Genomic DNA, 108,683 nt, shown 5'->3' with positions numbered 1-108,683 from the left:
AAGGACGCCGGCGCGCCGGTCTTTGCCGTCGGCAGCTTCATCATGGCGGTGATCAACTTCTTCATCATCGCCTTCGTGGTCTTCCTGCTGGTCAAGATGGTCAACCGCATCCGCTCGGCCGCCGAAAGGCCCGACGAGGTGGCGCCCGAGGTCAAGACCGGACCGTCCGAGCTCGACGTTCTGCTCGAGATCCGCGACGCGCTGAAAAAGTAACCGGCGTTGCGTATTCTGCAGGCCCGCCATGCGACCTCGGGATCCGATGCGGGATCCGGGTTGCGGGCATCTGGCGAGTTCTCTAAGTCGCCCGGACCCCTCCGGAGACCCAGCATGACACGCAGCGTGAAGATCGCCATCGGCAGCGTATTCGTCGGCATTCTCGTGCTGGCGATCAAGACCTATGCCTGGTGGCTCACCGGCTCGGTGGCGCTGATGTCGGACGCGCTGGAGAGCATCGTCAACGTCGCGACCGCGCTGGCGGCGCTGCTGGCGATCCATATCGCCGCGCAGCCGGCGGATGCCGATCACCCCTTCGGGCATCACAAGGCCGAGTACTTCAGCGCCGTGCTCGAAGGCGTGCTGATCGTCGTCGCCGCGGTGCTGATCCTGCGCGAGGCCTGGGGCGCCTGGCAGGCGCCCGAGCAGATCCAGCAGGTCGGGCTCGGCCTTGCCATCAACCTCTTCGCCGGGGCGATCAACGCGGTCTGGTGCTTCGTGCTGCTGCGCGAGGGGCGCAGGCTGAACTCGCCGGCGCTGGTCGCCGACGGCAAGCACCTGCTGACCGATGTCTTCTCCTCGGCCGGGGTGGCGGTGGGGGTCGGCGCCGCGGCGCTGACCGGCTGGCTCTGGCTCGACGCGGCGCTCGCGGCGCTGGTGGCGGTCAACATCCTGTGGTCGGGCTGGCAGGTCATCCGCGGCTCGGTCGGCGGGCTGATGGATGCCGCGGTTCCCGAGAGCGAGCTGGCGGAGATGCGCGCGGTGATCTCGGCCAATGCCGAGGGCGCGGTCGAGGCGCATGACCTGCGCTCGCGCCGCGCCGGGCAGGCGGTGTTCCTCGAGTTCCACCTTGTGGTGCCGGGCGAGATGACCGTGGATTGCGCGCATGAGATCTGCGACCGCATCGAGCACGCCCTGCGCGAGGCGATCGATGGCTGCCGGGTGACCATCCACGTCGAGCCCGAGCACAAGGCCAAGCATTCGGGAATCGTGGTGCTCTGACGCCCGGCGTCGCGGGGGCTCCGCCCCCAGCTGCCTTGCGGCAGCTTCCCCCGGCGTATTTGGAAAGAGAAGAAGGGGCGGGCGCTTTTCGCGGCCCGCCCCTTTTCTTGTCGCTTCGGGTCTCGTGCCTGCTCAGGCGGCGAGCGCCTTTTCGATGCTTTCCAGCGGCAGGTTCAGCGCGCGGGCGACGGCGGCATTGGTGATCTGCCCGTCGTGCACGTTGAGCCCGGCCTGCAGGTGCGGGTCCTCGGCGCAGGCGACGCGCCAGCCCTTGCCGGCCAGCGCCAGCAGGAAGGGCAGCGTGGCGTTGCCGAGCGCCAGGGTCGAGCTGCGCGGCACCGCGCCGGGCATGTTGGCGACGCAGTAGTGCTGGATGCCGTCCACCGTGTAGACCGGGTCCTGGTGGGTGGTCGGCTTCGAGGTCTCGAAGCAGCCGCCCTGGTCGATCGCCACGTCCACCAGAACCGCGCCGGGTTTCATGGTGGAGAGCTGCGCGCGGCTGACCAGCTTGGGCGCGGCGGCGCCGGGGATCAGCACCGCGCCGATCACCATGTCGGCCTCGGCCAGCAGCTCGGCCACCGCGCCCTCGGTCGAATAGCGGTTCTTGAAGAGGCTGCCGAAGGTCTCGTCGAGCTGGCGCAGGCGCGGCAGCGAGCGGTCGAGCACCGTGACATCCGCGCCCATGCCCGCGGCGATGCGCGCCGCATGGGTGCCGACGACGCCGCCGCCCAGCACAACAACATTGGCCGGGCCGACGCCGGGCACGCCACCCATCAGCACGCCGCGGCCGCCATTGGCCTTCTGCAGCGACCAGGCGCCCATCTGCGGCGCGAGGCGGCCCGCCACCTCGGACATCGGCGCCAGCAGCGGCAGCCCGCCGCGGGCGTCGGTCACCGTCTCGTAGGCGATGCAGGTTGCGCCGGACTCGATCAGGTCCTGCGTCTGCTCGGGATCGGGGGCGAGGTGCAGGTAGGTGAAGAGCAGCTGGCCGCGTTTCAGCTGCTTGCGCTCGGCAGACTGCGGTTCCTTGACCTTGACTATCATCTCGGCCTCGGCCCAGATTTCCTCGGCAGTGGCGGCGATGCGGGCGCCCGCGGCGGTGTAATCCGCGTCGGAGAAACCGGCACCGAGACCCGCGCCCTGCTGCACGATCACCTCGTGGCCGTGGCTTGCCGCTTCGCGGGCGGCAATGGGGGTGATACCGACGCGGTATTCCTGCGGTTTGATCTCTGTCGGGCAGCCGATTTTCATGGTAGGTCCTCCTCCTGGCCCGTTCGGGCGCGTTATGATGATTTCAGGATGCGCCTGGCCGCATGCAATTTCCTTGCTGAAGTGTCCCGTCCAAAGCGCTATTGGGGGGAGAATCTTCGATCAAACCCCCAAGTTTTCGAAAGACTGCGCATGCAACTCGACGATACCGACCGGCGCATCCTGCGCGCGCTGCAAAAGCAGGGACGCATGTCCAACGCCGAGCTGTCGGAAAAGGTCAACCTCTCGGCTTCGGCCTGTCACCGGCGGGTGCAGCGGCTGGAGACCGAGGGCTATGTGAAGGACTACGTGGCCCTGCTCAACGCGCGCAAGCTGGGGCTCGCCAGCACGGTCTTCGTCGAGATCCGCCTGAGCGCTCAGGCCGACGAGGTGCTCGACGCCTTCGAGAAGGCGGTGGCGCGGGTGCCGGCGGTGCTCGAATGTCACCTGATGGCGGGCACGGCGGATTACATCCTCAAGGTGGTCGCCGAGGACACCGAGGATTTTGCCCGCATCCACCGCCAGTACCTGACCCGCCTGCCGGGCGTGGCGCAGATGCAGTCGAGCTTCGCGCTGCGCACCGTGTTCAAGACCACCGCTCTGCCGCTCTGACATCCCTGCGCCGCCATGACGTCTTGCCGCGCCGAGGTGCCCTGACTACCGTTGGGGCGGAGTGAGGAGCCGGGAGGAAAAATGGCGTTCGATCATGTGATTGTCGGCGCGGGCAGCGCCGGATGCGTGCTGGCCAAGCGGCTGGCCGAGGGCGGACGCCGGGTGCTGCTTCTCGAGGCGGGCGGGCGCGACACCTACCACTGGATCCATATCCCGATGGGGTATCTCTACTGCATCGGCAACCCGCGCACCGATTGGTGCTACCGGACCGCCGAGGAGAAAGGGCTCAACGGCCGCTCGCTGCTCTACCCGCGCGGCAAGGTTCTGGGAGGCTGCTCGTCGATCAACGGCATGCTCTACCTGCGCGGGCAGGCGGCGGATTACGACGGCTGGCGGCAGATGGGTCTGACCGGTTGGGGCTGGGACGACGTATTGCCCTTCTTCAAGAAATCCGAGGATTACGTCGACGGCCCCTCCGAGGCGCATGGCGCGGGCGGTGAATGGCGGGTGGAGAACCAGCGCCTGCACTGGGACATCCTCGACGACTGGATGAAGGCCGCCGAGGCCGAGGGCATTCCGCGGGTGGGCGACTTCAACACCGGTGACAACGAGGGGGTCAGCTACTTCCGGGTGAACCAGCGGAACGGCTGGCGGATGAACACCGCCAAGGCTTTCCTGCGCACCACCCGCACGGACCGGCTGAAGGTGGAAACGCAGGCCCATGTCACCCGGCTGCTGATCGAGGGACGCCGCGTGGTCGGTGTCGAATACGAGCAGGGTGGCCAGCGCCACCAGGTGCGGCCCGAGGGCGAGGTGATCCTCTCGGCCGGCGCAGTGAACTCGCCGCACGTCCTGCAGCTCTCGGGCATCGGCCCGGCCGGGCACCTGCGCGCACAAGGCATCGAGGTCGCGCTCGACGCGCCGGAAGTGGGCGGCAACCTGCAGGACCACCTGCAGCTGCGCTGCGCCTGGCGACTGACCGGGGCCAAGACGCTGAACACCCTGGCCAGCACGCTGCTGGGCAAGGGCATGATCGGGCTCGATTACGTGCTCAGGCGGCGCGGGCCGATGTCCATGGCGCCCTCGCAGCTCGGCGCCTTCTCGCGCTCGCGGGAGGGGCTCGCGACGGCAGACCTCGAATACCACGTGCAACCGCTGTCGCTGGAAGCCTTCGGCCAGCCGCTGCACAATTTCCCGGCCATGACCGCCAGCGTCTGCAATCTGCGCCCCGAGAGCCGGGGCACGGTGCGGCTGGCCTCGAATGACCCCCGCGCCGCGCCGGTGATCGCGCCCAACTACCTCTCGACCGAGGGCGACCGGCGGGTCGCCGCCGATGCGATCCGGCAGGTGCGCCGGATCATGGGGCAGGCACCGATGGCCCGCTACGCCCCCGAGGAGCTGAAACCCGGCGTGCAGTTCGAGACCGAGGAAGAGCTGCATCGCGCCGCCGGCGAGGTGGGCACGACGATCTTCCACCCGGTGGGCACGGTGCGCATGGGCTGCGAGCAGGGCGCGCCGCTCGACCCGCAGCTGCGCCTGCGCGGACTGGCAGGGCTGCGGGTGGTCGATGCCAGCGTCATGCCGCGGATCGTCTCGGGCAACACCAATGCGCCGACGATCATGATCGCCGAGAAGGCGGCCGAGATGATCCTGCACGGCTGAGCGGGAACCGTGCTATGCTCGGGCGTGTTCCACACTCAAGACTTTGCCCGAAGCATTTGGAGACATCCGATGAAAGCCATTTCGCCGATCGCCGTGGCGGTCCTCTCGCTGGGCGTGGTCCCGGCCCTCGCAGCCCCCGCCCTGGCCGGTGACTTCACCGTCTACGAAGGCGTGCCCGCCGATCGCAGCCGTGACGAGGGACGCTATTTCTCGCAGCTCGACCTCGATCGCAACGGCGTGCTGACCTGGTCCGAGCTGGTGGCGGCCTATGGCGATGCCGCCTTCGACGCGATCATGGCTTTCGACGCCAATGCCGACCGGATGGTCTCGCGCAACGAGATGCGGGCCTACGACGATCTTGGCACCGGCGGCCCGGCGGGGATGCTGCACGAGCGCGTGCGGGGCTGACCGGGAAAACCCGGGGTGCGGGAGGGGGCGCTGCCCCCTCCCGCACCCCCGGGATATTTGCACCTAGAAGAAGAACGCGCGCCGTCTTCCAGGCGCACATATCCCCGGCGGAGGCAGGCCCGCAGGGCCGTCTAGTCCTGTTTGGGCTGGTCGTCGTACTTGCCCGAAAGAATGCGCCGGGCGTCGCCCTCGGGATCGTCGTACTGACGGCTCTTCACGGTGAAGACGAAAAAGCCGAGCCCGAGCCCGCCGAGGATCAGCGAGATCGGGATGAGGTAGGCGAGGATGTTCATTTTCGCTCCTCCGGCAGCGGGCCCTTCAGCCGCAGTGCGTTCAGTGAGACGGTGATCGAGGAGGCCGACATGGCCAGCGCCGCGATCAGCGGCGAGCAGAGCCCGGCGATGGCGAGCGGCACGGCGATCACGTTGTACCAGGTGGCGATTGCGAAGTTCTGGCGTATGCGCCGCGTGGCGGTGCTCGCCACCGCAAGCGCGCCGGGGATCGGCGCAAGCGAGCTGCCGAGCAGCACGATGTCCGAGGCGGTGCGCGCCGCATCCAGCGCCGAGGCGGGGGAGATTGAGACATGGGCGCCGGCCAGCGCCGCGGTGTCGTTGAGCCCATCTCCGACCATCAGCACGCGCCTGCCCGCGTCGGAGAGCGCCTTGATCCGCGCCGCCTTGTCCTGCGGCAGCACCTCGGCGGCCCAGTGCGGGATTCGCAGCCGCCCGGCGAGCGCCCCGACCGCGGCGGTGCCGTCGCCGGAGAGCAGCATCACCTGCTTGCCCATGTCGCGCAGGGCCGCGATCGCCGTCTCGGCCCCGTCGCGCAGGCTGTCTTCGAAGGTAAAGGCCCGCGCCGGCTCTGCACCGACCCGCAGCCAGGCCGAGGTGGCGGCACTCTGGCCGCCGCCGACCCAGGCCGCGCGGCCTAGCCGCACAGGCTGCCCGTTCCAGTGTGCCTGGGTGCCATGTCCGGGCACCTCGGTGATTGCCGAGAGCTTGGCAGGGGCGACCCCCTCGCGGCGCAGCGCGGCGGTCAGCGAGATCGAGAGGGGATGGGCCGAGCCCTCGGCGAGGGCGAGGGCGATCTCGAGGTCGCGGCGGGGGAACCCGCCGGCATTGGTCAGCACCGGCGTCCCCGCGGTCAGCGTGCCGGTCTTGTCGAAGACCACCGTGTCCACATCCGCCAGCCGTTCCAGCGCGGTGCCGTCCTTGATCAGCAGCCCCTGCTTGAAGAGCTTGCCCGAGGCGGCGGTGGTCACCGCGGGCACGGCGAGGCCAAGGGCACAGGGGCAGGTGATGATCAGCACGGCGGCGGCGATGTTGAGCGCGACGCGCAGGTCGCCCGACCACAGCAGCCATCCGAGGAAGGCCAGCGCGGCGAGAATGTGGACGCCTGGCGCGTAGAGCTTGGCGGCCTTGTCGGCGAGCGGCGTGTAATTCTCGCGGCCCGATTCAGCCACCGCGACGAGATCGGCCATGCGGTGCAGCGAGGTGTCGCGGCCCACCGCAGAGGCGCGGATCACCAGCGGGCCGGTGAGGTTCACCTCGCCCGCGCTCACCGTCTGGCCGGGGGCGGCGTAGACGGGCAGGGTCTCGCCGGTGAGCAGCGCGCGATCGAGTTCGGAGTGCCCCTCGGTGATGTTGCCGTCAACGGGCATCCGGCCGCCGGGGCGCACGCGGATCAGGTCTCCAACGCGCAGCTCGGCGGCGGGCACCTGCTCCTCGCCCGACTCGGTGAGGCGCCATGCGCGGGGCACCTCCAGCGCCGAGAGTTCCTCGGCGGCGGAGCGGGCGATGGCGCGGGTGCGGTGGTCGAGGTAGCGGCCGGTGAGCAGGAAGAAGGTCAGCGCGATGGCGGCGTCGAAATAGGCGTGCTCGCCCGACAGCATCGTCTCCCAGAGCGAGGTGACGATGGCCAGCAGGATGGCCAGCGAAATCGGCACGTCCATGTTGAGACGCCCGGCACGCAGCGCCGTCCAGGCGTTGCGGAAGAAGGGCTGCGCCGAGAAGGCGATGGTCGGCAGCACGATGGCCGCCGAGATCCAGTGGAAGAGGTCCCGCGTCGGCCCCTCTGCGCCCGACCAGACGGCAACCGAGAGCAGCATGACGTTCATCGCGGCAAAGCCCGCCACGGCGAGGCGCATCAGGAGGTCGCGCCCGGCCTTGTCGGTGGCGGTGGCGGCCAGCGTGCCGGCGTCGAGCTCATGCGCTTCAAAGCCCGCCGCCTCGACCACGGGGATCAGCGCCTCGGCGGTGATCTCGGGCGCGGCTTCGACGCGGACGCGCTTCTGGCTGAGGTTGACGCGGGCGCTGCGCACGCCGGGGACCTTTTCCAGCGCGGTCTCCACGGCGGTCATGCAGGCGGCGCAATGGATGGTGGGCAGCGAGAGGGCAAGCCGCGCCTCCTGCGGCCGCGCGCGCTCGGCCAGCGCCTCGGCGGCGGGGGCGGCGACGCAGGCGGGACAGGCCGAGGCGGGCGGGCGGAGGGCGGCGGTCATGGACCTATTCCTTGACGAAGAATTCCAGGCGCTGTTCGAAATGGGTGCCATCCCCGGCGCGGGCCTTCACCCAGACGTTCCAGTGACCCGGCGCGAGATCGTCGGCGGCGACGAACTGGCGGCCGTCCCAGAGGAACTCGGGCGCGTGGTCGTCCTTGACGTGGGTCGAGCGGCCGAGCTTCGCGCTCAGTTCTGCAGGTTTCACCGGCTGTCCGTCCGCATCGGTGAAGCGCAGCACCACGGCCCCCTCGCGCGGCTCGGCATGGGCGGTCCAGCTGAGCGCCTCCTGCTCGGCGCGGCGCGCGTCGAAGGTCTGGCTGGCGACGTAGGAGTTCGGCACCTCGAGGCCGGGGAAGGTGGCGATGGCGTTCCAGGCGAGCGCGATGTTCACCGCGATGATCACTCCGAAGGCCCCGCCGAAGATCGCCAGCACGTGCCAGCCGGTGAGCTTGCGTCCGCTATCCTGTGCTTCGGTCATCGAATCGTCCGTCCGTTGAAGATGGTTTCCTTGGCGGCGCGGTCGCCGGTGGTGAGATCCTCGACCCAGATGTGGAACTCGGTGCGGTCGGCCTGCGCCTCCGGTGTCCCCTCGGCGGCGGTCACATAGACCCTTTGAAGGTGCGTCTGGTTGGCCGGGACGTCAACGGTGGTGTCCGTCTCGCCCTCGAGGGTGACCTGCAGGTTTGCATCGTCCGAGAGCGACAGCCGGAAGGGCCGGTCCTCGCCGTGCTTGTTCAGCAGTCGCACGTCGTAGGTGTTGCGGATCGAGCCGTCCGAGAGGACGACGAAGGTCGGGTTGCGCACCGGCGCGACGCTGAGCTCGATCTCGGGGCGCAGCACCAGCGCCACCAGCAGCCCGACGCCGACCAGCGCCCAGAGTGCGGTGTAAAGGATGACGCGGGGGCGGAAGATGTGCTTCCAGACCTGGCGCGGGGCATGCCCCGCCCGTTCGCGGGTCTCGTCCGACAGGGCGAGGTAGTCGATCAGCCCGCGCGGCTTGCCGATCTTCGCCATCACGTCGTCGCAGGCGTCGATGCACAGCGCGCAGGTGATGCAGGCGAGCTGCTGGCCGTCGCGGATGTCGATGCCCATGGGGCAGACGTTGACGCAGGCGTTGCAGTCGATGCAGTCGCCGAGCTGCTCGGCACCCGCGGCCTTGCGGTGCTTGCCGCGCGGCTCGCCGCGCCAGTCACGGTAGCCGACGGTCAGCGTGTCCTCGTCCATCATCGCCGCCTGGATGCGCGGCCAGGGGCAGGCGTAGATGCAGATCTGCTCGCGCGCGAAGCCGCCGAAGGCGAAGGTTGTGGCGGTGAGAATGGCGATGGTGGTGTAGGCCACCGGGTGGGCGTTGCCGGTCACCAGGTCGACCAGCAGGGTGGGGGCATCGGTGAAATAGAACACCCAGGCACCGCCGGTGGCCAGCGCGATGAGCAGCCAGGCCACCCATTTGGTCACGCGCAGCCGCGCCTTGCGGGCATCCCATTTCTTCTGCCGGTGCAGGCGCAGGCGGGCGTTGCGGTCGCCCTCGATCCAGCGCTCGACGAGGATGAAGAGGTCGGTCCAGACGGTCTGCGGGCAGGCGTAGCCGCACCAGACCCGCCCCAACGCCGAGGTGAAGAGGAAGAGCCCGAGGCCCGCCATGATCAGCAGGCCGGCGACGAAGTAGAACTCGTGCGGCCAGATCTCGATGAAAAAGAAGAAGAACCGCCGGCCCGCCAGGTCCACCAGCACGGCCTGGTCAGGCAGCTGCGGTCCCCGGTCCCAGCGGATCCACGGCGTGATGTAGTAGATGCCCAGCAGCACGAGCATCAGCACCCACTTGAGATTGCGGAAATGTCCGCGCACCCGGCGGGGGAAAATCGGCTCGCGCGCCGCATAAAGCGAGGGCGCGCCTGGTTGGGTATCGGACACCGCACGTACTCCGGTTCGAATCTGCCTGTGCCGCCCGTTCTGACGTCGCGCCGCCGCGCGAACATTGACATGCATCAATAAGCACATCTTTCACTTAGCTTTTGCGGCCTCTCGTCGCAGCCAGGTGGTGAACAGCCGGAGCGGGGCCCGCATGACGCCGGGGCGGGTGACCAGATAGTACCCCTTTTGGCGGTTGTCTTCGAACAGGAGTCGCAGGCGGCCGGCGGCGATGTCGTCATCGGCGAAGACGCGGGCGGTGATCGCGATGCCATGGCCCTGCCGCGCTGCCTCGAGCATCAGGTTGCCGGGCAGCGAGCTGACGCCCTGCCGCGCGTCGTGGTCGATGCCGAATTGCGCGAACCACTCCGTGGCCTCGTTGGTGCCGAGTTCCTGCAACCAATGGAATTCGCGCAGGTCTGCGGGTTCCCTGAAGTCGCGGTCACCCACCAGCCGTGGCGAGCCGACCAAAGCGATGGGCGATTCCACCAGAAGCTCTGCCTCGAGCCCCGGCCAGCGCCCCGAGCCGAAGCGCAGCGCCACGTCGACGCCGCCGGGTTCCAGCGGCGCGAGACGGGCCGAGGGGTCGATCATCAGGCTGATCTCCGGGTGCGCCTCGCGGAAGCGGGCAAGGCGCGGCATCAGCCAGGAAGCGGCGAAGCTCGGCGTGGTGGTAATCGTCAGCGGCCGCTCGGCTTCCGCACCGGTCAGCGCTTCGAGCTCCTGTGCGATGCGCCCGAAGCCTTCGGCAAGGGCCTGCGCCAGCCGCGCGCCTTCTTCGGTCAGCGCCATCGATCGCCGCGAGCGGTCGAGCAGGCTGATCCCGATGTGAGATTCAAGATTTCGAATCTGCTGGCTGATCGCTGCGTGGCTGACATTGAGGGCAGCACCTGCCCGTTGCACCGAGCCTGTCTCGGCGTAGGCGGCAAAAGCCCTGAGTGCAGGGAGAGGGGGGAGAGAGGTCCAATTCATTATGTCAATCAATCTTACATGTCAGAATTCTTCCTGACTGGCTGGAATGTACCCTTGGATCAATACTGGTAGGGCGAAACGAAATCTTCTGGAGGTCAAAAGTGCTTGGAATATATGCAAAAACTTTCATGACTGCGACCCGGACGGAGCCTGAACCCATGAGTTCTGACTCTGCTAACGCAACACACACCACATGCCCCGGTGCGCAAATGGCGCCACGGGCAAGCGACAGAGGTCGCCGGGGAATTGTCTCGATGATCAACGGATTCCGGGCGCGTGCCAAGGGCAGAAATGCGGCGGAGGCGCATTGTCGGGGGTGAGAGACGTGAAACGTCTGCTTTCCGAGCCCTCGAAAAGGAACGCCGGCACCCCTGGAAACGCGCGAACAGAAGGGGGGCACCGGCGTCTGGCCACCGGACCCTTGGGCCCGGTGGTATCTTGGTGTGTCTTACTCGGCGGCTTCGCCGCCGCCGAGCCCGTGCACATAGGTCGCGACGGCGCGAATCTCGGCCTCTGACAGGCGGGCGTTCCAGTTCGGCATGACGCCGAAGCGGGCGTTGTAAACGGTCTCGCGGATCGTCGGATAGTCGCCGCCGTAGAGCCAGATCGCGTCGGTCAGGTTGGGCGCGCCCTGCATCCTGTCGCCGGTGCCGTCCTCGGCATGGCAAGCGGCGCAGTTGTCGGCGTAGACCGTGGCCCCCTCGGCGACCAGCGCGGCATCGTCGGGCTCTTCGCCCGACAGCGTCATCACGTAGTTTGCCACCGCGTCGATCTGGCCCCGCTCGAGCAACCCGTCGCGTCCGAAGGCGGGCATCTGCGAGAACCGCGCCTCGGGATCATCCTCGTTGCGGATGCCATGGGTGATCGTGGTGTGGATGTCCTCGATCGAGCCGCCCCAGAGCCAGTCGTCGTCGAGCAGGTTGGGATAGCCCTTGGCCCCCGCCGCGCCCGAGCCGTGGCACTGCGCGCACCAGGTGCGGAAGACCGCGGCCCCGGCGTTCTGCGCGTAGCCGTTGAGGTCCGGGTTGCCCGCGATCGAGGCCAGTTCGACCGAGGCGAGCTGCTCGTTGATCGGGGCGAGCTTCGCTTCCTGCGCCGAGATTTCCTCGGCGACGGCGCCGCGCGTGGACCAGCCGAGCAGGCCCGCGGTGGCCGAGCGCACGCCCGGCCAGGCGGGATAGGCGATGGTATAGCCCACGCCCCAGATGATGGTGGCGTAGAAGACCATCAGCCACCAGCGCGGCAGCGGCTTGTTGTACTCCTCGATCCCGTCCCAGGAATGGCCGGTGGTCTCGTAGTCGAGATCGTCTCTCTTGGTGTCTTTCTTGTCGCTCATGATCCTCGCCTCCTCACTTCTGGGCGGGTTTTTCCGGCGCGCTGGGCGCGGCCGGGGCGGTGTCGTTGCGGAGCGGAATGCTTGCGGCGTCGTCGTGGCTGCGCTTGGCTCCGGGGCGGAAGATCCAGAGGACCATGCCCACGAAGAACAGGAACATCAGCAGCAGGCCCCAGCTGTCCGCGAAGTGGCGCAGGGCGGAATAGGTGTCCATCGCTTGCCCTCCTCAGCGGCTTGCGTCGGGCGTGAAGGTCGAGAAATCGACCAGCGTTCCGAGCATCTGCAGATAGGCCACCAGCGCATCCATTTCCGAGATGCCCGGCTCGCCGTCGAAGTTGCGCACGCTGACCTTCTCGCCGTAGCGCTCAAGCAGGCCGTCGTAATCGGCATCGGGGTTCGCCTGCACCCGGAAGTCGGCCGAGGCATTCTCGACCATTTCGTCGCTGTAGGGCACGCCGACCATCCGATGGGTCGCCAGCAGGTCTTCCATGTGCTCGCCGTCGATCAGCTTGGCCGAGAGGAACCCGTATTTCGGCATCACCGATTCAGGCACCACCGACTGCGGGTCGGTCAGGTGATCGACGTGCCACTCATCCGAGTAGCGGCCGCCGACGCGGGCGAGGTCGGGCCCCGTCCGCTTCGAGCCCCACTGGAACGGGTGGTCGTATTGCGATTCCGCCGCGAGGCTGTAGTGGCCGTAGCGTTCCACCTCGTCGCGCATCGGGCGGATCATCTGGCTGTGGCAGACGTAGCAGCCCTCGCGGATGTAGATATCGCGCCCGGCCAGTTCCAGCGGAGTGTAGGGGCGCATGCCCTCCACGTCCTCGATGGTGTTCTCGAGGTAGAAGAGCGGCACGATCTGCACCAGCCCGCCGATGGTCACCACCAGGAAGGCAAAGAGGGCCAACAGCGTGACGTTCTTCTCAAGGATCCCGTGTTTGTCGAGAATGCTCATCTTCGGCCCTCCTTATTCGGCCGGAGTGGCATGCGCCGTGGCGGTCCCGGCTTCGACAGCCGGAGCCCGTTTCACGGTCATCCACAGGTTGTAGCACATGATAATCGCACCGGAGATGTAGAGCAGGCCTCCGAGGGCACGCACCACATACATCGGGAACTTGGCAGAGACGGTGTCGGCGAAGCTGTTGACGAGGAAGCCGTTGGCATCCACCTCGCGCCACATCAGGCCTTCCATGATCCCCGTGACCCACATCGAGGCGGCGTAGAGCACGATGCCGATGGTGGCGAGCCAGAAGTGCCAGCTGACGAGGCTGAGGCTGTAGAGACGCTCACGGTTCCACAGTTTCGGTGTCAGGAAGTAGAGCGCGCCGAAGGTGATCATGCCGTTCCAGCCCAAAGCGCCGGAATGCACGTGGCCGATGGTCCAGTCGGTGTAATGCGACAGCGAGTTGACCGCGCGGATCGACATCATCGGCCCTTCGAAGGTCGACATGCCGTAGAAGCCGATCGAGATCACCAGCATCCGCATGATGGGGTCGGTGCGCAGCTTGTCCCAGGCGCCCGAGAGCGTCATCAGGCCGTTGATCATGCCGCCCCAGCTGGGCATCCACAGGATGATCGAGAACACCATGCCGAGGGTCGAGGCCCAGTCGGGCAGGGCGGTGTAATGCAGGTGGTGCGGACCGGCCCAGATGTAGAGGAAGATCAGCGCCCAGAAGTGCACGATCGACAGCTTGTAGGAGAACACCGGGCGCTCGGCCTGCTTGGGCACGAAGTAATACATCATCCCCAGGAAGCCGGCTGTCAGGAAGAAGCCCACGGCGTTGTGGCCGTACCACCATTGCGTCATCGCGTCCTGCACGCCCGAGAAGACCTGCACCGACTTCGAGCCCCAGATCGACACGGGGATCGAGAGGTTGTTGAAGATGTGCAGCATGGCGACGGTGATGATGAAGCTCAGGTAGAACCAATTCGCCACGTAGATGTGCGGCTCCTTGCGCTTGATGATCGTGCCGACGAAGACCAGCAGGTAGGCGACCCAGACGACGGTCAGCAGCCAGTCGACGTACCATTCGGGCTCGGCGTATTCCTTGGACTGGGTGGCTCCCAGCAGGTAGCCGGTCGCGGCCAGAACGATGAACAGCTGATAGCCCCAGAACACCCACCAGGCGAGGTTGCCGCCCCAGAGCCGGGTCGCCGAGGTCCGCTGGACGACGTAGAACGATGTGCAGATCAGCGCGTTGCCGCCAAAGGCGAAGATCACCGCCGAGGTGTGCAGTGGCCGCAGTCGGCCGAAGTTGGCAAAGCCCTGCGCCCACTCGAAGTTGAGTGCCGGAAAGGCGAGCTGGGTGGCGATGAACACGCCCACCGCGAAGCCCACGACGCCCCAGAAGGCGGTTGCAATGACACCGGCGCGCACTACATCATCCATGTAGCTCAGTTCGCGCACCCTGGCGGGCACGGGCTCGTCGGTGTTGCGGAGGGTCCAGAGGAACAGACCCGCCGCGATGAGGAAAATGGTCAGCGCGTTGACCATGTAAGCCACGTCTCGTGCATAGTTGGCGGCGATCAGCGCAAAGAGCGCGACACCCCCGAGCACGATGAGCTTGATATAATTCAGCATCGTTCGTCCCTTCGTCTGACTCGCACGATTCGTTGGCCGCGCGAGCGGTTCTGACTGACGGGGTTGTGAAGTGAATGCCCCCGGCCAACCTTGATCTGAATCAAGGCTTTGACTTCGAAGTCTTGCGTTAAGTCATTCTAAGGGTTGCCCTTCGGGCATAGAGTGCCGGTATCCGGCCCCCGGACAATACCATGGAGATTGCTATGGGCTACAAATCAATACTTACGGTTGTGACAGACGAGGCCTTCCTCGATTCCACCATTGATCACGCAGCGGGCGTCGCAGCTTGCTGGGATGCCCATCTCGACGTGCTGGGCTTCGGCGTCGATCGCACGCAGACCGGTTATTACTATGCCGGGGCGGATGCGATCATCCTCCAGGAAACGCTTGACCGTGCCTCCAAGGATGCCAGCGCGCTGGTTGCCGCGGCCAAGGCTCGGCTCGCCCGCAGCGACGTGCGTTGGGCGGTCGAAGAGGGCGTGGCGCAACTCGCGGACATCGGCCGCCACGTGGCAGGGCGCGCACGCTTCGCCGACATGGTGGTGCTGCCCAAGCCCTATGGCCCCGACCGCGGCGTCGAGCTCGAGCCGGTGGTCGAGGGGGCGCTCTTCGAAGGCCAGGCCCCGGTGCTGGTGGTGCCGCGTGCCTCCGACCCCTCCACCAAGCCCAAGCGCGTGGTGCTGGCCTGGAACGAGAGCGCCGAGGCGCTGCGCTCGGTGCGCGCCGCCATGCCGATCCTCAAGGAGGCGGACGCGGTGCACGTGGTGGTCATCGACCCGCCGCAACATGGGCCGAACCGCTCGGATCCCGGTGGCATGCTGTCGCAATACCTGTCGCGCCACGGGGTAAGCGCCGAGATCGACGTGCTGACCAAGACCATGCCGCGGATCTCGGACATCCTGAACCGCCATGTGACCGACGTGAACGCCGACATGATCGTGATGGGTGCTTATGGCCATTCCCGCTTCCGCGAGGCGATCCTTGGCGGGGCCACGCGCAACATGCTGGAATTGGCTGAGGTGCCGGTTTTCCTCGCGCATTGAAGCCTGGGAGAAGGGGCTTCTGCCAAGAAACCGGAAAGGCGGCGTCAGCCGTCCGGGGGCGGGCCTGCGGGCCCGCCCTTGTTCTGCCATCCAGCCGTTCCTTTCGCGCGCCGGGGGCGTTACATAGTCGGACGAGGCATAAAGAATGAGCAGGAGACACCCATGCGCGCAGCGATCGGGACCGCAATGACCAGAGGCGCGGCAGCGCTTGCCCTTGCGGCAGCACTGGCCGGATGTGGCAGCAATGGCGGCTGGGGAGGACGCTACGAGGTTCATGGCGTTGACGAAGGCGACATGCTCAAGCTGCGGGGCGGGCCGGGCACCGGCTTTGACGTGATCGTCGGCTTGCCGAACGGCACCGTCCTGCGGGTCTACGACTGTACCCAGACCGGCGGCACCCGCTGGTGCGAGGCCGCCCTGGAACGGGCACCCGAGACGAAGGGCTACGTGTCCTGGGCCTACCTGAGGGAACTCTGACCGCAGCGGCGGGGCGAGTGTTCAGAGCTCGCCCAGCCTCATCAGCGCCGCCTTGAGCTGCGCTAGATCCATCTCGCCGAGCGCCGCATCCACCGCGTCGTGTTCGCGCCGCCAGATCGGCATCGCGTCCTGCAGCACCGCGTGTCCGCGCGCAGCCAGCCGCAGCCGCTTGCCGCGCCTGTCGTCCTCGTCGGGCGCGGTCTCGATCAGGCCGCGCCGTTCCAGCACCTTCAGCGCTGCGGTCAGCGTGGTGCGGTCCATGGCCAGAAAGGGCGCAAGATCGGAGATGCGCGGCGGCTCCGGTCGGTTCAGCGACATCAGGATCGAGAACTGCCCGTTGGTCAGCCCGACCGGCTTCAGCGCAAGATCAAAGCGCCGCCCGAGCGCCCGCGCTGCGCGCTGCGCGCGAAAGCAAAGGCAGCGGTCGCGGACTTCAATCGTCGTGGTGTAGGGCAGGGTGGGGGTCGTCGTCTCGGTCATGCGGAGTCATTCATGTTGATATCAACTTAATTATGCGCCTATGCTCGGGAAGAGCAACAGGGAGATGTCTTATGACGTATGTTTGGGGATTTCTGACGCCAGTGCCGCAGGAAAACAAGGCAGCCTACCTCGAGTCTGCCCGTAAGTCCTGGGAGTTGTTCAAGGAATACGGTGCAGTGTCGATGCACGAATGCTGGGAGGCCGAGGTTCCCGAGGGCAAGCTGACCTCATTCCCGCTGGCAGTGAAGCGCGAGCAGGGCGAAGCGGTGGTGTTCAGTTGGATGATCTGGCCCGACAAGGAGAGTGCCGATCGCTGCGGTGCCTCCTTCGAGACCGATGCGCGCTGGAAGGAGATGATGGATATGCCATTCGACGGCAAGCGGATGATCTACGGCAGTTTCGAGCCGATCTTCGAGGCCTGACCCATGGCGCGGGCGGTCAGGCGAAGACCCCGCCGTCCGCGTCATCCCCGGCCTCTTCGAGCAGGCGGCCGATGTCCGGAATGGTGACGTGGCGCTTGCCCTCGAGCTCGATCACCCCGTCCTTGCGCAGCGCCGAAACCTGGCGGCTGACCGTCTCGAGCGTCAGTCCGAGGTAGTCGGCCATCGCCTCGCGCGTCAGCGGCAGATCGAAGGTGAGCCGGTCCTCGACATCGCGCTGGTTGATCGAGGCATCGCGGCGGGCGATGATCGACAGGAGCGAGGCGATCTTCTCGCGCGCGGTCTTGCGTCCAAGCACCAGCATCCATTCACGTGCCGCGTCGAGCTCATCGAGCGTCATCTCCAGCAGCCGCTGCGCAATATGCGGAGTGCGCAACATCATCTCTTCGAACGGGGCCTTGCGGAAGCAGCACATCACCAGATCGGTGGTCGCGACCACGTCGTAGGCCGCGCTGGAGCGGCCCGGACGGCCGACGAAATCCGACGGCAGCAGAAGGCCGACCATCTGTGTGCGCCCGTCTTCCATGGTCTGCGTCAAGGTGGCGATGCCGGAGACCACCGAGCCGACAAACTCCATCCGGTCGCCGGACCAGATCACCGTCTGCCCGGCCTCGAACTTGCGGTAATACTTGATCTCTTCGAGCCGCTCCAGTTCATCCGTCTCGCAGCGGGCACAGACCGCTCGGTGGCGAATCGGACATTCGCTGCAGTCCGGTGACACCGAGAGGCTTTTTTCGTTCAGCATTCCATGTCCAAATCTTGATCTGCGTCAAAGTCTTGCCGAGAAAATTTTGCGTAAGCCTACGCGCATGATTACGCGAACACAACTCTCCCGACTCGGCCTCTTCGACGCGAAGGTTCCCCGCTACACGAGCTATCCGACGGCACCGCATTTCTCGGGTGGCGTGACGCCGGGTGACTTCGCGCAGTGGATCGAAGCGGTGCCCGAAAATGGCACGGTCTCGCTCTACCTGCACGTGCCTTTCTGTCGCAGGCTTTGCTGGTTCTGCGCCTGCCGCACCCAGGGCACCGCGACGCTTGGGCCGGTGGAAAGCTATGTCGAGACGCTGAAGGCAGAGCTTGAGCTGCTGAAGCGGCACCTGCCGCGCGGGGTGAAACTATCGCGCCTGCATTGGGGCGGGGGAACGCCGACTCTGCTGTCGCCGGACCTGATGAAGGCGCTGATCGACAAGGTGGCCGAGGTGGCGGATTTCGCACCGCACGCGGAGTTCTCGGTCGAGATCGACCCAAATGAGATCGACGGAGAACGACTTGACGTTCTGGCGGCCGGCGGCATGAATCGCGCCTCGATCGGGGTGCAGGATTTCAACCCGGAGATCCAGAAGACCATCGGCAGAGAACAGAGCTACGAGGTCACCCGCAAGGCGATCGAGATGATCCGCGCCCGCGGCATCGGGAGCCTCAATGCCGACATCCTCTACGGGCTGCCGCATCAGTCGAAGGCGAAGATCACCGAGTCGGTGCAGAAGCTGCTGTCGCTTGGCCCCGACCGGGTGGCGCTCTACGGCTATGCGCATGTGCCCTGGATGGCCAAGCGCCAGCAGATGATCCCCTCGGATGCCCTGCCCACGCCGGATGAGCGGCTGGACCTGTTCGAGACGGCGCGGCAGCTCTTCACCTGGGATGGCTATGCAGAGATCGGCATCGACCATTTCGCCGTCCCGGACGACGGGCTGGCCATCGCCCAGAAGACGGGCAAGTTGCGGCGGAACTTCCAAGGCTACACCGATGATACGTCGGACGTGCTGATCGGGGTGGGGGCCTCGTCGATCTCGCGCTTCCCGCAGGGCTTCGCGCAGAACGCGCCGGCGACCTCGGCGCATGTGGCGGCGATCCGCGAGGGCCGCTTCTCTACCGCGCGCGGGCATAGCTTCCGGGGCGAGGACAAGCTGCGCTCGCGGATGATCGAGATGCTGATGTGCGACTTCCGCATCCGCTCGGAGGAACTGCTGCGCGACTTCGGCGCGCGCGAGGCCGAACTGGCGGCGATGTACCGCGCCGCCAACGAGCGTTTCGAGGGGCTTCTGGAGATCACCGAGGACGGGCTTTTCGTGCCGGTGGAGGCGCGGCCCCTGACCCGCATCGTGGCGCGCGCCTTCGACGCCTACGACCTGTCGAAAGCCGGGCACAGCTCGGCGATCTGAGGCCGGCCGGGGCAACCCCCGGCCAGCATTGGCTGCGGGGACTCACCACGCCAGTTCGAAGGCCGCGGCAAAAAGCTTCTGCGTGTAGTCGGTCTTGGGCGCGGCGAAGATCTCTTCGGCGTCGCCCATTTCCACCACGTCGCCCTGCTTCATCACGATGACCTTGTGGCTCATCGCGCGCACCACCTTCAGATCGTGGCTGATGAAGAGATAGGCCAGGTCGTACTTGCGCTGCAGGTCGCGCAGCAGTTCGACGATCTGCACCTGCACCGTCATGTCGAGCGCCGAGGTCGGCTCGTCCAGCACCACCAGTTTCGGCCGCAGCACCATGGCGCGGGCGATGGCGATGCGCTGGCGCTGGCCGCCGGAGAATTCATGCGGGTAGCGGTGCATGGTGGCCGGGTCGAGCCCGACCTCGGTCATGATCGCGGCCACCACCTCCTTGGCGGGCCGCCCGTCCGGCGAGCCGTGCACGCCAAGCCCCTCGGCGATGATCTGCTCGCAGGTCATCCGCGGACTGAGCGAGCCGAAGGGATCCTGGAAGACGATCTGCATCTCCGAGCGCAGCTTGCGCAACTGGCGGGTCGAGAGGTCGCGCACGTCGCGCCCGTCGAAGGTGATGCCGCCCTGCGACTGGATCAGGCGCATGATTGCCAGCGCCAGCGTGGTCTTGCCCGAGCCGGACTCGCCGACGATGCCCACGGTCTCGCCTGCACGTACGGAGAAGGACGCGTCGTTGACCGCCTTCACGTAGCCGACGGTCTTCTTCAGGAAGCCCTTCTGGATCGGGAACCAGATCTTCAGGTTGTCGGCGCGAGCGACCTCTTTCGCGCCCGCCTCGACGGGGCGGGGGGTGCCGGTGCTCTCGGCAGAGATCAGCTTCAGCGTATAGGGATGCTGCGGGTTGGCGAAAAGCTCGGCGGTGGGGCCGTGCTCGACGATCTCGCCGCCCTTCATCACGCAGACCCTGTCGGCGAACTTGCGCACGATGTTGAGGTCATGGGTGATGAACAGCAGGCTCATGTTCTCTTGCTGCTTGAGTTCCGCCAGCAGCTCGAGAATCTGCGCCTGGATGGTCACGTCGAGCGCCGTCGTGGGCTCGTCGGCGATCAGCAGCTCCGGCCCGTTGGCCAGCGCCATGGCGATCATCACGCGCTGCCGCTGCCCGCCCGAAAGCTGGTGCGGGTAGGCGGAAAGGCGGCTTTCGGGGTCGCGGATGCCAACCTTGTTCAAGAGGTCGAGGATGCGTGCCCGCGCCTTCTCGCCGGTCAGCCCCTGGTGCAGCGCCAGGCTCTCGCCCAGCTGCTTTTCCAGCGTGTGCAGCGGGTTGAGCGAGGTCATCGGCTCCTGGAAGATGAAGCTGATGTCATTGCCGCGCACCTTTCGCAGACGTTGCAGATCAGCGCCGATCATCTCCTGATCGTTGTAGCGCACCGACCCCTCGACATGCGCCGCATCGCCCAGCAGCGAGACGGTCGAGAGCGCGGTGACCGACTTGCCCGAGCCGGACTCGCCGACCAGTGCCACGGTCTCGCCGCGCGGGATGTCGAAGCTCACACCCTTCACCGCAAGGCTGCGCTTGCCGTCCTGGGTGAAGCTGACCTTCAGGTCGCGGACCTCGAGGATATTGGCGCTCATGAGAAGGTCTTTCTGGGGTCAAACGCGTCGCGCACGCCTTCGAAGATGAAGACCAGCAGCGAGAGCATCAGGGCAAAGACGGTGAAGGCGGTGAAGGCCAGCCACGGTGCCTGCAGGTTCTGCTTGGCCTGCAGCGTCAGCTCGCCCAGCGAGGGCGCCGAGGAGGGCAGGCCGAAGCCGAGGAAGTCGAGCCCCGCGAGGGTGCTGATCGTGCCGGTGACGATGAACGGCAGCATGGTCAGCGTCGCCACCATGGCGTTGGGCAGCATGTGGCGGAACATGATGGTCCAGTTGCTGACCCCGAGCGCCTTGGCGGCGCGCACGTATTCGAGGTTGCGGGCGCGCAGGAACTCGGCGCGCACCACGCCCACAAGCGCGGTCCAGCCGAAGAGCACGGTCAGGAAGACCAGCAACCAGAAACTTCGGCCGAGGATCGCGAAGAGGATGATGATCACGTAGAGCGAGGGCGTCGCCGACCATATCTCGATCAACCGCTGGAAGATCAGGTCGAGCCAGCCGCCGAAGAAGCCCTGAAGCGCGCCCGCGACCACGCCGACGATGGACGAGACCACGGTGACCACCAGCGTGAAGAGGATCGACAGGCGGAAGCCGTAGATCACCCGTGCCAGCACGTCGCGCTTGGTATCATCGGTGCCCAGAAGGTTCTGCCCGTTCGGGGGCAGGGGGGCCGCGCCGGGGCGGTCGACGGGGGTGTTGAAGCTGTAGGGAATGGGCGGCCAGATGGTCCAACCCTTGGCGAAGTCGCCCTCGGGTGTGCCGCCCGCGTCCACCGTCTCGATCAGCCCCTCGGGGTCGTCGAAACACTCCTCCAGTCCGCCGGTGCGGATCAGGCATTGCACCTCGGGATCGCGGTAGGCGGCCTCTGTACGGAAGTCGCCGCCAAAGGCCGTCTCGGGGTAGAAGTTGAAGATCGGCATCTTCAGCTCGCCGCGATAGCTGACGAGGATCGGCTTGTCGTTGGCGAGGAACTCGGCAAACAGCGACAGGCCGAAGAGCAGCAGGAAGAGCCACAGCGACCAGAAGGCGCGGCGGTTGCGCTTGAAGTTGCGCCAGCGCCGCTGGTTCAGCGGCGAAAGCGCGAAGCGACCGGGTTTCGGCTGCGGGACGACGGGAATTCCGGGCTCGGGCTGCGGGCGCAGCGGCGCGGAGTCGTCGAAGCGGGGATCGGGCTCGTAGCTCATCTCAGCCCTCCCGCTTCTCGAAGTCGATGCGCGGATCGACCAGAACGTACATCATGTCCGAGATGATCCCGACGACGAGGCCGATGAGGCCGAAGATGAAGAGCGTGCCGAAGATCACCGGGTAGTCGCGCGCCACCGCCGCCTCGAAGCCGAGGCGCCCGAGCCCGTCGAGCGAGAAGATCGTCTCGATGATCAGGCTGCCCGAGAAGAAGACGCCGATGAACACCGCCGGGAAGCCGGCGATGACGATCAGCATGGCGTTGCGGAAGACGTGGCCGTAGAGGACCTTGCTCTCGCTCAGCCCCTTGGCGCGGGCGGTCATCACGTAGTGCTTCTTGATCTCGTCGAGGAAGGAGTTCTTCGTCAGCAGCGTCAGCGTGGCGAATGCCGAGATGGTCGAGGCGATCACCGGCAGCGCGATGTGCCAGAAGTAGTCGATGATCCGCATCGGCCAACTCAGCGCCTCCCAGTTGTCGGAGGTCAGCCCGCGCAGCGGGAAGATCTGCCAGAACGAGCCGCCCGCGAAGAGCACCAGCAGCAGGATCGCAAAGAGGAAGCCGGGGATGGCATAGGCGACGATGATCACGCCAGAGGTCCAGGTGTCGAAGGACGAGCCGTCCTTCACCGCCTTGCGGATCCCGAGGGGGATCGAGACGATATAGGCGATGATCGTCGACCACAGGCCGAGCGAGATCGACACCGGCATCTTCTCGAGCACCAGGTCGATCACCGAGATCGAGCGGAAGTAGCTCTCGCCGAAGTCGAGCCGCATGTAGTTCCACATCATCCCGAAGAAGCGCTCGAGGGGCGGCTTGTCGAAGCCGAACTCCTTCTCGAGGCTCTCGATGAACTCGGGCGGCAGGCCGCGGGCGCCGACGTATTTCTCGTTGCCGCCGCCGCCCATCCCGGCGCCGACGGTGTCCATTCCGGCACCGGGGGCATTGCCGCCGCCGCCGGAGAAGCCGCCGAAAACGTCGCCCTGGCCCTCGATCTGGGCAATGATCTGTTCGATGGGACCGCCGGGCACGAATTGCACCAGCGCGAAGTTGATGATCATGATCCCCAGCAACGTGGGGATGATGAGCAGCAGTCTGCGGAGAATATAGGCGCCCATATTATTTCAGCACGCCGGCCTCTTTGAGGGCCTTCTGCTTGTCGGGGTTCACCCACCACAGGCTGAGGTAGCCCAGATCGTAGGGCGGGATGGTCTCGGGGTGTTCGTACATGTCGTAGTAAGCGACCCAGTAATTCGCGATGTAACCGTCGGGGACGATGAAGAACTCGTAGCGCAGTGCGCGGTCGAGCGCCATCAGCGCCACGTCGGTTTCCGCCTGGCTGGTGGCCTCGAAGCTGGCGGCGATGATCGCATCGACCAGCGGGCTGGCCAGCCCCGCGGGGTTGAACAGCGAGAATTCCGCCTCGCGCGAGCCGTACATCTGGCTGAGCCCGCCACCGGTCGACAGGAAGGCGCCGTAGCGGCTCGAATAGATCATGTCGTAGTCGCGCTCGCGCTGGCGCAGGGTGAACTGCGAGGGATCGACCTTCTCGTAGCTGGCATCGACGCCGATGGCGCGCAGGTTCTGCACGTAGGTCTCGTGCATCGACTCGACGCTCGCCTCGATGTTGCTGGGGATGATCATGTGCAGCTTCAGCGTCTCGCCGGCGTCGTTGCGCGCCAGCCCGTCGTCACCCACGTTCCAGCCGGCATCCTGCAACAGCTTGGTTGCCGAGCGGCGCGTGCTCCGGCTGATCAGCTCCTCGGGGTCGCTCTGGTGCATGGTCCAGACGTCGGTCGTGTAGAGATCCTCGGGCACCGCGTCGCCCAGCGATTTCAGGAAGTCCAGCTCGGCGCCCTCGGGCAGGCCCTTCGCCTCGATCGGCGTCCCCTCGACGAACGAGCTGCGTGGGCTGTAGAGCCCGTAGCGCAGGCTCTCGTTGCTCCATTCGAAGTTGAAGGCCTGGGCGATGGCCTCGCGCACGCGCTTGTCCTTGAGCTGCGGCTTGGCAAGATTGAACACGAAGCCGGTGGGGTTGGGAGGGCTGCCGTCGGCGATCTCTTCCTTCTTCACCGTGCCCTGCTGGATGCGCGGGAAGTCGTAGGAGGTGGCCCAGAGCTTGGGATCGCTTTCGACACGGAAGGTATATTCGCCCGCCTTGAACGCCTCGAAGGACGCCGTCTGGTCGGAGAAATACTCGACGCGGATGGTGCCGTAGTTGTGGCGGCCCTTGTTGAACGGAATGTCGCGGCCCCAGTAGTCGTCGCGCAGCTTGTAGACGATGCGGCGGTTCACCTCGTAGCTGTCGAGCTTGTAGGGGCCCGAGCCAACGGCGACCTCCATGCGCGGCTCGTCGAGGCGGCGCTTTTCAGGGTCCTCGTCGAACCAGGCCTTCTTGAACACCGGGGTCGATCCGACGGTCTCGATGCGCGAGCGCTTGGTCAACTCGGTGTTGAAGGTGAACTTCACGCGGTGCTCGTCCAGCGCCTCGGCGCCCGTCACCATCTCGCCGACGGCGGCGGCATAGGAGGGCAGGCCCTGCGTGACGAAAAGCTTGTGCGAGAACACCACGTCCTCGGCGGTGACCGGTGTGCCGTCCCAGAACTTGGCCTCGGGCCGGATGTGGAAGATCACCCAAGACTTGTCCTCGGGATATTCGAGGGTGTCTGCAAGGATGCCGTAGTACTGGCCGACGGAATCCTCGGTGCTCTCGATCAGGCTGTCGTATTGCAGCGTGGTCAGCGCCCCGGCGCGGCCCTTGCGCGAATAGGGATTCATGCTGTCGAAGGTGCCCGAGGCCCCCAGAACGATCTCTCCACCCTTGGGTGCATCGGGATTGGCGAAGCTGAAGTGGTCGAAATCCGCCGGATAGTCGAGCTCTCCGAAATAGGAGTAACCGTGCGAGGTGATGATCTCCTGATCACTTGCCTCGGCGGATGCCTCTGCCGTATCGGCAGCGGCAGGGCTGGCCTCCTGCGCCCATCCGGCCTGGGCGGCGAGGGCGATCCCAAGCGCGGTCAGCGCGCCGAGAAGAGGGCGGAAGCAAATCGGATCGAGGCTGCGAATGGCGGCCGCGGCAGGGCGCGTCGTCCGGATCATGTGGTCTCCCCTCTGGTTGTCGGCCTGTGCTCTGCCGTTTGATGTAAGCTAAGGTCCCGCCGCGACGACATTCAAGCCGAACTTGCTGGAGATTGCGTGAGCGCCCGCGATTTCGGCGCGAGGGCGCCTGCGCGGGTAGGCTGCCCCGCCTGCCGTGCGGCCCGGCTTTCTTCTAGGTCCAAATATCCCGGGGGAGGCCGCGCAGCGGCCCTTGGGCGGAGCCCCCATCTGCCCCCAGCCCAATGGAAAAGGCCACGGCGCGGAGCCGTGGCCTTTGTAAACATGCTGCCGGGGTGATCCGGGGGCGCCGGCGATCAGCCGCCAAGCGAGTCGAGGTAGGCGATCAGGTTCACGCGGTCCTCGGGCTTCTTCAGGCCGGCGAAGGACATCGCGGTGCCAGGTGCCGCGCCCTTGGGGTTCTCGAGGAAATGGAACAGGTTCTCCGGGGTCCAGACCTCGCCGACCTGCTCGAGCGCGCCGGAGTAGCTGAAGCCGTCCACGGAGTCGATGTTGCGCCCCACGACGCCGTCGAGATGCGGCCCGGTGGCGTTGGTGCCGTCCACCTTGTGGCAGGCGCGGCACTTGCCGAAGACCTTCTCGCCCTGGCCCGCATCGGCCGACGCCATCAGCGTCGCGAAGTCCACCGTCTGCTCCTCGCCGCCGCCACCATTGTCCGCGACCTCGATCACGTAGGAAGCGGTTTCCTCGCCGTGGCTGCCGCCGACATGGTACAGGCTTTCGCCGACCCAGCTGCCCAGAAGGTAGATCAGGAAGGCGCCGCAGACGCCGCCCACCACTTTGGTCAAGGTCATGGTATCAAACATGTGTCGCGTGTCCTCCCCAGGTCGGGCGTCGAAAGATAACCGTCGTTCAGTGGTCTACGGCTTCCCTTGGCCTCTGGCAAGGTATACTAGCCGCGACCAAATGCCCACAAGCTGCAAGTGTTTCCAAAACGACGCGAGACTGACATGACCAACCGCATTGCCTTCCAGGGAGAGCTTGGCGCCTATTCGCACCAGGCCTGCCGTGACGCCCGTCCGGACATGGAGGCACTGCCGTGCCGCACCTTTGAAGACGCGATCGAAGCGGTGCGCAGCGGCGAGGCCGACCTTGCCATGCTGCCGGTCGAGAACTCGACCTACGGGCGTGTCGCGGACATCCACTCGCTGCTGCCGCACTCGGGTCTGAACATCGTCGGCGAGGCCTTCGTCCGGGTGCATATCAACCTGCTCGCGCTGCCGGGCGTGCCGCTCGAGAAGATCGAGAAGGCGATGACCCACACCGTGCTGCTGGGCCAGTGCCGCAAGTTCCTTGCCGAGCACGGCATCGCCCGGCTGACCGGTGCCGACACCGCCGGTTCGGCGCGGCAGGTGGCCGAGATGGGCAAGCCCGAGATCGCCGCGCTCGCTTCGGAGCTGGCGGGCGAGATCTACGGCCTCGACGTGCTGGCGCGGCACATCGAGGACCAGGGCAACAACACCACCCGCTTCCTCGTCATGTCGCCCGAGGCGAATCACGAGCGCCGCGGCGAGCACGGCATGATGACCACCTTCGTGTTCCAGGTGCGCAACATCCCCGCCGCGCTCTACAAGGCGATGGGCGGTTTTGCCACCAACGGCGTCAACATGACCAAGCTGGAAAGCTACATGGTCGGCGGCTCCTTCACCGCAACGCAGTTCTACGCCGACATCGAGGGCCACCCCGAGGACCCGGCGGTCAAGCGGGCGCTGGAGGAACTCGAATATTTCACCGAATACCTGGAAATCCTCGGGGTCTATCCGCGCGATCCGCGCCGCGACTGATCCGGGGCAGGGGGAGGAACCATGGACAAGACTATCGACGACAAGATTCTGGCGCGGGCCTCGGCGACGGGGCCGCGCCGCGTCATCGGTGTGGGCACGTTGGGAGGGCTCGGTCTGCTGCTGCTCTGGCTGGCGCTCACCCAGCCGCCGGCAAACCTGCTCTGGCTGGTGTTCCTGATCGTGCTGGGGGTGGCGGCGCTCTGGGTCGCCCAGATCATGTGGCGCGCCACCAAGCGTGAGCTGCTGCTCACCGACGAGGCGCTGACCGACAGTTCCGGCGCGGTGATCGCGCGCATGGCGGACGTGGTGAAGGTGGACCGTGGTGCCTTTGCGCTGAAGCCGTCGAACGGCTTTGCGCTGACGCTGAGGGAGCCGGGCAAGCGCGCCTGGCAGCCGGGGCTGTGGTGGCGCACCGGACGGCGCGTCGCCGTCGGCGGCGTCACTGCCGCGCGCGACACCAAGCCGATGGCCGATATCATCTCTGTGCTGGTCATGCGCCGCGACGGAGAGCTCCCCACCGAAGAGTGAGCCGGACGACACAGGAAAACAGAAAGGCCGCAGCATCGCTGCGGCCTTTTTCTTTGTCGCGGGTCGGCGCCCGGATCAGCTGTCGCCCCAGCTCGGCTCGTTGTTGTAGGTGCCGTCGGAGTTGTCGCAGTCCGTCGCGTTCTCGGCGTTGTTGTTGCACAGCGAGTTGCCCGCCGCGTCCTGGTCGCCGTTGCCCCAGCCGTTGTTGCCATTGCGCGACGCATAGAGCAGCTGCGGCGCATAGCGCGGCTGCGTGAAGCTGTAGGTGATGATCGGGAAGGCGTTCAGCCCGACCCGGAACAGCGGGAAGTAGTCGTCCCATGTTTCCACCAGGATCACCTGGGCGGCATCGGCCAGCAGCGGCAAGCGCTGCCGCATCTTGGTCAGATCGCTGTCGGTCAGCGGGTCCGGGTCGCCGCGAACTACCGACCATTCGACCGAATACTTGTCGTTCTTCGCCTTGTAGCTGACCACCGTGATGCGCAGGTCGGTGGGGTAGGCATCCCCCTCCACGAAGCCGCTGTCGGCAGCGTCCTCGTCATAGAGATCGTCGCTGGTTCGGGTGAACAGCTTGAGCAGCTTGTAGGAGTTGTCGATATAGGTGTCGTTGATCTCGTCGGTCTCTCGCGAGAGCGCGTCGCCGATGACGTAATTGGCCTTCTGGTTCACCGAATATTCGCGGAAGACGTCGAAATAGACCCAGCAGGCGGCGAAGATCACCAGCAGGATGGGCATGACGATCATCGCTTCGAGCGTGACGGTGCCCTTGGTGTCCCGAGCGAAGCGGGACAGGCGTTTGGTCAGAGTGTCTCTGGTCATGTCCCGTCTCCTCACGTCGGCTCGTGGACGAAGGCCGAGGTGGCGACCAGCGCGGTATAGCCCTGGTCATCCTTGGCGATGGACCCGGCGAGCATCCCGCCGGGCGTGATCGGGCGATACTTGTAGCAGGCGCGCAGCAGCATGGTCTCATGCGCGCCGCCGTTCACGAAGTTCCGCATCGGCGTCACCGCGAGATTTGTGTCCACGCAGTCGGTCGAGGCCGGGGGAGCCACCCAATCGCGCATGTCGAGGCCGATCATCTCGAGCTGCAACGTGTCGACGCAGCTTCCCAGGATCGGTGCCCGCGCGCAGATCATCTCCTTGAGCTGATCGGCGGTATAGAGCGTGCCGGTGCCGATTTTCACCTCGCGCACGGTCTGGTCGAGCGCCCGGTCCAGCGCGGTCTGGCGCATGGTTGCCGTGCCTGCCTCGACGCTGGCGATCAGCAGGCCGACGAACATCGGTGTCCAGAGCGCGAAGGGAACGATCATCGAGCCGTCTTCGTCACGGCCGAAACGCCGCAGGGCGGTTTTCAAAGCGCCGATCATTGGGTCAGCCTCAGCTGGTTGAGCGTGTGGGCAATGGTAGAGAACGCCTGCGAAATCTCGGTGCCCTCGACGCGGAAGAAATGCGAGGGCGAGGAAGCGCAGCTTTCCATCACCTCTGCGCCGTGGTCCTGGACCTCGAAGCCGATGGACCAGATGATGATGCCCTTGGCCTTGGCAGCGTCACAGATGTTGTTCAGCAGCGCGTCACCGGTGGAGGCATCATACTTCTGGTAGTAGAAGTTCCGCCTCTGCGACTCGTAGGCGTTGCGGTAGAGCCAGTACCAGAAGTTGTTCTTGTTCCACTGCACGTATTCGGACTCGGAATTGTAGTAGTCGTTGCGGATCCGGAACGAGCGGTCGTGCTGGCCGTCGGTCATCAGCACCACCGTCTTCAGCACCTCCTCGTCATCGTAATCCACCGGCCGACCTTCGAAGGCCGAAGAGACCACGCCGTTCGAGATCAGCCCGCTGGCGACATCGCGGGTCGAGGGGTCAAGCAGCGCGGTCCCCCATTTCATCCCGAGGAAGATCGAGGTGCCGGCGCGCGGCGTCAGCTTGCTGATCTGGCTCTTCAGCGCGCTCGCGTTCTGGCTGAACGGCGCGATGCGCTCATAGTCGTAGCGCGGGCAGACCGTGTCCGAGGTGGTGTTCTTGCCGTCGTAGTTCCACTGGAAATGCTGCATCTGATCATAGGCGATCGACGTGTCGAGCTCGGTCGAAGTGAAGACCGAGGCAGGCATCTCAAGGCAATGCGAGAAGCCATGCTTCCAGTTCACCGGCAGTTGGCTCAGGATCTCCGGGCCGGCATTCACCTGTTCGGAATAGGGCACCAGCGAAATGGACACGAGGTCTTCGCTGCCGCTGGACAGCAACGTGTCGACGAATTCGCTGGCAGCCGTCTTCAGGTTGTCCATCTTGCTGTTGTTCGCCATCGACCCCGAGATGTCGACGACCAGCGAGACCTCGACCTTGTTGAAGCGCTCCGTTGCCTGGGCGCGCCCCGCGGCCTGGGTGCTGTCGATCCCTAGCAACCCGAGGAAGCTCGAGGGCATCTCTAGATATCCGTCGGCCGTCACGATGCGATAGTTGAGCCCCTCGTCGATATCCGAGGCCACCAGCGCATCGCCCATGCCCATCTTGGTCATGTAGTCCGCCACCACGGCATCCGGATCGAGCGTCTGGTCGAGGTCCGCCGCGGCAAGCACCGCGCGGTCAAGGGTATTTTGCACCTTGGTCCGGCTCAGTTCCGCGTAGACCATATCCACGCCGATCCCGCCGAAAACCATCATCACCAATGAAGAGACAAGCGCGAAGTAGGACATGCTGCCCTGATCGTCGCGAAGGAACGCGTCGCAAGAGCGCATCAGCGCCAATCGCGAGGTCCTGCCCCGACCGGGTAAGCCCCGTCGGAGTGCAGACTGCTTTTCCATGCTCTCGATACCTTTTCCCTGACCACTGCTTCCACAGGGCCCCCAAGACTCACCAAACTACGAGGAAACTATTCCCATCTATAATGGCTAAAATGCGGCTTTTATCGCGGCGAAAGTGGGACTTAGGATGCTGGGCGGGGAACAATGCCAAGGAGTTTTCTGGTCCGGTTCCCGCGCAGGAACAATCCGTTGCGCTGCAGTTAGCAAACGGTTTCGCCGCGGCGGGTTTTCCGTCAGAAATGGGGGGCCGCCGTCTCTCGCTCCTCCGGAAGATCCGGCGCCGCGGCAGCAGATGGCACTCCGCGCCTTCGCGCGGACAGGCAAACCTGCGTCTGGTCGGGAGGAGAACCAATGAACGTCTTACCATCCAACGAGCCGACATTCCGTCAGAGCGTCGATCTGATGTTCAACCGCGCGGTGGCGCTGATGGATCTGCCGCCGGGTCTCGAGGAGAAGATCCGCGTCTGCAACGCCACCTACACGGTCCGCTTCGGCGTGCGGCTGCGCGGCAAGATCGAGACATTCACCGGCTACCGCTCGGTGCATTCCGAGCACATGGAGCCGGTTAAGGGCGGCATCCGCTACGCCGCGGCGGTGAACCAGGACGAGGTCGAGGCGCTGGCCGCGCTGATGACCTACAAATGCGCGCTGGTCGAGGCGCCCTTCGGCGGCTCCAAGGGCGGTCTGCGCATCGATCCCACGCAATACGAGGAACACGAGCTCGAGCTGATCACCCGGCGCTTCGCCTACGAGCTGTGCAAGCGCGACCTGATCCATCCCAGCCAGAACGTGCCCGCCCCCGACATGGGCACCGGCGAGCGCGAGATGGCCTGGATCGCCGACCAATACGCGCGGATGAACACCACCGACATCAACGCCCGCGCCTGCGTCACCGGCAAGCCGCTCAACGCGGGGGGGATCGCCGGGCGGGTCGAAGCGACGGGGCGCGGCGTGCAATACGCCCTGCGCGAGTTCTTTCGCCACCCCGAGGACGTGGCGAAGGCGGGGCTGTCCGGTGGTCTCGCCGGCAAGCGGGTGATCGTGCAGGGGCTCGGCAACGTCGGCTATCACGCGGCGCGCTTCCTGTCGGAAGAGGACGGGGCGCTGATCACCGGCATCATCGAACGCGACGGTGCGCTGCACGATCCCGCGGGGCTGAACGTCGAAGCGGTGAAGGAATGGATGACCCGTCACGGCGGGCTCGCAAACTATCCGGACGCCACCCATACCCGCAACGGCGGGGCGGTGCTGACCGAGGAATGCGACATCCTCGTCCCGGCTGCGCTGGAGGGGGTGATCAACCTTACCAATGCGCATAACGTCAAGGCCAAGCTGGTCATCGAAGCGGCAAACGGACCGATCACCGCCGGGGCCGACGATATCCTGCGCACCCGCGGCACGGTGGTCATTCCGGATCTCTTCGCCAATGCGGGCGGCGTCACCGTCTCCTACTTCGAATGGGTGAAGAACCTCAGCCACATCCGCTTCGGCCGAATGCAGCGGCGGCAGGAAGAGGCGCGGCACCAGTTGGTGGTCGACGAGCTCGAACGGCTCGACGTTGCCATGGGCGATGCCTGGACCCTCGACCCCGCCTTCAAGGCCCGCTACCTGCGCGGCGCGGACGAGCTAGAACTGGTGCGCTCGGGTCTCGATGACACGATGCGTACCGCCTACCAGTCGATGCGCGAGATCTGGCACGGCAGGGACGACGTGACCGACCTGCGCACCGCCGGCTTCATCGTCGCCATCGACCGGGTCGCCAAGAGCTACAGGGCCAAGGGTCTCTGACCGGGTCGGGCGCGGCACCGACCGCGCCCGACCTGACGCCGCACCGGCTCTTTCATCTTTCCGGAAATACTCCGGGGGTGCGGGGGCAGCGCCCCCGCGGCGGACGTCGCCGTCAGCGCAGCCAGCGGTGCATGACGTCATTGCCGAGCGCACGGGTCTCGACCAGGCGGAAGCGCGGTGCCTCGGAGAGCGTGTCCACGCCCATGGCCCCGACGCCGGGACGCCCCTCGGCGCCAAGCGCGAGGCCGGCGGTGAACCCAACCAGTTCGTCGACCAGGTCGGCGGCAAGCAGCGAGGCCGCGAGCTGGCCACCGCCCTCGCAGAACACCCGCGTTAGCCCCTTGTTGCCAAGCGCCGAGAGCAGCGCCGCCGGGTCCAGCCGCCCGGCGGTGACGCGGCTCTGGATCAGGCTCGCGCCGCAGCTCTGCCAGGCGCGGCGAGTCTCGGGGGCGGCGTCTGAGCCATGGACGATCCACACCGGCACCTCGCGCGCCGTCGCGGCAAGCCGGCTCATCAGCGGCACGTCGATCAGCCGCGAGGCGATCACCCGCACTGGTTGGTGAACTTCTCCCCAGCCGCGCACGGTCAGTTCGGGATCGTCGGCACGCGCGGTTCCGGCTCCGACCATCACGGCGTCATGCGCCGCGCGCAACCCGTGTACGGCGCGCCGCGCCTCGGGGCCGGTGATCCACTTGCTTTCGCCGGTGGCCGTGGCGATGCGCCCGTCGAAGCTGCCCGCCAGTTTCAGGGTCACCCAGGGGCGGCCATCCTCGGTCTTCAGGAAGAAGCCGGCGTGGTCGTGCATCGCCTGCTCGGCGAGCACGCCGGTGGTGACCTCTATGCCTGCCTTGCGCAGCATCTCGAAGCCTTGGCCGGCGACGCGCGGATCACTGTCGGCGATCGGTGCCACGACCCGCGCCACGCCCGCCTGGATCAGCGCCGTGGCGCAGGGCGGAGTCTTGCCGGTGTGGGCGCAGGGCTCGAGGGTCACATAGGCGGTGGCCCCCTTCGCCCGCGCACCGGCATCGGCCAGCGCGACCGTCTCGGCATGCGGCCGTCCGCCGGGCTGGGTCCAGCCGCGGCCGACCACGCGGCCATCCTTGATCAGCACGCAGCCCACCGCGGGATTGGGCCAGCACTTTCCCATGCCCCGCCGCCCGAGGCGAAGGGCATGGGCCATGTGGCGGAGGTCATCTGTCACGCGGACATGCTCCCTGCTCGGCGACCGCCTTGCGCGCTCACTTCTCCGACTGGAGGCCGGGGCGCAGCTCGCTCACGAACTTGTCGAAGTCATCGGCGGCCTGGAAATTCTTGTAGACGCTGGCGAAGCGCACATAGGCCACCGTATCGATCCGCGCGAGCGTTTCCATGACAATCTCGCCGATCTGCTTCGATTGGATGTCGGTCTCGCCGAGGCTCTCCAGCCGCCGAACGATCCCCGAGATCATCTGGTCCACCCGTTCCGGATCGATCGGACGCTTCTGCAGCGCGATGCGGATCGAGCGCTCGAGCTTGTCACGGTCGAAATCCTCGCGCCGGCCGCTGGTCTTGATCACCACGAGGTCGCGCAACTGCACCCGCTCGTAGGTGGTAAACCGGCCACCGCAGGCCGGGCAGAAACGGCGGCGACGGATCGAAACATGGTCTTCCGCGGGGCGTGAATCCTTTACCTGGGTGTCGATATTTCCACAAAACGGGCAGCGCATTGCCTTCCCCCAATCCCTTCGTTCCGACGCGTCTATGAGGTTATCCCTCATTTATCCACAGCCACTATAGGGGAGCGCCCAGAAATTGGGTAGAGGTCAATTCGCCCCGCAAGATGAAGGGCGTTGAAATTCCTGCAAACGTGCAAGAAGCGCCGTGAAAACGCTCTTGGCGCGGGACCGGTTGGTGCTGCGTCAGGCGCTCAGATGGGCAAGAACCTCGCGCCGGTGCGGCGCGCTGCGATGCTCGAAGAGGTAGATCCCCTGCCACGTGCCGAGTCCCGGCGTGCCGCCGCTGACCGGGATCGACAGGCTGACCGGCAGCAACGCCGCCTTGATGTGGGCAGGCATGTCGTCCGGCCCCTCGTAGGTGTGGGTAAGATAGCGCATCGACGGATCGCTGCTGGGCGGCACCAGGCGATGGAAGAACTCGGTGAGATCGCTCCTTACCTCGGGATCGGCGTTCTCCTGGATCACCAGCGAGGCCGAGGTGTGGCGGAGAAAGAGCGTCAGAAGCCCGTCATCCCGTCCGCAGCCCGCGACCCAGCGTGTCACGTCGCGGGTGAACTCGTAGAGGCCCGGGCCTCGCGTCTCGATGGTGAAGCTGGTCTGCATGGCTCGGCCCCGTCTGTCCCGCGCGTCTGTCCCGTGGGTAGCAAGCACGGGGTGCGAAGGCCAGCGCCGGCGGATCAGGCCGAGCTGGCGACGCAGCGCACCTGCGGCAGGTCATCGGACGATTGGAAGAGCAGGGGGGTGCCGTCATCGGCAACGGAGGGCATCGAGGCGACCTGCTGCAATGTCTCGCGGCATTCGGCAAGCTCATGCGGCGCGACTTCGATCTCGATGACCGTGGCGGCGCCGGGGGTGAGGACCTCGGACGCCGCGAAGGCGGCGACCGCGGTGCAGGTGGCGGCAGCGGTGAGCAGTGCGAGGCGTTTCATCAAAGGTCTCCCTTACTGGTCGGCAAGAAAACGCCGGTGCCGCGAAATTCGTTCCATCGCCGCCACGTGACGGAAACGCGCCGGCTGGCGGGGCCGGTCGAAATGGCCGGCGAGCGCGGGGGCGCTATCTTGCGCAGAAGCCGCGCCGTTCCGCCGGTGCAGCAAGTGTCACGCGAAAGAACTACGGGAGGATTAAGCATGATCCGCAAGACGCTCTTCATCACCGGCGCCTCTTCGGGCATCGGCGCGCAGACCGCCCGCGCGGCGGTAGAACGCGGATGGAATGTCGGCCTTTTCGCCCGCTCGGTGGACAAGATCGGCGCGCTGGAAAAGGAGCTCGGCCCGCACGCGCTGGCGCTGCCGGGGGATGCAACCTCGCTGCAGGAGCAGGAGGCGGCGATGGGCAAGCTCGCGGCGCATTTCGGCGATGTGCACGCGGCCTTTGCCAATGCCGGAACGGGCCTGTCGCAATCGGGCACCCGCAAGGGCGACCCGGCGGAATGGGAGCGGCTGGTCCAGCTCAACATCCTCGGGGTGTTGTGGACCGCGAGAGCTGCCTCGGCCTATTTCGTGAAGAACCGGGGCCACCTGCTGCTGACCGGGTCTGCGGCGGGTCGGACGACCATCAAGGGCTCGGTCTACGGCGCGTCGAAATGGTTCGTGCACGGCTACGGCGGCAACCTTGCCGAGGAGTTCCGCGAGTGGGGCGCACGCGTCACGGTGATCGCGCCCGGTATGGTTGATACCCCCTTCTTCGACGAGGCCAAGCCCGACAAGCTCAAACCCGAGGACATCGCGCGCTCGGTGATGTTCGCGCTCGAGGCCGATCCACGCGCCAATGTGCGCGAGGTCTTCGTCATGCCGGTCAATTGAGGCGTCGGCACCACGGCAGCGCGGTCGCCTGCGGAACGGGCGACGCTGCAACGGTCACTGCCGCTGGGTCACGCAAGCCTTTACAAGGGCTGGCCAAGTCGCTCAGGTGTGGGAGGTTTCCCTTATCCGCGGACCTCGGCGAATGGCGATTACGGCAAGTATCCACCACCTGACCCATTACAAGTACGACCGGCCCGTATCGCTCGGCCCGCAGATCATCCGGCTCAGGCCCGCACCGCACTCGCGGACGCGGGTCATCTCGCATTCGCTGAAGGTCTTGCCCGAGGGGCATTTCGTCAATCACCAGCAGGATCCCTACGGCAACTGGCTGGCGCGCTTTGTCTTTCCCGAGCCGGTGACCGAGTTCAAGATCGAGGTCGATCTCGTCGCCGACATGACGGTCTACAACCCGTTCGACTTCTTCGTCGATGAGAGCGCCGAGGCGTTTCCCTTCGAGTATTCGCAGGACTTCGCCGAGGACCTGTCGATCTACCGTACGCCCGAGCGGGCGGGGCCGCGGCTGCAGGCCTACCTCGACACGATCGAGAAGAGCGCGCCGCGCACGGTCGACTACCTCGTCGGGCTGAACGCCCGGCTGGAGAAGGACATCGGCTACATCGTCCGCATGGAGCCCGGCGTGCAGACCCCCGAGGAGACGCTGCAACTGGCCAAGGGCTCGTGCCGCGACACCTCGTGGCTGCTCGTGCAAATCCTGCGGCACCTGGGGTTCGCGGCGCGCTTCGTGTCCGGGTACCTGATCCAGCTCAAGCCCGACCTCGTCTCGCTCGACGGGCCGGCGGGCACCGATCACGACTTCACCGACCTGCACGCCTGGTGCGAGGTCTACATCCCCGGCGCGGGCTGGATCGGGCTCGATCCGACTTCCGGCCTGCTGACCGGCGAGAGCCACATCCCGCTGGCCGCCACGCCGCATTACCGCAACGCCGCGCCCATCGTCGGCGGCTATTCCGCGCCGCCGGACACGCAGACCGACTTTGATTTTGCCATGGACGTGCGCCGCGTCGCCGAGCACCCGCGCATCACCAAGCCGTTCTCGGACGAGGCCTGGGAAGCGCTCGACGCGCTCGGGCACAAGGTCGATGCCGAGATCGCGGCGCAGGACATGCGGCTGACCATGGGCGGCGAGCCCACCTTTGTCTCGATCGACGATTTCGAGAGCGCCGAGTGGAACACCGCCGCGGTCGGACCGCAGAAGCGCGCCCTTGCCGACCAGATGATCCGCCGGTTGCGCGCGCGCTTCGCGCCGGGCGGCTTCCTGCATTACGGGCAGGGCAAGTGGTACCCCGGCGAGACGCTGCCGCGCTGGACCTTCTCGCTCTACTGGCGGCGCGACGGCAAGCCGGTGTGGAAGAACCCCGACCTCGTGGCCAAGGAAACCGCCAAGGGCGCCGATGCCGCGCAGGCCGACGCCTTCCTGACCAAGTTCGCCGAGACGCTGGGGCTGGATGGGGGCTACGTGCACCCGGCCTATGAGGATCCGGCGGAATGGATTCTCAAGGAAGCCGACCTGCCGCTGAACGTGACGCCCGAGGATTCCAAGCTCAAGGACCCCGAGACCCGCGCCCGCATCGCCCGCGTCTTCACCCGCGGGCTCGACGAGGCGGCGGGCTTCATCCTGCCGCTGCAGCGCTGGCAGTCCAAGGCGAGCGGGCCGAAATGGCGCTCCGAACACTGGAAGACCCGGCGCGGGCACCTGTTCCTGATCCCCGGTGACAGCCCGGTGGGCTTCCGCCTGCCGCTCGGGGCGCTGCCCTACGTGCCGCCCTCGGCCTATCCCTATGTCTACCCGACCGACCCCAGCATCCCCCTGACCGACCTGCCGGATTTCCACGCGCTGCAGCAGGAGCGCCGCGCGCGCCTGATGGAGGAACTCGAGCGCATCGCTGCCGAGGAGCGCGAGGCCATGGCCGCGCTGCCCGAGGTCACGCCGGGGCACGACCAGCCGGTGTCCGAGGCGCGCGACGTCGGGCGGCGGCAACGCATCATGGAGCAGGGCGTCGACCCGGCGGGCGGCGCGGTGCGCACCGCCATCGCCATCGAGCCCCGCGACGGGCGGCTGTGCCTGTTCATGCCTCCGGTGGAGTCGCTCGAGGATTACCTCGACCTGCTCGCCGCCGCCGAGACCGCCGCCGAGGAACTGGGCCTGCCGATCCACATCGAGGGCTACACCCCGCCGCATGACGCCCGGCTCAATGTGATCCGCGTCGCGCCCGATCCGGGCGTGATCGAGGTCAACGTCCACCCGGCGCACAGTTGGGAGGAGTGCAAGGCGATCACCAACGGCGTCTACGAGGAGGCCCGGCAGTGCCGCCTCGGCGCCGACAAGTTCATGATCGACGGCAAGCACACCGGCACCGGCGGCGGCAATCACGTGGTGGTGGGCGGCGAGACTCCGCATGACTCGCCCTTCCTGCGCCGTCCGGACCTCATGCGCTCGATGATCCTGCACTGGCTGCGGCACCCGTCGCTCAGCTACCTCTTCTCGGGTCTCTTCATCGGCCCGACCTCGCAGGCCCCTAGGATCGACGAGGCGCGGCACGACAGCCTCTACGAGCTGGAAATCGCGCTGGCGCATTTCCCGGCACCGGGGCAGGGCGAGCCGCCGCTGCCATGGCTCATCGACCGGCTGCTGCGCAACATGCTGATCGACGTCACCGGCAACACCCACCGGGCCGAGATCTGCATCGACAAGCTCTACTCGCCCGACGGGCCCACCGGCCGCCTCGGCCTCGTCGAGTTCCGCGGTTTCGAGATGCCGCCCGACGCCAAGATGAGCCTTGCCCAGCAGGTGCTGATCCGGGCGCTGCTGGCGCGCTTCTGGAAATCGCCGATTCAGGGCAAGCCCGTGCGCTGGGGCACCACGCTGCACGACCGCTTCATGCTGCCGCATTTCGTCTGGCAGGATTTCCTGGACGTGCTGCGCGACCTCGGCGATCACGGCTTCACCTTCCGTCCCGAGTGGTACGAGGCGCAGCGCGAGTTCCGCTTCCCCTTCGCCGGCGAGGTCGACTACGACGGCGTGCACCTCGAGCTGCGGCAGGCGCTGGAGCCGTGGCACGTGCTGGGCGAGCGCGGCGCGATCGGCGGTACCGTGCGCTACACCGACAGCTCGGTCGAACGCATGCAGGTGCAGCTGACCGCCACCGAGCCGGGCCGCTACATCGTCGCCTGCAACGGCCGCGCCGTGCCGATGGCCGAGACCGGCGCCTCGGGCGTCAGGGTGGGCGGCGTGCGCTTCAAGGCCTGGCAGCCCGCCGAGGCGCTGCACCCGACCTTGCCGGTGAACGCGCCGCTGACCTTCGACATCTTCGACACCTGGACCGGCCGCGCGCTGGGCGGGTGCCGCTACCACGTGGCGCATCCGGGCGGGCGCAACTACGACACCTTCCCGGTCAACACCAACGAGGCCGACGCGCGGCGGCTTGCCCGCTTCGAGAAACTCGGGCACACCCCGGGCAGCTACTGGCCCGCGCCCGAGACACCGCATCCGGAGTTCCCGATGACGCTCGACCTGCGCCGCCTGCCGGGGATCTGAGACCTTGGGGGCAGAGACGAAACGCCCGCTGCCGGAGACGGTGGCGCAGTTCCTGCAAGGCTACAGCCCGCCGCCGGGCGTGGCCGACGAACTCCTGCGCCCAGACGGCAAGCTGCGCCCGGCCTGGCAGCCTCTGATCCGCCATCTGGCGGCGCAGAGCGCCGAAACCCGCGCCCGCGCCTTTGCCCGCGGCGACCAGTACCTGCACGACACCGGGGTCTATTTCCGCCAGCATACCGGCGAGGGCTCGACCGAGCGCAACTGGCCGCTGAACCACGTGCCGGTGGTGATTTCGGGGAAGGAGTGGGCGCAGCTCTCCGAGGGCATCGTACAGCGCGCCGAGCTGCTCGAGCGGGTCATGGCCGACCTCTACGGGCCGGGCGATCTGGTGCGGCAGGGCTACCTGCCCGCCGACCTCGTGGCGCGCAACCCCGAATGGCTGCGGCCCATCGTCGGCGTGCAGCCGCGCTCAGGGCATTTCCTGCACTTCCTCGCCTTCGAGATCGGCCGCTCGCCCGATGGCTCGTGGCTGGTGCTGGGCGACCGCACGCAGGCGCCCTCGGGCGCGGGCTTCGCGCTGGAGAACCGCATGGCCACCAGCCGCGTGTTCCACGACCTCTTTCCCAAGGCCAATGTCGAGCGTCTGGCGGGCTTCTTCCGCAGCTTCCGCGACGCGCTGATCGGGCTGCGCGCCGACGACGGCAGCCGGGTGGCGATCCTGACCCCGGGCCAGCATACCGACACCTACTACGAGCACGCCTACATCGCCCGATACCTCGGCTTCATGCTGCTGGAATGCGAGGATCTGGCGGTCCGCAACGGCCAACTGAAGGTGCGCACCGTCGCCGGGGACGAGCCGGTTTCGGTGCTCTGGCGACGGCTCGACTCGCGCTTCGCCGACCCGCTGGAGCTGGATGAAAGCTCGGCGCTCGGCACGCCCGGCATGGTCTCGGCGCTGCGGGCGGGGGCGATCACAATGGTCAACTGCCTCGGCTCGGGCGCGCTTGAATCGCGCGCGCTCATGGCCTTCCTGCCGCGCATCTGTCAGGCGCTGACCGGCGAGGCGCTGAAGCTGCCCAACATCGCCACATGGTGGTGCGGCCAGCCGACCGAGCGCGCCTACGTGCGCGACAACCTGCACCGGATGCTGATCGGCCCGGCGCAATCGACCAAGCTGCCCTTCGACATCGACGCGGGCACCGCGCTTGGCGGGCGGTTCCGGGGCAGCGCGCACGGCTCGGTCTCGGACTGGCTGGAGCGCGAGGGCGAGACGCTGGTGGGGCAGGAGGCGGTGACGCTCTCGACCACGCCTGCCATGGTCGGCGAGCGGCTGGTGCCGCGCCCGATGGTGGTGCGGGTTTTCGCGGCGCGCACGCCGCAGGGCTGGACGGTGATGCCCGGAGGCTACGCGCGCATTGGCCGGACGGGCGATCCCACGGCGCTGGCGATGCAGGCGGGAGGCTCGGTCGCCGACGTCTGGATCACCTCGGACGCGCCGGTCGCCCGCGAGACGCTCGCACCGCGCGACAAGGGGCCCTTCCTGCGCCGCCAGCCGGGGATCCTGCCCGCACGCGCGGCGGACAACCTGTTCTGGCTCGGACGCTACGTCGAGCGGGCCGAGAACGGCGTGCGGCAGATTCGCGCCTATCACCTGCGGCTCGAGGATTACGGACCCGACGCCCTGCCGCTGGTGGAAAGCCTCGCGCGCTTCCTCGCGGGGTACGGGCTCGACCCGTCCGAGGAGCCGGTGCCGCCCGGCTTGCTGCAGCTCTTCGACGTCTCGCGCGGCTGCGCCGCCAAGGTGCGCGACCGGTTCTCGACCGATGGCTGGACCGCGCTCTCCGATCTGGCCGCCACCGCGCGCGAGGTCGCCGAGGGCTGCCATCCCGGCGACGATGCCGCCCGCGCCATGAGCCTCCTGTTGCGCCGGATCGCCGGCTTCTCGGGCCTCGTGCACGAGAACATGTTCCGCTTCCTCGGCTGGCGCTTCCTGACCGTGGGCCGGGCGCTCGAACGGGCCGACCAGATGGCCGCCTTCCTCGCCGCCTTCACCGGCAGGACCACGCCGCAAGGCGGGCTGGACCTGGCGGTCGAGGTCGGCGACAGCCTGATGACCCACCGCCGCCGCTACTCGGTCGAGACCTCGCGCGAGACGGTGATCGACCTCTTGGCGCTGGACGCGGGCAACCCGCGTGCGCTGCTCTTCCAGCTCGACGTGCTGATGGCCGAGGAAGCGCGGCTGCGCCCGGCGGGCGGCACCGGCCTGCCCGAGGCAGCGCGGCGCATCTTGCTGCTGCGCACCGCGCTGGCCGTCGCGTCCCCCGAGGAGATCACCGCCGAGCGCCTGCGTGGCTTCCGCGCCGATCTGGCAGCCATCTCGCACGCGCTTACCGCGCAGTACCTCAGCTGAGTCCGGAGCCGCCCATGTCCCAGCTCTACGACATCTCTTTGCGGATCAGCTACGAATATGCCCATCCCGCGGGGGCCAGCCGGACCCTCCTGCGCATGTTGCCGCGGGCGCTGCCGGGGCAGGAGCTTCTGGCGGGCGCGGTCAGTGCCGATCCCGCGCCCAGCTGGCGCCGCGACGGGGTGGATTTCTTCGGCAATCCGACCTGCGAGATGGCCCATGACATGGCGTTGAGCGAGATCGCCTTTTCCTTCGCGGGCCGCGTGCGCAGGGCGCGCCCCGTCGCGGGTCTCGACCTCTCGGGCGGGCTGGCGGATCTTGCGCAGGATCTCGCCGCGTGCCGCAGCATCGGCCCGGAAAGCCCGCATCATTTCCTCGGCGCCTCGCCGCGGCTGCCCGCGGCCCCCGAGATCGCCGCCTTCGCGCGGCAGGCGCTGCCGCAAGGCGTGTCGGTGCGCGCCGCGGTCGAGGCGATCAGCCACCGGCTCAACACCGAGTTTGCCTTCGATCCCGAGGCCACCGAGGTCACCACCACCGCCATCGAGGCCTTCCGCGCCCGGCGCGGGGTCTGTCAGGACATCTCCCATGTGATGATCACGGCGCTGCGCGCCCTCGGCATCCCGGCGGGCTATGTCTCGGGCTTCCTGCGCACCCTGCCGCCCGAGGGGCAGCCGCGGCTCGAGGGGGCGGACGCCATGCATGCCTGGGTGCGCGCCTGGTGCGGGGCCGAGACCGGTTGGATCGAGATCGACCCGACCAATGACATGCTGGCAGGGGCCGACCACGTGACCGTCGCCTATGGTCGCGACTATTCCGACGTGGCGCCGACGCGCGGATCGCTGCGGTCCGAGGGCAGCCATGTCACCACGCACCGTGTGGACGTCGTTCCGGTCTGATCCGCGGCCGTTGACGATTGCTCAACCCCTTTCGCGCATCATTCCGCGCAGGCTCCGCCCGGCAATGGGCAGGGCGGTGTCGGGGAGGCGCGATGCGACGGATCGACGAGAAGCTGGCCAAGATCGCGCGCGGGCTCTACGGGCCGCGCGATTTCATCCTCACCTTCTGCAAGGATGCCGACCTGCTGCGCGGCTGTTCCGCCGCCGGGCGCGATCCGGACGGACGGCTGCGCAACGCACCCGCCTATCGCGGCGACATGCGCCGGGTGATCGAAAGCGATCTGGCCGATATCGTGCTCACCTCGCTCTCCAGCGCCGAGGTGTTCAGCGAGGAAGGGATCTACGCGCGCTCCAATGTCACCCCCGCGGTCCGGCTGACGGACAACACCGACATCTGGCAGGTGCGCGGCGGTCGCTACACGCAGTTCCCGGCCATCCCCTTCCGCAGCTCGCGGCTGGAAAACGTGCGCCCGGTGGCCAACCTCGGTCTCTATGCTCTCGGTTTCTACAATGACATCGACATCGACCATGGCACGCTGAGCGCCTATGCCGAGTTTCGCCAGAGCGCAGCCTCGGTCGGGCTGCGTCACCTGCTGCGGGTCGGCGATCCGCCGATCCGCGTCGACACCGGCGAAGAGGACTATGCCGCCTATCGCAACGATGCGCTGACCCGCAGCCTTGCCGGCGTCGCGACGAAGGAGCGCCCGCTCTTCGTCGAGGTCGGCTATCATGGTCCCCGCGCGATGGAGGAACTGGCGGATTGGGATCCGGCGCGGGTGATCTTCGGTCTCACCGGCTTCAAGGAGGGCACCACGCGCGACTGTCTCGAACGGCTGGTACAGGGCGAACGCTACGGCGCGCGCACCGCCAGCTTCAGCCGCATCGATTTCGACTGCGAGGATCCGGTGCTGATGATGCGCGCGATGCGCCACGTGGTGCGCGAGGGCATGAGTTCGCGCGAGGCGGTGCAGACCTACCACGCCGATCTCGAGGTGGCGGGCCTTGCGCCGATCCGCCCCCTGCAGGAGGATATCGAGCTCACGGTGCCGCTGCTCAGCCGCAACCACAGCCGCGCCGCCTGACTTGCCGCGCCGCCCGGAGGGGGCGCCGCGCGCCCCTGCGCCGCCTGCCACGGCTCCGCGCTTTCCGCTTTCACATTTTGCCCCGTTTCTCCAGAAAGAGGCGCGGCAGGAAAGGGAGCGGCATGGCAGACGGAAGCGGGTTCTGGATCGCGGCGGCGCTGGCCACCTATTGCGTCGGCGCGTCCAAGGGCGGCATGCCGGTGATCGCCATGCTCGGCGTGCCGATCCTGTCGCTCTTCATTGCCCCCGCCGCCGCCGCCGGTCTGCTCCTGCCGATGTATATCCTGTCGGATGCCTATGCGATCTGGCTGTTCCGCCGTGACTTCTCGCCGCGAAATCTGAAGATCCTGATCCCCGCCGCTGCCGCCGGGATCCTGCTCGCCTTCCTGTTCATCTCCCGCGTGCCGCCCGAGGTCGGCAAGCTGATCGTCGCGCTGGTCGGGCTCTACTACCTCGGCGACACGCTGCGCAAATGGCTTGTGCGCGACCACGCGGCCCGGCCCGCCGATGTGCCACGCGGGATCTTCTGGGGTGCGCTGTCGGGCTTCACCAGCTACATCTCGCACGCGGGCGGGCCGCCCTATCAAGCCTATACCCTGCCACAGATGATGCCCAAGATGACCTATGTCGGCACCCAGGCCATCGTTTTTGCCTGCATCAACTGGATGAAGCTGCCGCCCTATATCGCCGCGGGGCAGGTGACCTGGGACAGCCTGCAACAGGTGGCGCTGCTTGCGCCGGTTGCGCTCGTCGGGGCCTGGTCAGGTCAGCGGCTGGTGCGCTGGCTGCCCGAGCGGCTGTTCTTCGCGGTGGTCCGGGCGGCGCTGGGGCTGCTCAGCCTGCGGCTTCTGTGGGAAGTGGCCCGCGCCTGGGGCTGGCTCTGAGCGCTTCTGCTCTTGAAAAATACGCCGGGGGAGGCGCGCGCAGCGCGACGGGGGCAGCGCCCCCTTCTGCGGGTTCCCGCCCTTGCGTGACGCCGGGGCGAGCGCTACCACGAGGCAGCAATTCAAGGAGGGCACATGTCGGAAGCTGACCGGATCGCACCGGATTGGATCGCGGTGGACTGGGGCACGTCGAACCTGCGCCTGTGGCGCATGGCGGCAGACGGCACGGTGCTGGGTCGCTCGGAAAGCCCTGCCGGCATGGGCCGTCTGACCCCGGAAGAGTTCGAGCCGACCCTGCTGGGGCTGCTGCCCGAGCTCGATGCCGGGACACCGGTGATCATCTGCGGCATGGCCGGCGCGCGGCAGGGCTGGGCCGAGGCACCCTACGTGAAGACCCCCTGCACCCCGCCGGGGCTGGCGGAGGCGATTGCCGTGCCGACGCAGGATCCGCGCCTTCAGGTCCACATTCTTCCCGGCGTGGCGCAGGACCGCCCGGCCGATGTCATGCGCGGCGAGGAGACGCAGGTTTCGGGCTTCCTTGCGCTCAACCCGCGGTTCGACGGGGTGATCTGCCTGCCCGGCACGCACAGCAAGTGGGTGCATGTGAGCGCCGGCGAGATTGTCTCGTTCCGCAGCTTCATGACCGGCGAGCTCTTTGAACTTCTGAGCCAGAAATCCGTTCTGCGGCATGGACTTGGTGGCGGCTGGGATGACAAGAGCTTTGCCGAGGGCGTGGATCAGGCGATGGGCCGCCCGGCCGGTTTCGCCTCCGAGCTCTTCACCCTGCGCGCCGAGGGGCTGCTGCACGGGCTGCCGCCCGAGAAGGCCACGGCGCGGCTCTCGGGCCTGTTGATCGGCATGGAATTGGCGGCGGCGAAACCCTATTGGCTGGGCCAGAGCGTAGCGCTTCTAGGGGCCTCGAAACTGGTCACCCATTACCGCAGCGCGCTCGAGACGCTGGCGGTGCCGGTGGTGATCGCCGACGCCGAGCGCATGACGCTGGAGGGGCTGAAGGCGGCCCGCAAAACGGAGAAGACCGAATGACCCGCGAGATCATCGCCATCCTGCGCGGCCTCACCCCCGAGGAGGCCCCCGCTGCAACCGAGGCGTTGATCGACGCCGGCATCACCAAGATCGAGGTGCCGCTCAACTCCCCGCAGCCCTTCGAGTCGATCGCCAGGATGGTGCAGGGCTTCGGCACCGATGCGGTGATTGGCGCAGGCACGGTCCTGGCGCCCGAAGAGGTGCTGCGCCTGAGCCAGATCGGCGCGCGCATGGTGGTCTCGCCGGATACGAACCAGCGGGTGATCATGGCAACCAAGAAGGCCGGGATGCTGAGCTATCCCGGCGTGCTCACCCCGACCGAAGCCTTCACCGCGCTGCGCACCGGGGCGGACGGGCTGAAGTTCTTTCCCGCCACGCTGATCGGCCCCGAGGGGGTGAAGGCGATGAAGGCGGTGTTGCCTGAAGGCACCGCGACCTATGCCGTCGGCGGCGTGAGCGCCGAGAACATGGGCGATTGGCTGGCGGCGGGAGTCACCGGTTTCGGTATCGGCACCTGGCTCTACAAGCCTGGCCGCAGTCTTGGGGATCTTGCGGCGCGGGCGCGCGAGGTGGTCGCGGCCTACGACGACGCGCTGGCCGCCTGAGCCGGGCCGCGCTACCCTTCGGCCGACGCAGAAGCAGAGAGGGGAGCGCCATGACCCGGACCACCGCCGGCAGCTTCGCGGACGACGAGATCCGCCCCGGCGAGACCGCCATAGACCTGCCGCCTGCCGAAGATGCGCAGCTTCGGTTCATCGGGCGCATCCGCACGCCATTCGCCACGCGCCGAGAGTGTCCGAGGCAGGGCGATCCCGACGGCCCGGAGTGCCGCATCGAGCTTGATGCTCGCTGGTTGCCGGCGCTCGAGGGAATTGAGCGCGCGGCCTGGCTTCAGGTGATCTACTGGCTCGACCGCGCCCGCCGCGATCTGCTCACGCAGAGCCCTCATGGCAACCGCGGTACCCGCGGCACCTTTGCGCTGCGCTCTCCTGTGCGGCCCAATCCAATCGGGATCTCCTCGGTTCGACTGGTGCGGCGCGAGGGTCCGGTGCTGATCGTGCGCGGGCTCGACTGCGTCGATGGGACGCCGCTGCTCGATCTCAAGCCGGACCGTTGCGAGCATCATGGGCGACCAAAAGACGGCTGATTCAATTTTGCCTGTTTGTTGGGCGATGATGGTATTTCTGGCATCAGATTGTGCATTCGAGGGAGCGCGCGGCGCCGGGGCGCGGCGCGGTGTGGGGCGTCGTCTTGTGGTCTGCCGCGCGCTGCAAGAGGGTCCGCGAGGCAAGCGGAGGACAGGCCCATTCCCTATGATCAGCCCCAGATGACCGCCGCCGCACCCGCCACCGGCGGCGTTGCAGCGCAGCGCGCCCGCGGGCGTGCGCGGCTGGCTGCGCGGCGCCGGGGAGCGGCCAGCGTCATCGGCGACCTGCACATGTCCGGAAGCTCGAAGCTGCTGTTTCCGCGCGGGCTGGACGCGCTTCAGGCGGTGTATCTCAATAGCTCCGGTGGGGTGACGGGGGGCGATGCCTTCGAGATTGCGGCGACCGCGCGCGAAGGGGCGCATCTGGCGCTGACCACGCAGGCGGCCGAGCGGGTCTACCGCGCACTGCCCGGCGAGACCGGCCGGGTTGAGACCCGGCTGCAGCTCGAAGCCGGCGCGCGGCTCGATTGGCTACCGCAAGAGACCATCCTCTTCGACGGGGCGGCGCTCGACCGGAAACTTTCCGTCGAGATGGCTCCGGATGCCCGGCTTCTGCTCTGCGAGCCGCTGATCTTCGGCCGCGCCGCCATGGGCGAGAGCGTCACGGATCTGCGACATGCTGACCGCATCGACATCATGCGGGACGGTCGGTGGATCTGGGCCGATCGGCTGCGTCTTCGCGGCGATGCTGCCGCGCATCTTGCCGACCCGGCGGTCGCCGATGGCGCGCGGGCTATGGCGACGGTGGTGCTGGCCGCGCCCGGCGCCGCCGCGCAGGTCGATCCGCTTCGGGAGATGCTGCCCGAGAGCGGTGGCGTCTCGGCCCTGGGTCCCGACCTTCTTGTGCTGCGCATGCTTGCCATTGACGGGTTCGAGCTGCGCCGTCACCTTTGCCCCATACTGCGGCGCCTGTCGGGCGCCGAACTCCCAAGACCCTGGATGATCTGACCATGCAACTGACCCCCCGCGAAAAGGACAAGCTTCTGGTGGCCATGGCCGCCGAGGTGGCCCGCAAGCGCCTCGCGCGCGGCGTGAAGCTGAACTACCCAGAGGCGGTGGCGCTGATCACCGATGCGGTGGTCGAGGGCGCGCGCGATGGCCGCTCGGTGGCCGAGATGATGGAGGCCGGGGCACAGGTGATCACCGCCGAGCAATGCTTGGCGGGGATCCCCGAGATGGTGCACGAGGTGCAGGTCGAGGCCACCTTCCCGGACGGCACCAAGCTGGTGACGGTGCACAACCCAATTCGGTAAAGCCGGCGTCGCCGGAACTTCCGGAGCGCAAGGACACTTAAAAGACCATAGGTGAGATGATGAAATACCTCCTTCCGATCATGGCCGTGCCGCTCGCATCCCCGGCGCTTGCGCATTCCGGAGCGCACCTGCACCCGCATGGCGCCGAAGTCTGGCTGACCGCCGTGGCGGTGCTTGGTGTCGCGGCCTTCGCGGGGTGGCGGATGTACGGCGGTGGGCGCAAATGATCCCGGGCGAGGTGATCCCGGCCGAGGGGGACCTTGTCCTCAACGCCGACCGCGAGGCGATCACGCTGATGGTCGCCAACACCGGAGACCGTCCGGTGCAGGTGGGGTCGCACTACCATTTCGCCGAGACCAACCCGGCGCTTGATTTCGACCGTGCAGCGGCGCACGGCATGCGGCTCGACATCGCGGCGGGCACCGCCGTGCGCTTCGAGCCGGGCCAGCGCCGCGAGGTTCAGCTCATTCCGGTCTCGGGAGAGCGCAAGATTTACGGCTTCAACCAGAAGGTCATGGGGGCGCTCTAGGGTCTCCTCCTCCAGCAAAAAGGGACGGCAAGCATGTTCGAAGCATTCACGGCACTGACCGGCAGCATGATGCGGCTGGGTTTCCTGGGCGCCGAGGCGCAGAGCGTGGTCGCCCTCCGGCTGCTGGGCTTTGCCGGCATGTGGTCGGTCCCCTCGACCGAGGCCTACCGGATGACCGCCGAGAAGGGCCCTGCCTTCATGCAGGCTTGGTGGCAGGCAAACACGGCGATGATGCGAGGCGCGCCGGTGCCGGTGGTGCTCGACGCGTTTTCGCGCCCGCTGGAGGTGAAGGCGCGGCGGAACCGCAAGCGGCTCAGCCGGCGCGGGCCGCAGTTCCGGCCCGGACAGCGGTCGGGCTGGTAAGCTCAGTCAGCGGGGGCGGAGCAGGGGAGCGGCGATGGTTTTTATGACACCCTTCGACTGGGCGGCGCTGGTGCTGCGCGGCACGAGCCGGTTGCTGGCGGCGCAGGCGCAGATGGCGGAGTCGCTGTTAACGCTCGGCCGGTCACAGGGCGCGGCGCTGCCGGTTGCCGAGGTGCTGCCCTTCGTGCGTCCTGCGCCCGTGGCGGCGAGGGGCATTTGCGGCCCGGCACGCCTGAAGTGACGGGGGCGCAATGACCAGCCGATCCGCCGCATGCGCCGTCTTGGCTCCTTCGTCACCGGCGTGCCCGTCGCAGCCACGCCGGTGGGGGCTCCCGGCGCTGTCAGGCGTCGGGCAGCGGGGGCAGGCTGCGCAGGTAAAGGATGATCGCGTCGAGATCGCCCTCGGTCATCTGCGCCAGGTAGCCGTAGGGCATCGGCGGCATCATCGTCTCGCCGTCCGGCCGCTTGCCCTGGGTGATGATCGTCTTGAGCTCGTCGTCGGTATAGCCGGCCAGCCCATCTTCGGAACTGGTGATGTTCGGCGCGGTGACGCTTCCCCAGGGGCCGTGGAACTCGAAGCCGCCCTTCCCAAGGTGCTCGGCGTCGATCATCGGTCCGGTCTCGCTCATCGGCGAGTGACACTCCATGCAATGCGCGACCGCCGTGGCGAGGTAATGGCCGTATTCAACGGTCACGCCCCGCTCGGGCGCGGTGACGCTTTCGACCGGCGGGCCGTAGGCCGGGGGCAGGGGCATGCGGTACTCGGATTGGGGCACCGTGGTCACGACCGCGGGCAGGGTGCGCAGGAAGGCGACGATCGACGCCAGGTCGTCGTCTCCGAGATCGCGATACATGACAAAGGGCATGGGCGGGCCGATCAGCGAGCCGTCAGGGCGGATGCCTTCGCGGATCGCCCGCATCAGTTCAGCATCGCTCCAGTCAGCCACCTCGCCGCCGGGGGTGATATTGGCCGAATAGGCGGTGAACATGGGGTTGTCCTCGACGAGACGTCCGGAGAGCTCCTTGCTCATGTCGAACCCCGCCTCTCCGAAGGGCGTGTGGCAATTGCCGCAGCCCGCCGGGCCCCTGACCAGATATTCGCCGCGAGCGACATCGCCCGCCGCGCCCGCTGTTCCGGCGCCAAGCGCCAGCAGCGAAAGTCCCGTGATCGTCGATCTGAACATTCCAATCTCCGTGCTGATGAACTGGCTGGGAGGGAAAAATGGACTTCCTTGAAGTGATGAAGACGGTACTCGCGTCCGTGCTTCGGGCAAAGAAAATTCGCATGGCCGGGATTGCAGTCCTGGCACCCGGCGTGCTGTTTCTGGCTGAACCCGCGGCCGCCCAGTGCAGCGCGGCGCAAACCACCCTCGAGATGCGCGACTGCGCCGGGCAGGAGTACGGGGCCGCGGATGCCGAGCTGAACGCGGTCTACGCCCAGGTCAAATCCACCGCCTCTGCCGAGGTCATGGCGCAGGTCCGCGCTGCGCAGCGCGCCTGGATCCCGTTCCGCGATGCCGCCTGCGCCGCCGAGGCCGCACCCTATGCCGGGGGCTCCATCCAGCCGCAGATCCAGATCAGCTGCCTGACCAGACTAACCCGGCGCCGCAGCGAGGACCTGCGCGCGCTCCTGCCGAACTGACAACCCGAGGACGACCCCTGATGCCCGCAACGATTTCCCGCCGCGACTACGCCGCCATGTTCGGCCCCACCACCGGGGACAAGGTGCGGCTTGCAGATACCGACCTGATCATCGAGGTCGAACGCGACCTTACCGCCACGCTCGCCGGTGGGGGCGATCGCGCGCTCTATGGCGAAGAGGTGAAATTCGGCGGCGGCAAGGTGATCCGCGACGGCATGGGCCAGTCGCAGTACACCCGTGCGCAGGGCGCGGTGGACACGGTGATCACCAACGCGCTGATCGTCGACCACACCGGCATCTACAAGGCGGACGTCGGCCTCAGGGACGGGCGCATCGCCAAGATCGGCAAGGCGGGCAACCCGGACACCCAGCCCGGCGTCAACATCATCGTCGGCCCCGGCACCGAGGCGATCGCCGGCGAGGGGCGCATTCTCACCGCTGGCGGCATGGACAGCCACATCCACTTCATCTGCCCGCAGCAGATCGAGGACGCGCTGCACTCTGGGTTGACCACCATGCTCGGCGGCGGCACCGGCCCGGCGCATGGCACACTGGCCACCACCTGCACGCCGGGACCTTGGCACCTTGGGCGGATGATGCAGGCCGCCGATGCCTTCCCGATGAACCTCGCCTTCGCGGGCAAGGGCAACGCCTCGCTGCCCGCCGCGCTGGAGGAACAGATCCGCGGCGGTGCCTGCTGCCTCAAGCTGCACGAGGATTGGGGCACCACGCCCGCGACGATCGACACCTGTCTGTCGGTTGCAGATGCCATGGACGTGCAGGTGATGATCCACACCGACACGCTGAACGAGTCGGGTTTCGTCGAGAACACCGTCGCGGCGATGAAGGGCCGCACCATCCACGCCTTCCACACCGAAGGCGCGGGCGGCGGCCACGCCCCCGACATCATCAAGATCTGCGGCGAGGAGTTCGTGCTTCCGAGCTCGACCAACCCCACCCGGCCCTACACGCAGAACACGCTCGAGGAACACCTCGACATGCTGATGGTCTGCCACCACCTCGACAAGTCGATCCCCGAGGACGTGGCCTTCGCCGAGAGCCGCATCCGTCGCGAGACCATCGCCGCCGAGGACATCCTGCACGACATGGGCGCCTTCTCGATCATCGCATCCGACAGCCAGGCCATGGGCCGCGTCGGCGAGGTGATCATCCGCACCTGGCAGACCGCCGACAAGATGAAGAAGCAGCGCGGCAAGCTGGCCGAGGAGCAGGGCGACAACGACAATTTCCGCGTCCGCCGCTACATCGCCAAGTACACGATCAACCCCGCGATCGCGCATGGCATCAGCCAGCACATCGGCTCGATCGAGGAAGGCAAGCGCGCCGACCTCGTGCTGTGGAACCCGGCCTTCTTCGGCGTGAAACCCGAGATGGTGCTGATGGGCGGCACCATCGTCTGCGCGCAGATGGGCGATCCCAACGCCTCGATCCCGACGCCGCAGCCGGTCTACACCCGCCCGATGTGGGGCGCCTATGGCCGCTCGGTCGAGAACTCGGCGGTGATCTTCGTGTCCGAGGCGGCGCAATCCGATGGGCTGCGCGACAAGCTTGGCATCGCCAAGCAGACGCTGGCGGTGAAGAACACCCGCGGCATCGGCAAGAAGGACCTGATCCTCAACGACGCGCTGCCGCATGTCGAGGTGAACCCAGAGACCTACGAGGTGCGGGCGAACGGCGAGCTGCTGACCTGCGAGCCGGCAAAGGAATTGCCGATGGCGCAACGCTACTTCCTCTACTGACCTTCCCGCCGGGATTGGATAGATTGCTTCCGGGCCGCAAAGGGCGGCCCGGAAGGACTCACAGATGAATCTCTCTCCGCTGGTGCTCGCCATGACCCTCGTACCGGGTCTCGCCAACGCCGCATCCTGCCCGACATCCGCCGATCTCGACACGGGCATCCGCCTGCGCGGGGCGGAGGGCGCCTCCGAACTCTTCACGCGACAGGGACCCGCGCTGGTCCGCTCGGTCTACGAGCAGGACGGCGTCGCGGTGACCCGGACGCTGCTGGGGTCGGGTCTTTACGTGCTCGAGACTCTCGATCTCGAGGACGGTGCGCCGGTTCCGGAAACCCGCACCACCTTCGGATTTCCGATGCCGCCCGCCGCCATGCCCATGCCGAAGCCGGCCGGCAGCTGGACGGTGAAGGTTACCGTGACGGAGGCGGGACGTCTCGGCACCGAGGTGCAGAGCTATCGCTTCGGGCCCGAGACGGAAATCACCTTCGGCGCATGCACCTACGACATGATCCCGATCATCCAGCACTACGACGACGAGACGATTGACTACGTGACATGGCTGCCGGAGCTCGGATTGTCCTTCCTTTCGGGCTTTTCGGATACTGAAGGCCAGGAGAGGTACGATTATTTCGCGATAGAGGCCGTTCGGTGAAATAAACATATCTGTGATCTTTGCGCTCTCCGAGGGCCGGCTATGCACATGCAGCATTTGTTGTTCGGGGTGGGCTGGCCTATCTTGAGTGCCAGGGGAGGAAACCAAAACCGAACATAAGGATAGGTTTCCAAATGGCATTTCTGACCGCATCCGCTCGTACCGAGCAGGCACCGTTCTTCACGCGCTTCTTTGCTGCCATCGGCAACGGCCTCGTGGCCATGGGTGAAGCAAACCCGCGCCTGCGCAAGATCGAAGCCCTGCAGCGTCTGTCCGACGAGCAACTCGCCGAGCGTGGCCTTCGCCGCGAAGACATCGCGCGTCACGTCTTCCAGGACGTCTTCTACCTCTGAGTTCGCTTGGGGCGCGAAAGCGCCGCAGAACTCGGCACATCAAGGCCACGCCCCGGTGATCCCGGTGCGTGGCCTTGCCTTTTCCGGCGGTTGGACCGAGGGTGCTGGCGCAATCCAGACGATCCCCGGAGCCCTTCCATGACATCTTTGCCCGTGTCCCACGAGATCGCCCGCAAGGGCGCCGCCCCCGAGGCGCCGTTGAGCGTGACGCTCAGCTACGAGGACCGCTTCCTGCGCCGCAAGGTGCTGAAAAGCGATCAGGGTGAAAGCTTCCTTGTCGACCTCGCGCATACCGAAAGCCTCGATCAGGGCGATGCCTTCGTGCTGACCGACGGGCGCGCGGTGCGCGTCGAGGCCGCCGCCGAGCCGCTGCTGGCGGTGAGCGGGGCGGACCTGCCGCGCCTTGCCTGGCACATCGGCAACCGCCATACCCCTTGCCAGATCGAAGCCGCGCGGCTGCTGATCCAGCGCGACCACGTGATCCGCGACATGCTCGCCCATATCGGTGCGACGGTGGAGGAGGTGCTCGAGCCCTTCACCCCCGAGGGCGGTGCCTATGGCCACGGCCGGACGCATGGGCACGACCACTCGCATTCCCATGGGCCGGAGGGGAGCGCGCACAGCCACGCGCACTCGCATTCCCATTCCCATGCGCACAGCGATGACCATGATCATGGGCACAGCCACAGCCATTCCCACGCGCATGGTTCCGCGCACACGCATGACCACTGACCCGCTGCTGACCCTGCACCAGCTCTTCTCGCCCTCCTTCCCGGTGGGCGCCTTCGCCTATTCGCATGGGCTCGAGACGCTGGTGCAGGAGGGGCGCATCTCCACCGCCGCCCAGCTTCAGGGCTGGCTAGAGGCGGTGCTCGAACATGGTGCCGGCTGGAGCGACGCGGTGCTGCTGGCGCAGGTCGCGCAGGGGGCGGACGCGGCGGAACTGGCCGCGCTTGCCACGGCGCTCACCCCTTCCGCTGAACGCCGGCTGGAGACGGTGAAGCAGGGCGAGGCCTTTGCTTCGACCGTCTCCGACCTCTGGCAGGTCAATATCGTGCCCGCGCCCTATCCCGTTGCCGTCGGGCAGGCGGTGCGCGCGCTCGATCTGCCGCTGCTGCCCGCGCTGCAACTCTACCTTCAGGCCTTTGCCGCGAACCTCGCCGCCGCCGGGATCCGCCTTGTCCCACTCGGCCAGACCGAGGGGCAAGGGGTGATCCGCGCGCTGTCGCCGCTCTGCGAGGCGCTGGCGGAACGGGCGATGACCGCGAGCCTCGACGAGATCGGCGGCTTCGCCCCATTGTCCGACATCGCCAGCCAGCGCCACGAAACGCTCTATTCCCGCATCTTCAGATCCTGACAAGCGACGGAGACCACATGACTTCCCCCAACGGACCCCTCCGCGTCGGCCTCGGCGGCCCCGTGGGCGCCGGCAAGACCACCCTCACCGCGGCGCTCGCCCGTGCCCTGCGCGACCGGCTCTCGATGGCCGTGGTGACCAACGACATCTACACTCGCGAGGACGCCGAGGAGCTGATGCGCCAGCAGATCCTGCCGCTCGACCGTATCAAGGGTGTCGAGACCGGCGGCTGCCCGCATACGGCGATCCGCGAGGATGCCTCTATCAACCTTGCCGCCATCGCCGAGCTGAACGAGACCTTCCCCGACCTCGACCTGATCCTTATCGAAAGCGGCGGCGACAACCTTTCCGCCACCTTCTCGCCGGAACTGGCGGATGTGACGATCTACGTCATCGACGTGGCGGCGGGCGAGGAAATTCCCCGCAAGGGCGGACCGGCGATCACCAAGTCGGACATCCTCGTCATCAACAAGACCGACCTTGCGCCCTATGTCGGCGCCTCGCTCGAGGTCATGGAGCGCGATGCCACGCGGATGCGGGCGGGCAAGCCCTTCGTCTTCGCGCAGGTCAAACACGGCAAGGGCGTGGACGAGATCGTCACCCTGCTGGCGCAGATCGGCGGGTTGCCACTTGCGGAGGCGGTGGCATGAGCCGGGTCGTTATCCTTGGCGTCGGCGCGGTCGGCGGCACGCTCGCCGTTGCGCTGACCGAGGCCGGAGAGGATGTCCTGGGGATTGCGCGGGGTGCCCAGCTAGAGGCGATCCGTGCGGGTGGGCTTACGCTGCGCACCGCCGATGGCGATCGCCATGCCAGCTTTGCTTGCGTGGCAAGCCCCGCCGAGGCGCAGCTGCGCGATGACGACGTGATCTTCCTTTGCGTGAAGACCCAGCACACCGAGGCTGCGCTGATGCAGCTTCGCGACGCGGGACTGCGCGACCAGCACGTTTTCTGCTTCCAGAACGGGGTCGAGAACGAGCGGCTGGCGCTGCGCTACTTCCACAACGTGCATGGCGTCACGGTCATGCTTCCGGCGGATTTCGTGCAACCCGGCGAGGTGGTCTGCTACGGCGCGCCCTGCATCGGCTCCTTCGACATCGGGCGCTTTCCGGCGGGCTCGGACGCGGCTGATGCGGCCCTGGTTGCGCGGCTCGAAGCGGCGGGCTTCCCCTCTGCCGTGCGCGAGGCAGTGATGCAGCGGAAATACGGCAAGCTGCTGATGAACCTCGGCAATATCGTCGGCGCGGCGCTTGGCGAAGAGATCGACGGCACGGCGGTGACGGCGGCGCTGAAGGCCGAGGCCGAAGCGGTCATGGCCAAGGCCGGCATCGCATGGTCAGACCCGGCAGAGGATGACGACAAGCGCGCGGCGCAGCTCAAGATCGTCGAGGTGCCGGGGGTGACGCGCGTCGGCAGTTCCACGGCGCAGAGCCTCGCGCGGGGCGCTGGCTCGGTGGAGACCGACTACCTCAATGGCGAGGTTTCGCTGCTGGGCCGGCAGCTTGGCGTGGCGACACCGGGCAACGACTGGTTCACTCAACTGGCCGCACGGCTGGTGCGCAACGGCGCGGCGCCGGGCGCCGTCACCCTGGCCGAGGTCGAGGCCGCGCTGGGGCTCTGAACCGCCTCAGTCCGCTCGCAGTGGATAGGGCAGGGTCCGGCCGGTGAGCCGGGCCCCGACCCGCGGTGACAGCCAGTCGAACAACACAAGGTGCCAGCGGCTCGGCGCGCTGCGCGCGGTGTAGATCATCCCGTCGGCGCCGCCCTGTCGCGCCAGATCGGACACCCGCCAGGTCGAGGCGGCATTCCCCGCCGCCCGCTCGGGCAGCCAGGGCACCGCCGCGAGTGCGGGCTCGGCCCGCCAGTCGGCGCATTGCGCCGCATCGCGCAGATCGAGCACCCGCGCCCCGGCGACCTCCAGTTCGCAGATGATGCGCGGGGGATCGCCCTCTTTCACGTAGGCTTGGATCGCGTGCTCGGCCCAGTCGGGCCGGGAGGAGACATAGAGCGTCGGCTGGCCCGAGTGGTGAAACCGCCCCTCGGGGCTGAGCGCGGGCGAGAGCGCCTGGTCTCGGCGGGCCGTGGGCACGATCCGGTAGAACCGCCCGGCGATCATGCGGAACCTGCCCTCGGTGGGCAGTCCCCCGTCGCCGCTGTGGACCATGTTTCGCCTGTCCATGACGCACCCCCTGCTGACAAACGGCCCCTGTCTAGGACTGTGCTGCCGCGCTTGCAATGCTGTGGCTCGTAAGAAGAAGGGGTGCCCCCGGAGGGACACCCCTTTGGCGCGCAATACACAGGCACCCTAGTAGTCGTGCTCGTAGTAGAGACCGAGCGTGCTGTCGCCCTCCGAGGTCACGCTGCCCTTGGCTTTCAAGCTGGGGGTGATCTTGATGTTGAGGTTCACCGCGCTGCCGCCGCCGGAGTCGACCTCGACGTCGGTGTAGATGTCCTCGGAGATGTACTTGCCGAGCCGCAGGCCGGCCTGGCCCTCGTCATTGGTGGTGACGTCGAGATCGTCGAGCCCGAGCCCCTGCCGGAGGTTGTCCACCGCGCCGGACCCGCGTCCGGCAAGGGTGTTCACCGCCGCCGCGATCTGAAGGGCCTGGAAGCCCGAGATCTCGGTCAGATCGCGCCCGAAGAGCAGAAGCGCCAGCACCTCTTCCTCGGGGCGCGAGGGATCCGAGGTGAATTCCACGTCGGGCGCGGTGGCGAGCCCGGTGATGCTGACCGTCACCGTGGTGCTTTCAACCTGGCTGGTCGCGGCGATGTCCAGCGTCGGGATGAAATCGCCGGTCAGCGCCATGGTCGCGCGGTCCAGTGTGAGCCGTTGGCCGAGAATGTCGAGCCGGCCGCGGATCAGGTCGAACCGGCCCTGCGGGATCACGTCATTCGAACTGCCGGTGATCCGCAGCGCCCCGCCCAGTTCCATGTCGAGACCGCGGCCGCGCACGAAGATCTGCTGCGGGGCCCGGATCACCAGGTCGAGCGGCAGCGCGTAGGCCGAGCCGCCGCTCTTCTTCTCCTCGTCGAGCAGCCCGGCGCGGATGCGGGTCACCCGCGAGCCGAACGGCTCCGAGAGATGCGTCAGCACGAAGCCGCGGCTGCCCGGCCCGAGCCCGGTTTCCGGGATGCGGATCTCGGCATTGTCGATCAGGATCTCGCCGCCGATGGCGGGACCGGTGAGCAGCGGACCCGAGATGGACACGTTGCCGCCAAGCTGCACCTGGTAGAGCCGGCGATCCTCGAGCACGAGCTGGTTGAGCGCGATGCGCAGATCGGCGGGATAGCTGCCGCTCATGCCGATGGTGCCGTCCACGTTGATCCTGCCGCCGGTCGCCAGGCCGGAGGAGGCGGTCAGCCGCGTCTGGCCGCCGCCAAGGGCGGCGTTGAGGTCGAGCCCGGTCAGCTCCAGCCCGGCACCGGGCACCAGGACCTGCGCGCCATTGACCGTGACATTGCCCGACAGCGATTCCACGGCCAGGGGACCGTTCAGCCGCAGGTCGATGTTCGCCATTCCCGACAGCAGGTTGGGCGCAGCGACTTCATTTGCCAGTTCGAGCGGCGCATTGCCGGTGATCGCGAGGTTGGCGCTGCCGAAGTCCTGCGCGATCGTCCCCGAGACCTGCGCCCGTGTCCCGCCAGGAGCAGTCACATTGGTCCGGAGCTGATACTGGCTTCCGTTCAGCGCCAACGTGCCCTCGGCGGTTGCGCGGCCCGGAAGTTGCGGCACCAACAAGCCCAGATCGCGCAGCGCGACATTGTAGGTGATGCTGCTGTTCGCGCCGCCGTAGCCGCCGCTGGCGGTGGCGGTGATCTCGCGGGTCTGCACCTCGAGCTGGCGGATGCTGAGCGCGCCGCTCGCGTCGCGGGTCAGCTGCACCACGGCGCTGCCGTCGCCGCCGACCAGCTGGTCGACGGTGGGAATGCCGAGCGCCAGCGCGCGGGTCTGGAGTTGCCCGTCGGCGGCAAGGCTGCCGTCGGCGAGGTTGTAGTTCACTGTGCCGTCGAAGTTCAGCCCGCCGCTCAGCGGTTGACCCACAAGCGGCGCATAGGCGCCGAGCGAGGCCACCGAGGCGGTTCCGTCGAAGCCCACCGTGCCGAGCTTGCCGCCGCCGAGCTTCTCGGCGGTGACGCGGCCCTGCGCATTGGCCTGGCCCGGCCCCGAGCCGGTGAAGTCGAGCTGATAGGCGCCGTCGCTTTCCTGAAGCGTGCCGTTCAGCCGCGCGCCTCCGGTGACACCCGGCTGGATCAGCGACATGTCAGGCAGCGAGATGTCGAAGCTGGCGCTGCTGAGGCCGCTCTGCGCAGAGGGCTCCTTGCCGAGCAGCGCGGCGGTGTAGACATCGCCCTGCGCGGTGACTTTGATCGCCTGCCCATTCACGTCGAACTGGCGGATTTGCACCAGGTCGCCGTCATAGGCCACCGAGGCATCCAGATCGACCGTGCCGCTGAGCAGCCCGTCCACCTGCGCGATGCCGGTGCCGAGATCGCGGGTCGTGCCGTCGATCACCGCATCCGCCGCGCCTGTCGCCATGTCGTAGGAGACGTCGGCGGTCAGGTTCAGCCCGCCCGCCAGCGGCCTGCCGGCCAGCGGCGCGTAGATAGACAGGTCCGAGGCGGCGACGTCGCCGTCGAAGGTCACCATGCCGAGGCTGCCATCGGCCTGCTTCTCCGCGCTGGCCTTGCCGATGATGCGGACATTGCCGGGAGCGGAGGCGTCGAGGTCGAGCAGATAGGCGGTGCCTTCTTCCTGAAGCGTGCCGGTGAAGCGCGCGGGGCCGGTGATTTCAGGCTGGATCAGGGACATGTCGGGCAGCGAGATATCGAAACTGGCGTTGCTCTGACCGGCGCCGGGGGTGGGGGTGCCTCCGAGCAGCGCGGCGGTGTAGACATCGCCCTCGGCCGAGACTTGTATCGCCTGCCCGTCCACCTCGAGCTTGCTGATCTGCGCCAGATCGCCGTCATAGGCCACCGAGGCACCGAGATCGACGCTGCCGGTGAGCAGCCCGTCCAATTGCGCGATGCCGGTTTCCACGTTGCTCAACGTGCCGTCGAGCACCGCGTCGATGGCGCCGCCGTCAAGCGTGTAGGTGACGTCGGTTTTCAGGTCTACGCCGCCCGCCAGCGGTTTTCCTGCCAGCGGCGCGAAGGCGGACAGGTCCCGGGCTGCGGCGTCGCCTTCGAAGCGGATCGTGCCGATGCCACCTTCCTCGAGCTTGCTGGCGGTGACCAGCCCGTCGAGGTCGGTGCCGCCCGGCGCGCTGCCGGTGATGTCGAGCCGGTAGGACTCTGGGGTCTCGTCGAGCGTGCCGTTCACCTGCACCGCGCCCGAGAGTCCCTCCTGCACCTTCGAGACGTCAGGGATCGAGATGTCGAACGTGCCGGTGCTGCCGCCGGTCTGCAGCTTTGCCTCGGCCACGGCCTTCAGGCCCTCGCCTGAAAGGTCGAGACGGCGCAGCTCGGTGCCTTCCTCGTTGCGCACCGCCGAGGCGAAGAGTTCGACTTCGCCCTCGAGCAGCCCGTCGGCCTGCGCGATGCCGGTTCTCAGGTCGCGCGTGCGGCCCTGCGTGGTGACATCGAAGCGGCCTGCGACCGGCTCCAACGTGCCTTTCACGGCAAGGTCGGCGTCCCCGCCAAGCGGGCGCCCGACAAGGCCGGAGAACCGCGAGATATCCTCGGCCTTCACGGCAAGGTCGGGTTCGATGACGATGTTGCCGCTGTTGCCGAGACCCGAGAAGGTCACGTCGCCGGCGAGCGAGAGGCCCGCGCCGCCGAAGTCGATCTGGCGCAGGTAGAGCGGATCGCCCGCCTGCCACTCGATCTGCATCACGCCCTTCAGTTCCTCGCCGGCGGCGTCAGCCATCGAGGCGTCGGCGAAGTCGAGGCCGGAGGCGTCGAAGGTCAGTTGCGCGTCCACGCCGCCGGGCAGCGAGGCGCCAGAGCTGCGGCGGATGGTGCCGCGCCCGGCGATATCGGCGCGCGCGATGGTCATGTCGGGGCGATCGATGCCCTCGGCCACGAGGTCGAGCGTGAAGGCCTCACCCTGCGAGGCGTCGAAATCGAGAGTCAGCGTGGCATGGTCGAGCAGGGTGACATCACCCGACATGGCCAGTCGCACCGAGCTGCCGTCGTCCGAGGCGATCTCGCCATCGAGTCTCATCAGCTGCGGCCAGCCGTCCGCGCCGATGCGCGCCGCGCCGGTGAGCGAGACCATGGCGGTCTGCAAGTCCAGCGTCTCCAGGTCGAGCGTGCCATCGGCCGCCTTCAGCCCCGAGACCTGCAAGCTCTGTTCGGGGCCGAAGAACTCGCGGTGCTCTTCCGGCAGCAGCGGGCGCAGATCGCCGGAAAGATCGGCGGTGAACTGGCGCCCGGCCTCGGAACTGCCTTGCAGCGTGACCTGGCCGCCGAGCCGTTCCTCGCCGTCGGTGGCGAGTTGCAGGTCGGCCTTGAAGTCGTCGAGAACGCCGTCGCCCTTGACCGTCATGGCGAGCGACGGTGCACCGGGCAGGCCGAGCTTGGTGCCGACGATGCCCCCGCTCTCTTCCTCTAGCGCGACGTCAATGGTCAGCGCGCCGCTCGCATTGGCGTAGCTGCCTGCGAGGGTCAGCGAATCCTGCGGCCCGTCGAGGCGGTTCACCGAGATGTCGGCATTGCCTTCGCCATCCGCGAGCTTCGCCGAGCCCTCGACTTCCAGCGCGATCTCTTCGCCCATCAGCGGCGCGCCCAGCTCGACCCGCGCGATCTTCAGCGCGCCGACGTCGACCGAGACCGGCAGATCCGGCAGGGCGAAATCGCCCGAGGCCTCGGGGGCGGGGGCGTCGCCCTCGGTGATCGGGGCGCGGGCAATGGCCAGCCGCTCGGCGCTCAGCTCGTTGACCACGAGCTGGCCGCGCAGCAGTGCGGTGCGGCGCCAGTTCAGCTTGGCATTCTCCAGCGTCAGCCAGACGCCCTCGGAATCAGAGATGGTCATTCGCTCGAGCGTCGCCTCGGAACTCAGCGCGCCGCGAAAGCCGATGATGCGCACGTCGCGACCGGCGCCCGAGAGGGAATCCTCGATCAGCCGTTCCAAGAAACCGCCGCTGTCCTCGTCTTCCTCCTGCGCCAGCGCAGGGGGCACCGCCAGAAAGAGCGGCAGGAGCAGCAGGATGAAAAATTGCTTGAGAAGGGTCAAAACGCCTGTCCTATCCCGAGGTAAATCTGAACGCCCTCGCCGGTGTCGCCGCCGACGGGCATGGCGACATCGAAGCGCAGCGGGCCGATGCCCGTCTTGTAGCGCACGCCGAGGCCCGCGCCGCCGTGCCACTCGCCGTCATCGCCGCCAGGAGTGCTGTCACGCCCGACGTAGCCCGCGTCATAGAACAGCACCGCGCCGAGGCTTTCGCCGATGTCCTGCCGGAACTCGGCCGAGAGGCCGGCGAAGCTGCGCCCGCCGATCGTGTCGCCGTTGCCGAGGTCGATGGCCAGCGACTGGTAGGGCTGGCCGCGGACGGTGCCCGCACCGCCCGAGTAGAACAGGTAGTCCGGTGGGGTTTCGTCGATGTCCGGTCCGACCACCGAACCGAGCATAACCCGCCCCGCCAGCACCGAGCGCTCGCGCTCGCCAAGCGCCAAGTACCCGCGGGCGTCGGCGTAGAGCCTTGCGCCATTGGGGTCGTCGCGCAGGTTCAGGAAGGGTGTCGCCTCGGTGAGCAGGTAGAAGCCGTGGCGGGGGTCGAACTCATTGTCGCGACGGTCGTACTCGGCCTTCATCGGCAGGGTGAAGAGCTCGAAGGTTCGGTCGCCGAGGTCGTCGGAGGTCTCGGAGTAGAGATAGCCGACGCCGATCTCGGTATAGAGATAGTCGGTCAGCTGCCGACTGATCCCCAGCGTCAACTCGATGCTGTCGAGGTCGTAGTTCGGCTCTTGCAGGTGCTGCAATTCGGTCAGGAAGAAGCCGTTGGTCTCGGGGCCGATGACCGCGGGCACGTCGAGTCGACCGCTGAGCGTGTAGTCGAGCGTGTCGGCCTGATCGGTGATATCGGTGATCGAGGCATCGAAGCGCAGCCGCTCGGCGCCGCCGAGGATGTTCCGGTGCAGCCAGTAGCCGGTCAGCGACAGCCCCTCGAGCGAGCTGATCTCGGCCCCGGCTCCGATGCGGCGCGGCTTCGAATCGACAACCTGAAGCGTGTAATCGAGCGTGCCATCGGGGTTGGGCTCGTCCCGCTCGCGCAGGGTGACCGTCGCGAAAGTGCCGGTGCGGGTAAGCCGGTCGACGGCGTCATTGACCTCGTCCGGGTCATAGATTTCGCCGGTCGGAAGTCCGGCAATCCGTCGCCTTGCAGAGCCGCGGACCGCGCTGTCTCCGACGTTGAGCAGACGGCCGAAGCGCAACCGGGGACCGGTGGTCACGCCAAGGTCGACGTTCACCCTTCGTGTCTCGTGATTGGCGGTGACATCCTCGCGGGTCAGCTCTGCCTTGGGGTAGCCGATGTTGCGCCAGCCATCCACGGCCGCCTGCGCGGCGCTGCTGATGGTGCCCGCGCGGGCGCGCTCGCGCCGCTTGAAATCGGTTGGAAGATCGGTTCCGGGGGCCAGCGGCGAGATGTCGGTGCGTTCGAACTTGAAGGTCGGCCCATGGTTGACCAGAACGTCCACCCGGTTCACCGACTTCGGCGTGGTCAGCAGCGGGATGTCCGACGCCTCGCGCCCATCGATGCGGATCGAAACCTCGGGGCCGTAGTAGCCGCTGTTGTAAAGCGTCTCGACGATGATCCCGTAGTCCTGGAGCGCGGCGGCCATGACGTCCGCCCCCTCGGTTTTACCGTCGGTCTTGGCCCTCACCAGTGCGGAAAACGAGGTGATCTGGTCCTGGATGTCCTGGTCGAGATCGGGAAATGCGAAGCTGAGCGTTTCAAAGGCCGAGGCCGGCAGGGCGGCGAGGCCGAGGGCGAGGCTCAGGGAAATAAAAGAGTGCCGAGGGCGCAATGAACTGTCCTTTCTCGAAACCATGCGGGCACCTTAACGCAGCGGAACACGTCGGGCTAGGCGCAGCGGCAATAAGGTCAGCGTTCCGGGTGATTTAGCGCGCGTTCGTCACGGGGCGATGGCGGCGGGCTGCCGGCGGGGTCCTGGCGGCGCCGAAACGCGTGGAACCGGCTGCGGGCTTGTCGTAACGTCGGCGCGCGCCTCTCCTGGTGCGCTGGAAATGCAGGCAAGGAACCCCGCGAAGATGGCACCGCAGACTTACGTAACCGGTTGCGCCGGGGTCCTTGGGTACGAGATCCTGCGCGCGCTTACCGAGGCGGGCCAACCTGTGACGGGCATCTCGCGCAGTGCGCTGCCCGAGGGCGCACGCGCCCTGCCGCACGTGCGGGTGAGCGACGCGCTGCATCCGGGCTGGCTGGCGCCGGGCGACGCGGGGGCGACCATCGTGCATTGCGCCGGGCTGTCCGACGCCCGGCGACGCTTCGCATCGATCGGCGCGGTCATGCAGGACGTCACCGCGCCGCAGACGGCGTTCGTCGAGGCCCTGGTGGCGCGGGGCTGGCGCGGGCATTTCGTTTATCTGTCGACAGCGGCGGTCTATGGCGACACCGACGATCTGCCGATCCCCGAAACCCGCGAGCCGCAGCCCAAGGGCTACTACGCGCTGCACAAGCTGGCGGTGGAGGAGGCGCTGCTGTTTCTTGCCGCGCAGCACGGCTTCCGGCTGACGATCCTGCGGCTCGGCAACCCCTATGGCACGGCGATGCCGGGGCGCGAGCGTGGGGTGATGCGGCTGCTGCTCGATGCGCTGGCGAGTGGCGCAGCCTTCACCGTCTACGGCAGCGGCGAGACTTCGCGGGACTACCTTCACATGGATGATTTCTGCGGTGCCGTCGAACGGGTGGTGCACGGCGCGCTGCCGAACCCGGTGACCCGGCTGAATCTCGGGGCGGGGGAGGGCTGTTCGCTCAACGCGCTGGTCGCGCAGATGGAGGCGGCAACGGGGCGGCAGCTCAACCTGGTGACCGAGCCCTCGGCGCTGGAAGTGAAGTCGAGCGTGCTCGACATCGCGCGCGCCCGGCAGGTGCTGGGCTGGGCGCCGCGGGTGGCGCTGGACGAGGGGCTGGCGCGAATGGTCGCGGACTACGGGCTCTGACCGGATGCTGGACGCGCTGATCGCCAAATACGGGCTGATCATCGTCTACCTCGGCTGCGCGCTCGAGGGCGATACCGTGGCGATCACCTCGGGGCTGCTGGCGCATCACGGGCTGCTGCCGCTCTGGCCGGTGCTGGCGGCGGCCTGGGCGGGCGGCTGGAGCTCCGATGTGGCGATCTTCCTGCTGGCGCGGCGCTATCGCGACCACCCTCGGGTGCAACACATCCTTGCCCACCCGGTGTCGCAGGGGATGGCGCGGAGGTTCCTCGCACGCCCGGCTCTTCTGGCAGCGGCCTTCCGGTTCCTGCCCGGAATGCGGACGGTGACCCCGGTTCTGCTGGCCACCAGCGCGGGGCTACGCCCGGCGCTCTACCTGCCGATCACCTGCCTTGCAGCGCTGGTCTGGGCGGTTGTCATGGTGGTTGTAGGTCATGGCATCGGCAGGCTGGTGCATATCATCTGGGGCCACATCGACCGCACCCAACTGCTGCTGGCGATCCCGGCGTTGCTGGTGGTGGGCTTCTGGCTGCACCGCCGGTGGCGGATGCGCCGGGCGCCGCACGACTAGATTCCACACAGCAAAACGCCGCCCCAAGGGGCGGCGCTTGGTAGGACCTGCGGAAGGTGCTTCAGCCGAAGAGCCGCGCGCCCTGTTCGTCGATCATCTGCTTCGCCTTGCGGATCGAGGCTTCGACGGCCTCGCCGTGGTCGCGGATGACATCGGCGCGGATCAACTCGTGCACCTTCGTCTCGCCTCCCACTTCGGCCTCGATGCGGGCGGCGATGCGGAACTGCCCCTCTGCCGGGATCGGCTCGGGGAAGATGCGGAAGCCATTGTACTCGATGGCTTCCACCTGCGGTTTCGCCTTGCCGGTGTCGGAGCTTCCGCCGCCGAAGAGACGGGACCAGAGGGACATGGACCTGCCTCCGCGCTTACTGGTCGAGGAACGAGCGCAGCTTGCGCGACCGCGAGGGGTGCTTGAGCTTGCGCAGCGCCTTGGCCTCGATCTGGCGGATCCGCTCGCGCGTCACCGAGAACTGCTGGCCGACCTCTTCCAGCGTGTGGTCGGTGTTCATGCCGATGCCGAAGCGCATCCGCAGAACCCGCTCTTCACGCGGGGTGAGCGAGGAGAGCACGCGGGTGGTGGTCTCCTTGAGGTTTTCCTGGATCGCGCTGTCGAGCGGCAGGATAGCGTTCTTGTCCTCGATGAAATCGCCGAGCTGCGAATCTTCCTCGTCGCCGATCGGCGTTTCGAGCGAGATCGGCTCCTTGGCGATCTTCATCACCTTGCGGACCTTCTCGAGCGGCATCTGCAGCTTTTCCGCCAGTTCTTCCGGGGTCGGCTCGCGGCCGATCTCGTGCAGCATCTGGCGGCCGGTGCGGACCAGCTTATTGATCGTCTCGATCATGTGCACCGGGATACGGATGGTGCGCGCCTGGTCGGCGATCGAGCGGGTGATCGCCTGGCGGATCCACCAGGTCGCGTAGGTCGAGAACTTGTAGCCGCGGCGGTACTCGAACTTGTCCACGGCCTTCATCAGGCCGATGTTGCCTTCCTGGATGAGGTCGAGGAACTGCAACCCGCGGTTCGTGTATTTCTTGGCGATGGAGATCACGAGGCGCAGGTTGGCCTCGACCATTTCCTTCTTGGCCTGACGTGCCTCTTTCTCGCCCTTCTGCACCTGCTGGACGATGCGGCGGAATTCGGAGATGTCGAGGCCGACGTACTGGCCGACCTGCGCCATGTCGGCGCGCAGCTCTTCGGCCTTGTCCGAGAAGCGCTCGATGAACATCTGCCAGCCGCGGCCGTCCTTGGCCGCCATGTGATCCATCCAGTTCGGATCAAGCTCGCGGCCACGGTACTCGTCGATGAACTCGCGGCGGTTGATGCGGGCCTGGTCGGCCAGCTTCACCATCGAGCTGTCGATCATCATGATGCGCTTGTTGATGCCGTAGAGCTGGTCGATCAGCGCCTCGATGCGGTTGTTGTGCAGGTGAAGCCCGTTCACCAGTACGACGATTTCCGAACGCACGCGCTGGTACTGCGCCTCGTCGTCGGCGGAGAAAGAGCCATCCTCGTTCAGCGTAGCGCTGATCCGGGCATCCTGCATTTCCGAGAGGGTCTCGTAGTCGGCGGCGATCGTGTCCAGGGTTTCCAGCACGCGCGGCTTCAGCGCGGTCTCCATCGCGGCGAGCGACATGTTGGCCTGATCGTCGTCATCCTCGTCGTCGTCGCGGCGCAGCGGGTTGCCGTCGGCATCGAGCTCGGGCTCGTTGCTGCGCTGCTTCTGCGCCGAGGCATCGCCGCCGCCGACCACGGGCTCGTCGAGCTCGCCGTCCTCGTCGAGCTGGTTGCCGAAGGTCGCCTCGAGGTCGATCACGTCGCGCAGCAGGATTTCCTCGCCGAGGAGTTCCTCGCGCCAGATGGTGATCGCCTGGAAGGTCAGCGGGCTTTCGCAGAGGCCCGCGATCATCGTGTTGCGGCCGGCCTCGATGCGCTTGGCGATGGCGATCTCGCCCTCGCGCGAGAGCAGCTCGACCGAGCCCATCTCGCGCAGGTACATGCGCACAGGGTCGTCGGTGCGGTCGAGCTTCTCGGCACCGCCGGACGACATCGCGACGTCGCGGCCGCGCGAGGCGTCGACGAGATCGGTCGAGCCCTTGTTCTTGTCGTCGCCGTCCTCGGATTCCTCGTCCTCTTCGGTGACCTGGATGCCCATTTCGGAGAGCATCGACATCACGTCTTCGATCTGGTCAGAGCTGACCTGATCGGGCGGCAGAACCTGGTTCAGCTGGTCATAGGTGATAAAGCCACGCTCGCGCGCCTCGGCGATCATCTTCTTGACCGCGGCCTGGCTCATGTCGAGGCTATGTGCGTCGTCCTGAGATTCCGGCTTGGCGTCGTCGTTGTCTTTGGCTGCCATGAAGTGCTCCGTCAAAGGGAGGGGCCGGTTCTGGCCGGCACTCGCGCAAGTGAAGTGATTCGATTTTGCGAATCATGGGGGGAATCGTTTGATTCGGCCACCCGTCTACCGGTTTTTCCTCCAGTTTCCCTAAATGGCCATCTAGTTCTGACCCTTGGAAAAGCGAATCTGCTGCAGCAGCGCGTCGAAGGCGCTGCGTTCTTCTTTGTCCATTCGGGCGCCGTTTGCGCCCACGTCGAATTCCACATCATCCTCCGAGCGGTTCATCACCGCCTGGTTGCGCGCCTGTGCTGCCTGACCCAGCCGCCAGGTAAGGGCTTCGTCCGCAAGGCTTTCCATATCCTCCAAAGCCTCGGCGAGCTCGGCCACCAGACCTGCCTGAGCGGCAATTTTCGCGAACTCCTCGGCCACCGTCAGGCGGGCGAGCTCGCTGTCACCGAAATGTCGCAGGCAGGGCACGACTGCCACATGGCGTGCCGCGAGCAGGGAATCAAGGGCCTCGGGGCCGATTCTCTGCATCGCTTCGTCCTGGAGCGTTTCGGGATCATGCGTGACCCCGGACAGAAGCAGGCTGCGCAGCGCGGCATGCGAGGGATCCGCGCAAGGCAGGGTTTCGAGCGGGCTTTCGAACTCCGCCATCAGCGCCGGGTAACGCAGCAGCACGGCGAGGATGACATCTTCGCGCAGGCGGGTCTCGGCGGCATCGCCCGCCGCCACCAGCAGCGAGGACTTGGCCGAGGCGCTTGGCGCGATCGGCACTGCCTGTCCCCATTTCTGGGTGCGCTTGCCGCTGCGGAACGGGCTGTACTGGCCCGGACCATCGGAAAACCCGCGGCCGTTGCCGCCCGAGGTTCCGCCGCGCCGGGCGCGGAACAGCTGCCAGCGCAGGTCCTTGATCTCGTCGCCGTAGTGGCGGCGCAGGTCGGGGTGCTGGATGCGTTTGAGCGCTGCGCGCAGCGTCGCGTCGAGCGCGGCCTTGCGCTCGGGGCTGTCGAAGACCTTGCCTTCGGTCTCGCGCCGCCAGAGCAGCTGCACCATGGGCATCGCCTGATCGAGCACCGCCTTCACCGCCTGCGGCCCCTTGGCGCGCAGCAGGTCGTCGGGATCCTGCCCCTCGGGCATGAGGGCAAAGCGCAGCCCCTTGCCGGGCACCAGCAGCGGCAGTGCGGTGTCGATCACCCGATAGGCGGCGCGCAGCCCGGCCTTGTCGCCGTCGAGGGCGATCACCGGCTCGTCGGCGATGCGCCACAGCAGGGCGAGCTGGTGCTCGGTCACCGCTGTGCCAAGTGGCGCGACGGACGCCTCGAAGCCCGCCTCCGAGAGCGCGATCACGTCCATGTAGCCCTCGGCCACGATCAGCGGCTGGCCCTTGCCCGCCGCCTCGCGCGCGGGCGCGTGATTGTAGAGGTTGCGGCCCTTGTCGAAGAGTTCGGTCTCGGGCGAGTTGAGGTATTTGGCGTTGTCGCGCGGATCCATCGCCCGGCCGCCGAAGGCGATGGCGCGGCCGCGGCCGTCGCGGATCGGGAACATGATGCGGTTGCGGAAGACGTCATAGGGCGCGCGGCCCTTGTCCGAGGGCTTGGCGAGCCCTGCACCGAGGATCAGATCCTCCGCCACGCCCTGTCCGCGCAGGTGATCCCAGAGCCCCTGCCAGCAATTGGGTGCAAAGCCCAGCTCGAAGCGGTCCTGTACGTCCTGCTTGAGCCCGCGGCGCTCGAGATAGCCGCGCGCCTCGGCGGCGGCGGCGGTGCGCAGCTGCATCCGGTAAAAGCGCAGCGCCTGCTCCATGACCTCGGCAAGCTGGCTGCGGCGGTCGGCCTTCTGCGCGGCCTGCGGGTCGCGCGCCGGCATCGGCATTCCGGCCTCGCGCGCGAGGATCTCGACGGCCTCCATGAAGTCGACGTTCTCGCTCTCGCGGATGAAGGAGATCGCGTCGCCCTTCGCGTGGCAGCCGAAGCAATAGTAGAAGCCCTTGCGGTCATCGACGTGGAACGAGGCCGACTTTTCCTGATGGAAGGGGCAGGGCGCCCACATGTCGCCCTTGGCCTGGTTCGATTTCCGACTGTCCCACATGACCTTGCGGCCCACGACCTGCGAAAGGCTCGTGCGCGTGCGCAGCTCGTCAAGGAAACCCGGTGGAAGACTCATGCTCGGAGTATCATAGGACATTGGGGCCGAGTCCATGCGCCTCGGCCACGCTTTTATCTTTCCTTAGAGATAGCCGAGTCGTCCGCCCGCCGGAAGGGCGACGTGAGGGCGCGCCGAGACCTCAGCGCGGCCGGATCACTGCGAGAGGCATTGCTGTTCCCAGCTGCGTCCCACGTCGAGGTTCAACTGGTCTTCGGGCAGGGCATAGATCCACTGGGCGAGCATGACGCCCGCGTCGCGGTCGAGCGCCCGGCGCAATTCCCGTTCGGTGCGTTTCTGGGGAACTCCGTCCTTACGCGCCTGCACCGCTTCCATGACCATCTTGGCCGAAGATTCGCAGCGTGCCGCCTTGTCACTTTGCGCAAAAGCGGGCGTGGCGGCGGCAAGCACCAGCCCGAGAACTACCAGGGTCCGCATGGTCTGCATCTCCTTTATCAACCATGAGACCTATCTAGTCATTCGGTCGGCGGGTGTCATCAGCAGGAGCCTGTTCGATGACGCACATTGGGGCCTGCGCCGGGCGCACGAGGTGCCGCCCGCGGCGCCCGAATACCGCGTTGCGGTCGTCGCGGATAGTTGACATCATGACGTCATTATCGACTCGGAGCGCCGCGATGCCGAAAGTGAAGCCGTCCAAGGCCAGGACCGCCAAAGGCGAAGAAGATGAAAAGAAGAACACGTCGCTGCGGTTGAGCGGCAAGACGCTGAAAGCTTTGAAGATTCGCGCCATCGAAGAAGAGTCGAGCGTGCAGAAGATCGTGGAGGCTCTCATCGAGGAGTATCTGCGAAAGGCCGGGAAGAAAGCGAAATGAGTGCGGATCGCTCGAGGCTCTATCTCCTCGTTCCTGACGCGCTGGACCGGCTTGCCGAAGCCGGGGCCGTGGGCGGGCTTGTCCCGGCCCTGTCCTGGGAAGAGGGCACCACTGCCTTTCAGGTCCGCGATACGTTCGACCAGGAAATCCGGCATTCGGGGCGGCTGCTGATCGAAACCGAGACGCAGATCGAGGTGCTGGGGGCCGAAGGCAGGTCTCTCGCGCAGCCCGGCGTCTCGGCGGCGCGCTTCGTGGCCGAATTTGCCAAGGGGCCGGTGACCTCGGCGCTGTCCGATCTGTCGCCGCTGCGTTGCCTGCTCCCCGTAGGGGCGGGCGTGTTGCGGCGCGGCGTGCTTGCGCTGCTCGACGACGAGGCAAAAACGCAGGCGCGGGCGCTTCTGCTTGATCTTTGCGTCACCGAAGGCGGCGCCGCGATCGTGGTGCAGCTTCAGGGGCTGCGGGGTTACGACAAGGCGCTGCTGCGGCTGCGCGGCATGGTCGAGGCAGCAGGCGGCACCGCTTTCGGAGAGCAGCCGCTCTATGCGGGGCTCTTTCCGGGGCAGCCCGATTACAGGCCCAAGCCGCAGGTTCCGATCGGTCACGACACCGAGGCCTTTGACGCGGCAAGCGACATCATCGCGGCCTATCTGCCGGTGGCCCGCGCAAACGAAACCGGGGTGATCGCCGACCACGACACCGAGTTCCTGCATGACTACCGCATCGCGCTGCGCAAGATACGCTCGGTGCTGAGCCTGTTCCGCGACGTTTACGACACCGCGCTGACGGACGAGTTGAAGACGCGCTTCTCGGCGCTGATGGTGCCGACGGGACGGCTGCGCGATCTTGATGTCTACTTGTTGGAGCGAGAAAGGTTCTACGGCATGGTGCCGGACAGCCTTCATCCGGGGCTCGACCGCATGTTCGCGCTCTTCGCCGAAGAGCGGGCGGCAGCGCAGAAAAGCCTTGCCGAACACCTGCGCAGCCCCGCCTACCGCAAGGAGATTACGGCGCTCGTCAAGCTTTTCGGCAGCGGCCGGAAATCCGGGCGTCGCAAGCTCGCACGCGGCGACAAGGCCGCTTTGCCGGCCTATGATTTTGCCTGTCGGCTGATCTGGAAGCGCTATCGCAAGATCTGCGCCATCGCCGAGGGGATCGACGCCGAGACGCCCGACCACGAGGTCCACGAACTGCGCATCCACTGCAAGAAGCTGCGCTACCTGATGGAGTTCTTCGCGCCGCTCTTCCCGGAGGCGCCCTTCAAGCGGCTGATCAAACCGCTGAAGAAGCTGCAGGACAATCTTGGGCTCTTCAATGACTGCTCGGTGCAGCAAGACAGCCTGCAACAGGTCCTGGGCCGCCTTGATGGCGCTACACCCGGCGACCTTCAGGCAGCCCAGAGTGTCGGCGCGCTGATCGTCGTGCTGCACGGGCGGCAGCTGGAGGAGCGCGCGCGGGTGGTCGGCAGCTTTGCCGCTTTCAACAGCGCGGCCACGCGCGAGACGTTCCGCGACCTGTTCCACGGGGGGAAAGAATGAAGATCATCGCCTGCTATTCCAACAAGGGCGGCGTGGGAAAGACCGCGACCACGGTGAACCTTGCATATGCAATGGCGCAGGCTGGACGGCGCGTGCTTCTCTGCGATCTCGACCCGCAGGGCGCTTCGGGGTTCTATTTCCGGGTCAAGCCCTCGAAGAAGCTGACCGAGACGCGCTTTTTCGAGGATGTGGCGCGCTTCGCCGGCGCTATCCGTGGCAGCGACTACGACGATCTCGACGTTCTGCCTGCCAATATGACGTTCCGGGATTTCGACGTCTTCCTTGCGCGGATGCGCAATTCGCGCTCGCGCCTGAAAAAGGCCCTGAAGGCGGTAAAAAGCGACTATGACGTGGTCCTTCTGGACTGCCCTCCGAACATCTCGACGCTGTCAGAAAACGTGTTTCGCGCCTCGGATGCCATTGTTGTCCCGGTGATCCCGACCACGCTCTCACAGCGCACCTTTGAACAGCTGCGCGATTTCTTCCGCGCCCATGATCTCAAGGAGAAGAAATTGCACGGGTTCTTTTCGATGGCGCAGGGCGTGAAGTCGCTGCACGGCGAGACGATGGACGAGATGCGCCGTGAGCATGGCAAGCGGCTGATGACGGCGACGGTGCCCTTCGCCTCCGAGATCGAGCGCATGGGGGTGCACCGCGCCCCGGTGCTGGCGACGGCGCCCTCGAGCCCGGCCAGCGCGGCCTACCGCACGCTGCATGACGAGCTGGTCACGCGGGTGTTCGGCAAATGAGCGGCGGCGTGGAGATCGAGCGCAAGTTCCTCGTCGCGCAGCTGCCGGACCTTTCGGGGCTGGCGGCCAAGCCGGTGCGGCAGGGGTATGTCACGCAGGCCGGCGACACGGTCGAACTGCGGCTGCGCGAGAAGGGCGGTGCCTGCTTCCTGACGCTGAAGTCCGACGGCGGGCTGGCGCGCATGGAGCGCGAGATCGAGATTACGCGCGACCAGTTCGAGGCGCTCTGGCCCGCGACCGGCGGCAGGGTCCTGGAAAAGACCCGCCACCTCGGCACGCTGAGCGATGGGACCGCCTTCGAGCTGGATGTCTTCACCGGTGCTCTTGCGCCGCTGGTGATGGTCGAGGTGGAATTCGACACGGAAGACGCCGCCCGTGCCTTCACTCCGCCAGCATGGTTCGGCGCGGATGTGACCGAGGACCGCCGCTACCGCAACCGGGCGCTCGCGGATGACGGCGTGCCGGGCTGACCTCGGCTGACCGGGGCTGAACCGGACTTCGCCGTCTCGCTGGAGGCGGCCCGTGCGTCGGCCCGTTCCGAGTCGGAGAATCGCGGAATCGGCGGTGTGCCGCGCCGCGCGCCGAGGGGTCGGTCCGGGGTGACGCGGGGGCCGCTCCGGAGGGCCGGAAACGGGGCTCGAGTGGCGGTCGTCTCGGTGCCGCAGGGGCAGGTCGCGGGAGGGACTTCTGGCGGCGTCTCGACCCGCGTCGGCCACGGCCCGGAAGGCCGCTGATTTCCGGCGGAAATCCCTTTCGTCCGCTCCGCAACGCACATCGGCGCGCCGACCACAGGCTCGCCCGAACGCAGAGGTGCTCACCAGCGTCTTGCGGAAAGCGTATGTTTTTCAGGGGTTTGAAGTGGTGCTGCTGGACAGGATTGAACTGTCGACCTCTCCCTTACCAAGGGAGTGCTCTACCACTGAGCTACAGCAGCACCGGGTCGCCTTTCGAGGCGTCCGCGCTAGGTTGCGTCGGTGTGCCTCGTGGCGTGGCGCGGTGTCTAAGGGCAAACGCCGGGGGGTGCAAGCGCAATCTGGACGGTTTTTTGCCTCTCAAGTAAAGAAAGTTCATGGAGCCGAAAAACAGCCCCCGAATTTCCCCCGCGCAAGAGCGCGAAACCCGTTTGAAGGCCGCGCTGAAGGCGAATCTCGCCCGGCGCAAGGCACAGGCCAAGGCGCGCGACGCCGCGTCAACAGAAGATAACAAGCCCGAAGACGGGCAGAGCAGTGAAAAGGACAGCTAATGGATTCGATCGTCGTCACGGGCAACGGCCCGCTATCGGGACAGATTCCGATCGCCGGTGCCAAGAACGCCTGTCTCACGCTGATGCCGGCGACTCTCCTGACCGACCAGCCGCTCACGTTGACCAACGCACCGCGCCTGTCGGACATCCGCACCATGACGCTGCTGCTGCAATCGCTCGGTGCCGAGGTGCAGGCACTCAACGACGGGCAGGTGCTGGCCATGTCCAGCCACGCGGTGACCTCGACCCGCGCCGACTATGACATCGTGCGCAAGATGCGCGCCTCGATCCTCGTGCTCGGCCCGCTGCTGGCGCGCTTCGGCCATGCCGAGGTCTCGCTGCCCGGCGGCTGTGCCATCGGCGCGCGCCCGGTGGACCTGCACCTCAGGGCGCTCGAGGCGATGGGCGCGGATCTCGACCTGCGCGAGGGGTACGTGCACGCCAAGGCGCCGTCGGGCGGGCTGAAGGGCGGCATCGTCGAGTTCCCCTTCGCCTCGGTCGGCGCCACCGAGAACGCGCTGATGGCGGCGACGCTGGCCAAGGGCACCACGGTGATCCGCAATGCCGCGCGCGAGCCCGAGATCGTCGATCTGGCCGAGTGCCTGCGCAAGATGGGCGCGCAGATCGAGGGTGAGGGCACCAGCACCATCGAGATCCAGGGCGTCGAGTCTCTGGGCGGGGCGACCCACCGGGTGGTCACCGACCGTATCGAGCTCGGCACCTACATGCTGGCCCCGGCGATCTGCGGCGGCGAGGTGGAATGCCTCGGCGGCAAGATCGCGCTGGTCGAGAGCTTCTGCGAGAAGCTCGACGAGGCGGGCATCTCGGTCGAGGAAACCGCGACCGGCCTCAAGGTGGCCCGCAGGAACGGCCGGGTAAAGGCCGTGAACGTGACCACCGAGCCCTTCCCCGGCTTCCCGACCGACCTGCAGGCGCAGATGATGGCGTTGCTCTGCACCGCCGAGGGCGAGAGCGTGCTGGAAGAGAAGATCTTCGAGAACCGCTTCATGCACGCACCCGAATTGCTGCGCATGGGCGCAAAGATCGACGTGCACGGCGGCACCGCCCGCGTGAGCGGCGTCGAGAAGCTGAAGGGTGCGCCGGTGATGGCCACCGATCTGCGCGCTTCTGTCTCGCTTATTCTCGCGGGTCTCGCCGCAGAGGGGGAAACCGTGGTAAGCCGGGTGTATCATCTGGACCGTGGCTATGAGCACGTGGTCCGCAAACTGCGCGGCGTGGGCGCCAAGATCGAACGGGTGAAGGCCGAGTGACCGGGGACGCAAGATTCGAAGACGCGGGCAGTCAGCCGCTCAACCTTGGTGCAATGGACCCGGAGGACCTGCAGGTTCTCTCGGCTCTGGCACAGGACGCGGTCCTGACCGTGGGCGACGTGGCCTGGGAAAAGCGCCACCAGCGGCTCGCGCTGCTGGTCAACCGGCTGCGCCGCGAGGACGGGGTGCATGTCTCGCCGCCCGAGCGGGTGCGGTCGCTTCTTGTTGTCGAGAACGTCCTGAAGGTCTCGGCGCAGGGCGTCAGCCCGGCAGAGCGCGACACGGTGCTCTCGCTGCTCTCCGTCAGCTTCGAGCCGGGCGCGGATGGCAACGGCTTCGTCGAGCTGACCTTTGCCGGCGACGGCGCGATCCGCGTCGAGGTCGAAGCGCTGGAGCTGCGACTGAAGGATGTCACCCGCCCCTATGGCGCCATTTCGGGGCAGGTGCCGGACCACGGCGCCTGAGCCTGCCGCCATCAGCCTGCCACGAGAGAAAACTTGGCGGGGGCGTGGGGAAAACCTGCGCCCCCGTTTGGTTTGAGCTGCGCGCCCTACTGGGACTGGAGCGTTTCGACGTATTCCGCCAGCGCAAGGATGCGCCCGCGGGTGACGATCTCGCTGGCATAGGCGCCGATCTCTCCCGACAGGTCCTGCTTGAAGCGCGCCCCCCAGACCGGCATCGGCCCGCCGTGGCCGCGGGTGCCGCTGCGCCCGTCGATGGTCTGGATCACCTGCAGCAAGGGAAACACCCCGTCGTTATGCGCCGCGATCTGCGTCAGATCCGCCGGGGCGACGGTCAGGAATTCCGCCAGCGGCCCGTCTCCGGTTCCGCTTTCACCATGGCAGGTCGCGCAGGCGTTCGTGTATTCGGTCTGGCCTGCCTCCTGCGCAAAAGCCCCGCCAACAAGGCAGAGCGGCAGCAAGAACAGTCCGCAGTCATGCAATTTCATGATGTCCTCCTCAAATTGCCCGGCATCCTCCCATGCCGGTCCCAAGATATTTCACTCACCGCATGTATCTGTCCCTGATCCATGTCATGTGCGGCGGCATCTGGGCGCGGCGTGTCTCAAGGCTTGAGCCGCGCCGCGGTTCTCTCTAAGCAGTGCCGCGACAAGGAGACCGCCCATGCCCGTCTTTCTCGACACCACCGATCCGGATTTCGAGCTTGAGTTCGCCCAGCTGCTCGGCGCCAAGCGCGAGGACAGCCCCGATGTGGACGATATCGTCGCGGGCATCATCGCCGACGTGCGCGCACGCGGCGATGCGGCGGTGCTGGAGCTGACCGCGAAGTTCGACCGGCTCGAGCTGGACGCGGCGGGGCTGCGGTTCACACCCGAAGAGATCGACGCCTATTGCGCGCAGGTGCCCGAGGCCGAGCGCGCCGCGCTCGAGACCGCCGCCGAGCGCATCCGCGCCTACCACGTCCGGCAGATGCCCGAGGACGCGCAATGGACCGATCCCGACGGGGCGACCCTCGGCTGGCGCTGGACGCCGGTCTCTGCCGCCGGTCTCTACGTGCCGGGCGGACTGGCAAGCTATCCGTCCTCGGTGCTGATGAATGCCATTCCCGCCAAGGTGGCGGGGGTCGAGCGGCTCTGCATCGCCGTGCCGACGCCCGATGGGATTGCCAACCCGCTGGTGCTGCTGGCGGCGCGCATCGCCGGGGTCGACGAGATCTACCGCATCGGTGGTGCGCAGGCGATCGCCGCGCTGGCCTATGGCACCGAGAGCATCGCTCCGGTGGACAAGATCACCGGGCCGGGCAACGCCTTTGTCGCCGCGGCCAAGCGCCGGGTCTTCGGCAAGGTCGGCATCGACATGATCGCCGGCCCGTCGGAAATCCTCGTCATCGCCGATGCAGACAACGATCCCGAGTTCATCGCCCTCGATCTGCTCAGCCAGGCCGAGCACGACGAAAGCGCCCAGTCGATCCTGATCACCCCCGACGCCGGCCTTGCCCGAAAGGTGGCCGACGAGGTTGCCCGGCAGCTCGAGGTGCTGGAGCGCCGCGGCATCGCCGGGGCCAGCTGGCGCGACTTCGGCGCGGTCATCATCTGCCGGGATCTCGACGAGGCCGCCGCCCTGTCGAACCGCGTCGCACCCGAGCACCTGGAGCTCTGCGTCGCCGAGCCCGAGGCGCTGTCCGAGCAAATCCGCCACGCCGGCGCGATCTTTCTCGGCCAATGGACCCCCGAGGCGATCGGCGACTACGTCGGCGGGCCGAACCACGTGCTGCCCACCGCGCGCTCGGCGCGTTTCTCCTCGGGGCTGTCGGTGCTCGACTTCGTCAAGCGCACCACGCTTGCCAAGATGTCGCCCGAGGCGCTGCGTGCCATCGGCCCCGCCGCCGAGGTGCTGGCGCAGTCCGAGAGCCTGCAGGCGCACGGCCTGTCGGTCACCGCGCGGCTGCGCAAGCTCAACGGCTGATCGTCCGGGGCAGGGGGTCGCGGCCCCCGCCTCATGAGTCGCAACGCGCATTGCCCCATCCTCTCGCATTGGCTACAGATTCCGGAGCCGCAGCCGAGGACGCGCCCATGAGCACCATCGCCCGTATCGAGCTTGACGACGCCAACCTGCCGCCTCCGACCCCGGAGATCGAGCAGGAGCGGCGCGTGGCGATGTTCGACCTCATGGAAGACAACAGCTTTGCCCTGCCGGCGCGCAACGGCCGCGACGTCCCCGAGGGCCCCTATGCGCTCGGCCTGTCGATCCGCGACAAGCGGCTGGTCTTCGACATCACCACCGAGGCGGGCGATCCGGCGGCCGAGTTCCATCTCTCGCTGGCACCGTTCCGGCAGGTGGTGAAGGACTACTTCCAGATCTGCAAAAGCTACTTCGACGCGGTGAAATCCGCCGCGCCCAGCCAGATCGAAACCATCGACATGGCCCGTCGCGGCATCCACAACGAAGGCGCACGCATCCTGCAAGAACGCCTCGAGGGCAAGGCAGAGGTCGACACCGACACCGCGCGGCGGCTTTTCACCCTCATCTGCGTGCTGCATTTCGGAGGCTGACCGCGTGCCGAAGCTGCCGCAATCGGTGCTCTTCTGCTGCGACCACAACGCCGTGCGCTCGCCCATGGCCGAGGGCATCATGAAAAAGCTCTACGGTCAGGGCACCTACGTGCAGTCGGTTGGAGTGGTGAACGATCTCGAGATCGACGGCTTCGCGATCTCGGTCTGCCAGGAAATCGGGGTCGAGCTGTCCCGCCACCGCTCGCGCAGCTTCGAGGAACTCGAGGAGATGGGCGAAACCCTGTCGGGGTTCGACCTGATCGTCGCCATGTCGCCCGCCTCGCAGCGCGCCGCGCTGGAGCTGACGCGCTTCTTTCACCTGACGGTGGAATACTGGCCGATCATGGATCCGACCGGGCTCGGCGAGACCCGCGAGACCAAGCTCAACGCCTACCGCCAGACCCGCGACCAGATCTACGACAAGCTCAAGACCCGATGGGGAGACACATGACGGCCACCGAAACGATCAAAGCCTATTTTGCCGCCTTCAACGCCAAGGACACCGAGGCGATGCTCGAGCTGCTGGCTCCGGACATCGCGCACCACGTGAACGAGGGGCAGATCCGCTCGGGCAAGATCAAGTTCGCCGAGTTCTGCGCCCATATGTCCCACTGCTACGACGAGCACCTGACCGACATGGTGATCTTCGAGGCCGAGGGCGGTAGCCGCGCCGCAGCCGAGTTCATCGTGAACGGCACCTACCTGCGCACCGATTCCGGTCTGCCGGAGGCGAAGGGCCAGACATACCGCCTGCCCGCTGGCTCGTTCTTCAGCCTTGAGGGTGGCAAGATCACCCGCGTGGTGACCTACTACAATCTCGCCGACTGGATCCGGCAGGTCTCGTGACCTCGGTGATCGAAACCCGGACCCTCACCGGCGCGGCGCTCGACGCCGCGCTCGACGACGTGGCGCGGCTGCGCATCGCGGTGTTCCGCGACTGGCCCTATCTCTACGAGGGCGATCTGGGCTACGAGCGGCGCTACCTCGAAAGTTACCGGACCAGCGCCGGTGCCGTGCTGGTCGGTGCCTTCGACGGCCCGCGCCTCGTCGGTGCCGCCACCGGCACGCCGATGGAGGATCATGCCGAGGATTTCGCCGCGCCCTTCGCCGCCACCGGTCTCGCGCTGCCCGAGATCTTCTACTGCGCCGAGTCGGTGCTGCTGCCCGAGGCGCGCGGGCAGGGGATCGGCCACCGGTTCTTCGATCTGCGCGAAGCGCACGCCCGCGCCCTCGGCCGCCGCCACAGCGCCTTCTGCGCCGTGATGCGCCCGGCGGATCACCCGCTGCGCCCCGCGGGCTATGCCCCGCTCGACCCGTTCTGGCGCAAGCGCGGCTACACGCCGCTCGACGGCGTCGTTGCCCGCTTCCGTTGGCGCGACGTGGACCAGCCCGAGCAGACCGACCACGCCCTGCAATTCTGGCTCCGTGACCTCGGCAAGGACGCCGCCTGAGCCTTCTTCTCTTTCCAAAAACGCCGGGGGAGTCCGCGCCAGCGGACGGGGGCAGCGCCCCCTCCGTCCCGGCAAGACCAAGGACGCCGCCCATGAAGATCGCCACCGCCGCCTACCCGATGGACTTCCTCGAAAGCTGGGACGCCTATGCCGCCAAGATCGAGGCCTGGGTCGCCGAGGCGGCGGGGCAGGGCGCGGAGCTGATGGTCTTCCCTGAGTACGGCTCGATGGAGATCGCGACGCTGGCGGGCCGCGCGGCTGCGGCGGACCTCGAGGCCTCGCTGCACGCGGTGTCGGAACGGATGCCGCAGGTCGATGCGCTGCATTCCGATCTCGCCGCGAAATACGGGGCCCATATTCTCGCCGCCTCGGCCCCGGTCTTCGATGCCGCGATCGGGCCGCGCCCCGTCAACCGCGCGCGCTTTTTCGCGCCCGGCGGCGGCATGGAATTCCAGGACAAGCAGATCATGACCCGCTTCGAGCGCGAGGAGTGGCACGTGGTCGGGGGCGCGCCGCTGCACCTCTTCGACACGGCGCTCGGCAAGATCGGGATCCTGATCTGCTATGACAGCGAGTACCCGCTGCTCGGCCGGGCGCTGCGCGACGCCGAACTGCTGCTGGTGCCCTCCTGCACCGAGGCGCAGGCGGGCTATTCGCGCGTGCGCATCGGCGCAATGGCCCGCGCCCTCGAACAGCAGTGCGTCGCGGTCATGGCCTCGACCGTGGGCAGCTGCGACTGGTCCGAGGCGGTGGACACCAACACCGGAATGGGCGGCGTCTTCTGCCCGCCCGACACTGGCTTTCCCGCCACCGGGGTGATCGCCGAGGGCCAGCTCGGCCGGCCCGGCTGGACCTTTGCCGAGGTTGACCTTGACGCCGTCGCGCGGGTCCGTAACGATGGCGTCGTGCTGAACCGCAGCCACTGGGACGATCAGTCCGGCCGCGACGGCCCCGTGACCCTGCGGGCGCTGCGCTAGAGCCTATTCCCGACAATCTGCAATTGTGGTCTTGAAAATTGTGCCGTTTGGGCGCATATGCATCCGCGTTCCGCGAAAGTCAGCGGAACTGCATTTTCAGGAGAAAGCATGGCCAAGGAAGATACGCTCGAATTTCCCGGTGTCGTGAAGGAACTCCTGCCCAACGCGACGTTTCGGGTCGAGCTTGAGAACGGCCATGAGATCATCGCGCACACGGCAGGCAAGATGCGGAAAAACCGCATCCGGGTTCTTGCCGGCGACAAGGTTCAGGTGGAAATGACGCCCTATGATCTGACCAAGGGCCGGATCAACTACCGCTTCAAGTAAGTTCCGCATGACCCGGAATCTCATGGCGGATCCCGCGTTCCCTCAAATGGACACGGGAGGTCCGCGCATGAAACTCGTCCTCGGTTCCGGCTCGCCCCGGCGGCGTGAACTTCTCGCGCAGCTTGGCGTCACCGCCGACGACATCCGCACGCCCGACATCGACGAAGATCCGATGCCGGGCGAGCTGCCCCGCCCCTACTGCGTGCGCCTCGCGCGCGAGAAGGTGCAGGCGATTCCCGCCTCCGACACAGAGATCGTGCTCTCCGCCGACACCACCGTCGCGCTGGGGCGCCGCATCCTGGGCAAGCCCCGCGATGCCGGTGAGGCCGCAGACTTCCTCACCCGGCTCTCGGGCCGCCGTCACCGTGTGATCACCGCCGTCGCGGTGCGCCGGGGCGATCGCGTCTGGGAACGTGACGTGGTCACGCAGGTGCAGATGAAGAACCTCTCGAACGAGGAGCTGAACGCCTACCTCGCCTCGGGCGACTGGCAGGGCAAGGCCGGGGGCTACGGCATCCAGGGCCCCGCCGGGGCGTTCATCCCGTGGATCAACGGCAGTTTCACCTCGGTGGTCGGCTTGCCGCTGGCCGAGACCGCGAACCTGCTGCTCGCGGCAGGCTACCCGCTTTACAAACCCGCAGACTGACGAAGAGGGAAGTCGCATGAAGGGACGCACCATTGCTCTCGGCCACCTCGGCGAGGCCGAGGCCGCGGCGCTGATCGTCGACGGCCAGCTCGAGGACCTGCTGATCGACGGCGACCACGCACGACCGGGCACCATCTACCGCGGCATCGCGCAGCGCCCGATGAAGGGGCAGGGCGGCATGTTCCTCGACACGCCCGAGGGCTCGGCCTTCCTGCGCCAGGTCAAGGGGCTCGCGCCCGGCCAACCGGTCATCGTGCAGGTCACCGGCTTCGCCGAGCCCGGCAAGGCGATCCCGGTCACCACCCGCATTCTCTTCAAGTCGCGCTACGCCATCGTCACCCCCGGCGCGCCGGGGCTGAACATCTCGCGCCGCATCAAGGACGAGGATATCCGCGAGAGCCTGCTCGAGATCGCCCACGTGGTTATGCCGGATGCCAAGGAAGCCGAGAACGGCCTGATCCTGCGCTCCTCCTGCGCCGAGGGCGACCCGGAGGAGATCGCCGAGGACATCGCCGCCATGGCGCAGCTCTGCGCGCAGGTGATGGCGGATGTCTCGGGCAAGGCGGAGCTGCTGGTCGAGGGGGACGGGCCGCACGCGCAGGCCTGGCGCGAGTGGGAAGAGGCCGAGGTCGATGCCGAGCCCGGCGCCTTCGAGCGGCACGACGTGCACGAGATGATCGCGGCGCTGCAGCGGCCGCTGGTGCCGCTGCCCGGCGGTGGCTCGATGTGCATCGAGCCCACGCGCGCGCTGGTGGCCGTGGATGTGAACACCGGCGGCGACACCTCGCCCGCGGCAGGGCTCAAGGCCAATATCGCCGCCCTGCGCGAACTGCCCCGGCAGCTGCGCCTGCGCGGCCTTGGCGGGCAGGTCATCGTCGATCCCGCGCCGATCCCGAAGAAGGAACGCCGCCAGCTCGAAGGCGTGCTGCGCGCGGCCCTGAAGACCGATGCCACCGAGACCATCCTTGCCGGCTGGACCCAGCTGGGGCTCATGGAACTGCAACGCAAGCGCGAGCGCGTGCCGCTGAGCGAGGTGCTGAAGCCGGGGATGCTGTCATGAGCTGTCCGATCTGCAACCGCCCCTCTGACGAGAAGTACCGTCCCTTCTGCTCGAAGCGCTGCGCGGACGTCGACCTGGCGAAATGGATGTCGGGCAGCTACGCGGTGCCCTCCGAGGACCCGCAGGACGTCGAAGAGGCGATCGATCTCGCCGAGCGCGAGCGCGCCAAGCAGACGCGGCACTGAGAGGGGCGGGCGTCGGGCGCCGCCCCGCCGCATCGCATGCGGGGGCCGAGCCAATCGGGGCTCCGCCCCCGCCGCGCTGCGCGCGCCTCCCCCGGGATATTTCGACCTAGAAGAAGGCCGGGGCGGCGGCGGCGGCCTCGGTCCTGCTCGGCGGCGGCGCTATTGGCTGTTGCAGCCGCGCCGGACTGCGCTAACGTCCGGCGCATGAGTGATCTTCCTGTCTATCCCCTGCTTCGCACCGCCGGCATCGACGGGCTGCTGGTGAGTTTCGGCGACACGTTGAGCGAGCCGGCCAACCGCGCCGCGCTGGCCTTCCGCGCCGCGCTCGAGCGTGAGGCTTGGGAGGGTGTGGAGGAGATTTCCTCGTCGCTGGTCTCGGCCTACCTGCGCTTCGATCCGCTGGCGGTGCGCCATGCGGAGCTCGAGGCGCGCCTGCGGGGGCTCATGGCGTCGCGCGACTGGCTGCAGGCCGAGATGCCGCAGGGCCGCAGGCTGCACCGCATCCCGACCGCCTATGGCGGCGCGCTCGGCCCACAGCTTGCCGAGGCGGCTCAGGTCGCCGGCATGAGCGAGGCCGAGGCGCTGCTCTCGCTGTCCTCGTCGCGGGTGCGGGTGACGGCGCTCGGCTTCGCGCCGGGCCAGCCCTATCTTGGCGAGTTGCCCGAGGTCTGGAACATCCCGCGCCAGCAGGCGCTGACCCCGCGCGTGCCGCAGGGGGCGCTGGTGCTGGCGATCCGCCAGTTCGTGATCTTCTCGGTCACCGCGCCCACCGGTTGGCGCCATGTCGGGCAGACCGCCGCGCCGCTGTTCCGGCTGGGTGCCGAGCGGCCGTTCCTGCTGGCGCCGGGCGACGAGGTGGAGTTCCCGCAGGTTTCAGCGGAGGCCTTCGCCCGGCTGCAGGCCGACCCCGAGGGCGGCGCGACATGGGAGACGCTGGCATGACGCGGGAGCTCATCGTGCATCGCGCGGGCCCGGCGGTGACCGTGCAGGACGGCGGGCGTCCGGGGTGGATCGCCTATGGCCTGTCGCGCGGTGGGGCCATGGACCGCCTGGCGCTGGCCGAAGGCGCGGCATTGCTCGGGCAGGGCGAGAGCGCGGCGCTGGAGATGGGCGGCATGGGCGGGCGCTTCGAGGCGGGCTGCGATCTGCGCATCGCGCTCACCGGCGCGCCGATGCGGGCCAGCATCGACGGTGCACCGGTGACCTGGCACGCGAGTCACGCCCTGCCCAGGGGCGCGGTGCTGGAGATCGGGCCGGTGCAATCCGGCGCCTATGGCTACCTGTCGGTGGGCGGCGGGCTGCGGCCGGAGACGGTGCTGGGGGCGGTCTCGGCGCATCTGACCGCCGGGCTCGGCCGGGCGGTCGAGGCGGGAGACCGGATTCCCGTCGGCGCGGACAACGGTGGCGCGGTGGCGCGCAGGCTGGTGGTGGAAGACCGCTTCTCGGGCGGCGAACTGCGCGTCGTGGAAAGCCTGCAGACCCGGCTCTTCCCCGAGGCGCAGCGCCTCCGGCTCGGCACCACGCGGTTTACCCGCGATGCCCGCGCCAATCGAATGGGCGTGAAGGTGGTGCCCGAGGGCGACGCCTTCGGCGTCGAGGGCGGGCTCTCGGTGGTCTCGGAGATCATCACCCCCGGCGATATCCAGGTGACCGGCGACGGCGCGCCTTTCGTGCTGCTTGCCGAATGCCAGACCACCGGGGGCTACCCGCGCCTCGCCACGGTCATCCCCGCCGATCTGCCGCGCATCGCGCAGGCACCGGCGGGGGCCGAACTGCGCTTCCGCTTCGTCACCATGGACGAGGCGCTGGCGGCCGAGGCCGCGCATCGCGCCGCGCTGGCGGCGCTGCCGCGCCGGGTCGAGGCGCTGGTGCGCCATCCGCGCGACGTGCCCGAGCTCTTGGGCTACAAGCTGGTCAGCGGGTTCTCCAACGGCGAGCATCACGATCACTAGGACGACATGGAAAAGGAGCGCGCGGGATGAGCAGCGTCGATCTCAACGCGGATATGGGAGAGAGCTTCGGGCCTTGGGTCATGGGGCAGGATGAGGCGCTGCTCGAGGTGATCACCTCGGCCAATATCGCCTGCGGCTTCCATGCCAGCGATCCCGACGTCATGGCGGCGACGATGACGCTGGCGGTCGCGCGCGGCACCGGCATCGGCGCGCATCCGGGCTTTCCGGACCTGCAGGGCTTCGGGCGGCGGCGCATGGAGGTATCGAAGGCCAGCTTGCGCAACCTCGTGGCCTACCAGCTGGGCGCGGCGCAGGCGATGGCGGGCAAGGCGGGCGGCAGCGTGCGGCACCTGAAGCTGCACGGCGCGCTGGCCAACATGTGCGCCGAGGACAAGGCCATGGCGCTCGCCGCCTACGAGGGCGCGCTCGCCGTCGATCCGCAGATCATCGTCATGGTGCTGGCGGCGACGGAGCAGCAGGCGGCGGTCGAGGAGCTGGGCTGCCGCTGGGCGGGCGAGATCTTCGCCGACCGTGCGTACAACGACGATGCCACGCTGGTCGACCGGTCGTTGCCCGGCGCGGTGATCCACGATCCCGCGCTGGCGGCGGAGCGCATGGTGAAGATGGTGCAGGCCGGGGCAATCATCACCGAGAGCGGCAAGCACATCCCGGCGGCGGTGGACACGATCTGCCTGCACGGCGACGGCAAGACCGCGCTCGAGATCGCCCGGTCGGTGCGCGCGGCGCTGCAAGGCGCGGGCGTCGCGCTGGAGGTCTTTCCGGGGCGCAGCGGCCGGGTCTGAAAGCGCCGGGGCCGTGCGCCGGCCTCAGCCGTTGATCCAATAGGCCGAGAAATAGCTTCGCTCGCGCGGAAGTCCCAGCTTCTGGAAGCGGGCCTTGGCGGTCCGGACTACGGATTTCTCGGCGGCCAGCCAGACGAAGAGATCGTCGTCGACCGCGTCGATCTTGGCCAGCGCCGCGGCAAGCCCGCCGCCGTCCTTGCGGGAAATCCAATGCAGCGCCATGCCGGCTGGCAGGGGCAGCTCGGGCCGGTCCGCTGCGGCACCGGTCTCGATCAGCACCGTGCCGCGGCGGCTGTCCGGGGAGTGCGCGAGGATGCGGCGGATCGCCGGCAGGGCGGTCTCGTCCCCGGCCAGCAGGATATGGGCTGCCTCGGGGAAATCGCCGCCGCCCGGACCCATCACGCCGACCGTCTCGCCCGGCATCGCGCGTCGCGCCCAGTCGGTGGTGCGCCCGCCCTCATGCTCGAAGATGTCGAAGGCGAAACGCCCGGCGGCCGCGTCGAGCCAGACGAAGGTGTAGGCGGCGCGGTGCAGCGCGCAGGCACCGTCGGGCCAGATGGTGCGGCCCTGTTCGGTCAGCTCGGGCCAGCGCGGGCTGGTGCCCTCGGGTGGCAGCAGCAGCGAGAAATGCATCCCGCCGGTCTGCAGCGCGGCGATGCCGTCGCAGGCCATCTCGACGCGCAGGAAATTCGGGGTGATGCGCCGTGTGGTGAGCACGGTTGCAAGGTGGAAATTCGGCGGGGTGCGCGCCTCGGCGACGCCGCTCCAGCGCATGCGGGTCCCGGCGTCGGGCAACAGGTGGTCGAGCAGGTAGATCACCGTCTCGCGGCACTGGTGCAGGGGCAGCTCGCCCTCGGCCTCGATTTCCACGGCGAAGCCCGCCGCGTCGAGGTGCAGCGCCACGTCCGCCCTGGCGTAGCAGGCGCGCAGGTGCGGGCCACGCTCTTCCAGCGGAATTCCATATTCCTCCAGATGGCTGCGCAGGTGGGCGACGAACCCGTCGGGCAGGATGCCGTCGAAACGGCTGCTCGAGGTGGAACGGTGCGGTTGGCTCATGGCGCTCTCCTCCGGCTCAGAGCGGGATGATCATCGGCGTGCCGGTCACCGGGTCGGGGTCGACGCGGGCGGCGAGACCAAAGGCGGTCTGCAGGTTGTCGGCGGTCAGCACCTCCCAGGGGGCACCAGTGGCAACGAGCCCGTCGCGGCCCAGCAGCACCAGCCGGTCCGAGAAGCGCGCGGCGAGGTTGAGATCGTGCAGCACCGAGATCACCGTGATCCCGGCTTCGCGGTTGCGCCGCCGCAGCAGCGCCAGAACGTCGATCTGGTGCACGAGATCGAGGTAGGTGGTCGGCTCGTCGAGCAGCAGCAGCGGCGCCGCCTGCGCCAGCACCAGTGCGATCCAGGCCCGCTGGCGTTGCCCGCCCGACAGCTCGCCGAGGGGGCGTTCGGCAAAGGCGGTCATCTGCACGGCGGCGAGCGCCTCGGCGCAGGCGGATGCATCCTCTGCGCGCCAGGGGGTGAAGAGTCCGCGCCAGGGGGTGCGGCCGCGCTTCACCAGATCGGCGACAGTGATGCCCTCGGGGGCGATGGGGGCCTGCGGAAGGATCGCCATCTCGCGGGCCAGCGCGCGGGTGTCGCGGCGGTGGATGTCCTGGCCGTCGAGCGTCACCCGTCCGGCGGCAGGCTCCAGCAAACGGGCCATGGCGCGCAGCAGCGTGGACTTGCCGCAGCCGTTGGGACCGAGGATCGCCGTCATCTCGCCGCGCGGCAGGTCGAGCGACAGCTCCGAGATCACCGGGCGCTCGGCGTAGCCCAGCGAGAGGCCTTCGGCCCGCAGGCCCGACGTGTGCAGATCGAGGCTCATAGCTCGCCTTTCTCCATTTCGCGCGACAGGCGCCAAAGCAGGTAGGGGGCGCCCAGAAGGCCGGTCATCACCCCGGCGGGAAGCTGGATGCCCGGCAGCGCGGCGCGGGCGGCAAGATCGGCGACGACCAGCACCAGCGCCCCGGTGCCTGCCGCCGCCAGCATCCGGCCCGGCAGCCGCCCTGCGCCGGTGATCCGCGCGCCGAGCGGGCCGGCCATCAGCGCGATGAAGGGCACCGGCCCGGCCACCGCGACGCCCGCGGCCGCCAGCAGCACCGCGGTTCCGGCGAGCGCGAGTCGCGCACGCCCGACCCGCAGACCAAGCCCCGCGGCCAGGTCCTCGCCCAGCTCCAGCGCGGCGAGTCGGCGCAGCTGCGCCAGTGCCAGCGCCGCCAGCACGGCCCCGATCCCGCAGACCTGTGCCACATGGCCCCAGTCTCGCGCCGCCAGCGAGCCGGTCAGCCAGCGCTGCGCCTCGGTGGCCTGGGTGTGCGGCAGCAACGTCAGCAGGAAGCTCGACAGCGCCGAGGCCAGAAAGCCGATGCCGAGCCCGACGAGGATCATCGTCAGCGGCGGTGTCGCATGGCCCCTGCGGTGCGAGAGCAGCACGACCAGCAGCGCCGCGACAAGCCCGCCTCCGGCCGCCAGCAGCGGCATCGGCAGGGCAAGACCAAGCGCGATGGCGGCAATGATGGTCAGCCCGGCCCCGGCGGTGAAGCCCATGATATCGGGGGCCGCCAGCGGGTTGCGGAACAGCGTCTGGAACAGCGCTCCCGACAGCCCCAGCACGGCCCCTGCGCCGAGCGCGGTCAGAACGCGCGGGCCGCGGATCGTTGCCAGCACCAGCGCGCCGGGTCCCTCTCCCGTGGACAGGCCCTGCCAGAGCAGCGCCGGGCTCAGCCGAACCTGTCCCAGCATCAGCGCCGCCAGCGTCGCGGCGAGCAGCAGCAGGCAGAGGGTCAGCGCGCCTCTCATGCGCTGGCACCGGGGCGCAGTCGCCGCGCCACCCAGAGGAACACCGGACCGCCAATCAGGGCCGTCATGATGCCCGCGCGCACTTCGGCCGGGGGCATGACGACGCGGCCCAGCGTGTCGGCGAAAAGCAGCAGCGCCGCGCCGAGCAGGGCCGAGGCGACAAGCTCTTGGCGCAATGCATGGCCCGCCACGAGCCGCGCGAGCGGCGGCACCATGAGACCGAGGAAGGCGATCGGCCCGGCCACGGCCACGGCTGCCCCGGTGCAGAGCGTCACCACGGCCAGCGCCGCCGCCTGCACACGGCGCGGCTTGGTTCCGAGCCCGCGCGACAGGGCCGAGCCCAGCGACAGCGCCTCGATTTGGGGTGCGATGGCCAGGGCGAAAAGGCCACCGGCCCCGGCGATCAGCGCCATCTCGGCGAGCGGACGGCTGTCCGCCTGCGTCAGCGACCCGGCCACCCAGAAGCGGAACATGTCGAGCGTGTCCTGCCGGACCAGAACGATGGCGGTGACCAGCGACAGCAGCAGCGCGTTGAGCGCCGCGCCGGCCAGCGTCAGCCGCACCGGGCCGACGTCGCCGCGCAGCCCGCCACCCAGCACGAAGACCAGCGCCGAGGCCAGCGCCGCGCCGGGGAAGGTCAGCAGCGCCACCGAGGACTCGCCCGCGGTGCCGAACACGGTTGCCCCGATCAGCAGCGCGAAGGCGGCGCCGGAGTTCACCCCGAGGATACCGGGATCGGCCAGCGGGTTGCGGGTCATCACCTGCATCACCGTGCCGGCGATGCCGAGGGCGCCACCGGCGATCAGCCCGGCCGCCAGCCGTGGCAGGCGGATCGCCATCATCGTCACGTGGTCGGGATTGGTCGGGTCGTAGGCCCGCAGCGCCTCGAGCGCCACGGCGGGTGTCACCGGGCGCGCACCGACCGACAGCGCGAGCACCAGCGCCAGCGCCAGAAGCGCGCAGAGGCCGAGCAGGCGGATCATCAGAGCAGGCCAGCCTCTTGGGCGCTCGGCACGAGGGTGGTCGGATCGCCATCGACGGCAGCGGCGATCTCGGGCTCAAGCCGGTCAAGCGCAAAGGGCATCGACAGCACGCTGCCGAAGGAGAGCGCCCCCGACAGCAGCCCGTCACAGTATAGCTCGCGCCCCTCGGCGTGGGCGCGCAGGGTGCGGCGCATGGCAAGCCCGGCAAGATCGTCCGGTTGGCCTCCCGCGGTGATCCACATCAGCAGATCGGCATCGATGGGCGAAAGGTCCTCGGGCGAGAGCGCGGCGTAGAACCCGTCGTCGCTTTGCATCTGCGCCAGCGCCTCGGGCAGGTGGAAGCCCATCTCGCGCAGCACCTGCACGCGGCTGTCGCCGCCGAGAAAGGCGCTGGTCTGCCCGCCGCCGTGCCAGGCGCAGACAGCGCTGCGTCCTTGCCAGTCGGGGTGGCGGTCGCGCAGGGCCACGAACCGCCCGCGCAGATCGGTGATCAGCGCTTCGGCCCGGCCCTCGGTGCCGGTGGCGCGGGCGATCATGCGCAGTTCGGCGTCCCAGGGCATGCCGTAGGTTTCATACTCCGCCGCGTGCATGAGCACCGGCGCGATCTGCGACAGCAGCGCGTATTCCGCCTGCGAGATGCCCGAGCCGATGGCCACGATGAGATCGGGCGCCAGTCCCGCGACCGTTTCGATCGACACTTCGCCGCGCATCACCTGCGGCGCGGCACCGCGCAGCAGCGGCTGCGCCCAGGGCCAGACGCCGGAGGGGTAATCGCCATACCAGTCCCGGATCGCCACCGGCACGACCCCCAGCGCCAGCAGGCTGTCCTGCGAGGTATAGCCGAGCGAGACGACACGCGCCGCGGGGGCAGGCAGCGCCGTCGTGCCGTAGGCGTGCTCGAAGCTCAACTCCCCGGCGGCCGCCGTCAGCCGCGGCGCGGCAAGCAGGCAGCCGGCTCCGGCGATGAAGCCGCGGCGCCTGAAGCTGGCGAAAGGTGTGTGCATGCGGTCTCCTTGCGCGGGTCTGGAGCCGGCGGACGGGCCCTCGCGCGCTTTATCCAAGCTAATTAGTCGGGATTTGCGGCAAGGAAAAGCCCCTTTGCCGTCAAGGCAAAGGGGCGTCGCGCAGCAGTGATCGGTCGGGTCGCGCTCAACCGGCGGCGCAGGTCGCGATACGGTGCGCCATGTCCTCGATCAGCGCCGGGTAGAAACCGGGACCGGGCTCGATCCTGGCACCGAGCGGATCGAGCTCCGCGACCGGCGTGCCGGCCCCTTCGGTCACGGCGGCGATCAGGCGCGGGTCAAATTGCGGCTCGGCAAAGACGCAGGCCGTGGCCGCGCCCTTCAGGGCATCGCGCAAGGCGTCGAGCCGCGCCGGGCTGGGTGCAGTGGCATCCGACAGCGAAATCGCGCCGAGGACGGTCAGACCGAAGCTGTCCTCATAGTATTGGAAGGCGTCGTGGAAGACGACGAAGTTGCTGTCCCGCGCCGGTGCCAGGATGGCCTCGGCCCTGGTCCGCGCCTCGGCGATGCGGGCCTGCGCGGCCTCGGCATTGGCAGCGTAGGTCTGCGCGTTGTCGGGGTCGAGCGTCGCAAGGGTCTCGGCGATCGCGCTCAACCAGGTTGCGGCATTGTCCACGGAAAGCCAGGCGTGCGGGTCGTCGCCCTCGTGGTGGTGTCCCTCGGCGTCGTGGCCGTGGTCGTCGTGGTCCTCGTGTGCGTGGTCCTCGTGATCCTCGTGGTCATGATCGCCGTGTCCGCCATGGTCATCGTCGTGGTCATGATCCCCTCCGGGTTCGGCGAAGAGCACGTCGTTGCGGGCTTGCAGATGCCGGGTACCGGGCAGGTCGAAGAGCGCGACCGCGCTGCTGCCTGCGGCAATCGAGTCGATCTTGCGGGCGAGATCGGGGCTCAACTCCTCGCCGATCCAGAAAATCGCGTCCGCCTGCTGAAGTGCGCGCGCCTCGGAGGGTTTCAGCGCATGGCTGTGCGGCGAGGCTCCGGCCGGAATAAGCAACTCGGGCGTGCCAAGTTCGCCCATGACGCTGGCCACCAGTCCCTGCACGGGGGCGATGTCGGTGACCACCTTGGGGACTTCGGCAATGGCGGGGCCGGCAAACAGCAGGGCGGGGAGGAGGTAACGGTACATCGGGGCCTCTTGGATGGTGGTGCTGGAATCAGGATATGTTATAAAGTAACAACAGGCGGGGTTGATATCGGCAACGCTATAACATATCAACCCCCATCTACCGCGGTCCGGATCACGGGACCGAGATGTCAGGCATCAGGGCAGGCGACATGACAGAGCATACCGATCCGCTCGGCTTCACCCAGCACGACCACGCGCATTGCCGCGACCACGCCCTTCAGGCGGCGGAAGAGACCTGCGCCCGCGAGGGACTGTCGCTGACCAAGCAGCGCAGACGGGTGCTCGAATTGCTGCTGCGCAAGCACAAGGCCATGGGGGCCTACGAGCTTCTCGACGCCATGCGCGACGACGGCCAGCCGGCGCAGCCGCCGACGGTCTATCGCGCCTTGGATTTCCTCGTCAGCAACGGCTTCGCGCACAAGATCGAGCGGCTCAACGCCTTTGTCGCCTGCGCCCATCCCGGCGAGCGGCACAAGCCGGCCTTCCTGCTGTGCAGCGCCTGCGGGCTTGTGGCCGAGATGCCCTCGCAGGCCATCGGCGCGGCGGTGAAGGCCGCGGCCGAGGAGCTGGATTTCGCGCTGGAACGCATGGTGGTCGAGGCCGAGGGCCTCTGCCCGCAGTGCCGCGGGGCCGCCGCATGAAGCTCATCGCGGCGCAGGGGTTGCAGGTCAGCCTCGGCGAACACCCGGTATTGCAGGGGGTGGATTTCCACGTCGACCCCGGAGAAATCGTCACCATCGTCGGGCCGAACGGCTCAGGCAAGTCGACGCTGCTGCGCACGCTGATCGGCGCGGTGAAGCCGCAGGCGGGCAAGGTGACCCGCAAGCCCGGGCTTCGGCTCGGCTACGTGCCGCAGAAGTTGCAGATCGACGCAACCCTGCCGCTGACCGTGGCGCGCTTCCTGTCGCTGCCGCACCGGATCAGCCGCGCCGAGGGTCGCGCGGCGCTGGAGGAGGCCGGGGCGGGGGCCTTGGAAGGCCGGCCCATGTCGGGGCTTTCGGGCGGCCAGTTCCAGCGTGTGCTGCTGGCGCGGGCCATCCTCGGCAAACCCGAGGTGCTGCTGCTCGACGAGCCGACGCAGGGGCTCGACCAGCCGGGCTCGGCGGCCTTCTACCGGCAGATCGAACAGATCCGCGCGCGGCTCGGCTGCGCGGTGGTCATGGTCAGCCACGAGCTGCACGTGGTGATGAGCGCGTCCGACCGGGTGGTTTGCCTCAACGGCCACGTCTGCTGCCAGGGCCATCCCGAGACGGTGGCGCAGGCGGCGGAGTACCGGGCGCTCTTCGGCACCGGAACCCATGGCGCGCTGGCGCTCTACCGGCACGAGCATACCCACACGCACGACCATGCCCACGATCATGGACATGATCATGCGCATGACCACCACCACGATCACGCGGGACACGGGCACTGATGCTGGACGATTTCCTTGTACGCGCGGCGCTTGCGGGGCTCGGCCTCGCGCTGGCCGCGGCGCCGCTCGGCTGCTTCGTGTCGTGGCGGCGGATGGCCAATTTCGGCGACGCCACCGCCCATGCGGCGATCCTCGGCGTGGCGCTGTCGCTGGCGCTGTCGCTGCCGGTCTTTGCCGGCACGCTGTTCGTGGCGCTTGTCATGGCTGTGCTGGTCGGCGCATTGAGCGAGCGCGGCCTCGGCATCGACACGGTGCTCGGGGTGCTGGCCCACGGCGCGCTGGCGATCGGCCTCGTGGCGATCACCTTCGTGCCCGGCGCACGGCTCGATCTCTCGGCCTATCTCTTCGGCGACATCCTCGCGGTGACCAAGAGTGACCTCGCGGTGATCTGGGGCGGGGCGGCGCTGGTGCTGGGACTGCTGATCTGGCGCTGGCAGGCGCTGCTGACCGCGACGCTCTCGCCCGATCTTGCCCATGCCAGCGGCATTGACCCGCGGCTTGAGGGCCGGGTGCTGACCGTGGCGCTGGCGCTTACGGTGGCGGTGGCGATCAAGGTGGTGGGCGTGCTGCTGATCGGGGCGATGCTGCTGATCCCGGCCGCCGCGGCGCGGCCCTTTGCCCGCACGCCCGAGGCAATGGCGCTGCTGGCGGCGGGCATCGGCGGGGTCTCGGCGCTGGCCGGGCTGGAAGGCGCGCTGGTGTTCGACACGCCGGCGGGGCCGAGCATGGTCTGCGCCGCGACGCTGATCTTCGCGGTGACAGCGAGCTTCGGGGCGCTGCGCGGACGGCGCTGAAACGCAGGGATGCCCTCGGCGTGTCAGCGCCAGAGATGCGCCTGAGAGGCGAGCAGGCCCTGAAGCTTGGACAGCAGGCGGTTGTGCAGGCCGATGCGGGGAAGGGCGCCGCTCTCCAGCCGCTCGGCGACCACTTCCACCGTGCAGGGCAGCCCGCTCACCGGGTCGCGGTACCGAGGGTAGGCGATGAGCGTCGCGTGGACGAGCGCTTCGAGCGTCGGGCGCTGGCCTGACAGGCGGCGTGGCGGGATCGGTCCGAGATCGCGCGTCAGCCCCCATCCTGCATAGAAGGGCGCGCCGAGCGTTGTGACGCGAACGCCGCGCAGCAGCGCCTCGAAGCCGGTGAGCGAGGTCATCGTCCAGACCTCCTGTACCTGCCGCAGCAGCGCGCCCATGTCGGTCCCTTCGACGGTCAGATCGGCCCATCGCTCGGGGCGCTCCACGGTGCCTTTGCGCAGCCCGGCGGTGACGTCGGGATGCGGCTTCCACAGCAGCACGGCATCGGGGTTTTCGGCGCGGGTGCGGGCGAGCAGGTCGGCGTTGCTCTGCATGTCGGGGCTGCCGAGGCGGATCGAGGCGTCGTCCTCGACCTGACCCACCACGAGAATGCGGTGCCCCTCGGGCAGCGCGGGCGGCGGAGCGCCAAGGTTGTACTTCGTCAGCCCCGCTCCGGTCAGCCGCGCGATGAGCCGCTGCGTACGCTCCTGCTGGTCGGGGCGCAACGCGGGCGTGGCGGCGAGGATCCGTTCGAGCCGCGAGGGGCGGGTGGGGTCGTAGTAGATACCCAGATCGTCGAGCACGAGCGACAGCGGCGGCACCAGCTCGGCCCCCAGTCCGCGCGAGCGCAGGAAGCCGTCCTCGACCCGCGCGACGTCGCCTGCGGCCTTGCTGGCCCAGGCCATGTGGCGGCGGCCTGTCTGTTTGGCCTGCGCCTTGGCGACCGAGGCCTCTGCGAAGACCATCCCCTTCTGGCCGCCAAAGAAGCCCTGCAGGGCCCCCCGCTTCCACAGCCGCATGCCCGAGGCAACCCAGCCTTGGTGATCCTCGCGCCATGCGCGCGTCTGCGCCTCTAGCGCGCCGAGCGCGTCCTCGAAAGTGCAGAGCGCGTCGCGGCAGGGGTCGTACCACGTCGGGGAGAGGATCATCGCCGCGGCGAAGAGTTGCGCGCGGGTCAGGTTGCGGCCGCGGCGGGGCAAGGGCGTCTCGTCCTGTGTCAGCCCCCACCCGGCGTAGAAGGGCGTGCCGAAAACACGCGGGCGGTGCCCGGCGAGGATCGCCTCGAAGCCCATCTGCGAGCTGACCGTGTAGACGGCGACGGCCCCCTCGAGCAGCGCCCAGGGCGAGACGGGGTCGGCGCAAAGGCTGATCCGCCCCTGCGCGTCCTCGGACGTGAAATGCCCGGCCCGCAGGCCCTGCGCGGTCTCGGGGTGGGTCTTGATGACGATGCGCGCGCCGGGGTTCTCTTCCTGCGCCCAGTAGAGCATTTCCAGAAACCGGTTGCGGTCTCCTCCCGAGGCACGCACCGAAGCGTCGCCCTGGGTCTGGTCGATGACCAGCACGTAGCCGGGCTGCGGCACGGGGTGCGCGGGGTCGAAACCGGTGTACTTGGTCAGATGCGCCTCGCGCATCCGGGCGATGCCGCCGCGGGCGCGCTGCAGCAGGGCGTGGTCGTCGAGCGGATGGGTGGCCAGCAGCGTTTCCAGATCCGAAGGTGCGCTTGCGTCGAAATGCACGCCGCTGTGGTCGAGCAGCAGGCCGAGCGGCGGCTCGCCCTTGCGGCCCGGGTTCAGCGAGCGCAGGAAGGCATCCTCGATCCGCAACAGCGGAGCGCCATGACGCGCCGCCATGGCCTCGGCGCGCGCCGCATAGGGCGACTGGCCCCAGACGCCGACATGGTCGTCGGCCGAGGGCCGGCCCAGCGAAATCTTCCAGCCCGCCAGAGACAGGATCCGCCGCAGTCGGGGCTGGGTCAGGAAACCGCCGGTGTAGACATAGAGACGCCGGGGGATTTCTCCCCCGGCGCTGCCCTGTCCCTCGTTATGATTATTCAGGGCGCTTATCCGGTTCAGTTGGTCACCGCGTCGCGGACGGTCGAGACGGTGGCGATGGCGGTCAGCGTGCCGGTCAGCGAGGTGATCGCCTTGCTCCACTGCGCGTAGGGTGCCTCGGTCACGTAGAGCGTGTCCTGGTCGCGCACCACGAAGTCGCGTGCCATGAACATGCCGTTGGGTTTGGTCAGGTCGAGCACGTAGACCATGCGCTGCGCGCCGATCAGGTCGCTGCGGCCGAGCACCTGGTTGGCGATGTCGGCGGGCTCGTTGCGGAAGATGAAGACGCCGGTCGGGTCCGAGGCCGAGGGCACCAGCCCGCCGACCTGCGCGATGGCCTCGACGGCGGAAAGCGTCTGCGTCTCGAAGGGCACGCGGGCCTGCGTGCCGGTGGCGCCGAGCGCGGTGAAGGCGCGGGTGTCCTCCTCGACGAGGATGCGGTCGCCGCCGCGCAGGGCGATGTCGTAGCGCGGGTTCTTGTAGAGGTCCTGGAACCAGATCTTGCCCTGGTTGCCGCCACGCAGAACGGTGATCTGGGCGATCTCGGGCTCGATGGTGATGCCGCCGGCGCGGGCGAGCATGGACGAGAGCGTGCGGGTCGGACGCTCGATGGCGTAGACGCCCTGACCGCCGACCGCGCCGACGAGGCTCACGGTCGAGCCGTCACCGGCAAGGCGGCGCACCTCGACCTGCGGGTCGGGGGTCTGGTCCTGGAGCTTGTCGGTGATGATCCGGCGCACGGTCTCGGGCGAGTTGCCCGAGGCCTTGATGCGGCCCGCGTAGGGCACGAAGATGAAGCCCGAGCCATCCACCTGCACCTCTTCGAGCGCGGTGGCATTGGTCTCGGCGGCGGCCAGCAGCCCGTCGTCGACGTTTTCCCAGATCGTCAGGCCGAGCGTGTCGCCGGGCTGGATGGTGTCGGAGCCGACGAGGCCGGCCCCCTGGAACTGGTCGGAAAAGCCGAGCGCGGGCACGACGGCGGTGGCGCGGGTCACCCGGTCGTTCACCGAAACGATGAAGGCGTCGCCTTCGCGCTGCACGGAACCGGCGTAGATTTCACCCTTGTTCGGACCGACGCGCGGCAGGGCGCAGGATGCCAGAATCGACACTGCGGCCAGAAGGGCGGCGGATTTCGCCCATCGGGAGCGGGACTGTTTCACGGCTCGGTCTCCTCGACCTGTTCTTATCTGCCTCAGGTTTTTTGCGTAAGGTACGGAAAACCGGATTCAAAAGCGAGTCCGGCCTTTGCGCGGCGTCAGCGGACCAGCCGCAACTGTTGCCGCGGAGCCGCGGTGCCGTTGCGCAGCGCCTCGTAGGGATCGTCTGGCGAGAGCATCATGTCGACGACCTGCCGCAGAAGTTGTCTGCGCCCGCGTGAGGCGTAGAATCCTCCCGGAATCTGGCTGGTTTCAAGCAGATACCGCCGATAGTCCTTGTAGGCGCGGCTGTCGGGGCGGGTTGGCTGGGCAAAGAACTCGGGCAGCGGTTGGTCGGAGACGAATTCGGGCTTGGCGTAGACCGCGCGGCCGAAGGTCCTGAGCGGAATGCCGCGCCAGAGCACCTGCTGCCCGGCCGTGGAGTTCACCGTCACCGCGCTGCGCGCGTCGTCGAGCAGCTTGGCAAGCTTGCCGCCGGGGACGAAATGCACCCGTTCGAGGATGCCGAGACGGCGTGCGGCCGTGGCGATCATCCGGCGCAGCGGCAGCTGGCCGTTCTCCAGCGGGTGGGCCTTGAAGACCAGGTGATGATGACCCGGCGCACCCTTGGCGAAGCCCTCGAGCACGAGGTCGACGAACTCGGCCATGCTGTCGAAGGGCGAATGCTGGCGGAAGCTGGAATCGTGCTCGAGCTGCAGCAGTACGAGGTGGTAGGGGTAGCCGCCACGGCGGACGCGCAGGGTTTCGAGAAAGCGTTCGATCCGGGTCAGCGGCATCAGCAGCAGGCGCTTCAGGTAGAGCTGGAACTCGCGGGCCACCGGCAGATCGCGGTGGGCACGGAAGCCCGCGTAATCGCCGTTCCGGAACATCACGAACCAATGGTAGAGCGCGCCGTAGAAGATGTGCTGGCGCATGTCGCCCCAGTGGCCCGGGGGCAGCGGGGCTTCCATGTCCGAGCGTTCGAGCGCCTCGCGCATGTCGCCAACGCCCATCTCCATCAGCCGCGAATGGCCGTTGGCACCGCCGCGCTCGTAGGTCACCCAGTAGGGGCGCATGTAGCCTTCCTCGAAGACATGGATGCGCAGCCCGCGGCGGCGGGCCTCGGCGATGGCCTCGGCATGGATGCCGCGGGTGTCGCCGTAGAGCACGAGGTCGCTGACCCGCTTCTCATCGAGCAGCGCGGCAAAACGCGCGGGCCAGTCCTCGGGGCTGGCGGAATAGGGCAGGTAGCTCTCGCCGTGGAACCAGAAGGCGCGGTCACCGGCGTTGAAGCCGACCCGCCAGACCTCGGCGCCGGTGCGGCGCAGCATCGCGCCGAGGCGATGGAAAAACGGCCCGTGCGGCCCCTGCAGGAAGAGGAAGACGCGGCGCGGCGGCGCGGCTGTATGCTCTGCGGTTGCCTTGGACATGGGCACTCGTTAAGGATCGGCCTACTCGTAAGGGGTTGGCGTCCGGCCCATTGGCGCGGTGGCTCTCCCTAGCGGCAGTATTTGACCAAAATAAGGCCCTTGGCCAGTGTGCAGGGCCTGCGAGAGGATTTGCAGATGTTCACCGGCATCGTCACCGACATGGGGGAAATCCGGGCGCTCGAGCAGGCGGGCGACCTGACCGCACGGATCGGCACCGCCTATGACACCGCGGGGATCGAGATTGGCGCGTCGATCGCTTGCGATGGCGTCTGCCTGACCGTCGTCACGCTGGGCGAAGACTGGTTCGACGTGCAGATCAGCGCAGAGACCCTGTCGAAGACCAACCTCGGTGGCTGGGAGCCCGGCAAGCGGGTCAACCTCGAGCGTGCGCTGAAGGTCGGCGACGAGCTGGGCGGGCACATCGTTTCGGGCCACGTCGACGGGCTGGCCGAGGTGGTGTCGGTGAAGGACGAGGGCGACAGCACCCGCGTGCAGCTGCGGGCACCCGACGAGCTGGCGAAGTTCATCGCGTCCAAGGGCTCGGTGGCGCTGAACGGCACCTCGCTGACCGTGAACGAGGTGCAGGGGGTGGTCTTCGGCATCAACTTCATTCCGCACACCAAGGAGGTGACCACCTGGGGCGGCGTGAAACTGGGCGACAAGGTCAACCTCGAGATCGACACCATGGCCCGCTACGTGGCGCGCCTGCGCGAGATGAGCTGAGGCGTCCGCCTTTCCAAGGCGGCCTTTGCGCTGTTGAAACGCCCGCCGGGATGCCCCCGGCGGGCGTCTTGCGTCTTGCGTCTGCGGGATTGCGGTGCGCCGGCGCGTGGAAGGCGAGAAACATAAGATTGTCTGAGAAATAGCCGGTCGCGGGATCGTGAGCGGCATGTTTCCGCCATTGTCGCGGCGCAGGGTGGTTTGCGAAACACACGGCCCCATATGAAAGATCAGCGCCCCGGACGATCAGGCAACAAGAAGGACGCCACGATGAATTTTCGCCACTGGATACTCTGCGCCGCCGCCTTGCTTTCGCTGACCGCGGCCCTTGGGTTCTTCCCCAAGAACGATCAGGCCGAGGCGCCGGGGTACGAAATAACCCGCAGCATCCCTCATGCCGAGTCGCGCAAGCCCGACGCGCTGCTCTGAGCGCGGTGCGGCGCGCCTGATACGGCGCGCAGGCAGGACTCCCATGGCGTTGCCCCTATTGACCTTCGCGGTATTGACCTTCCCGGCTGACAAGCGCCTGATGCCCGCATGAGTCACCATCACCATCACCACCACGTGGATCCCGAGGCTGGCGATTTCCGCATGGCCATGGCGGTCGCGGTGAACATGCTGCTCACGGTTGCGCAGGTGGTGGGCGGCATCCTCTCCGGCAGTCTGGCGATGATCGCCGATGCGCTGCACAATTTCTCGGATGCGATCTCGCTGATCATCGCGGCGCTGGCCCGCAAGATCGCACGCCGCCCGGCCAATGCCGAGATGCCCTTCGGATATGCCCGCGCCGAGACCGTCGCGGCGCTGATCAACTACACCACGCTGATCGTCATCGGCGTCTACCTGATGATCGAGGCGATCCTGCGGTTCCTCTCGCCCGAGCCGGTCGAGGGCTGGATGGTGGTGATCATCGCCGCCGTGGCGCTTGTGATCGACGTGGTGACCGCGCTGCTGACCTATTCGATGTCGAAAGGCAGCCAGAACATCCGCGCGGCGTTTCTGCACAACGTGGCGGATGCCATGGGTTCGCTGGCGGTGATCCTTGCGGGGACGCTGATCCTGCTCTTCGGCTGGACTTGGATTGACCCGCTGGTGACGCTGTTGATCGCCGGATACATCCTGTGGATGGCCCTTGCCGAGATCGGCGCGGTGATCCGCGTGCTGATGCTGGGCAGCCCGCCGGACGTGGTGCCGGCGCAGGTGATCGAGGCGGCGCAGGCGATCGAGGGTGTGGCAGGCCTGCACAAGGCGCATCTGTGGCAGGTCGACGAACACACCGCGGCGCTGCAGGCCCATCTCGTCGTGGACGAGGGGGCCTGGGCCCGCGCCGACGGCATCAAGACGGCGGTGAAGAAAGAGATGCAGACCCGCTTCGGGCTGCGGCACGTGACGCTGGAACTGGAATGCAGCCGGCACAGTTGCGCGTCGCCGCAGGACTGGGGGGGCGCATGAGCGGGGGAATCGGCGCGGCAGCCCTTGCAGCCCCTTTGGCCCGACACTAAGACTCGTTTAACGCGCGCGCGCTAGGCACCATTTGGACAAGACACAGCAGGCAGGCGAAGATGAAAGATCCTTTTGAAACGTACATGAACACCCTCGTCCCCATGGTCGTCGAGCAGACCAGCCGCGGCGAGCGGGCCTACGACATTTTCTCGCGCCTGCTGAAGGAGCGCATCATCTTCCTCTCGGGGCCCGTGCATGACGGGATGTCCTCGCTGATCGTGGCGCAGCTGCTGCACCTCGAGGCCGAGAACCCGAGCAAGGAAATCTCGATGTACATCAACAGCCCCGGCGGCGTGGTGACCTCGGGCCTGTCGATCTACGACACGATGCAGTACATCAAGCCGAAGGTCTCGACGCTGGTGATCGGCCAGGCGGCCTCGATGGGCTCGCTGCTGCTGGCGGCGGGCGAGCCGGGCATGCGCTTCTCGCTGCCCAACAGCCGCGTCATGGTGCACCAGCCCTCGGGCGGCTACCAGGGCCAGGCGACCGACATCATGATCCACGCCGAGGAGACGCTGAAGCTGAAGCGCCGCCTCAACGAGATCTACGTCAAGCATTGCGGCCGCACGCTCGAAGAGGTCGAGCGGGCGCTCGAACGCGACAATTTCATGTCGCCCGAGGATGCCAAGGAATGGGGCCTCATCGACGAGATCGTCGAGAAGCGCGGCAGCGCAGACGCGGCGTAACCCGCCGTGCGTGCCGCGCGCCAACCCGCGCGCGGCGATTTTTGACATTGTGGACCGGAAAGGCCTGTCCTAGACTTTCCGGACTTGGCAGAGACGATAGGCCTCGTCGGGGCAACGGCCCCGACCAATGCGAACACAAGGCCTGGAAAGGTGCGACATGGCGACGAACTCCGGCGGCGACAGCAAGAACACTCTGTACTGCAGCTTCTGCGGCAAGAGCCAGCATGAGGTGCGCAAGCTGATCGCGGGACCGACCGTCTTCATCTGCGACGAATGCGTCGAGCTCTGCATGGATATCATCCGCGAGGAGACCAAGGGCGCTGGCCTGAAGTCTTCCGATGGGGTTCCCACGCCGCGCGAGATCTGTGACGTCCTGGACGATTACGTCATCGGCCAGATGAAGGCGAAGCGCGTGCTCTCGGTGGCCGTGCACAATCACTACAAGCGGCTCAATCACTCGCAGAAGAGCGGGGATATCGAGCTGGCGAAATCCAACATCCTGCTGATCGGCCCGACCGGTTGCGGCAAGACGCTGCTGGCCCAGACGCTGGCGCGCATTCTTGACGTGCCCTTCACCATGGCCGATGCAACCACGCTGACCGAAGCCGGCTACGTGGGCGAGGATGTCGAGAACATCATCCTCAAGCTGCTGCAGTCGAGCGAGTACAACGTCGAGCGGGCGCAGCGCGGCATCGTCTACATCGACGAGGTCGACAAGATCACCCGCAAGTCCGAGAACCCCTCGATCACCCGCGACGTGTCGGGCGAGGGCGTGCAGCAGGCGCTGCTGAAGCTGATGGAAGGCACCGTGGCCTCGGTTCCGCCGCAGGGCGGCCGCAAGCACCCGCAGCAGGAATTCCTGCAGGTGGACACGACCAACATCCTGTTCATCTGCGGTGGCGCCTTTGCCGGTCTCGACCGGATCATCGCGCAGCGCGGCAAGGGCTCGGCCATGGGCTTCGGTGCCGATGTGCGCGACCCCGACCAGCGCGGCACCGGCGAGATCTTCAAGGAACTCGAGCCCGAGGACCTTCTGAAGTTCGGCCTGATCCCGGAATTCGTCGGCCGTCTGCCGGTGATCGCCACGCTCGAGGACCTCGACGAGGACGCGCTGGTGACCATCCTCACTCAGCCGAAGAACGCCCTGGTCAAGCAGTACCAGCGCCTCTTCGAGATGGAGGACACCACGCTGACCTTCACCGACGATGCGCTCTCGGCCATCGCCAAGAAGGCGATCGCGCGCAAGACTGGCGCCCGTGGCCTGCGCTCGATCCTCGAAGGCATCCTGCTCGACACGATGTTCGAACTGCCGGGCATGGCTGATGTGACCGAAGTGGTGGTGAACGAGGAATCGGTGAATGCCGACGCCAAGCCCCTTCTGATCTACGCAGATCCGAAGAAGGAACCAGCTTCCGCGGGCTGACACGAGTTGTAGTGAGTGACTGTCTGGTATGGGTAAATGACGTGGATTCTGGCGCAGCTGGTACAGAATGCTTTGAAGATGCTTGCCGTCGTGGCAGGCATTTTCTTTTTGGGAGGTTGGGCATGGTTTGCCTACTTCCAGGGCCGCGATTGGGATGCGCGGAGCGTCATCCCGGTCGCCCATGATGGGCTGACCCATCATAAGAGCGCCTCGGTTCTGCCCGGCCAGGGCGGTGGCGACACACCGGATCCGGAAAGCTATGCGCGGCAGGTCTTCGGGAAGATGCTTCCGATCCAGACGGTGCTTGCCAGCAAGAGCGCGGGCGAGGGCGTTCCGGGATGCAGCTATGCCATCATCCGCACCGGCACCGGCATCGCCCGCACGCCGCCAACCTCGGCGCTGGGAACGGCGCCGTGGGCGCGGTTTGGCGGCGATTGGCGGCAGACCCCCGAGCGCGTCTTCGGCACGTTTCCGGTAGACGCTCTGGCTGAATGCCGGGGCGAGTGGCAGGCAGGGCTCGCCGACGAATTGCAGCAGGTGCTGGATGGGACCGGAAACTGGTACATGCGCAGCGCCTCGGGCGAAGATCTTCACATCTATTCGGCCGAGGGCCGCGTTGCGGCGCGCATCCGGCACGGGAGCTGACGCAATATGACCATCAGGCGCATTTCCTCGGGCGGGGAGTTCGAGGCGAAGATCGGCTATTGCCGCGCCGTGGTGGCGGGCGGCTTCGTGCATGTCGCGGGTACGGTTGGCCAGGGCGACACGGTGGTCGAGCAATGCCGCGCGGCGCTGGCCACCATAGAGAAGGCATTGGCCGAGGCCGGGGCGAGCTTTGCCGACGCGGTGCGGGTGACGTACTACCTGCCCGATGCCGCCGAGTTCGAACCGTGCTGGCCGTTGTTGCGCGCCGCGTTCGGAGACAATCCGCCGGTGGCGACGATGATCGAGGCGGCGCTGATCGACCCGAAATTCCGGATCGAAATTGAATTGACCGCACTCGCCCCGGCCTGAGGCGGCGCGCGCATCGTCGCCGCTGGACCTCGGCGGCGGATTTGGTCATACACGGAACAGGATCAAGCGAGGAGTCGTCCATGGGCATTCTCAACACGCTGCTGCGGGCCGTCACCTGGTGGAACGGGGCGACGCTGAACACCCAGCTCTACACGTCCCGCAAGGGCCAGCGCGTCGGCGAGGACGAGCAAGGGAACGTCTTCTACCAGACCAAGGACGGCAAGCGCCGCTGGGTCATGTACAATGGCGAAGCCGAGGCCACCCGCGTCAGCCCTGATTGGCACGGCTGGCTGCACCACACCTTCGCGCTGCCGCCGACCGAGCGCCCGCTGCCGCACAAGGCGTGGGAAAAGCCGCATGTCGAGAACCTGACCGGCACCGCGCTCGCCTATGCCCCCAAGGGCTCGATCCGGCGACCCGAGCCGGCCCCGCGTCGCGATTACGAGGCATGGAGCCCTGAATAAGGGCGCGGATTGACCCGATGTCGCATTCTGCAACAGAGGTGATCGTCGGCGGGCTGGTGCTGGCCGGGGCCGTCGCCTTCGGTGCCTATGCGGTCAGCGCCACCGCGTTCTCGGCCGGAGGCAACAAGGGCTATCCTCTGAGCGCCAGCTTCCGCTCGCTCGAAGGGATCACCGTCGGCAGCGACGTGCGTCTCGCGGGGGTCAAGGTCGGCTCGGTCAGCGAGATCCGCCTCAATCCGGAAACCTATCGCGCCGACATGACGTTGAAGGTGCAGGAGGGGGTCCAGCTGCCCGACGACAGCTCGATCGTGATTTCCTCCGAGGGGCTCCTGGGCGGCAATTTCGTCGAGATCAGCCCCGGCGGCTCGCCTTTCTACTACGGGCCGGGCGATGAGGTGCTGGACACGCAGGGCTCGGTCAGCCTGATTTCCCTGCTCTTGAAATACGTCGCAGGAGGCAGCGAATGAAACGTGCTCTGGCAGGAGTTCTGATGCTCGTGGCAACGGTCGCCGGGGCTCAGGAAGCCACCGAGGAAGGCTCCGGCGCAACGCTGCGCGGGCTCGACAAGCTGACCGGTCGGGTGACTGATCTGGACGTGGCTTCGGGAAGCAGCGTGAGCTTCGGGCGTATCGAGATCGCGCTTCAGGAGTGCCGCTATCCGCAGGGCGACAAGGTCGGTGATGCGTTTGCCTTCCTGACCATCCGCGAGGCGGGCAAGCCCGATCCGGCATTCCGAGGCTGGATGATCGCTTCGTCCCCGGCGCTCAACCCGATGGATCACCAGCGCTACGACGTCTGGGTGCTGCGCTGCACCACCTCCTGACCTGAGGCCGCCAGCGGTGTGCCGGCAAGATCCGGCGTGACCAGCAACGCCGTCGCCAGCTGCGCGCGGTACTGCTGGCGCGGGATCTCGATCGCGCCAAGCGAGGCGAGGTGCTCGGTCAGGAACTGCGTGTCGAAAAGGATGAACCCCGCGCGCCGCAGCAGGTCGATCAGCCACGCCAGCGCGATCTTCGAGCCATCGCGGCGGCGCGAGAACATCGACTCGCCGCAGAAGGCGCCGCCGACCTCCAGGCCGTAGACCCCGCCGACCAGTTCGCCCGCCATCCAGACCTCGATGGAATGGGCATGGCCGCGGTGGTGCAGCTCGGTGAAAAGCGCGCGGATCTCTGAATTGATCCAGGTCTCGCGTCGGTCGGCGCAGGCGTCGATCACCCCGGCGAAATCCCGGTCGAAAGTGACCTCGTAGTCGCCCTTGCGCAGTCGCCGCGCGAGACTGCGCGAGATGCGCAATCCCGTCATCGGGATGATCCCCCGGCGGCGCGGATCGACCCAGAACAGCTCGGGATCGTCGCGGTGCTCGGCCATGGGGAAGATGCCGGCGCGATAGGCCTGCAGCAGCAGCTCGGGGCTAAGAGTCATGCGGCCCCTCCCCGAGGTCGGGAAGGGGCCGCAAAAGAGGGTCGCTCCGCTTTGCTCACGCGCGGATCAGGCGTCGGCGAGCTTGCTGGCAAGCCACTTCTCGAGCCAGTGGATCGAGTAGTTGCCGGTCTGGATGTCCTTCTCCTGCAGCAGGGCGGAGAAGAGCGGCAGCGTGGTGTCGACGCCGTCGACGATCAGCTCGCCAAGCGCGCGGTCGAGCCGCGACAGCGCCTCGTTCCGGTCGCGCCCGTGCACGATCAGCTTGCCGATCAGGCTGTCGTAATAGGGCGGGATCGAGTAGCCCTGATAGAGCGCGCTGTCCATCCGCACGCCCAGACCGCCCGGTGCATGGTACTGGGTGATCTTGCCGGGGCAGGGCGCGAAGGTCGGCAGACGCTCGGCGTTGATCCGCACCTCGATCGCATGGCCGTTGATCTCGAGCTCGTCCTGCCCGAAGGACAGATCCATGCCCGAAGCGACGCGGATCTGCTCGCGCACGAGGTCCACGCCGAAGATCGCCTCGGTCACCGGGTGCTCCACTTGCAGGCGGGTGTTCATCTCGATGAAGTAGAACTCGCCGTCCTCGTAGAGGAACTCGATGGTGCCGGCGCCGGTGTAGTTGATCTTGGCCACGGCGTCCGCGCAGACCTTGCCGATGCGCGCGCGCTCCTCGGGGGTGATGCAGGGGCCGGGAGCCTCTTCGAAGACCTTCTGGTGGCGGCGCTGCAGCGAGCAGTCGCGCTCGCCGAGGTGGACCGCCTTGCCCTTGCCGTCGCCGAAGACCTGGATCTCGATGTGGCGCGGGCGCTGGAGGTACTTCTCGATGTAGACCTCGTCGTTGCCGAAGGCGGCCTTGCCCTCTGCACGCGCGGTCTGGAAGGCGCGCTCCATCTCGGCTTCGGAATTCGCGACCTTCATGCCGCGTCCGCCGCCGCCGGCGGTGGCCTTGATGATCACCGGGTAGCCGATGTCGCGGCCGACCTGCTTTGCGGTCTCGAGGTCGGGCACGCCGCCGTCCGAGCCGGGCACGCAGGGCACGCCAAGCGCCTTCATCGTGTCCTTGGCGGTGATCTTGTCACCCATGACGCGGATGTGCTCGGCGGTCGGGCCGATGAAGGTGAGGCCGTGGTCCTCGACCATCTGCACGAAGCGGGCGTTTTCGGACAGGAAGCCGTAGCCCGGGTGGATCGCCTGGGCACCGGTGACTTCGCAGGCCGAGATGATGGCGGCCGGCGACAGGTAGCTTTCCGACGACGGGGCGGGCCCGATGCAGATCGTCTCGTCGGCCATGCGCACGTGCATGGCGTCGGCGTCCGCCGTCGAGTGGACCGCCACCGAGGCGATGCCCATCTCGCGGCAGGCGCGGATCACGCGGAGCGCGATCTCGCCACGGTTCGCGATGAGGATTTTGTCGAACATGGCTGCCTCTTACTCGAGGATGACCAGCGGGGCGCCGTATTCGACCGGGGCGCCATCCTCGACGAGGATGCGCTTCACCGTGCCCGCGCGCGGGGCGGGGATGTGGTTCATGGTCTTCATCGCCTCGACGATGACCAGCGTGTCGCCTTCCTTGACCTGCGCGCCGACCGAGATGAACGACGGGGCGCCGGGTTCGGGCTGCATGTAGACGGTGCCGACCATCGGCGAGGTGACGGCGCCGGGATGCGCGGCCGGATCCTCGGGCAGCTCTGCCGCGGGGGCGGCTGCGGCCGGGGCGGCGGCGGGGGCTGCGGCCGGTGCCGCTGCGACGGTGGCGGCCACCGGGGCCTGCGGTTGCATGCGGCTCACCCGGACATTGAGGCTGTCCTCTTCGCCGTATTCGCGCTTGACCTGCAGTTCGGTCAGGTCGTTTTCACGGAGCAGTTCAGCCAGTGCCTTGATGAAGGCCACGTCGGCTTCGTGGTTGTCTTTGCTCATGCGGTCCTCGCCGGTGTTATGCTGGGCCCGGTCTCTGCGGGGCCTGATGATTTCGCGCTTATAGGACAAGCTTTGGCGCATGAAAAGCGAGGCGGTGCGGGAAAACCGGCAGGAGGGGGGCGGGAGTCGAAGGATTTCGGCCCGTGATCGGGGCTGAAATCCGGGGCGAAGGGCAGAGATTGCGAAGGTGACGGGACGGCGGCGGCTGTCTCAACTTTTGCCGGGACGCATGCCCGCCAGCGTCTTTGCCTCCGAATCAGTGCCATAGCCGTGCTCGGCCAGCCCCAGGGCCGGTGCAAGCGCCGGTGCCGCGAAATCCGTCCTGTCGCCGTGCACCTGCGATGTCGCCGGCTGTGGCTCGGCGCGGGGCACGTCTTCATCTTCGCGCGGACCCGCGGGACGCGACGCATCCGGAAGTCCGGGGATCGCTGCATCGGCGCGGAGTGGAGCGGGGACATCTTGTTCGGGCGCGTCGGGACGTCCGGCCCCGACCGCCGCGGGGGGCTCACCGGTCTGTGGCGGGGCCGTCGCGGTGGCGGTGGGGGAGGCGGCCTCCGTTTCAGCCTCGGGACTGCTCGGCGCGGCCACGGACATGCGGGCGATGGCCTTGTCGCGCAACTCCTTCAGCAGCGCCTCGGCCTGTTCCTCGAGCAGGGCCGAGATGCGGATTTGCATGATGGAGGGCGGGGCCACGTGGTTCGCCGGATCGGGCAGGCCGGTCAGGCTACGCCAGAAGCTGGCGGGCGGCTGGCCCTCGGTGCCGTGATCGGCGGCGTGGTCCGTGTCGGATGCGGACTGTTCTTTGACCGGTTGCACCCTGGTTTCCTCGGCCGTTCTGACCGGGGCGCCGGGCAAGCCGAGGGGATGCCCGGTGGCCAGAGGTGCCACCACCTGGGGAACACCTGTCAACTGCATCGAAATGCTCCGTCTGCTATCGGCCCCACGGGATCGAGAGTAGCACAAGCCGGGTGCGGCGGCAGCAGGATCGCTCGGATTTTTCCCAGTTTTCGGTAAACCGGTTAACCGCAGATCAAGATGCGCGCCGTGAAAAGGTGCGATAGTGCCCCCGCGCGTGGTGTAGGAGCGTCGACCTTCGGAGAGGTCCGGGTCTGATCAGGATGCCACGGCGGGCA

Annotated in this window: 116 protein-coding genes and 1 tRNA gene (1 of these 117 running past the window's edge); 70 read left to right on the top strand and 47 right to left on the bottom strand. The window is 67.6% G+C overall.

What is annotated here, in order from left to right; genetic code table 11:
- Together mscL and IQ782_RS21880 are read left to right on the top strand one after the other, a co-directional pair.
- On the top strand, positions 1-213 hold the 3' portion of the coding sequence (mscL, locus tag IQ782_RS21885) for a large conductance mechanosensitive channel protein MscL (protein WP_194136797.1). Its footprint begins 210 nt before the window's first position; the window shows 213 of its 423 coding nt (coding positions 211-423); its start codon lies off the left edge, out of view; its stop codon occupies positions 211-213.
- Positions 214-327: 114 nt separating this feature from the next.
- Positions 328-1,215, top strand: coding sequence for a cation diffusion facilitator family transporter (locus tag IQ782_RS21880; RefSeq protein WP_194136796.1), 888 nt, complete (start codon positions 328-330; stop codon positions 1,213-1,215).
- 132 nt (positions 1,216-1,347) lie between these two features.
- On the opposite strand, the gene ald is transcribed toward IQ782_RS21880, so the two are convergent.
- Positions 1,348-2,466: an alanine dehydrogenase gene (gene ald / locus IQ782_RS21875; protein WP_194136795.1), complete on the bottom strand. Its 1,119-nt coding sequence runs from the start codon at positions 2,464-2,466 to the stop codon at positions 1,348-1,350.
- A 150-nt stretch (positions 2,467-2,616) separates the two neighbouring features.
- Between ald and IQ782_RS21870 the strand changes: the two genes are divergently transcribed.
- The 3 genes from IQ782_RS21870 (at position 2,617) to IQ782_RS21860 (ending at position 5,145) form a co-directional block, all read left to right on the top strand.
- Positions 2,617-3,075: an Lrp/AsnC family transcriptional regulator gene (locus IQ782_RS21870; protein WP_194136794.1), complete on the top strand. Its 459-nt coding sequence runs from the start codon at positions 2,617-2,619 to the stop codon at positions 3,073-3,075.
- An 81-nt stretch (positions 3,076-3,156) separates the two neighbouring features.
- The gene (locus tag IQ782_RS21865) at positions 3,157-4,737 is read left to right on the top strand and encodes a GMC family oxidoreductase (protein WP_194136793.1); all 1,581 of its coding nucleotides are present in this window, start codon (positions 3,157-3,159) and stop codon (positions 4,735-4,737) included.
- 69 nt (positions 4,738-4,806) lie between these two features.
- Positions 4,807-5,145 (top strand): EF-hand domain-containing protein, encoded by a 339-nt coding sequence (locus IQ782_RS21860; RefSeq protein ID WP_194136792.1) that lies wholly within the window; start codon positions 4,807-4,809, stop codon positions 5,143-5,145.
- 131 nt (positions 5,146-5,276) lie between these two features.
- Here the strand turns inward: IQ782_RS21860 and ccoS are convergent, their stop codons facing one another.
- The 9 genes from ccoS to ccoN all read right to left on the bottom strand — a co-directional run bounded on the left by ccoS (position 5,277) and on the right by ccoN (position 14,439).
- Positions 5,277-5,438 (bottom strand): cbb3-type cytochrome oxidase assembly protein CcoS, encoded by a 162-nt coding sequence (gene ccoS / locus IQ782_RS21855; protein WP_194136791.1) that lies wholly within the window; start codon positions 5,436-5,438, stop codon positions 5,277-5,279.
- Positions 5,435-7,645: a heavy metal translocating P-type ATPase gene (locus IQ782_RS21850; RefSeq protein WP_194136790.1), complete on the bottom strand. Its 2,211-nt coding sequence runs from the start codon at positions 7,643-7,645 to the stop codon at positions 5,435-5,437. Before IQ782_RS21850 ends, ccoS begins: the two co-directional genes overlap by 4 nt.
- A 4-nt stretch (positions 7,646-7,649) precedes the next feature.
- Positions 7,650-8,123, bottom strand: a complete 474-nt coding sequence (locus IQ782_RS21845; RefSeq protein WP_194136789.1) for a FixH family protein — start codon at positions 8,121-8,123, stop codon at positions 7,650-7,652.
- Positions 8,120-9,556: a cytochrome c oxidase accessory protein CcoG gene (gene ccoG, locus IQ782_RS21840; RefSeq protein WP_194136788.1), complete on the bottom strand. Its 1,437-nt coding sequence runs from the start codon at positions 9,554-9,556 to the stop codon at positions 8,120-8,122. Before ccoG ends, IQ782_RS21845 begins: the two co-directional genes overlap by 4 nt.
- A gap of 90 nt (positions 9,557-9,646) precedes the next feature.
- Positions 9,647-10,525 (bottom strand): LysR family transcriptional regulator, encoded by an 879-nt coding sequence (locus IQ782_RS21835; protein ID WP_194136787.1) that lies wholly within the window; start codon positions 10,523-10,525, stop codon positions 9,647-9,649.
- Positions 10,526-10,973: 448 nt separating this feature from the next.
- On the bottom strand, positions 10,974-11,861 hold the full coding sequence (ccoP, locus tag IQ782_RS21830) for a cytochrome-c oxidase, cbb3-type subunit III (protein ID WP_194136786.1): 888 nt from the start codon (positions 11,859-11,861) through the stop codon (positions 10,974-10,976).
- Between the two features lie 13 nt (positions 11,862-11,874).
- Positions 11,875-12,072 carry a cbb3-type cytochrome c oxidase subunit 3 gene (locus IQ782_RS21825; RefSeq protein WP_194136785.1) on the bottom strand — a complete coding sequence of 66 codons (198 nt, stop codon included), beginning with the start codon at positions 12,070-12,072 and terminating at the stop codon, positions 11,875-11,877.
- 12 nt (positions 12,073-12,084) lie between these two features.
- Positions 12,085-12,813 (bottom strand): cytochrome-c oxidase, cbb3-type subunit II, encoded by a 729-nt coding sequence (gene ccoO / locus IQ782_RS21820; protein WP_194136784.1) that lies wholly within the window; start codon positions 12,811-12,813, stop codon positions 12,085-12,087.
- Between the two features lie 12 nt (positions 12,814-12,825).
- The gene (ccoN, locus tag IQ782_RS21815; protein ID WP_194136783.1) at positions 12,826-14,439 is read right to left on the bottom strand and encodes a cytochrome-c oxidase, cbb3-type subunit I; all 1,614 of its coding nucleotides are present in this window, start codon (positions 14,437-14,439) and stop codon (positions 12,826-12,828) included.
- 203 nt (positions 14,440-14,642) lie between these two features.
- Here ccoN and IQ782_RS21810 point away from each other — a divergent pair, with 203 nt between their 5' ends.
- Positions 14,643-15,482, top strand: coding sequence for a universal stress protein (locus IQ782_RS21810; RefSeq protein WP_194136782.1), 840 nt, complete (start codon positions 14,643-14,645; stop codon positions 15,480-15,482).
- Positions 15,483-15,644: 162 nt separating this feature from the next.
- Complete coding sequence (locus tag IQ782_RS21805; RefSeq protein ID WP_194136781.1) at positions 15,645-15,959, top strand: SH3 domain-containing protein; 315 nt, start codon at positions 15,645-15,647, stop codon at positions 15,957-15,959.
- Between the two features lie 21 nt (positions 15,960-15,980).
- On the opposite strand, the gene IQ782_RS21800 is transcribed toward IQ782_RS21805, so the two are convergent.
- Positions 15,981-16,439 carry a MarR family winged helix-turn-helix transcriptional regulator gene (locus IQ782_RS21800; RefSeq protein WP_194136780.1) on the bottom strand — a complete coding sequence of 153 codons (459 nt, stop codon included), beginning with the start codon at positions 16,437-16,439 and terminating at the stop codon, positions 15,981-15,983.
- A gap of 71 nt (positions 16,440-16,510) precedes the next feature.
- Here IQ782_RS21800 and IQ782_RS21795 point away from each other — a divergent pair, with 71 nt between their 5' ends.
- A complete protein-coding gene (locus tag IQ782_RS21795) occupies positions 16,511-16,861 on the top strand; it encodes a DUF1428 domain-containing protein (RefSeq protein ID WP_194136779.1) in 351 nt (116 codons plus the stop codon).
- 16 nt (positions 16,862-16,877) lie between these two features.
- Here IQ782_RS21795 and fnrL read toward each other — a convergent pair whose 3' ends face one another.
- The gene (gene fnrL / locus IQ782_RS21790) at positions 16,878-17,624 is read right to left on the bottom strand and encodes a transcriptional regulator FnrL (protein ID WP_194136778.1); all 747 of its coding nucleotides are present in this window, start codon (positions 17,622-17,624) and stop codon (positions 16,878-16,880) included.
- Between the two features lie 64 nt (positions 17,625-17,688).
- Here fnrL and hemN point away from each other — a divergent pair, with 64 nt between their 5' ends.
- The gene (gene hemN / locus IQ782_RS21785; RefSeq protein ID WP_194136777.1) at positions 17,689-19,044 is read left to right on the top strand and encodes an oxygen-independent coproporphyrinogen III oxidase; all 1,356 of its coding nucleotides are present in this window, start codon (positions 17,689-17,691) and stop codon (positions 19,042-19,044) included.
- Positions 19,045-19,086: 42 nt separating this feature from the next.
- On the opposite strand, the gene IQ782_RS21780 is transcribed toward hemN, so the two are convergent.
- The 5 genes from IQ782_RS21780 to IQ782_RS21760 all read right to left on the bottom strand — a co-directional run bounded on the left by IQ782_RS21780 (position 19,087) and on the right by IQ782_RS21760 (position 25,803).
- Entirely contained in the window at positions 19,087-20,682 is a 1,596-nt protein-coding gene (locus tag IQ782_RS21780; RefSeq protein WP_194136776.1) for an ABC transporter ATP-binding protein, read from the bottom strand.
- Positions 20,679-21,884 (bottom strand): ABC transporter permease, encoded by a 1,206-nt coding sequence (locus tag IQ782_RS21775; protein ID WP_194136775.1) that lies wholly within the window; start codon positions 21,882-21,884, stop codon positions 20,679-20,681. Before IQ782_RS21775 ends, IQ782_RS21780 begins: the two co-directional genes overlap by 4 nt.
- Before the next feature lies 1 nt (position 21,885).
- Positions 21,886-22,998: a microcin C ABC transporter permease YejB gene (locus IQ782_RS21770; RefSeq protein WP_194136774.1), complete on the bottom strand. Its 1,113-nt coding sequence runs from the start codon at positions 22,996-22,998 to the stop codon at positions 21,886-21,888.
- 1 nt (position 22,999) lies between these two features.
- Positions 23,000-24,979 carry an extracellular solute-binding protein gene (locus tag IQ782_RS21765; RefSeq protein ID WP_194136773.1) on the bottom strand — a complete coding sequence of 660 codons (1,980 nt, stop codon included), beginning with the start codon at positions 24,977-24,979 and terminating at the stop codon, positions 23,000-23,002.
- Positions 24,980-25,293: 314 nt separating this feature from the next.
- Complete coding sequence (locus IQ782_RS21760; RefSeq protein WP_194136772.1) at positions 25,294-25,803, bottom strand: c-type cytochrome; 510 nt, start codon at positions 25,801-25,803, stop codon at positions 25,294-25,296.
- A 144-nt stretch (positions 25,804-25,947) separates the two neighbouring features.
- Here IQ782_RS21760 and IQ782_RS21755 point away from each other — a divergent pair, with 144 nt between their 5' ends.
- Together IQ782_RS21755 and IQ782_RS21750 are read left to right on the top strand one after the other, a co-directional pair.
- A complete protein-coding gene (locus IQ782_RS21755) occupies positions 25,948-26,781 on the top strand; it encodes a prephenate dehydratase (protein ID WP_194136771.1) in 834 nt (277 codons plus the stop codon).
- A 21-nt stretch (positions 26,782-26,802) separates the two neighbouring features.
- Positions 26,803-27,309 (top strand): hypothetical protein, encoded by a 507-nt coding sequence (locus IQ782_RS21750; RefSeq protein ID WP_194136770.1) that lies wholly within the window; start codon positions 26,803-26,805, stop codon positions 27,307-27,309.
- Positions 27,310-27,384: 75 nt separating this feature from the next.
- On the opposite strand, the gene IQ782_RS21745 is transcribed toward IQ782_RS21750, so the two are convergent.
- Genes IQ782_RS21745 through IQ782_RS21735 form a run of 3 tightly spaced genes read right to left on the bottom strand, consistent with a single transcriptional unit; the run spans position 27,385 to position 29,998 of the window.
- Positions 27,385-28,128: a TadE/TadG family type IV pilus assembly protein gene (locus tag IQ782_RS21745; protein ID WP_194136769.1), complete on the bottom strand. Its 744-nt coding sequence runs from the start codon at positions 28,126-28,128 to the stop codon at positions 27,385-27,387.
- 11 nt (positions 28,129-28,139) lie between these two features.
- Positions 28,140-28,676 (bottom strand): TadE/TadG family type IV pilus assembly protein, encoded by a 537-nt coding sequence (locus tag IQ782_RS21740; protein ID WP_194136768.1) that lies wholly within the window; start codon positions 28,674-28,676, stop codon positions 28,140-28,142.
- A complete protein-coding gene (locus IQ782_RS21735; RefSeq protein WP_240989471.1) occupies positions 28,673-29,998 on the bottom strand; it encodes a pilus assembly protein TadG-related protein in 1,326 nt (441 codons plus the stop codon). The genes IQ782_RS21740 and IQ782_RS21735 overlap by 4 nt, the downstream gene beginning before the upstream one ends.
- A gap of 459 nt (positions 29,999-30,457) precedes the next feature.
- On the opposite strand from IQ782_RS21735, the gene IQ782_RS21730 reads away from it, so the two are divergent.
- On the top strand, positions 30,458-31,894 hold the full coding sequence (locus IQ782_RS21730) for a Glu/Leu/Phe/Val family dehydrogenase (RefSeq protein ID WP_194136766.1): 1,437 nt from the start codon (positions 30,458-30,460) through the stop codon (positions 31,892-31,894).
- A gap of 112 nt (positions 31,895-32,006) precedes the next feature.
- Here IQ782_RS21730 and ribD read toward each other — a convergent pair whose 3' ends face one another.
- From ribD to IQ782_RS21710, 4 genes are all read right to left on the bottom strand, one after another.
- Complete coding sequence (ribD, locus tag IQ782_RS21725) at positions 32,007-33,095, bottom strand: bifunctional diaminohydroxyphosphoribosylaminopyrimidine deaminase/5-amino-6-(5-phosphoribosylamino)uracil reductase RibD (RefSeq protein ID WP_338092625.1); 1,089 nt, start codon at positions 33,093-33,095, stop codon at positions 32,007-32,009.
- Positions 33,096-33,132: 37 nt separating this feature from the next.
- Entirely contained in the window at positions 33,133-33,600 is a 468-nt protein-coding gene (gene nrdR, locus IQ782_RS21720) for a transcriptional regulator NrdR (RefSeq protein ID WP_194136765.1), read from the bottom strand.
- A 192-nt stretch (positions 33,601-33,792) separates the two neighbouring features.
- On the bottom strand, positions 33,793-34,212 hold the full coding sequence (locus IQ782_RS21715; protein WP_194136764.1) for a secondary thiamine-phosphate synthase enzyme YjbQ: 420 nt from the start codon (positions 34,210-34,212) through the stop codon (positions 33,793-33,795).
- A gap of 74 nt (positions 34,213-34,286) precedes the next feature.
- On the bottom strand, positions 34,287-34,538 hold the full coding sequence (locus IQ782_RS21710) for a hypothetical protein (protein ID WP_194136763.1): 252 nt from the start codon (positions 34,536-34,538) through the stop codon (positions 34,287-34,289).
- Between the two features lie 198 nt (positions 34,539-34,736).
- On the opposite strand from IQ782_RS21710, the gene IQ782_RS21705 reads away from it, so the two are divergent.
- The 15 genes from IQ782_RS21705 to IQ782_RS21635 all read left to right on the top strand — a co-directional run bounded on the left by IQ782_RS21705 (position 34,737) and on the right by IQ782_RS21635 (position 48,873).
- The gene (locus IQ782_RS21705) at positions 34,737-35,411 is read left to right on the top strand and encodes an SDR family oxidoreductase (protein WP_194136762.1); all 675 of its coding nucleotides are present in this window, start codon (positions 34,737-34,739) and stop codon (positions 35,409-35,411) included.
- A 142-nt stretch (positions 35,412-35,553) separates the two neighbouring features.
- Entirely contained in the window at positions 35,554-38,967 is a 3,414-nt protein-coding gene (locus IQ782_RS21700) for a transglutaminase family protein (RefSeq protein ID WP_194136761.1), read from the top strand.
- A 4-nt stretch (positions 38,968-38,971) separates the two neighbouring features.
- The gene (locus IQ782_RS21695) at positions 38,972-41,377 is read left to right on the top strand and encodes a circularly permuted type 2 ATP-grasp protein (RefSeq protein ID WP_240989470.1); all 2,406 of its coding nucleotides are present in this window, start codon (positions 38,972-38,974) and stop codon (positions 41,375-41,377) included.
- A gap of 14 nt (positions 41,378-41,391) precedes the next feature.
- Entirely contained in the window at positions 41,392-42,270 is an 879-nt protein-coding gene (locus IQ782_RS21690; protein WP_194136760.1) for a transglutaminase family protein, read from the top strand.
- Positions 42,271-42,362: 92 nt separating this feature from the next.
- Complete coding sequence (locus tag IQ782_RS21685; RefSeq protein ID WP_194136759.1) at positions 42,363-43,352, top strand: beta/alpha barrel domain-containing protein; 990 nt, start codon at positions 42,363-42,365, stop codon at positions 43,350-43,352.
- Positions 43,353-43,474: 122 nt separating this feature from the next.
- Positions 43,475-44,236: a sulfite exporter TauE/SafE family protein gene (locus IQ782_RS21680; RefSeq protein ID WP_194136758.1), complete on the top strand. Its 762-nt coding sequence runs from the start codon at positions 43,475-43,477 to the stop codon at positions 44,234-44,236.
- Positions 44,237-44,371: 135 nt separating this feature from the next.
- Complete coding sequence (locus IQ782_RS21675) at positions 44,372-45,280, top strand: 2-dehydro-3-deoxygalactonokinase (protein ID WP_194136757.1); 909 nt, start codon at positions 44,372-44,374, stop codon at positions 45,278-45,280.
- Positions 45,277-45,885, top strand: coding sequence for a 2-dehydro-3-deoxy-6-phosphogalactonate aldolase (locus IQ782_RS21670; protein ID WP_194136756.1), 609 nt, complete (start codon positions 45,277-45,279; stop codon positions 45,883-45,885). The genes IQ782_RS21675 and IQ782_RS21670 overlap by 4 nt, the downstream gene beginning before the upstream one ends.
- A 50-nt stretch (positions 45,886-45,935) precedes the next feature.
- Positions 45,936-46,427 carry a tRNA (N6-threonylcarbamoyladenosine(37)-N6)-methyltransferase TrmO gene (gene tsaA / locus IQ782_RS21665; protein ID WP_194136755.1) on the top strand — a complete coding sequence of 164 codons (492 nt, stop codon included), beginning with the start codon at positions 45,936-45,938 and terminating at the stop codon, positions 46,425-46,427.
- A 180-nt stretch (positions 46,428-46,607) separates the two neighbouring features.
- Positions 46,608-47,435: an urease accessory protein UreD gene (locus IQ782_RS21660; protein ID WP_194136754.1), complete on the top strand. Its 828-nt coding sequence runs from the start codon at positions 46,608-46,610 to the stop codon at positions 47,433-47,435.
- A 2-nt stretch (positions 47,436-47,437) separates the two neighbouring features.
- A complete protein-coding gene (locus IQ782_RS21655; protein WP_194136753.1) occupies positions 47,438-47,740 on the top strand; it encodes an urease subunit gamma in 303 nt (100 codons plus the stop codon).
- A 59-nt stretch (positions 47,741-47,799) separates the two neighbouring features.
- Positions 47,800-47,967: a hypothetical protein gene (locus IQ782_RS21650; RefSeq protein WP_194136752.1), complete on the top strand. Its 168-nt coding sequence runs from the start codon at positions 47,800-47,802 to the stop codon at positions 47,965-47,967.
- Positions 47,964-48,269, top strand: coding sequence for an urease subunit beta (locus IQ782_RS21645; RefSeq protein ID WP_194136751.1), 306 nt, complete (start codon positions 47,964-47,966; stop codon positions 48,267-48,269). The genes IQ782_RS21650 and IQ782_RS21645 overlap by 4 nt, the downstream gene beginning before the upstream one ends.
- A 33-nt stretch (positions 48,270-48,302) precedes the next feature.
- Complete coding sequence (locus IQ782_RS21640) at positions 48,303-48,632, top strand: antifreeze protein (RefSeq protein ID WP_194136750.1); 330 nt, start codon at positions 48,303-48,305, stop codon at positions 48,630-48,632.
- Between the two features lie 34 nt (positions 48,633-48,666).
- The gene (locus IQ782_RS21635) at positions 48,667-48,873 is read left to right on the top strand and encodes a hypothetical protein (RefSeq protein ID WP_194136749.1); all 207 of its coding nucleotides are present in this window, start codon (positions 48,667-48,669) and stop codon (positions 48,871-48,873) included.
- 100 nt (positions 48,874-48,973) lie between these two features.
- Here IQ782_RS21635 and IQ782_RS21630 read toward each other — a convergent pair whose 3' ends face one another.
- Positions 48,974-49,816, bottom strand: coding sequence for a c-type cytochrome (locus IQ782_RS21630; protein WP_194136748.1), 843 nt, complete (start codon positions 49,814-49,816; stop codon positions 48,974-48,976).
- Between the two features lie 38 nt (positions 49,817-49,854).
- On the opposite strand from IQ782_RS21630, the gene IQ782_RS21625 reads away from it, so the two are divergent.
- From IQ782_RS21625 to IQ782_RS21590, 8 genes are all read left to right on the top strand, one after another.
- Positions 49,855-50,274 (top strand): lysozyme inhibitor LprI family protein, encoded by a 420-nt coding sequence (locus tag IQ782_RS21625; RefSeq protein WP_240989469.1) that lies wholly within the window; start codon positions 49,855-49,857, stop codon positions 50,272-50,274.
- A 20-nt stretch (positions 50,275-50,294) separates the two neighbouring features.
- Positions 50,295-52,034, top strand: a complete 1,740-nt coding sequence (ureC, locus tag IQ782_RS21620) for an urease subunit alpha (protein ID WP_194136747.1) — start codon at positions 50,295-50,297, stop codon at positions 52,032-52,034.
- Positions 52,035-52,098: 64 nt separating this feature from the next.
- Positions 52,099-52,683 carry a hypothetical protein gene (locus tag IQ782_RS21615; RefSeq protein ID WP_194136746.1) on the top strand — a complete coding sequence of 195 codons (585 nt, stop codon included), beginning with the start codon at positions 52,099-52,101 and terminating at the stop codon, positions 52,681-52,683.
- 134 nt (positions 52,684-52,817) lie between these two features.
- Positions 52,818-53,036 carry a DUF1127 domain-containing protein gene (locus IQ782_RS21610; RefSeq protein WP_194136745.1) on the top strand — a complete coding sequence of 73 codons (219 nt, stop codon included), beginning with the start codon at positions 52,818-52,820 and terminating at the stop codon, positions 53,034-53,036.
- Between the two features lie 138 nt (positions 53,037-53,174).
- A complete protein-coding gene (locus tag IQ782_RS21605) occupies positions 53,175-53,768 on the top strand; it encodes an urease accessory protein UreE (RefSeq protein ID WP_194136744.1) in 594 nt (197 codons plus the stop codon).
- Positions 53,758-54,393 carry an urease accessory protein UreF gene (locus IQ782_RS21600; protein ID WP_194136743.1) on the top strand — a complete coding sequence of 212 codons (636 nt, stop codon included), beginning with the start codon at positions 53,758-53,760 and terminating at the stop codon, positions 54,391-54,393. The genes IQ782_RS21605 and IQ782_RS21600 overlap by 11 nt, the downstream gene beginning before the upstream one ends.
- A 17-nt stretch (positions 54,394-54,410) precedes the next feature.
- Positions 54,411-55,043 (top strand): urease accessory protein UreG, encoded by a 633-nt coding sequence (gene ureG, locus IQ782_RS21595; protein ID WP_194136742.1) that lies wholly within the window; start codon positions 54,411-54,413, stop codon positions 55,041-55,043.
- Complete coding sequence (locus IQ782_RS21590) at positions 55,040-56,011, top strand: ketopantoate reductase family protein (protein WP_194136741.1); 972 nt, start codon at positions 55,040-55,042, stop codon at positions 56,009-56,011. The genes ureG and IQ782_RS21590 overlap by 4 nt, the downstream gene beginning before the upstream one ends.
- A gap of 6 nt (positions 56,012-56,017) precedes the next feature.
- Here the strand turns inward: IQ782_RS21590 and IQ782_RS21585 are convergent, their stop codons facing one another.
- The 3 genes from IQ782_RS21585 to IQ782_RS21575 form a co-directional block, all read right to left on the bottom strand.
- Positions 56,018-56,569, bottom strand: a complete 552-nt coding sequence (locus IQ782_RS21585) for an RES family NAD+ phosphorylase (RefSeq protein ID WP_194136740.1) — start codon at positions 56,567-56,569, stop codon at positions 56,018-56,020.
- A 126-nt stretch (positions 56,570-56,695) separates the two neighbouring features.
- Positions 56,696-61,564 carry a translocation/assembly module TamB domain-containing protein gene (locus IQ782_RS21580; protein WP_240989468.1) on the bottom strand — a complete coding sequence of 1,623 codons (4,869 nt, stop codon included), beginning with the start codon at positions 61,562-61,564 and terminating at the stop codon, positions 56,696-56,698.
- Entirely contained in the window at positions 61,561-63,357 is a 1,797-nt protein-coding gene (locus tag IQ782_RS21575) for an autotransporter assembly complex protein TamA (RefSeq protein WP_240989467.1), read from the bottom strand. Before IQ782_RS21575 ends, IQ782_RS21580 begins: the two co-directional genes overlap by 4 nt.
- A 244-nt stretch (positions 63,358-63,601) precedes the next feature.
- Between IQ782_RS21575 and IQ782_RS21570 the strand changes: the two genes are divergently transcribed.
- Together IQ782_RS21570 and IQ782_RS21565 are read left to right on the top strand one after the other, a co-directional pair.
- Entirely contained in the window at positions 63,602-64,513 is a 912-nt protein-coding gene (locus tag IQ782_RS21570) for an NAD-dependent epimerase/dehydratase family protein (protein ID WP_240989466.1), read from the top strand.
- A 4-nt stretch (positions 64,514-64,517) separates the two neighbouring features.
- Positions 64,518-65,081: a DedA family protein gene (locus IQ782_RS21565; RefSeq protein WP_194136737.1), complete on the top strand. Its 564-nt coding sequence runs from the start codon at positions 64,518-64,520 to the stop codon at positions 65,079-65,081.
- A 61-nt stretch (positions 65,082-65,142) separates the two neighbouring features.
- On the opposite strand, the gene IQ782_RS21560 is transcribed toward IQ782_RS21565, so the two are convergent.
- From IQ782_RS21560 to IQ782_RS21545, 4 genes are all read right to left on the bottom strand, one after another.
- Complete coding sequence (locus IQ782_RS21560) at positions 65,143-65,430, bottom strand: HlyU family transcriptional regulator (protein WP_194136736.1); 288 nt, start codon at positions 65,428-65,430, stop codon at positions 65,143-65,145.
- Between the two features lie 16 nt (positions 65,431-65,446).
- Positions 65,447-67,438, bottom strand: coding sequence for an RNA polymerase sigma factor RpoD (rpoD, locus tag IQ782_RS21555; RefSeq protein WP_194136735.1), 1,992 nt, complete (start codon positions 67,436-67,438; stop codon positions 65,447-65,449).
- Between the two features lie 141 nt (positions 67,439-67,579).
- Positions 67,580-69,586 (bottom strand): DNA primase, encoded by a 2,007-nt coding sequence (gene dnaG / locus IQ782_RS21550; protein ID WP_194136734.1) that lies wholly within the window; start codon positions 69,584-69,586, stop codon positions 67,580-67,582.
- Between the two features lie 135 nt (positions 69,587-69,721).
- Positions 69,722-70,003: a hypothetical protein gene (locus IQ782_RS21545; protein WP_194136733.1), complete on the bottom strand. Its 282-nt coding sequence runs from the start codon at positions 70,001-70,003 to the stop codon at positions 69,722-69,724.
- Positions 70,004-70,200: 197 nt separating this feature from the next.
- Here IQ782_RS21545 and IQ782_RS21540 point away from each other — a divergent pair, with 197 nt between their 5' ends.
- Genes IQ782_RS21540 through IQ782_RS21525 form a run of 4 tightly spaced genes read left to right on the top strand, consistent with a single transcriptional unit; the run spans position 70,201 to position 73,152 of the window.
- The gene (locus tag IQ782_RS21540; RefSeq protein WP_194136732.1) at positions 70,201-70,398 is read left to right on the top strand and encodes a hypothetical protein; all 198 of its coding nucleotides are present in this window, start codon (positions 70,201-70,203) and stop codon (positions 70,396-70,398) included.
- Positions 70,395-71,933 (top strand): CHAD domain-containing protein, encoded by a 1,539-nt coding sequence (locus tag IQ782_RS21535; RefSeq protein WP_194136731.1) that lies wholly within the window; start codon positions 70,395-70,397, stop codon positions 71,931-71,933. The genes IQ782_RS21540 and IQ782_RS21535 overlap by 4 nt, the downstream gene beginning before the upstream one ends.
- Positions 71,930-72,682: a ParA family protein gene (locus IQ782_RS21530; RefSeq protein WP_194136730.1), complete on the top strand. Its 753-nt coding sequence runs from the start codon at positions 71,930-71,932 to the stop codon at positions 72,680-72,682. The genes IQ782_RS21535 and IQ782_RS21530 overlap by 4 nt, the downstream gene beginning before the upstream one ends.
- Positions 72,679-73,152 carry a CYTH domain-containing protein gene (locus tag IQ782_RS21525; RefSeq protein ID WP_194136729.1) on the top strand — a complete coding sequence of 158 codons (474 nt, stop codon included), beginning with the start codon at positions 72,679-72,681 and terminating at the stop codon, positions 73,150-73,152. Before IQ782_RS21530 ends, IQ782_RS21525 begins: the two co-directional genes overlap by 4 nt.
- A 389-nt stretch (positions 73,153-73,541) precedes the next feature.
- Here IQ782_RS21525 and IQ782_RS21520 read toward each other — a convergent pair.
- Positions 73,542-73,616 (bottom strand) — tRNA-Thr (locus IQ782_RS21520).
- A gap of 135 nt (positions 73,617-73,751) precedes the next feature.
- Here IQ782_RS21520 and IQ782_RS21515 point away from each other — a divergent pair.
- From IQ782_RS21515 to IQ782_RS21505, 3 genes are read left to right on the top strand one after another with little or no spacing between them, the layout of a single operon-like run.
- Positions 73,752-73,925 carry a hypothetical protein gene (locus IQ782_RS21515; protein WP_194136728.1) on the top strand — a complete coding sequence of 58 codons (174 nt, stop codon included), beginning with the start codon at positions 73,752-73,754 and terminating at the stop codon, positions 73,923-73,925.
- A complete protein-coding gene (gene murA, locus IQ782_RS21510) occupies positions 73,925-75,196 on the top strand; it encodes a UDP-N-acetylglucosamine 1-carboxyvinyltransferase (protein WP_194136727.1) in 1,272 nt (423 codons plus the stop codon). The genes IQ782_RS21515 and murA overlap by 1 nt, the downstream gene beginning before the upstream one ends.
- A complete protein-coding gene (locus IQ782_RS21505; RefSeq protein ID WP_338092624.1) occupies positions 75,193-75,660 on the top strand; it encodes a DUF2948 family protein in 468 nt (155 codons plus the stop codon). Before murA ends, IQ782_RS21505 begins: the two co-directional genes overlap by 4 nt.
- Before the next feature lie 86 nt (positions 75,661-75,746).
- Here IQ782_RS21505 and IQ782_RS21500 read toward each other — a convergent pair whose 3' ends face one another.
- On the bottom strand, positions 75,747-76,145 hold the full coding sequence (locus IQ782_RS21500; protein WP_194136726.1) for a c-type cytochrome: 399 nt from the start codon (positions 76,143-76,145) through the stop codon (positions 75,747-75,749).
- A gap of 175 nt (positions 76,146-76,320) precedes the next feature.
- On the opposite strand from IQ782_RS21500, the gene hisD reads away from it, so the two are divergent.
- The 13 genes from hisD to IQ782_RS21435 all read left to right on the top strand — a co-directional run bounded on the left by hisD (position 76,321) and on the right by IQ782_RS21435 (position 85,610).
- Positions 76,321-77,622, top strand: a complete 1,302-nt coding sequence (hisD, locus tag IQ782_RS21495; RefSeq protein WP_194136725.1) for a histidinol dehydrogenase — start codon at positions 76,321-76,323, stop codon at positions 77,620-77,622.
- A 107-nt stretch (positions 77,623-77,729) separates the two neighbouring features.
- Positions 77,730-78,209 (top strand): UPF0262 family protein, encoded by a 480-nt coding sequence (locus tag IQ782_RS21490; RefSeq protein ID WP_194136724.1) that lies wholly within the window; start codon positions 77,730-77,732, stop codon positions 78,207-78,209.
- A 4-nt stretch (positions 78,210-78,213) separates the two neighbouring features.
- The gene (locus IQ782_RS21485; protein ID WP_194136723.1) at positions 78,214-78,660 is read left to right on the top strand and encodes an arsenate reductase/protein-tyrosine-phosphatase family protein; all 447 of its coding nucleotides are present in this window, start codon (positions 78,214-78,216) and stop codon (positions 78,658-78,660) included.
- Positions 78,657-79,055 carry a ketosteroid isomerase-related protein gene (locus IQ782_RS21480; protein ID WP_240989465.1) on the top strand — a complete coding sequence of 133 codons (399 nt, stop codon included), beginning with the start codon at positions 78,657-78,659 and terminating at the stop codon, positions 79,053-79,055. The genes IQ782_RS21485 and IQ782_RS21480 overlap by 4 nt, the downstream gene beginning before the upstream one ends.
- 5 nt (positions 79,056-79,060) lie before the next feature.
- Positions 79,061-79,660 carry a GNAT family N-acetyltransferase gene (locus IQ782_RS21475; protein WP_420832683.1) on the top strand — a complete coding sequence of 200 codons (600 nt, stop codon included), beginning with the start codon at positions 79,061-79,063 and terminating at the stop codon, positions 79,658-79,660.
- Between the two features lie 92 nt (positions 79,661-79,752).
- On the top strand, positions 79,753-80,637 hold the full coding sequence (locus IQ782_RS21470; RefSeq protein WP_194136721.1) for a carbon-nitrogen hydrolase family protein: 885 nt from the start codon (positions 79,753-79,755) through the stop codon (positions 80,635-80,637).
- Between the two features lie 108 nt (positions 80,638-80,745).
- Positions 80,746-80,964, top strand: a complete 219-nt coding sequence (gene infA / locus IQ782_RS21465) for a translation initiation factor IF-1 (RefSeq protein ID WP_005978431.1) — start codon at positions 80,746-80,748, stop codon at positions 80,962-80,964.
- Positions 80,965-81,031: 67 nt separating this feature from the next.
- Positions 81,032-81,610, top strand: coding sequence for a Maf family protein (locus tag IQ782_RS21460; RefSeq protein WP_194136720.1), 579 nt, complete (start codon positions 81,032-81,034; stop codon positions 81,608-81,610).
- Positions 81,611-81,626: 16 nt separating this feature from the next.
- Complete coding sequence (locus tag IQ782_RS21455) at positions 81,627-82,670, top strand: ribonuclease E/G (RefSeq protein ID WP_194136719.1); 1,044 nt, start codon at positions 81,627-81,629, stop codon at positions 82,668-82,670.
- Entirely contained in the window at positions 82,667-82,855 is a 189-nt protein-coding gene (locus IQ782_RS21450; RefSeq protein ID WP_194136718.1) for a DNA gyrase inhibitor YacG, read from the top strand. Before IQ782_RS21455 ends, IQ782_RS21450 begins: the two co-directional genes overlap by 4 nt.
- Before the next feature lie 204 nt (positions 82,856-83,059).
- A complete protein-coding gene (locus tag IQ782_RS21445) occupies positions 83,060-83,797 on the top strand; it encodes a 5-oxoprolinase subunit B family protein (RefSeq protein WP_194136717.1) in 738 nt (245 codons plus the stop codon).
- Positions 83,794-84,807, top strand: a complete 1,014-nt coding sequence (locus IQ782_RS21440) for a 5-oxoprolinase subunit C family protein (RefSeq protein WP_194136716.1) — start codon at positions 83,794-83,796, stop codon at positions 84,805-84,807. The genes IQ782_RS21445 and IQ782_RS21440 overlap by 4 nt, the downstream gene beginning before the upstream one ends.
- Positions 84,808-84,833: 26 nt before the next feature.
- Positions 84,834-85,610, top strand: coding sequence for a LamB/YcsF family protein (locus IQ782_RS21435; protein ID WP_194136715.1), 777 nt, complete (start codon positions 84,834-84,836; stop codon positions 85,608-85,610).
- A gap of 24 nt (positions 85,611-85,634) precedes the next feature.
- Here the strand turns inward: IQ782_RS21435 and IQ782_RS21430 are convergent, their stop codons facing one another.
- The 6 genes from IQ782_RS21430 to IQ782_RS21405 form a co-directional block, all read right to left on the bottom strand.
- Positions 85,635-86,666, bottom strand: coding sequence for a siderophore-interacting protein (locus IQ782_RS21430; protein ID WP_194136714.1), 1,032 nt, complete (start codon positions 86,664-86,666; stop codon positions 85,635-85,637).
- A 16-nt stretch (positions 86,667-86,682) separates the two neighbouring features.
- The gene (locus IQ782_RS21425) at positions 86,683-87,474 is read right to left on the bottom strand and encodes an ABC transporter ATP-binding protein (RefSeq protein ID WP_194136713.1); all 792 of its coding nucleotides are present in this window, start codon (positions 87,472-87,474) and stop codon (positions 86,683-86,685) included.
- Positions 87,471-88,448 carry a FecCD family ABC transporter permease gene (locus IQ782_RS21420; RefSeq protein ID WP_194136712.1) on the bottom strand — a complete coding sequence of 326 codons (978 nt, stop codon included), beginning with the start codon at positions 88,446-88,448 and terminating at the stop codon, positions 87,471-87,473. The genes IQ782_RS21425 and IQ782_RS21420 overlap by 4 nt, the downstream gene beginning before the upstream one ends.
- Positions 88,445-89,431 carry a FecCD family ABC transporter permease gene (locus tag IQ782_RS21415; protein ID WP_194136711.1) on the bottom strand — a complete coding sequence of 329 codons (987 nt, stop codon included), beginning with the start codon at positions 89,429-89,431 and terminating at the stop codon, positions 88,445-88,447. Before IQ782_RS21415 ends, IQ782_RS21420 begins: the two co-directional genes overlap by 4 nt.
- Complete coding sequence (locus IQ782_RS21410; protein ID WP_194136710.1) at positions 89,431-90,435, bottom strand: ABC transporter substrate-binding protein; 1,005 nt, start codon at positions 90,433-90,435, stop codon at positions 89,431-89,433. Before IQ782_RS21410 ends, IQ782_RS21415 begins: the two co-directional genes overlap by 1 nt.
- Positions 90,436-90,580: 145 nt before the next feature.
- Positions 90,581-91,579 carry a zinc ABC transporter substrate-binding protein gene (locus tag IQ782_RS21405; RefSeq protein WP_194136709.1) on the bottom strand — a complete coding sequence of 333 codons (999 nt, stop codon included), beginning with the start codon at positions 91,577-91,579 and terminating at the stop codon, positions 90,581-90,583.
- A gap of 149 nt (positions 91,580-91,728) precedes the next feature.
- On the opposite strand from IQ782_RS21405, the gene IQ782_RS21400 reads away from it, so the two are divergent.
- From IQ782_RS21400 to IQ782_RS21390, 3 genes are read left to right on the top strand one after another with little or no spacing between them, the layout of a single operon-like run.
- Positions 91,729-92,220, top strand: coding sequence for a transcriptional repressor (locus tag IQ782_RS21400; RefSeq protein WP_194136708.1), 492 nt, complete (start codon positions 91,729-91,731; stop codon positions 92,218-92,220).
- Positions 92,217-92,993, top strand: a complete 777-nt coding sequence (locus tag IQ782_RS21395; protein ID WP_194136707.1) for an ATP-binding cassette domain-containing protein — start codon at positions 92,217-92,219, stop codon at positions 92,991-92,993. Before IQ782_RS21400 ends, IQ782_RS21395 begins: the two co-directional genes overlap by 4 nt.
- Positions 92,993-93,787 carry a metal ABC transporter permease gene (locus IQ782_RS21390; protein ID WP_194136706.1) on the top strand — a complete coding sequence of 265 codons (795 nt, stop codon included), beginning with the start codon at positions 92,993-92,995 and terminating at the stop codon, positions 93,785-93,787. The genes IQ782_RS21395 and IQ782_RS21390 overlap by 1 nt, the downstream gene beginning before the upstream one ends.
- Positions 93,788-93,810: 23 nt before the next feature.
- On the opposite strand, the gene IQ782_RS21385 is transcribed toward IQ782_RS21390, so the two are convergent.
- From IQ782_RS21385 to IQ782_RS21375, 3 genes are all read right to left on the bottom strand, one after another.
- On the bottom strand, positions 93,811-95,838 hold the full coding sequence (locus tag IQ782_RS21385; RefSeq protein ID WP_240989476.1) for a capsular polysaccharide biosynthesis protein: 2,028 nt from the start codon (positions 95,836-95,838) through the stop codon (positions 93,811-93,813).
- A gap of 14 nt (positions 95,839-95,852) precedes the next feature.
- On the bottom strand, positions 95,853-96,995 hold the full coding sequence (locus IQ782_RS21380; protein ID WP_092425433.1) for a polysaccharide biosynthesis/export family protein: 1,143 nt from the start codon (positions 96,993-96,995) through the stop codon (positions 95,853-95,855).
- A 95-nt stretch (positions 96,996-97,090) separates the two neighbouring features.
- Positions 97,091-98,401: a capsule biosynthesis protein gene (locus IQ782_RS21375; RefSeq protein WP_194136705.1), complete on the bottom strand. Its 1,311-nt coding sequence runs from the start codon at positions 98,399-98,401 to the stop codon at positions 97,091-97,093.
- 135 nt (positions 98,402-98,536) lie between these two features.
- Between IQ782_RS21375 and IQ782_RS21370 the strand changes: the two genes are divergently transcribed.
- From IQ782_RS21370 to IQ782_RS21325, 10 genes are all read left to right on the top strand, one after another.
- Entirely contained in the window at positions 98,537-99,124 is a 588-nt protein-coding gene (locus IQ782_RS21370; protein WP_194136704.1) for a riboflavin synthase, read from the top strand.
- Positions 99,125-99,391: 267 nt separating this feature from the next.
- A complete protein-coding gene (locus IQ782_RS21365; protein ID WP_194136703.1) occupies positions 99,392-99,550 on the top strand; it encodes a hypothetical protein in 159 nt (52 codons plus the stop codon).
- Between the two features lie 108 nt (positions 99,551-99,658).
- On the top strand, positions 99,659-100,573 hold the full coding sequence (locus tag IQ782_RS21360) for a cation diffusion facilitator family transporter (RefSeq protein ID WP_194136702.1): 915 nt from the start codon (positions 99,659-99,661) through the stop codon (positions 100,571-100,573).
- A 110-nt stretch (positions 100,574-100,683) separates the two neighbouring features.
- The gene (locus tag IQ782_RS21355) at positions 100,684-101,310 is read left to right on the top strand and encodes an ATP-dependent Clp protease proteolytic subunit (protein ID WP_194136701.1); all 627 of its coding nucleotides are present in this window, start codon (positions 100,684-100,686) and stop codon (positions 101,308-101,310) included.
- Positions 101,311-101,467: 157 nt separating this feature from the next.
- Positions 101,468-102,733, top strand: a complete 1,266-nt coding sequence (clpX, locus tag IQ782_RS21350) for an ATP-dependent Clp protease ATP-binding subunit ClpX (RefSeq protein WP_108966444.1) — start codon at positions 101,468-101,470, stop codon at positions 102,731-102,733.
- 36 nt (positions 102,734-102,769) lie between these two features.
- Positions 102,770-103,378 (top strand): hypothetical protein, encoded by a 609-nt coding sequence (locus tag IQ782_RS21345; protein WP_194136700.1) that lies wholly within the window; start codon positions 102,770-102,772, stop codon positions 103,376-103,378.
- A gap of 6 nt (positions 103,379-103,384) precedes the next feature.
- Positions 103,385-103,747, top strand: coding sequence for a RidA family protein (locus tag IQ782_RS21340; protein ID WP_194136699.1), 363 nt, complete (start codon positions 103,385-103,387; stop codon positions 103,745-103,747).
- Between the two features lie 80 nt (positions 103,748-103,827).
- Entirely contained in the window at positions 103,828-104,211 is a 384-nt protein-coding gene (locus IQ782_RS21335; protein WP_194136698.1) for an NADH:ubiquinone oxidoreductase subunit NDUFA12, read from the top strand.
- Positions 104,212-104,228: 17 nt separating this feature from the next.
- Positions 104,229-104,678 carry an outer membrane lipid asymmetry maintenance protein MlaD gene (gene mlaD, locus IQ782_RS21330; RefSeq protein WP_194136697.1) on the top strand — a complete coding sequence of 150 codons (450 nt, stop codon included), beginning with the start codon at positions 104,229-104,231 and terminating at the stop codon, positions 104,676-104,678.
- On the top strand, positions 104,675-105,034 hold the full coding sequence (locus IQ782_RS21325) for a DUF2155 domain-containing protein (RefSeq protein WP_194136696.1): 360 nt from the start codon (positions 104,675-104,677) through the stop codon (positions 105,032-105,034). The genes mlaD and IQ782_RS21325 overlap by 4 nt, the downstream gene beginning before the upstream one ends.
- Here IQ782_RS21325 and aat read toward each other — a convergent pair.
- The 4 genes from aat to IQ782_RS21305 all read right to left on the bottom strand — a co-directional run bounded on the left by aat (position 104,998) and on the right by IQ782_RS21305 (position 108,366).
- Positions 104,998-105,633, bottom strand: a complete 636-nt coding sequence (gene aat, locus IQ782_RS21320; protein ID WP_194136695.1) for a leucyl/phenylalanyl-tRNA--protein transferase — start codon at positions 105,631-105,633, stop codon at positions 104,998-105,000. The two genes, IQ782_RS21325 and aat, sit on opposite strands and share 37 nt — an antisense overlap.
- A 66-nt stretch (positions 105,634-105,699) precedes the next feature.
- On the bottom strand, positions 105,700-107,052 hold the full coding sequence (gene accC, locus IQ782_RS21315; protein WP_194136694.1) for an acetyl-CoA carboxylase biotin carboxylase subunit: 1,353 nt from the start codon (positions 107,050-107,052) through the stop codon (positions 105,700-105,702).
- 9 nt (positions 107,053-107,061) lie between these two features.
- A complete protein-coding gene (gene accB / locus IQ782_RS21310; RefSeq protein ID WP_194136693.1) occupies positions 107,062-107,550 on the bottom strand; it encodes an acetyl-CoA carboxylase biotin carboxyl carrier protein in 489 nt (162 codons plus the stop codon).
- Between the two features lie 210 nt (positions 107,551-107,760).
- Positions 107,761-108,366 carry a hypothetical protein gene (locus tag IQ782_RS21305; RefSeq protein ID WP_194136692.1) on the bottom strand — a complete coding sequence of 202 codons (606 nt, stop codon included), beginning with the start codon at positions 108,364-108,366 and terminating at the stop codon, positions 107,761-107,763.
- Positions 108,367-108,683: the final 317 nt, after the last annotated feature.

It is taken from the genome of Salipiger mangrovisoli, assembly GCF_015223355.1.
Taxonomy (GTDB): Bacteria; Pseudomonadota; Alphaproteobacteria; order Rhodobacterales; family Rhodobacteraceae; genus Salipiger; species Salipiger mangrovisoli.
Note: the sequence above shows the minus strand (reverse complement) of the source record. Positions and strands in the feature narration are given on the sequence as shown.

What these genes read in the sequence shown, in the direction of transcription:
- IQ782_RS21880 (WP_194136796.1), top strand. Translation starts at nt 328, where the DNA reads ATGACACGCAGCGTGAAGATCGCCATCGGCAGCGTATTCGTCGGCATT.
- ald (WP_194136795.1), bottom strand. Translation starts at nt 2,466, where the DNA reads ATGAAAATCGGCTGCCCGACAGAGATCAAACCGCAGGAATACCGCGTC.
- IQ782_RS21870 (WP_194136794.1), top strand. Translation starts at nt 2,617, where the DNA reads ATGCAACTCGACGATACCGACCGGCGCATCCTGCGCGCGCTGCAAAAG.
- IQ782_RS21865 (WP_194136793.1), top strand. Translation starts at nt 3,157, where the DNA reads ATGGCGTTCGATCATGTGATTGTCGGCGCGGGCAGCGCCGGATGCGTG.
- IQ782_RS21860 (WP_194136792.1), top strand. Translation starts at nt 4,807, where the DNA reads ATGAAAGCCATTTCGCCGATCGCCGTGGCGGTCCTCTCGCTGGGCGTG.
- ccoS (WP_194136791.1), bottom strand. Translation starts at nt 5,438, where the DNA reads ATGAACATCCTCGCCTACCTCATCCCGATCTCGCTGATCCTCGGCGGG.
- IQ782_RS21850 (WP_194136790.1), bottom strand. Translation starts at nt 7,645, where the DNA reads ATGACCGCCGCCCTCCGCCCGCCCGCCTCGGCCTGTCCCGCCTGCGTC.
- IQ782_RS21845 (WP_194136789.1), bottom strand. Translation starts at nt 8,123, where the DNA reads ATGACCGAAGCACAGGATAGCGGACGCAAGCTCACCGGCTGGCACGTG.
- IQ782_RS21835 (WP_194136787.1), bottom strand. Translation starts at nt 10,525, where the DNA reads ATGAATTGGACCTCTCTCCCCCCTCTCCCTGCACTCAGGGCTTTTGCC.
- ccoP (WP_194136786.1), bottom strand. Translation starts at nt 11,861, where the DNA reads ATGAGCGACAAGAAAGACACCAAGAGAGACGATCTCGACTACGAGACC.
- IQ782_RS21825 (WP_194136785.1), bottom strand. Translation starts at nt 12,072, where the DNA reads ATGGACACCTATTCCGCCCTGCGCCACTTCGCGGACAGCTGGGGCCTG.
- ccoO (WP_194136784.1), bottom strand. Translation starts at nt 12,813, where the DNA reads ATGAGCATTCTCGACAAACACGGGATCCTTGAGAAGAACGTCACGCTG.
- ccoN (WP_194136783.1), bottom strand. Translation starts at nt 14,439, where the DNA reads ATGCTGAATTATATCAAGCTCATCGTGCTCGGGGGTGTCGCGCTCTTT.
- IQ782_RS21810 (WP_194136782.1), top strand. Translation starts at nt 14,643, where the DNA reads ATGGGCTACAAATCAATACTTACGGTTGTGACAGACGAGGCCTTCCTC.
- IQ782_RS21805 (WP_194136781.1), top strand. Translation starts at nt 15,645, where the DNA reads ATGCGCGCAGCGATCGGGACCGCAATGACCAGAGGCGCGGCAGCGCTT.
- IQ782_RS21800 (WP_194136780.1), bottom strand. Translation starts at nt 16,439, where the DNA reads ATGACCGAGACGACGACCCCCACCCTGCCCTACACCACGACGATTGAA.
- IQ782_RS21795 (WP_194136779.1), top strand. Translation starts at nt 16,511, where the DNA reads ATGACGTATGTTTGGGGATTTCTGACGCCAGTGCCGCAGGAAAACAAG.
- fnrL (WP_194136778.1), bottom strand. Translation starts at nt 17,624, where the DNA reads ATGCTGAACGAAAAAAGCCTCTCGGTGTCACCGGACTGCAGCGAATGT.
- hemN (WP_194136777.1), top strand. Translation starts at nt 17,689, where the DNA reads ATGATTACGCGAACACAACTCTCCCGACTCGGCCTCTTCGACGCGAAG.
- IQ782_RS21780 (WP_194136776.1), bottom strand. Translation starts at nt 20,682, where the DNA reads ATGAGCGCCAATATCCTCGAGGTCCGCGACCTGAAGGTCAGCTTCACC.
- IQ782_RS21775 (WP_194136775.1), bottom strand. Translation starts at nt 21,884, where the DNA reads ATGAGCTACGAGCCCGATCCCCGCTTCGACGACTCCGCGCCGCTGCGC.
- IQ782_RS21770 (WP_194136774.1), bottom strand. Translation starts at nt 22,998, where the DNA reads ATGGGCGCCTATATTCTCCGCAGACTGCTGCTCATCATCCCCACGTTG.
- IQ782_RS21765 (WP_194136773.1), bottom strand. Translation starts at nt 24,979, where the DNA reads ATGATCCGGACGACGCGCCCTGCCGCGGCCGCCATTCGCAGCCTCGAT.
- IQ782_RS21760 (WP_194136772.1), bottom strand. Translation starts at nt 25,803, where the DNA reads ATGTTTGATACCATGACCTTGACCAAAGTGGTGGGCGGCGTCTGCGGC.
- IQ782_RS21755 (WP_194136771.1), top strand. Translation starts at nt 25,948, where the DNA reads ATGACCAACCGCATTGCCTTCCAGGGAGAGCTTGGCGCCTATTCGCAC.
- IQ782_RS21750 (WP_194136770.1), top strand. Translation starts at nt 26,803, where the DNA reads ATGGACAAGACTATCGACGACAAGATTCTGGCGCGGGCCTCGGCGACG.
- IQ782_RS21745 (WP_194136769.1), bottom strand. Translation starts at nt 28,128, where the DNA reads ATGACCAGAGACACTCTGACCAAACGCCTGTCCCGCTTCGCTCGGGAC.
- IQ782_RS21740 (WP_194136768.1), bottom strand. Translation starts at nt 28,676, where the DNA reads ATGATCGGCGCTTTGAAAACCGCCCTGCGGCGTTTCGGCCGTGACGAA.
- IQ782_RS21735 (WP_240989471.1), bottom strand. Translation starts at nt 29,998, where the DNA reads ATGTCCTACTTCGCGCTTGTCTCTTCATTGGTGATGATGGTTTTCGGC.
- IQ782_RS21730 (WP_194136766.1), top strand. Translation starts at nt 30,458, where the DNA reads ATGAACGTCTTACCATCCAACGAGCCGACATTCCGTCAGAGCGTCGAT.
- nrdR (WP_194136765.1), bottom strand. Translation starts at nt 33,600, where the DNA reads ATGCGCTGCCCGTTTTGTGGAAATATCGACACCCAGGTAAAGGATTCA.
- IQ782_RS21715 (WP_194136764.1), bottom strand. Translation starts at nt 34,212, where the DNA reads ATGCAGACCAGCTTCACCATCGAGACGCGAGGCCCGGGCCTCTACGAG.
- IQ782_RS21710 (WP_194136763.1), bottom strand. Translation starts at nt 34,538, where the DNA reads ATGAAACGCCTCGCACTGCTCACCGCTGCCGCCACCTGCACCGCGGTC.
- IQ782_RS21705 (WP_194136762.1), top strand. Translation starts at nt 34,737, where the DNA reads ATGATCCGCAAGACGCTCTTCATCACCGGCGCCTCTTCGGGCATCGGC.
- IQ782_RS21700 (WP_194136761.1), top strand. Translation starts at nt 35,554, where the DNA reads ATGGCGATTACGGCAAGTATCCACCACCTGACCCATTACAAGTACGAC.
- IQ782_RS21690 (WP_194136760.1), top strand. Translation starts at nt 41,392, where the DNA reads ATGTCCCAGCTCTACGACATCTCTTTGCGGATCAGCTACGAATATGCC.
- IQ782_RS21685 (WP_194136759.1), top strand. Translation starts at nt 42,363, where the DNA reads ATGCGACGGATCGACGAGAAGCTGGCCAAGATCGCGCGCGGGCTCTAC.
- IQ782_RS21680 (WP_194136758.1), top strand. Translation starts at nt 43,475, where the DNA reads ATGGCAGACGGAAGCGGGTTCTGGATCGCGGCGGCGCTGGCCACCTAT.
- IQ782_RS21675 (WP_194136757.1), top strand. Translation starts at nt 44,372, where the DNA reads ATGTCGGAAGCTGACCGGATCGCACCGGATTGGATCGCGGTGGACTGG.
- IQ782_RS21670 (WP_194136756.1), top strand. Translation starts at nt 45,277, where the DNA reads ATGACCCGCGAGATCATCGCCATCCTGCGCGGCCTCACCCCCGAGGAG.
- tsaA (WP_194136755.1), top strand. Translation starts at nt 45,936, where the DNA reads ATGACCCGGACCACCGCCGGCAGCTTCGCGGACGACGAGATCCGCCCC.
- IQ782_RS21660 (WP_194136754.1), top strand. Translation starts at nt 46,608, where the DNA reads ATGACCGCCGCCGCACCCGCCACCGGCGGCGTTGCAGCGCAGCGCGCC.
- IQ782_RS21655 (WP_194136753.1), top strand. Translation starts at nt 47,438, where the DNA reads ATGCAACTGACCCCCCGCGAAAAGGACAAGCTTCTGGTGGCCATGGCC.
- IQ782_RS21650 (WP_194136752.1), top strand. Translation starts at nt 47,800, where the DNA reads ATGAAATACCTCCTTCCGATCATGGCCGTGCCGCTCGCATCCCCGGCG.
- IQ782_RS21645 (WP_194136751.1), top strand. Translation starts at nt 47,964, where the DNA reads ATGATCCCGGGCGAGGTGATCCCGGCCGAGGGGGACCTTGTCCTCAAC.
- IQ782_RS21640 (WP_194136750.1), top strand. Translation starts at nt 48,303, where the DNA reads ATGTTCGAAGCATTCACGGCACTGACCGGCAGCATGATGCGGCTGGGT.
- IQ782_RS21635 (WP_194136749.1), top strand. Translation starts at nt 48,667, where the DNA reads ATGGTTTTTATGACACCCTTCGACTGGGCGGCGCTGGTGCTGCGCGGC.
- IQ782_RS21630 (WP_194136748.1), bottom strand. Translation starts at nt 49,816, where the DNA reads ATGTTCAGATCGACGATCACGGGACTTTCGCTGCTGGCGCTTGGCGCC.
- IQ782_RS21625 (WP_240989469.1), top strand. Translation starts at nt 49,855, where the DNA reads ATGGACTTCCTTGAAGTGATGAAGACGGTACTCGCGTCCGTGCTTCGG.
- ureC (WP_194136747.1), top strand. Translation starts at nt 50,295, where the DNA reads ATGCCCGCAACGATTTCCCGCCGCGACTACGCCGCCATGTTCGGCCCC.
- IQ782_RS21615 (WP_194136746.1), top strand. Translation starts at nt 52,099, where the DNA reads ATGAATCTCTCTCCGCTGGTGCTCGCCATGACCCTCGTACCGGGTCTC.
- IQ782_RS21610 (WP_194136745.1), top strand. Translation starts at nt 52,818, where the DNA reads ATGGCATTTCTGACCGCATCCGCTCGTACCGAGCAGGCACCGTTCTTC.
- IQ782_RS21605 (WP_194136744.1), top strand. Translation starts at nt 53,175, where the DNA reads ATGACATCTTTGCCCGTGTCCCACGAGATCGCCCGCAAGGGCGCCGCC.
- IQ782_RS21600 (WP_194136743.1), top strand. Translation starts at nt 53,758, where the DNA reads ATGACCACTGACCCGCTGCTGACCCTGCACCAGCTCTTCTCGCCCTCC.
- ureG (WP_194136742.1), top strand. Translation starts at nt 54,411, where the DNA reads ATGACTTCCCCCAACGGACCCCTCCGCGTCGGCCTCGGCGGCCCCGTG.
- IQ782_RS21590 (WP_194136741.1), top strand. Translation starts at nt 55,040, where the DNA reads ATGAGCCGGGTCGTTATCCTTGGCGTCGGCGCGGTCGGCGGCACGCTC.
- IQ782_RS21585 (WP_194136740.1), bottom strand. Translation starts at nt 56,569, where the DNA reads ATGGACAGGCGAAACATGGTCCACAGCGGCGACGGGGGACTGCCCACC.
- IQ782_RS21570 (WP_240989466.1), top strand. Translation starts at nt 63,602, where the DNA reads ATGGCACCGCAGACTTACGTAACCGGTTGCGCCGGGGTCCTTGGGTAC.
- IQ782_RS21565 (WP_194136737.1), top strand. Translation starts at nt 64,518, where the DNA reads ATGCTGGACGCGCTGATCGCCAAATACGGGCTGATCATCGTCTACCTC.
- IQ782_RS21560 (WP_194136736.1), bottom strand. Translation starts at nt 65,430, where the DNA reads ATGTCCCTCTGGTCCCGTCTCTTCGGCGGCGGAAGCTCCGACACCGGC.
- rpoD (WP_194136735.1), bottom strand. Translation starts at nt 67,438, where the DNA reads ATGGCAGCCAAAGACAACGACGACGCCAAGCCGGAATCTCAGGACGAC.
- dnaG (WP_194136734.1), bottom strand. Translation starts at nt 69,586, where the DNA reads ATGAGTCTTCCACCGGGTTTCCTTGACGAGCTGCGCACGCGCACGAGC.
- IQ782_RS21545 (WP_194136733.1), bottom strand. Translation starts at nt 70,003, where the DNA reads ATGCGGACCCTGGTAGTTCTCGGGCTGGTGCTTGCCGCCGCCACGCCC.
- IQ782_RS21540 (WP_194136732.1), top strand. Translation starts at nt 70,201, where the DNA reads ATGCCGAAAGTGAAGCCGTCCAAGGCCAGGACCGCCAAAGGCGAAGAA.
- IQ782_RS21535 (WP_194136731.1), top strand. Translation starts at nt 70,395, where the DNA reads ATGAGTGCGGATCGCTCGAGGCTCTATCTCCTCGTTCCTGACGCGCTG.
- IQ782_RS21530 (WP_194136730.1), top strand. Translation starts at nt 71,930, where the DNA reads ATGAAGATCATCGCCTGCTATTCCAACAAGGGCGGCGTGGGAAAGACC.
- IQ782_RS21525 (WP_194136729.1), top strand. Translation starts at nt 72,679, where the DNA reads ATGAGCGGCGGCGTGGAGATCGAGCGCAAGTTCCTCGTCGCGCAGCTG.
- IQ782_RS21515 (WP_194136728.1), top strand. Translation starts at nt 73,752, where the DNA reads ATGGAGCCGAAAAACAGCCCCCGAATTTCCCCCGCGCAAGAGCGCGAA.
- murA (WP_194136727.1), top strand. Translation starts at nt 73,925, where the DNA reads ATGGATTCGATCGTCGTCACGGGCAACGGCCCGCTATCGGGACAGATT.
- IQ782_RS21500 (WP_194136726.1), bottom strand. Translation starts at nt 76,145, where the DNA reads ATGAAATTGCATGACTGCGGACTGTTCTTGCTGCCGCTCTGCCTTGTT.
- hisD (WP_194136725.1), top strand. Translation starts at nt 76,321, where the DNA reads ATGCCCGTCTTTCTCGACACCACCGATCCGGATTTCGAGCTTGAGTTC.
- IQ782_RS21490 (WP_194136724.1), top strand. Translation starts at nt 77,730, where the DNA reads ATGAGCACCATCGCCCGTATCGAGCTTGACGACGCCAACCTGCCGCCT.
- IQ782_RS21480 (WP_240989465.1), top strand. Translation starts at nt 78,657, where the DNA reads ATGACGGCCACCGAAACGATCAAAGCCTATTTTGCCGCCTTCAACGCC.
- IQ782_RS21470 (WP_194136721.1), top strand. Translation starts at nt 79,753, where the DNA reads ATGAAGATCGCCACCGCCGCCTACCCGATGGACTTCCTCGAAAGCTGG.
- infA (WP_005978431.1), top strand. Translation starts at nt 80,746, where the DNA reads ATGGCCAAGGAAGATACGCTCGAATTTCCCGGTGTCGTGAAGGAACTC.
- IQ782_RS21460 (WP_194136720.1), top strand. Translation starts at nt 81,032, where the DNA reads ATGAAACTCGTCCTCGGTTCCGGCTCGCCCCGGCGGCGTGAACTTCTC.
- IQ782_RS21455 (WP_194136719.1), top strand. Translation starts at nt 81,627, where the DNA reads ATGAAGGGACGCACCATTGCTCTCGGCCACCTCGGCGAGGCCGAGGCC.
- IQ782_RS21450 (WP_194136718.1), top strand. Translation starts at nt 82,667, where the DNA reads ATGAGCTGTCCGATCTGCAACCGCCCCTCTGACGAGAAGTACCGTCCC.
- IQ782_RS21445 (WP_194136717.1), top strand. Translation starts at nt 83,060, where the DNA reads ATGAGTGATCTTCCTGTCTATCCCCTGCTTCGCACCGCCGGCATCGAC.
- IQ782_RS21440 (WP_194136716.1), top strand. Translation starts at nt 83,794, where the DNA reads ATGACGCGGGAGCTCATCGTGCATCGCGCGGGCCCGGCGGTGACCGTG.
- IQ782_RS21435 (WP_194136715.1), top strand. Translation starts at nt 84,834, where the DNA reads ATGAGCAGCGTCGATCTCAACGCGGATATGGGAGAGAGCTTCGGGCCT.
- IQ782_RS21430 (WP_194136714.1), bottom strand. Translation starts at nt 86,666, where the DNA reads ATGAGCCAACCGCACCGTTCCACCTCGAGCAGCCGTTTCGACGGCATC.
- IQ782_RS21425 (WP_194136713.1), bottom strand. Translation starts at nt 87,474, where the DNA reads ATGAGCCTCGATCTGCACACGTCGGGCCTGCGGGCCGAAGGCCTCTCG.
- IQ782_RS21420 (WP_194136712.1), bottom strand. Translation starts at nt 88,448, where the DNA reads ATGAGAGGCGCGCTGACCCTCTGCCTGCTGCTGCTCGCCGCGACGCTG.
- IQ782_RS21415 (WP_194136711.1), bottom strand. Translation starts at nt 89,431, where the DNA reads ATGATCCGCCTGCTCGGCCTCTGCGCGCTTCTGGCGCTGGCGCTGGTG.
- IQ782_RS21410 (WP_194136710.1), bottom strand. Translation starts at nt 90,435, where the DNA reads ATGCACACACCTTTCGCCAGCTTCAGGCGCCGCGGCTTCATCGCCGGA.
- IQ782_RS21405 (WP_194136709.1), bottom strand. Translation starts at nt 91,579, where the DNA reads ATGTACCGTTACCTCCTCCCCGCCCTGCTGTTTGCCGGCCCCGCCATT.
- IQ782_RS21400 (WP_194136708.1), top strand. Translation starts at nt 91,729, where the DNA reads ATGACAGAGCATACCGATCCGCTCGGCTTCACCCAGCACGACCACGCG.
- IQ782_RS21395 (WP_194136707.1), top strand. Translation starts at nt 92,217, where the DNA reads ATGAAGCTCATCGCGGCGCAGGGGTTGCAGGTCAGCCTCGGCGAACAC.
- IQ782_RS21390 (WP_194136706.1), top strand. Translation starts at nt 92,993, where the DNA reads ATGCTGGACGATTTCCTTGTACGCGCGGCGCTTGCGGGGCTCGGCCTC.
- IQ782_RS21375 (WP_194136705.1), bottom strand. Translation starts at nt 98,401, where the DNA reads ATGTCCAAGGCAACCGCAGAGCATACAGCCGCGCCGCCGCGCCGCGTC.
- IQ782_RS21370 (WP_194136704.1), top strand. Translation starts at nt 98,537, where the DNA reads ATGTTCACCGGCATCGTCACCGACATGGGGGAAATCCGGGCGCTCGAG.
- IQ782_RS21365 (WP_194136703.1), top strand. Translation starts at nt 99,392, where the DNA reads ATGAATTTTCGCCACTGGATACTCTGCGCCGCCGCCTTGCTTTCGCTG.
- IQ782_RS21360 (WP_194136702.1), top strand. Translation starts at nt 99,659, where the DNA reads ATGAGTCACCATCACCATCACCACCACGTGGATCCCGAGGCTGGCGAT.
- IQ782_RS21355 (WP_194136701.1), top strand. Translation starts at nt 100,684, where the DNA reads ATGAAAGATCCTTTTGAAACGTACATGAACACCCTCGTCCCCATGGTC.
- clpX (WP_108966444.1), top strand. Translation starts at nt 101,468, where the DNA reads ATGGCGACGAACTCCGGCGGCGACAGCAAGAACACTCTGTACTGCAGC.
- IQ782_RS21345 (WP_194136700.1), top strand. Translation starts at nt 102,770, where the DNA reads ATGACGTGGATTCTGGCGCAGCTGGTACAGAATGCTTTGAAGATGCTT.
- IQ782_RS21340 (WP_194136699.1), top strand. Translation starts at nt 103,385, where the DNA reads ATGACCATCAGGCGCATTTCCTCGGGCGGGGAGTTCGAGGCGAAGATC.
- IQ782_RS21335 (WP_194136698.1), top strand. Translation starts at nt 103,828, where the DNA reads ATGGGCATTCTCAACACGCTGCTGCGGGCCGTCACCTGGTGGAACGGG.
- mlaD (WP_194136697.1), top strand. Translation starts at nt 104,229, where the DNA reads ATGTCGCATTCTGCAACAGAGGTGATCGTCGGCGGGCTGGTGCTGGCC.
- IQ782_RS21325 (WP_194136696.1), top strand. Translation starts at nt 104,675, where the DNA reads ATGAAACGTGCTCTGGCAGGAGTTCTGATGCTCGTGGCAACGGTCGCC.
- aat (WP_194136695.1), bottom strand. Translation starts at nt 105,633, where the DNA reads ATGACTCTTAGCCCCGAGCTGCTGCTGCAGGCCTATCGCGCCGGCATC.
- accC (WP_194136694.1), bottom strand. Translation starts at nt 107,052, where the DNA reads ATGTTCGACAAAATCCTCATCGCGAACCGTGGCGAGATCGCGCTCCGC.
- accB (WP_194136693.1), bottom strand. Translation starts at nt 107,550, where the DNA reads ATGAGCAAAGACAACCACGAAGCCGACGTGGCCTTCATCAAGGCACTG.